At 53.2% G+C, this 111595-nt stretch carries 120 protein-coding genes and 2 tRNA genes (2 of these 122 cut by a window edge); 63 read left to right on the top strand and 59 right to left on the bottom strand.

Annotated elements, in window-relative coordinates; genetic code table 11:
- On the top strand, positions 1-339 hold the final stretch of the coding sequence (locus GOV45_RS05620; RefSeq protein ID WP_170475282.1) for a hypothetical protein. It extends 909 nt beyond the left edge of the window; 339 of the gene's 1248 nt are visible here — the last part of the coding sequence; its start codon lies off the left edge, out of view; its stop codon occupies positions 337-339.
- A gap of 70 nt (positions 340-409) precedes the next feature.
- On the opposite strand, the gene GOV45_RS05615 is transcribed toward GOV45_RS05620, so the two are convergent.
- Both GOV45_RS05615 and GOV45_RS05610 read right to left on the bottom strand, forming a co-directional pair.
- Entirely contained in the window at positions 410-1780 is a 1371-nt protein-coding gene (locus GOV45_RS05615) for a D-alanyl-D-alanine carboxypeptidase family protein (protein WP_170475280.1), read from the bottom strand.
- 278 nt (positions 1781-2058) lie between these two features.
- Complete coding sequence (locus GOV45_RS05610; protein WP_170475278.1) at positions 2059-2760, bottom strand: HAD family hydrolase; 702 nt, start codon at positions 2758-2760, stop codon at positions 2059-2061.
- Positions 2761-2852: 92 nt separating this feature from the next.
- On the opposite strand from GOV45_RS05610, the gene clpS reads away from it, so the two are divergent.
- Genes clpS through hemF form a run of 4 tightly spaced genes read left to right on the top strand, consistent with a single transcriptional unit; the run spans position 2853 to position 5939 of the window.
- Positions 2853-3194: an ATP-dependent Clp protease adapter ClpS gene (gene clpS / locus GOV45_RS05605; RefSeq protein WP_170475276.1), complete on the top strand. Its 342-nt coding sequence runs from the start codon at positions 2853-2855 to the stop codon at positions 3192-3194.
- A 51-nt stretch (positions 3195-3245) separates the two neighbouring features.
- On the top strand, positions 3246-4211 hold the full coding sequence (locus GOV45_RS05600; protein WP_170475274.1) for a class I SAM-dependent methyltransferase: 966 nt from the start codon (positions 3246-3248) through the stop codon (positions 4209-4211).
- Positions 4212-4248: 37 nt separating this feature from the next.
- The gene (locus GOV45_RS05595; protein ID WP_170475272.1) at positions 4249-5049 is read left to right on the top strand and encodes an SDR family NAD(P)-dependent oxidoreductase; all 801 of its coding nucleotides are present in this window, start codon (positions 4249-4251) and stop codon (positions 5047-5049) included.
- A gap of 5 nt (positions 5050-5054) precedes the next feature.
- Positions 5055-5939 (top strand): oxygen-dependent coproporphyrinogen oxidase, encoded by an 885-nt coding sequence (hemF, locus tag GOV45_RS05590; RefSeq protein WP_170475270.1) that lies wholly within the window; start codon positions 5055-5057, stop codon positions 5937-5939.
- Between the two features lie 3 nt (positions 5940-5942).
- On the opposite strand, the gene GOV45_RS05585 is transcribed toward hemF, so the two are convergent.
- Positions 5943-6341: a hypothetical protein gene (locus tag GOV45_RS05585; RefSeq protein WP_254444601.1), complete on the bottom strand. Its 399-nt coding sequence runs from the start codon at positions 6339-6341 to the stop codon at positions 5943-5945.
- 205 nt (positions 6342-6546) lie between these two features.
- On the opposite strand from GOV45_RS05585, the gene GOV45_RS05580 reads away from it, so the two are divergent.
- Together GOV45_RS05580 and GOV45_RS05575 are read left to right on the top strand one after the other, a co-directional pair.
- Positions 6547-7059 (top strand): toxin-activating lysine-acyltransferase, encoded by a 513-nt coding sequence (locus GOV45_RS05580; RefSeq protein WP_170475266.1) that lies wholly within the window; start codon positions 6547-6549, stop codon positions 7057-7059.
- Positions 7060-7971 carry a Hint domain-containing protein gene (locus GOV45_RS05575; protein ID WP_170475264.1) on the top strand — a complete coding sequence of 304 codons (912 nt, stop codon included), beginning with the start codon at positions 7060-7062 and terminating at the stop codon, positions 7969-7971.
- On the opposite strand, the gene modC is transcribed toward GOV45_RS05575, so the two are convergent.
- Genes modC through modA form a run of 3 tightly spaced genes read right to left on the bottom strand, consistent with a single transcriptional unit; the run spans position 7968 to position 10527 of the window.
- Complete coding sequence (modC, locus tag GOV45_RS05570) at positions 7968-9065, bottom strand: molybdenum ABC transporter ATP-binding protein (RefSeq protein ID WP_170475262.1); 1098 nt, start codon at positions 9063-9065, stop codon at positions 7968-7970. The genes GOV45_RS05575 and modC overlap by 4 nt on opposite strands.
- Positions 9062-9754, bottom strand: coding sequence for a molybdate ABC transporter permease subunit (gene modB / locus GOV45_RS05565; RefSeq protein WP_170475260.1), 693 nt, complete (start codon positions 9752-9754; stop codon positions 9062-9064). The genes modC and modB overlap by 4 nt, the downstream gene beginning before the upstream one ends.
- A gap of 2 nt (positions 9755-9756) precedes the next feature.
- Positions 9757-10527, bottom strand: a complete 771-nt coding sequence (modA, locus tag GOV45_RS05560; protein WP_170475258.1) for a molybdate ABC transporter substrate-binding protein — start codon at positions 10525-10527, stop codon at positions 9757-9759.
- Between the two features lie 188 nt (positions 10528-10715).
- Here modA and GOV45_RS05555 point away from each other — a divergent pair, with 188 nt between their 5' ends.
- The 3 genes from GOV45_RS05555 (at position 10716) to GOV45_RS05545 (ending at position 13309) form a co-directional block, all read left to right on the top strand.
- Positions 10716-11969 (top strand): aminotransferase class V-fold PLP-dependent enzyme, encoded by a 1254-nt coding sequence (locus tag GOV45_RS05555; protein ID WP_170475256.1) that lies wholly within the window; start codon positions 10716-10718, stop codon positions 11967-11969.
- 83 nt (positions 11970-12052) lie between these two features.
- Positions 12053-12128: transfer RNA gene (locus GOV45_RS05550), tRNA-Val, on the top strand.
- 278 nt (positions 12129-12406) lie between these two features.
- Positions 12407-13309 (top strand): hypothetical protein, encoded by a 903-nt coding sequence (locus GOV45_RS05545; RefSeq protein WP_170475254.1) that lies wholly within the window; start codon positions 12407-12409, stop codon positions 13307-13309.
- Positions 13310-13744: 435 nt separating this feature from the next.
- Here GOV45_RS05545 and GOV45_RS05540 read toward each other — a convergent pair.
- The 3 genes from GOV45_RS05540 to GOV45_RS05530 form a co-directional block, all read right to left on the bottom strand.
- Positions 13745-13821: transfer RNA gene (locus GOV45_RS05540), tRNA-Arg, on the bottom strand.
- A gap of 21 nt (positions 13822-13842) precedes the next feature.
- Positions 13843-14319: a GNAT family N-acetyltransferase gene (locus tag GOV45_RS05535; protein WP_170475252.1), complete on the bottom strand. Its 477-nt coding sequence runs from the start codon at positions 14317-14319 to the stop codon at positions 13843-13845.
- A complete protein-coding gene (locus GOV45_RS05530) occupies positions 14320-14631 on the bottom strand; it encodes an ETC complex I subunit (protein WP_170475249.1) in 312 nt (103 codons plus the stop codon). It lies immediately after the preceding gene.
- A gap of 176 nt (positions 14632-14807) precedes the next feature.
- On the opposite strand from GOV45_RS05530, the gene GOV45_RS05525 reads away from it, so the two are divergent.
- Together GOV45_RS05525 and uvrB are read left to right on the top strand one after the other, a co-directional pair.
- Positions 14808-15128 (top strand): hypothetical protein, encoded by a 321-nt coding sequence (locus tag GOV45_RS05525; RefSeq protein WP_170475248.1) that lies wholly within the window; start codon positions 14808-14810, stop codon positions 15126-15128.
- Positions 15129-15359: 231 nt separating this feature from the next.
- Positions 15360-17546 carry an excinuclease ABC subunit UvrB gene (gene uvrB, locus GOV45_RS05520; protein ID WP_170475246.1) on the top strand — a complete coding sequence of 729 codons (2187 nt, stop codon included), beginning with the start codon at positions 15360-15362 and terminating at the stop codon, positions 17544-17546.
- A 6-nt stretch (positions 17547-17552) separates the two neighbouring features.
- On the opposite strand, the gene GOV45_RS05515 is transcribed toward uvrB, so the two are convergent.
- A complete protein-coding gene (locus GOV45_RS05515) occupies positions 17553-17942 on the bottom strand; it encodes a hypothetical protein (protein ID WP_170475244.1) in 390 nt (129 codons plus the stop codon).
- Positions 17943-18828: 886 nt separating this feature from the next.
- Between GOV45_RS05515 and GOV45_RS05510 the strand changes: the two genes are divergently transcribed.
- Positions 18829-19257, top strand: coding sequence for a hypothetical protein (locus GOV45_RS05510; protein ID WP_170475241.1), 429 nt, complete (start codon positions 18829-18831; stop codon positions 19255-19257).
- Positions 19258-19400: 143 nt separating this feature from the next.
- Here the strand turns inward: GOV45_RS05510 and GOV45_RS05505 are convergent, their stop codons facing one another.
- Positions 19401-19691 (bottom strand): antibiotic biosynthesis monooxygenase family protein, encoded by a 291-nt coding sequence (locus GOV45_RS05505; RefSeq protein WP_170475239.1) that lies wholly within the window; start codon positions 19689-19691, stop codon positions 19401-19403.
- A gap of 225 nt (positions 19692-19916) precedes the next feature.
- Here GOV45_RS05505 and GOV45_RS05500 point away from each other — a divergent pair, with 225 nt between their 5' ends.
- Positions 19917-20624, top strand: a complete 708-nt coding sequence (locus GOV45_RS05500; protein ID WP_170475237.1) for an ORF6N domain-containing protein — start codon at positions 19917-19919, stop codon at positions 20622-20624.
- Between the two features lie 60 nt (positions 20625-20684).
- Positions 20685-21476, top strand: coding sequence for a formate/nitrite transporter family protein (locus tag GOV45_RS05495; protein ID WP_170475236.1), 792 nt, complete (start codon positions 20685-20687; stop codon positions 21474-21476).
- Between the two features lie 13 nt (positions 21477-21489).
- Here GOV45_RS05495 and GOV45_RS05490 read toward each other — a convergent pair whose 3' ends face one another.
- The 3 genes from GOV45_RS05490 to GOV45_RS05480 form a co-directional block, all read right to left on the bottom strand.
- Positions 21490-21843, bottom strand: a complete 354-nt coding sequence (locus tag GOV45_RS05490; RefSeq protein WP_170475234.1) for an MmcQ/YjbR family DNA-binding protein — start codon at positions 21841-21843, stop codon at positions 21490-21492.
- 71 nt (positions 21844-21914) lie between these two features.
- On the bottom strand, positions 21915-22331 hold the full coding sequence (locus GOV45_RS05485; RefSeq protein ID WP_170475232.1) for an excalibur calcium-binding domain-containing protein: 417 nt from the start codon (positions 22329-22331) through the stop codon (positions 21915-21917).
- 62 nt (positions 22332-22393) lie between these two features.
- Complete coding sequence (locus tag GOV45_RS05480) at positions 22394-23074, bottom strand: NADPH-dependent FMN reductase (RefSeq protein WP_217362439.1); 681 nt, start codon at positions 23072-23074, stop codon at positions 22394-22396.
- Between the two features lie 55 nt (positions 23075-23129).
- Between GOV45_RS05480 and GOV45_RS05475 the strand changes: the two genes are divergently transcribed.
- Positions 23130-23630: a pyridoxamine 5-phosphate oxidase gene (locus GOV45_RS05475; protein ID WP_170475231.1), complete on the top strand. Its 501-nt coding sequence runs from the start codon at positions 23130-23132 to the stop codon at positions 23628-23630.
- Here GOV45_RS05475 and GOV45_RS05470 read toward each other — a convergent pair.
- Together GOV45_RS05470 and GOV45_RS05465 are read right to left on the bottom strand one after the other, a co-directional pair.
- The gene (locus tag GOV45_RS05470) at positions 23623-24030 is read right to left on the bottom strand and encodes a universal stress protein (protein ID WP_170475229.1); all 408 of its coding nucleotides are present in this window, start codon (positions 24028-24030) and stop codon (positions 23623-23625) included. The genes GOV45_RS05475 and GOV45_RS05470 overlap by 8 nt on opposite strands.
- A gap of 74 nt (positions 24031-24104) precedes the next feature.
- Positions 24105-24422, bottom strand: a complete 318-nt coding sequence (locus GOV45_RS05465) for an antibiotic biosynthesis monooxygenase family protein (RefSeq protein WP_170475227.1) — start codon at positions 24420-24422, stop codon at positions 24105-24107.
- Positions 24423-24545: 123 nt separating this feature from the next.
- Between GOV45_RS05465 and GOV45_RS05460 the strand changes: the two genes are divergently transcribed.
- Positions 24546-25232: a hypothetical protein gene (locus tag GOV45_RS05460; protein ID WP_254447902.1), complete on the top strand. Its 687-nt coding sequence runs from the start codon at positions 24546-24548 to the stop codon at positions 25230-25232.
- Between the two features lie 45 nt (positions 25233-25277).
- On the opposite strand, the gene GOV45_RS05455 is transcribed toward GOV45_RS05460, so the two are convergent.
- On the bottom strand, positions 25278-25436 hold the full coding sequence (locus tag GOV45_RS05455; RefSeq protein ID WP_170475225.1) for a hypothetical protein: 159 nt from the start codon (positions 25434-25436) through the stop codon (positions 25278-25280).
- 334 nt (positions 25437-25770) lie between these two features.
- Between GOV45_RS05455 and GOV45_RS05450 the strand changes: the two genes are divergently transcribed.
- The 7 genes from GOV45_RS05450 to GOV45_RS05420 all read left to right on the top strand — a co-directional run bounded on the left by GOV45_RS05450 (position 25771) and on the right by GOV45_RS05420 (position 30513).
- A complete protein-coding gene (locus tag GOV45_RS05450; RefSeq protein WP_170475223.1) occupies positions 25771-26250 on the top strand; it encodes a hypothetical protein in 480 nt (159 codons plus the stop codon).
- Positions 26225-27115, top strand: a complete 891-nt coding sequence (locus tag GOV45_RS05445) for a terminase large subunit domain-containing protein (RefSeq protein ID WP_170475221.1) — start codon at positions 26225-26227, stop codon at positions 27113-27115. Before GOV45_RS05450 ends, GOV45_RS05445 begins: the two co-directional genes overlap by 26 nt.
- Positions 27112-27930 (top strand): hypothetical protein, encoded by an 819-nt coding sequence (locus tag GOV45_RS05440; protein WP_170475219.1) that lies wholly within the window; start codon positions 27112-27114, stop codon positions 27928-27930. Before GOV45_RS05445 ends, GOV45_RS05440 begins: the two co-directional genes overlap by 4 nt.
- Positions 27927-28475, top strand: coding sequence for a hypothetical protein (locus tag GOV45_RS05435; RefSeq protein WP_170475218.1), 549 nt, complete (start codon positions 27927-27929; stop codon positions 28473-28475). Before GOV45_RS05440 ends, GOV45_RS05435 begins: the two co-directional genes overlap by 4 nt.
- Before the next feature lie 3 nt (positions 28476-28478).
- Positions 28479-28796 carry a hypothetical protein gene (locus GOV45_RS05430; protein WP_170475216.1) on the top strand — a complete coding sequence of 106 codons (318 nt, stop codon included), beginning with the start codon at positions 28479-28481 and terminating at the stop codon, positions 28794-28796.
- 373 nt (positions 28797-29169) lie between these two features.
- Complete coding sequence (locus GOV45_RS05425; protein WP_170475215.1) at positions 29170-29805, top strand: hypothetical protein; 636 nt, start codon at positions 29170-29172, stop codon at positions 29803-29805.
- Positions 29806-30036: 231 nt separating this feature from the next.
- Complete coding sequence (locus GOV45_RS05420; RefSeq protein ID WP_170472545.1) at positions 30037-30513, top strand: hypothetical protein; 477 nt, start codon at positions 30037-30039, stop codon at positions 30511-30513.
- Positions 30514-30616: 103 nt separating this feature from the next.
- On the opposite strand, the gene GOV45_RS05415 is transcribed toward GOV45_RS05420, so the two are convergent.
- From GOV45_RS05415 to GOV45_RS05340, 16 genes are all read right to left on the bottom strand, one after another.
- Positions 30617-30886, bottom strand: coding sequence for a hypothetical protein (locus GOV45_RS05415; protein WP_170475213.1), 270 nt, complete (start codon positions 30884-30886; stop codon positions 30617-30619).
- The gene (locus tag GOV45_RS05410; RefSeq protein WP_170475211.1) at positions 30879-31052 is read right to left on the bottom strand and encodes a hypothetical protein; all 174 of its coding nucleotides are present in this window, start codon (positions 31050-31052) and stop codon (positions 30879-30881) included. The genes GOV45_RS05415 and GOV45_RS05410 overlap by 8 nt, the downstream gene beginning before the upstream one ends.
- Entirely contained in the window at positions 31049-31234 is a 186-nt protein-coding gene (locus GOV45_RS05405) for a hypothetical protein (protein ID WP_170475209.1), read from the bottom strand. The genes GOV45_RS05410 and GOV45_RS05405 overlap by 4 nt, the downstream gene beginning before the upstream one ends.
- Positions 31231-31797, bottom strand: a complete 567-nt coding sequence (locus tag GOV45_RS05400; protein ID WP_170475207.1) for an MT-A70 family methyltransferase — start codon at positions 31795-31797, stop codon at positions 31231-31233. The genes GOV45_RS05405 and GOV45_RS05400 overlap by 4 nt, the downstream gene beginning before the upstream one ends.
- Before the next feature lie 87 nt (positions 31798-31884).
- Complete coding sequence (locus GOV45_RS05395; protein ID WP_170475205.1) at positions 31885-32322, bottom strand: hypothetical protein; 438 nt, start codon at positions 32320-32322, stop codon at positions 31885-31887.
- Between the two features lie 18 nt (positions 32323-32340).
- Entirely contained in the window at positions 32341-32640 is a 300-nt protein-coding gene (locus tag GOV45_RS05390; protein WP_170475203.1) for a hypothetical protein, read from the bottom strand.
- A gap of 81 nt (positions 32641-32721) precedes the next feature.
- The gene (locus tag GOV45_RS05385; protein ID WP_170475202.1) at positions 32722-32937 is read right to left on the bottom strand and encodes a hypothetical protein; all 216 of its coding nucleotides are present in this window, start codon (positions 32935-32937) and stop codon (positions 32722-32724) included.
- 343 nt (positions 32938-33280) lie between these two features.
- Positions 33281-35848: a DNA primase family protein gene (locus GOV45_RS05380; protein WP_170475200.1), complete on the bottom strand. Its 2568-nt coding sequence runs from the start codon at positions 35846-35848 to the stop codon at positions 33281-33283.
- A gap of 109 nt (positions 35849-35957) precedes the next feature.
- Positions 35958-36746, bottom strand: a complete 789-nt coding sequence (locus tag GOV45_RS05375; protein ID WP_170475197.1) for an ATP-binding domain-containing protein — start codon at positions 36744-36746, stop codon at positions 35958-35960.
- Positions 36743-37411: an AAA family ATPase gene (locus GOV45_RS05370; RefSeq protein WP_170475194.1), complete on the bottom strand. Its 669-nt coding sequence runs from the start codon at positions 37409-37411 to the stop codon at positions 36743-36745. The genes GOV45_RS05375 and GOV45_RS05370 overlap by 4 nt, the downstream gene beginning before the upstream one ends.
- Positions 37408-37758 (bottom strand): helix-turn-helix domain-containing protein, encoded by a 351-nt coding sequence (locus GOV45_RS05365; protein ID WP_217362438.1) that lies wholly within the window; start codon positions 37756-37758, stop codon positions 37408-37410. The genes GOV45_RS05370 and GOV45_RS05365 overlap by 4 nt, the downstream gene beginning before the upstream one ends.
- A gap of 252 nt (positions 37759-38010) precedes the next feature.
- Positions 38011-38673: a hypothetical protein gene (locus tag GOV45_RS05360; RefSeq protein ID WP_170475191.1), complete on the bottom strand. Its 663-nt coding sequence runs from the start codon at positions 38671-38673 to the stop codon at positions 38011-38013.
- Entirely contained in the window at positions 38663-40090 is a 1428-nt protein-coding gene (locus GOV45_RS05355) for a tyrosine-type recombinase/integrase (RefSeq protein ID WP_170475188.1), read from the bottom strand. Before GOV45_RS05355 ends, GOV45_RS05360 begins: the two co-directional genes overlap by 11 nt.
- A 231-nt stretch (positions 40091-40321) precedes the next feature.
- Entirely contained in the window at positions 40322-42334 is a 2013-nt protein-coding gene (locus tag GOV45_RS05350) for a glycosyl hydrolase family 28-related protein (RefSeq protein ID WP_254447901.1), read from the bottom strand.
- Between the two features lie 136 nt (positions 42335-42470).
- Entirely contained in the window at positions 42471-42872 is a 402-nt protein-coding gene (locus tag GOV45_RS05345) for a DUF4864 domain-containing protein (RefSeq protein WP_170475185.1), read from the bottom strand.
- 48 nt (positions 42873-42920) lie between these two features.
- Complete coding sequence (locus GOV45_RS05340) at positions 42921-44495, bottom strand: lysine--tRNA ligase (RefSeq protein ID WP_170475182.1); 1575 nt, start codon at positions 44493-44495, stop codon at positions 42921-42923.
- Positions 44496-44668: 173 nt separating this feature from the next.
- Here GOV45_RS05340 and GOV45_RS05335 point away from each other — a divergent pair, with 173 nt between their 5' ends.
- Positions 44669-46420 (top strand): adenylate/guanylate cyclase domain-containing protein, encoded by a 1752-nt coding sequence (locus GOV45_RS05335; RefSeq protein WP_170475179.1) that lies wholly within the window; start codon positions 44669-44671, stop codon positions 46418-46420.
- A gap of 84 nt (positions 46421-46504) precedes the next feature.
- A complete protein-coding gene (locus GOV45_RS05330; RefSeq protein ID WP_170475176.1) occupies positions 46505-46927 on the top strand; it encodes a tellurite resistance TerB family protein in 423 nt (140 codons plus the stop codon).
- Positions 46928-46962: 35 nt separating this feature from the next.
- Here the strand turns inward: GOV45_RS05330 and dacB are convergent, their stop codons facing one another.
- Together dacB and GOV45_RS05320 are read right to left on the bottom strand one after the other, a co-directional pair.
- On the bottom strand, positions 46963-48441 hold the full coding sequence (gene dacB / locus GOV45_RS05325; protein ID WP_170475173.1) for a D-alanyl-D-alanine carboxypeptidase/D-alanyl-D-alanine endopeptidase: 1479 nt from the start codon (positions 48439-48441) through the stop codon (positions 46963-46965).
- Positions 48442-48507: 66 nt separating this feature from the next.
- Positions 48508-49125, bottom strand: coding sequence for a nicotinate-nucleotide adenylyltransferase (locus GOV45_RS05320; RefSeq protein WP_170475402.1), 618 nt, complete (start codon positions 49123-49125; stop codon positions 48508-48510).
- 337 nt (positions 49126-49462) lie between these two features.
- On the opposite strand from GOV45_RS05320, the gene ettA reads away from it, so the two are divergent.
- The 5 genes from ettA (at position 49463) to GOV45_RS05295 (ending at position 53527) form a co-directional block, all read left to right on the top strand.
- Positions 49463-51130, top strand: coding sequence for an energy-dependent translational throttle protein EttA (ettA, locus tag GOV45_RS05315; protein WP_170475170.1), 1668 nt, complete (start codon positions 49463-49465; stop codon positions 51128-51130).
- Between the two features lie 59 nt (positions 51131-51189).
- Positions 51190-52098 carry a hypothetical protein gene (locus tag GOV45_RS05310; protein ID WP_170475167.1) on the top strand — a complete coding sequence of 303 codons (909 nt, stop codon included), beginning with the start codon at positions 51190-51192 and terminating at the stop codon, positions 52096-52098.
- 19 nt (positions 52099-52117) lie between these two features.
- Positions 52118-52333, top strand: a complete 216-nt coding sequence (locus GOV45_RS05305; protein WP_170475164.1) for a hypothetical protein — start codon at positions 52118-52120, stop codon at positions 52331-52333.
- Between the two features lie 252 nt (positions 52334-52585).
- Positions 52586-52792 carry a cold-shock protein gene (locus GOV45_RS05300; RefSeq protein WP_170475162.1) on the top strand — a complete coding sequence of 69 codons (207 nt, stop codon included), beginning with the start codon at positions 52586-52588 and terminating at the stop codon, positions 52790-52792.
- A gap of 177 nt (positions 52793-52969) precedes the next feature.
- The gene (locus tag GOV45_RS05295; protein ID WP_170475158.1) at positions 52970-53527 is read left to right on the top strand and encodes a L,D-transpeptidase; all 558 of its coding nucleotides are present in this window, start codon (positions 52970-52972) and stop codon (positions 53525-53527) included.
- Positions 53528-53532: 5 nt separating this feature from the next.
- Here GOV45_RS05295 and GOV45_RS05290 read toward each other — a convergent pair whose 3' ends face one another.
- Positions 53533-54147: an SOS response-associated peptidase gene (locus GOV45_RS05290; RefSeq protein WP_170475155.1), complete on the bottom strand. Its 615-nt coding sequence runs from the start codon at positions 54145-54147 to the stop codon at positions 53533-53535.
- A 3-nt stretch (positions 54148-54150) separates the two neighbouring features.
- The gene (locus tag GOV45_RS05285; RefSeq protein ID WP_170475400.1) at positions 54151-54813 is read right to left on the bottom strand and encodes an arylesterase; all 663 of its coding nucleotides are present in this window, start codon (positions 54811-54813) and stop codon (positions 54151-54153) included.
- 26 nt (positions 54814-54839) lie between these two features.
- Here GOV45_RS05285 and GOV45_RS05280 point away from each other — a divergent pair, with 26 nt between their 5' ends.
- Positions 54840-55535, top strand: a complete 696-nt coding sequence (locus GOV45_RS05280) for an ABC transporter ATP-binding protein (protein ID WP_170475153.1) — start codon at positions 54840-54842, stop codon at positions 55533-55535.
- A complete protein-coding gene (locus GOV45_RS05275; protein ID WP_170475150.1) occupies positions 55532-58057 on the top strand; it encodes an ABC transporter permease in 2526 nt (841 codons plus the stop codon). Before GOV45_RS05280 ends, GOV45_RS05275 begins: the two co-directional genes overlap by 4 nt.
- Before the next feature lie 2 nt (positions 58058-58059).
- Here the strand turns inward: GOV45_RS05275 and GOV45_RS05270 are convergent, their stop codons facing one another.
- The gene (locus GOV45_RS05270; RefSeq protein WP_170475147.1) at positions 58060-58506 is read right to left on the bottom strand and encodes an RrF2 family transcriptional regulator; all 447 of its coding nucleotides are present in this window, start codon (positions 58504-58506) and stop codon (positions 58060-58062) included.
- Positions 58507-58598: 92 nt separating this feature from the next.
- Here GOV45_RS05270 and GOV45_RS05265 point away from each other — a divergent pair, with 92 nt between their 5' ends.
- Positions 58599-59168: a gamma-glutamylcyclotransferase family protein gene (locus GOV45_RS05265; protein WP_170475144.1), complete on the top strand. Its 570-nt coding sequence runs from the start codon at positions 58599-58601 to the stop codon at positions 59166-59168.
- A gap of 54 nt (positions 59169-59222) precedes the next feature.
- Here GOV45_RS05265 and gltX read toward each other — a convergent pair whose 3' ends face one another.
- Both gltX and GOV45_RS05255 read right to left on the bottom strand, forming a co-directional pair.
- Positions 59223-60548: a glutamate--tRNA ligase gene (gltX, locus tag GOV45_RS05260; protein ID WP_170475141.1), complete on the bottom strand. Its 1326-nt coding sequence runs from the start codon at positions 60546-60548 to the stop codon at positions 59223-59225.
- 60 nt (positions 60549-60608) lie between these two features.
- A complete protein-coding gene (locus tag GOV45_RS05255; RefSeq protein ID WP_170475138.1) occupies positions 60609-61043 on the bottom strand; it encodes a DUF1801 domain-containing protein in 435 nt (144 codons plus the stop codon).
- Between the two features lie 115 nt (positions 61044-61158).
- On the opposite strand from GOV45_RS05255, the gene GOV45_RS05250 reads away from it, so the two are divergent.
- Complete coding sequence (locus GOV45_RS05250; protein ID WP_170475135.1) at positions 61159-62091, top strand: MBL fold metallo-hydrolase; 933 nt, start codon at positions 61159-61161, stop codon at positions 62089-62091.
- A 4-nt stretch (positions 62092-62095) separates the two neighbouring features.
- Here the strand turns inward: GOV45_RS05250 and GOV45_RS05245 are convergent, their stop codons facing one another.
- The 3 genes from GOV45_RS05245 to GOV45_RS05235 all read right to left on the bottom strand — a co-directional run bounded on the left by GOV45_RS05245 (position 62096) and on the right by GOV45_RS05235 (position 65832).
- Complete coding sequence (locus tag GOV45_RS05245; RefSeq protein ID WP_170475132.1) at positions 62096-63427, bottom strand: NAD(P)/FAD-dependent oxidoreductase; 1332 nt, start codon at positions 63425-63427, stop codon at positions 62096-62098.
- 217 nt (positions 63428-63644) lie between these two features.
- A complete protein-coding gene (locus GOV45_RS05240; protein WP_170475129.1) occupies positions 63645-63908 on the bottom strand; it encodes a hypothetical protein in 264 nt (87 codons plus the stop codon).
- A 265-nt stretch (positions 63909-64173) separates the two neighbouring features.
- A complete protein-coding gene (locus GOV45_RS05235) occupies positions 64174-65832 on the bottom strand; it encodes an NAD+ synthase (RefSeq protein WP_170475126.1) in 1659 nt (552 codons plus the stop codon).
- A 156-nt stretch (positions 65833-65988) separates the two neighbouring features.
- On the opposite strand from GOV45_RS05235, the gene GOV45_RS05230 reads away from it, so the two are divergent.
- The gene (locus GOV45_RS05230) at positions 65989-67476 is read left to right on the top strand and encodes an MORN repeat-containing protein (protein WP_170475123.1); all 1488 of its coding nucleotides are present in this window, start codon (positions 65989-65991) and stop codon (positions 67474-67476) included.
- Between the two features lie 8 nt (positions 67477-67484).
- On the opposite strand, the gene GOV45_RS05225 is transcribed toward GOV45_RS05230, so the two are convergent.
- Entirely contained in the window at positions 67485-68150 is a 666-nt protein-coding gene (locus GOV45_RS05225) for an SDR family NAD(P)-dependent oxidoreductase (protein ID WP_170475120.1), read from the bottom strand.
- A gap of 287 nt (positions 68151-68437) precedes the next feature.
- On the opposite strand from GOV45_RS05225, the gene GOV45_RS05220 reads away from it, so the two are divergent.
- Positions 68438-70012: a 2-isopropylmalate synthase gene (locus GOV45_RS05220; RefSeq protein WP_170475117.1), complete on the top strand. Its 1575-nt coding sequence runs from the start codon at positions 68438-68440 to the stop codon at positions 70010-70012.
- A gap of 106 nt (positions 70013-70118) precedes the next feature.
- Here GOV45_RS05220 and GOV45_RS05215 read toward each other — a convergent pair whose 3' ends face one another.
- A complete protein-coding gene (locus GOV45_RS05215; RefSeq protein WP_170475114.1) occupies positions 70119-70910 on the bottom strand; it encodes a 23S rRNA (adenine(2030)-N(6))-methyltransferase RlmJ in 792 nt (263 codons plus the stop codon).
- 154 nt (positions 70911-71064) lie between these two features.
- Between GOV45_RS05215 and GOV45_RS05210 the strand changes: the two genes are divergently transcribed.
- The 6 genes from GOV45_RS05210 to GOV45_RS05185 all read left to right on the top strand — a co-directional run bounded on the left by GOV45_RS05210 (position 71065) and on the right by GOV45_RS05185 (position 77634).
- The gene (locus GOV45_RS05210) at positions 71065-72111 is read left to right on the top strand and encodes a rod shape-determining protein (protein WP_039523195.1); all 1047 of its coding nucleotides are present in this window, start codon (positions 71065-71067) and stop codon (positions 72109-72111) included.
- Between the two features lie 61 nt (positions 72112-72172).
- On the top strand, positions 72173-73075 hold the full coding sequence (gene mreC, locus GOV45_RS05205) for a rod shape-determining protein MreC (protein WP_170475111.1): 903 nt from the start codon (positions 72173-72175) through the stop codon (positions 73073-73075).
- A complete protein-coding gene (locus tag GOV45_RS05200; RefSeq protein ID WP_170475108.1) occupies positions 73068-73604 on the top strand; it encodes a rod shape-determining protein MreD in 537 nt (178 codons plus the stop codon). Before mreC ends, GOV45_RS05200 begins: the two co-directional genes overlap by 8 nt.
- The gene (gene mrdA, locus GOV45_RS05195; protein ID WP_170475105.1) at positions 73601-75550 is read left to right on the top strand and encodes a penicillin-binding protein 2; all 1950 of its coding nucleotides are present in this window, start codon (positions 73601-73603) and stop codon (positions 75548-75550) included. Before GOV45_RS05200 ends, mrdA begins: the two co-directional genes overlap by 4 nt.
- Positions 75547-76686 (top strand): rod shape-determining protein RodA, encoded by a 1140-nt coding sequence (gene rodA, locus GOV45_RS05190; RefSeq protein ID WP_170475102.1) that lies wholly within the window; start codon positions 75547-75549, stop codon positions 76684-76686. Before mrdA ends, rodA begins: the two co-directional genes overlap by 4 nt.
- Positions 76687-76701: 15 nt before the next feature.
- Positions 76702-77634: a 2-hydroxyacid dehydrogenase gene (locus GOV45_RS05185; protein ID WP_170475099.1), complete on the top strand. Its 933-nt coding sequence runs from the start codon at positions 76702-76704 to the stop codon at positions 77632-77634.
- Between the two features lie 4 nt (positions 77635-77638).
- On the opposite strand, the gene GOV45_RS05180 is transcribed toward GOV45_RS05185, so the two are convergent.
- The 6 genes from GOV45_RS05180 to GOV45_RS05155 form a co-directional block, all read right to left on the bottom strand.
- Positions 77639-79654, bottom strand: coding sequence for a M3 family metallopeptidase (locus GOV45_RS05180; protein ID WP_170475096.1), 2016 nt, complete (start codon positions 79652-79654; stop codon positions 77639-77641).
- Between the two features lie 75 nt (positions 79655-79729).
- Positions 79730-80773 carry a HesA/MoeB/ThiF family protein gene (locus tag GOV45_RS05175; RefSeq protein WP_170475093.1) on the bottom strand — a complete coding sequence of 348 codons (1044 nt, stop codon included), beginning with the start codon at positions 80771-80773 and terminating at the stop codon, positions 79730-79732.
- Positions 80773-81228: a dUTP diphosphatase gene (gene dut / locus GOV45_RS05170; protein WP_170475090.1), complete on the bottom strand. Its 456-nt coding sequence runs from the start codon at positions 81226-81228 to the stop codon at positions 80773-80775. Before dut ends, GOV45_RS05175 begins: the two co-directional genes overlap by 1 nt.
- A gap of 36 nt (positions 81229-81264) precedes the next feature.
- Complete coding sequence (gene coaBC / locus GOV45_RS05165; RefSeq protein ID WP_174823576.1) at positions 81265-82461, bottom strand: bifunctional phosphopantothenoylcysteine decarboxylase/phosphopantothenate--cysteine ligase CoaBC; 1197 nt, start codon at positions 82459-82461, stop codon at positions 81265-81267.
- 63 nt (positions 82462-82524) lie between these two features.
- The gene (locus GOV45_RS05160; protein WP_437436511.1) at positions 82525-83301 is read right to left on the bottom strand and encodes a ChaN family lipoprotein; all 777 of its coding nucleotides are present in this window, start codon (positions 83299-83301) and stop codon (positions 82525-82527) included.
- 44 nt (positions 83302-83345) lie between these two features.
- Positions 83346-84224, bottom strand: a complete 879-nt coding sequence (locus tag GOV45_RS05155) for an RNA polymerase factor sigma-32 (RefSeq protein ID WP_170475084.1) — start codon at positions 84222-84224, stop codon at positions 83346-83348.
- A 49-nt stretch (positions 84225-84273) separates the two neighbouring features.
- On the opposite strand from GOV45_RS05155, the gene cobU reads away from it, so the two are divergent.
- From cobU to GOV45_RS05135, 4 genes are read left to right on the top strand one after another with little or no spacing between them, the layout of a single operon-like run.
- A complete protein-coding gene (gene cobU / locus GOV45_RS05150; protein ID WP_367648656.1) occupies positions 84274-84846 on the top strand; it encodes a bifunctional adenosylcobinamide kinase/adenosylcobinamide-phosphate guanylyltransferase in 573 nt (190 codons plus the stop codon).
- Positions 84843-85421: a histidine phosphatase family protein gene (locus tag GOV45_RS05145; protein ID WP_170475078.1), complete on the top strand. Its 579-nt coding sequence runs from the start codon at positions 84843-84845 to the stop codon at positions 85419-85421. Before cobU ends, GOV45_RS05145 begins: the two co-directional genes overlap by 4 nt.
- 58 nt (positions 85422-85479) lie before the next feature.
- Complete coding sequence (locus GOV45_RS05140; protein WP_170475075.1) at positions 85480-86364, top strand: glutathione S-transferase; 885 nt, start codon at positions 85480-85482, stop codon at positions 86362-86364.
- Between the two features lie 58 nt (positions 86365-86422).
- Complete coding sequence (locus tag GOV45_RS05135; RefSeq protein ID WP_170475072.1) at positions 86423-87937, top strand: YifB family Mg chelatase-like AAA ATPase; 1515 nt, start codon at positions 86423-86425, stop codon at positions 87935-87937.
- Here the strand turns inward: GOV45_RS05135 and gshB are convergent.
- From gshB to rsmI, 3 genes are all read right to left on the bottom strand, one after another.
- Positions 87934-88866 carry a glutathione synthase gene (gene gshB / locus GOV45_RS05130; protein ID WP_170475069.1) on the bottom strand — a complete coding sequence of 311 codons (933 nt, stop codon included), beginning with the start codon at positions 88864-88866 and terminating at the stop codon, positions 87934-87936. The genes GOV45_RS05135 and gshB overlap by 4 nt on opposite strands.
- 61 nt (positions 88867-88927) lie before the next feature.
- Positions 88928-89299 carry a YraN family protein gene (locus tag GOV45_RS05125; protein ID WP_170475067.1) on the bottom strand — a complete coding sequence of 124 codons (372 nt, stop codon included), beginning with the start codon at positions 89297-89299 and terminating at the stop codon, positions 88928-88930.
- A complete protein-coding gene (gene rsmI, locus GOV45_RS05120; protein WP_170475064.1) occupies positions 89292-90158 on the bottom strand; it encodes a 16S rRNA (cytidine(1402)-2'-O)-methyltransferase in 867 nt (288 codons plus the stop codon). The genes GOV45_RS05125 and rsmI overlap by 8 nt, the downstream gene beginning before the upstream one ends.
- Before the next feature lie 88 nt (positions 90159-90246).
- Here rsmI and GOV45_RS05115 point away from each other — a divergent pair, with 88 nt between their 5' ends.
- From GOV45_RS05115 to murJ, 3 genes are read left to right on the top strand one after another with little or no spacing between them, the layout of a single operon-like run.
- Positions 90247-91419, top strand: coding sequence for a penicillin-binding protein activator (locus GOV45_RS05115; protein WP_170475061.1), 1173 nt, complete (start codon positions 90247-90249; stop codon positions 91417-91419).
- The gene (locus GOV45_RS05110; RefSeq protein WP_254447900.1) at positions 91379-94198 is read left to right on the top strand and encodes a [protein-PII] uridylyltransferase; all 2820 of its coding nucleotides are present in this window, start codon (positions 91379-91381) and stop codon (positions 94196-94198) included. Before GOV45_RS05115 ends, GOV45_RS05110 begins: the two co-directional genes overlap by 41 nt.
- Positions 94195-95736, top strand: a complete 1542-nt coding sequence (gene murJ, locus GOV45_RS05105; RefSeq protein ID WP_170475055.1) for a murein biosynthesis integral membrane protein MurJ — start codon at positions 94195-94197, stop codon at positions 95734-95736. The genes GOV45_RS05110 and murJ overlap by 4 nt, the downstream gene beginning before the upstream one ends.
- Positions 95737-95743: 7 nt before the next feature.
- Here the strand turns inward: murJ and GOV45_RS05100 are convergent, their stop codons facing one another.
- Positions 95744-96430: a rhomboid family intramembrane serine protease gene (locus GOV45_RS05100; protein ID WP_170475052.1), complete on the bottom strand. Its 687-nt coding sequence runs from the start codon at positions 96428-96430 to the stop codon at positions 95744-95746.
- Between the two features lie 85 nt (positions 96431-96515).
- Between GOV45_RS05100 and trpS the strand changes: the two genes are divergently transcribed.
- The 13 genes from trpS to GOV45_RS05035 all read left to right on the top strand — a co-directional run bounded on the left by trpS (position 96516) and on the right by GOV45_RS05035 (position 108061).
- Complete coding sequence (trpS, locus tag GOV45_RS05095; protein WP_170475049.1) at positions 96516-97544, top strand: tryptophan--tRNA ligase; 1029 nt, start codon at positions 96516-96518, stop codon at positions 97542-97544.
- Positions 97545-97612: 68 nt separating this feature from the next.
- The gene (locus GOV45_RS05090; protein ID WP_170475045.1) at positions 97613-98476 is read left to right on the top strand and encodes a branched-chain amino acid aminotransferase; all 864 of its coding nucleotides are present in this window, start codon (positions 97613-97615) and stop codon (positions 98474-98476) included.
- A 72-nt stretch (positions 98477-98548) separates the two neighbouring features.
- Positions 98549-99004 carry a universal stress protein gene (locus tag GOV45_RS05085; protein WP_170475042.1) on the top strand — a complete coding sequence of 152 codons (456 nt, stop codon included), beginning with the start codon at positions 98549-98551 and terminating at the stop codon, positions 99002-99004.
- Between the two features lie 10 nt (positions 99005-99014).
- Positions 99015-99608 carry a 2-hydroxychromene-2-carboxylate isomerase gene (locus tag GOV45_RS05080; protein WP_170475039.1) on the top strand — a complete coding sequence of 198 codons (594 nt, stop codon included), beginning with the start codon at positions 99015-99017 and terminating at the stop codon, positions 99606-99608.
- Positions 99609-99677: 69 nt separating this feature from the next.
- Positions 99678-100241 (top strand): NifU family protein, encoded by a 564-nt coding sequence (locus GOV45_RS05075; RefSeq protein ID WP_170475038.1) that lies wholly within the window; start codon positions 99678-99680, stop codon positions 100239-100241.
- Positions 100231-100821 (top strand): tRNA (adenosine(37)-N6)-threonylcarbamoyltransferase complex dimerization subunit type 1 TsaB, encoded by a 591-nt coding sequence (gene tsaB, locus GOV45_RS05070; RefSeq protein WP_170475036.1) that lies wholly within the window; start codon positions 100231-100233, stop codon positions 100819-100821. Before GOV45_RS05075 ends, tsaB begins: the two co-directional genes overlap by 11 nt.
- An 11-nt stretch (positions 100822-100832) precedes the next feature.
- Positions 100833-101231, top strand: coding sequence for a GNAT family N-acetyltransferase (locus tag GOV45_RS05065; RefSeq protein ID WP_254447899.1), 399 nt, complete (start codon positions 100833-100835; stop codon positions 101229-101231).
- 156 nt (positions 101232-101387) lie between these two features.
- Complete coding sequence (locus GOV45_RS05060) at positions 101388-102386, top strand: BMP family lipoprotein (protein ID WP_170475032.1); 999 nt, start codon at positions 101388-101390, stop codon at positions 102384-102386.
- A gap of 90 nt (positions 102387-102476) precedes the next feature.
- Positions 102477-104006, top strand: coding sequence for an ABC transporter ATP-binding protein (locus GOV45_RS05055; protein ID WP_170475030.1), 1530 nt, complete (start codon positions 102477-102479; stop codon positions 104004-104006).
- A 3-nt stretch (positions 104007-104009) separates the two neighbouring features.
- Positions 104010-105104 carry an ABC transporter permease gene (locus tag GOV45_RS05050; RefSeq protein ID WP_170475027.1) on the top strand — a complete coding sequence of 365 codons (1095 nt, stop codon included), beginning with the start codon at positions 104010-104012 and terminating at the stop codon, positions 105102-105104.
- Complete coding sequence (locus GOV45_RS05045; protein WP_170475024.1) at positions 105104-106114, top strand: ABC transporter permease; 1011 nt, start codon at positions 105104-105106, stop codon at positions 106112-106114. Before GOV45_RS05050 ends, GOV45_RS05045 begins: the two co-directional genes overlap by 1 nt.
- Before the next feature lie 262 nt (positions 106115-106376).
- Positions 106377-107294, top strand: coding sequence for a sulfite exporter TauE/SafE family protein (locus GOV45_RS05040; RefSeq protein WP_170475021.1), 918 nt, complete (start codon positions 106377-106379; stop codon positions 107292-107294).
- Positions 107295-107296: 2 nt separating this feature from the next.
- Positions 107297-108061 (top strand): TIGR02186 family protein, encoded by a 765-nt coding sequence (locus tag GOV45_RS05035; protein WP_170475018.1) that lies wholly within the window; start codon positions 107297-107299, stop codon positions 108059-108061.
- A gap of 3 nt (positions 108062-108064) precedes the next feature.
- Here GOV45_RS05035 and GOV45_RS05030 read toward each other — a convergent pair whose 3' ends face one another.
- The 4 genes from GOV45_RS05030 to GOV45_RS05015 all read right to left on the bottom strand — a co-directional run.
- Positions 108065-108793, bottom strand: coding sequence for an SDR family oxidoreductase (locus GOV45_RS05030; RefSeq protein ID WP_170475015.1), 729 nt, complete (start codon positions 108791-108793; stop codon positions 108065-108067).
- A complete protein-coding gene (locus GOV45_RS05025) occupies positions 108790-110322 on the bottom strand; it encodes an ATP-dependent DNA helicase (protein WP_170475012.1) in 1533 nt (510 codons plus the stop codon). The genes GOV45_RS05030 and GOV45_RS05025 overlap by 4 nt, the downstream gene beginning before the upstream one ends.
- A gap of 60 nt (positions 110323-110382) precedes the next feature.
- Positions 110383-111021: an acyl-homoserine-lactone synthase gene (locus tag GOV45_RS05020; RefSeq protein ID WP_170475009.1), complete on the bottom strand. Its 639-nt coding sequence runs from the start codon at positions 111019-111021 to the stop codon at positions 110383-110385.
- A gap of 83 nt (positions 111022-111104) precedes the next feature.
- Positions 111105-111595, bottom strand: the 3' portion of a protein-coding gene (locus GOV45_RS05015; RefSeq protein WP_170475006.1) for a helix-turn-helix transcriptional regulator. The gene runs 229 nt beyond the window's last position; only the last 491 of its 720 coding nucleotides appear in the window; its start codon lies off the right edge, out of view; it ends in the stop codon at positions 111105-111107.

The raw sequence follows: 111595 nt of genomic DNA, 5'->3' as shown, positions 1-111595 counted from the left end.
ACCGAGGATTTCGTTCGCAACTTCGGTCGCCGCCTACATCACATGGCTGTTGAAATTCAGGACGGAGATCATGGCGCGGGTGAGAAGAACGTCGACTTTGTAGTCAATACGCTCAAGGACAAGGGCGTCCCGTTTTTGGCGCACGTAGTGGGTGAATGCAAAGATGATCCCAACCTGAAACAAATATTCTCTAAACACTCGAAAAACACTCTGCTGATTACCGAGTATATCGAGCGCTGTCATCACTATGATGGTTTCTTCACCAAGGACAACGTCGCGGCCTTGACCGCTGCCGCAGGTCAGGACGAGCAATACCAACACGGACATGTATTCGACTGATAGCCTAAATCAAAAATGGCTGTGAACTCACGCTCACAGCCAGTGTCCTTGAGTGGTAGTTTACCAGGCCTTATGACGGCCCTATCATGAAACATGTGACATTGCGGGCCTGTAACCTGCGGCAGGCCAGATCGGCTTGTTCGCGGGTCATACCTTGAAACGTAGCGTCAAATCCGCTTGCGCTCTTGTTTACCTTGCGCAGGGTTCCTTCCAGCGTCGTCATCTCGGAAAGCGCAGTTTTTAGAAGAACTTTCTCAGCCTCATAGCGGGTCGTATAACGGCCCACGTTTACGCCCCACAAATGCCCCCCAGAGGTCGACAATCGCGTCACGACTTCTGGTTCGGGTTCTGGCTGAGGCGCGGTTTCTATAGAAGCCAGCACCACATCTTCTGAACTATTATCGTCATTTGATTTGATGTCTGCGGCAGCTATTGCAGCAGCGATTCCATCCTGAATGCGGGCGCCGTTCTTGGCAGCCGTTTCCGCCACGGTTCCTGCAACCTGCATCGCAGCGTTCGGACGTGGCCGCAGCAATGGACGCAAGCTGGATACTGGTGCCCCAGTTAGGCCAGCAACTTTGGCAAATTCTCCCAAACCGACATTACCGGCATATTTAGGACGTGATGGCTTGCGGATTGGCGCCCGCGAAGGAGCACGACGAAAACCCATATCCAACAACTCTGCCACACGCGCATTTCGTGAAGCACCGGATTTTCCACCAAAGACGGTAGCGATGATCCGTTCATCCTTACGTTTGGCCGAAGCAACAAGATTGAACCCTGCGGCGCGAGTGTAACCGGTCTTGATCCCATCAGCTCCCTTGTAGGCTGCAAGCAAGCGACGGTTGGTATTCGGAACCGTTTTGATTCCGGCGTGAGTGGATTGACGTGAGAAGAGATTGTAATACTGCGGGTAATCGTACAGCAGGTGACGCCCCAATGTGGTCATGTCCCGCGCAGTCGACAAATGCCCGGCTTCAGTCAGGCCATGCGCATTCTTGAACGTAGTACGGCTCATCCCCATCGCTTTGGCGGTTCGTGTCATCCTGCGGGCAAACGCTGCCTCGGACCCGCTCAGAGTTATTCCGATGGCAGTAGCCGCGTCATTGGCCGATTTAACAGCAGCCGCGCGGATCAGATAGCGGAATGCGATGGTTTGCCCCGCCCGCAACCCCAATTTCGAAGGCGGTTCGGAGGCCGCCTTCTTTGTGATGCGTACCGGCGTATCAAGAGTTATTTCGCCGTTTCTTACCGCCTCGAAAGCGATGTAGAGCGTCATCATTTTGGTTAAAGATGCCGGGTGCAACCTGGTGTCCGCGTTGCGGGAATGCAGCACCTCTCCTGTACGTGCATCAATTACCATGGCTGCGTATGGCGCCGCCACAGCTTGCAATGGCGCAAAAGAAAACACCCATAACACCAAAATTAGAAGTAAGCCCATCCGGGCCGGAGCTGTCCGCCGAACCTGCACGATCTTTGCCTCTGTCTGCCTCGAGCCGCCGAGTTTTCCCGGTCAGCGTGTCTAATTATTGATTAGGTCAAGGCTAGCACAGTGTCGTACTGAAATAAACCGAAAGCTCTGAGATAGGTGATCCCAGATAGGTCGCATCAGTCCTATATGTTGCGCCCCGAGAGGAACAATCTACTAAATCGAGGACTTCTACTGAAACTGTGTTTCATCCATGGCAAAAATTTTCTGACTGGGACCAATTAGCAACATCATCGTATCGCTTGGACTAAGCCGTCCAACTCCCCTAGGTCGGTCAGCGCTCGATAACGGGGATTGTCCTCAGGTGTATCAGCCTGTTCAACCTCCCAAACCAAACCATGAGGTACATGCACGCCCCAGCACCCTGCAAGAATGGGGGCCACCACATCGGATCGCATCGAGTTGCCTACCATCATTGCGGAATGCGGCCCATCGCCATGTTCCGTGAAAACAGCACGATAAATATCCGGCGTCTTTTCCGATACAATTTCCACGGCGTCAAAAAGGTCACCCAGGCCCGATTGCGCCAGTTTTCTTTCCTGATCTATAAGATCACCCTTGGTGATTAATACCACCTTGTAGGTCCCGGTTACCGCCTCGACCGCTTCGCGGGCATACGGCAAAAGCTCTATCGGATGTGCCAGCATATCTTGTCCGGCTTCGATAAGCTGCCGGATAACCGAAGCGGGTACTTTGTCCCGAGTCACTTCGATTGCGGTTTCAATCATCGACAAGGTGAAACCTTTGATCCCGTAGCCATAGTGCCGAATATTACGCTTTTCCGCAGCCAACAGTCGATCCATCAGGTGATCACGTTCAGCATAATCGACCAGCAAATCTGCAAAATGTGATTGTGTCAGTTGAAAGAAACGTTCGTTGTGCCACAGCGTGTCGTCCGCATCAAAACCGATGGTGGTCAATCTCTCATCCATCTCGAATCCGCCCGGCTCCTCTTTCCTCTGACGGTACTGACGTTATATAAGCCGTGAAATAAACCGAAGCCTGAATCGGATTCTCACAAGAAATGTTTGAAACCCCGTGGATCATGTCTGACAAATCGGACGAGGACGACGATACATCAGTCCTGGTGCAAACGCGCCCAAAGACTAAGCGCCCACCACTGTACAAAGTGTTGTTGCTAAACGACGACTACACCCCGATGGAGTTCGTTGTTCACGTCCTTGAACGGTTCTTTGGCATGACTCATGCGCAGGCTTTTGAAATCATGCTAACCGTTCACAAGAAGGGCGTTGCCGTCGTGGGCGTGTTTAGTCATGAGATCGCCGAGACCAAAGTTGGACAGGTGATGGATTTTGCGCGTCGGCACCAGCACCCCCTGCAATGCACAATGGAGAGAGAAGAGTGAGACGGAACCGAGCCTGATCGCCCTTGTTCACTACGCTTGTAGGATCCATATATGTCACCTCGCCTGAGCCTTGCCATTGAAAACGGCCTGACTTTGTCGCAACCAGTGTCCTTCATTGGCGCAACCCCAGCCAATGATTTACCCAAAGAATTTTTGGGATCGCAAGTGGTTCAACCATTCAAGCCGTTTCACGACCACTTCGCTTCGATTGGCTTTGCAGCGATCGCCGAGGCTGATTCAACGTGTCATGATGCTGTAGTCTTTTTGCCTCGTTCGAAGGAGTTGGCTCGAGCCATGATATGTCAGGCTTGTCGTCGGGCCAGCCACTTGGTCGTAGTGGACGGCGCCAAAATCGATGGCATTGACAGCCTTCTGAAAGACATCCGAAAGAAAGTTTCGGTCGAAGGCCCAATATCAAAGGCCCATGGGAAAATTTTCTGGTTTCATTCTAACGAGCAGGCATTTGCCGATTGGGCCGCACCGGAAATGCAAACCGTCGATGGGTTCAATACCGTACCGGGAGTGTTTTCCGCCGACGGTATCGATCCGGCTTCGGAGTTGCTGAGTAAGGCACTTCCCCCGCGCCTTGGCGCCAAAGTAGCCGACTTAGGAGCGGGTTGGGGGTACCTCTCTTCCCATCTCTTGAGAGATAAAAACCTTGTCACCCTGCACCTTGTAGAAGCCGATCATGCAGCGCTGCGTTGCGCGCGAACCAATGTGAAAGACCCTCGCGCAAAATTCCATTGGGCAGATGCACTTAAATGGACCGCAGCCGAGCCGCTGGACGCCGTTGTAATGAACCCTCCATTTCACACATCCCGCGACGCTGATCCCGGATTGGGTCAGGGATTTATCCGGTCTGCCGCGCACAATCTGGCGCGTTCGGGCGAACTTTGGATGGTGGCAAACCGCCATCTGCCTTACGAAGCGACGTTGAGCGAGTCTTTTGCCCGCGTCGAAGAAGTCACCGGTGACAATCGGTTCAAAGTTATCAGGGCCTCTCGCCCCCGCCGGTGATCCCGGCTAACCTGCGCCGCAACTCAGGAGGAAGCGCATGTCCTTTTCCATAGCTGGCAAAACCGCGATCGTCACCGGCGGTGCCAATGGCATTGGTCTGGCCATAGGCCGTCATTTCGCAGATGCAGGTGCGAACGTCGTTTTTGCGGATATGGACGAAAAACGCTTGGTTAACGAACTGGGCGAACATGCCGACGACAGCAATATCCGTTATTTCGCAGGCGATTTGCGTGAACGCCTGACCGTTGCCAACCTGCTTTCGGCAACGCTCGACGCATTTGACCAGGTAGACATTCTGGTCAATGGCTCACGACAGGTAATCCCCTCGGATCCACTTGATGCCGATGACGATTCTGTTCGAACATTGCTGAACCAAAACTTAATGCCCGCGCTACGCTTAAGCCAGCTGATCGCAAAGCGCATGATCAAACAAGCAGATGGCAACGAGGAGAGCCCCGCAGGGTCTATCATTAACCTGTCTTCGATTGCGGCCCGCCGAACCCATCCGGACCTGATGGCCTACTCAGTGTCAACTGCTGCGCTGGATCAAATGACCCGGTCGTTGGCGGTTGCGCTGGCGCCGAACCGCATTCGCGTAAATTCAATCGCCCTGGGATCGGTAATGAGCGCCTCATTGCAGTCTACCCTTAAGGAAAACCGTGACTTCCGGGAGGACATCGAAAAACATACGCCTCTGGCTCGTATCGCGGCACCGACTGAACTGGTTGAAACCGCGCAATTCCTGGCTTCGGATGCCGCGGGTTTCATGACCGGGCAAATTCTAACCATCGACGGCGGCCGCACCCTGTTAGATCCGGTCGCCGCCCCTGCTCATTAAAGCCAATGTTCGAACGCGAGAAATCTACTGCCTCTGCATGGTTCCGGCGCTTGCGCGACGAAATCGTCGCTGCGTTTGAAAGCCTCGAGGATAGCCACAATTCGGGCCCGTTTTCAGATGCTGAACCCGGTTGCTTCGAAATCAGAGAAACCAAACGACAATCGGATGATGGATCTGACGCCGGAGGTGGGCTGATGTCGGTGATGCGCGGAGGTCGAGTATTCGAAAAGGTCGGCGTTAACGTCTCTACAGTTTTCGGCACACTTGGCGAGCGTGCTCAGCAGGCCATGGCTGCGCGCAAAGGTATTCCCGGAATGACTGAAGATCCGCGATTCTGGGCGTCAGGGATCAGTTTGGTCGCGCACATGCAAAACCCGCATGTGCCAGCCGTCCACATGAACACACGTATGTTTTGGACACCGCATGCATGGTGGTTCGGCGGTGGGTCGGACCTGAACCCATGCATCGAATATGAAGATGATACCACGCATTTTCACGCCACGCAGAAATCACACCTCGACCCGCATGGAGCCGGACTTTATCCACGCTTGCGGGACTGGGCGGATGAGTATTTTTATATCCCTCACCGAAAACGCGCGCGTGGCGTCGGCGGTATTTTCATGGACGATTATTGCACGGGCGACTGGCAAGACGATTTTACACTGACCCAAGATATTGGCCGGGCTTTTTTACCTGCCTATCTGCCGCTGGTTGAAAAACGCCGATCCCAGCCTTTTTCTGAAAACGACAAAAATGCGCAGCTGGTGCACCGCGGCCTCTATGCTGAATACAACTTGGTTTATGATCGTGGCACCAAATTCGGACTGGAAACCGGGCATGATCCAGACGCCGTTCTGATGAGCTTGCCACCGCTTGCCAAATGGGTCTGACGCCTAGAAACCCATGTCTATGAAATTGTCGAAACAATAGTTTTGCGCCGAAGCGGCGGACAGATTCTCGCCGACTCTATTGACCGTCAGGGAATACCCCGATTTGGTATCCGCACCCGGCGGAGGTGTGAATGAAAAATTGACTGTGCGAGCACCTTTTTCATAGGCTTTCGAAACATAAATCCGTTGCGAGTTTGAAACACCCAACGTACGAACTGCGTAATCACCTATCCCACACCAATAAGTAACGGCAGCGGAGGACCCGCCGACAGGTTTCACCTGAAAAGTTCCATCCTTTAGCGGTGTGATCTGGGTTCTGAATTGCGGTCTGAGTTTGTAGCCAAAACCAACGCCTTGACCCCAGGCGGAAGTTGCCGCAAAAGCAACCAAAGTCAAAATCATGCCAGATCGCATCGCTAAACATCCCATTGCCAATTATCGGATTTAAGTGCTTTCGCCAATTAACCCGCCAAACCTACGACATTCCATCCCATGGGGAAACACCCGCTTAGGCTGATGAACCGCACGACAAAACCCCGTGGAAAGAACCTTTGTTTGATAATGATATCGGGCACTAGTTCGATATTTCCACTAATTTAGGTGCCATTTGAAAAAACCGTTTCCAAAAGACTGGTTTGATCTGCCTCCGGAAAAATACGCAGATCTAGGTGCCCTATTCTATCTGGCCTCCCTCACCAAAATACATAGTGGGCGCAAACTTGGCCAAGTGCTCTACGCGTTTGAAACGCCATTTCGTCTGGGGCAATATCACATCTTCCGGCAAAATGGTTTTCCGCGTGGGTTTGTGACGTTTGCGGGTCTCAATCCTGAAGCCGAATATCGCTATGCCGTCAAAGAAGAAGCATTGAAAGAGGCCGACTTCACTTGTGGTTCATCTTTTTGGATCATCGACTTGGTGGCTCCATTTGGCCAAACCAATCAAATCGTCGAAAGGTTAAAAAAGGAAATTCCTCATCCAAGAGTTCGCACCAACAGAATGGATAGCGACATGACCCGCAATAGAATCGTGGAATGGACTCGTGATAGCGCAGGTGAAGTTCATATGAAACTTTACCGCAAGAAAGAATTCGCCCAAGTCCTCAGCGAGGAAGGCACATAGATGGTTTCAGTAACGGGTGACACCACTGGATTTGTGACGGACGACCCACCAAATGTGGCGACGGGAGATTTGGACGCAGTTAGCCCGCTGACTATCATCGATGAAGATTGGGAGATTTCAACGCCAGCAACTTTCGGCACGGCTTCTGTCGATCCGGATACTGGGGAGTGGACCTATACTGTTGATCCCACAATCTTTGACAATCTGGATGACGGCGAGGTTTTAATCGATACTTTCGCAGTCCAAGTCACGGCAACAACCGTCTCGGTAATTGGCACAACTCCTTTCACTTCGGCACCAGAAATCATTACCGTTACTATTGAAGGGGTCTGTTTCACCGCAGGAACTTTAATCGAAACAGAACATGGCATCGCTGCAATAGAGAGCCTGTCTGTCGGCGACAGGGTTATGACAGCGGATCGAGGGCTTCAGCCAATCCGCTGGATAGAAAGTAGTTTGCTGCCCCATGAGCGATTGAGGCGCAACCCGGCAATGCGGCCCGTTCGAATCTCTGCAGGCAGTCTTGGTGGCGGTCTGCCCAGAAGGGATCTGCTGGTTTCACAGCAGCACCGAATACTGATCGGCGGCCCAAAAATCGAGATCTTGTTCGGCGCGCCCGAGGTACTTGTCGCCGCCAAACATCTATGCGCATGGCCGGGCATTGTAATAGACATGTCTGATGAACCCGTCACCTACCTGCATATTCTAATGGATCATCATGAAATTTTGACGGCAGAAGGGGCCAAGGCCGAAAGTCTGTTTCTTGGCGAAGAAACCTTACACACCCTGTCGTCTGACGCTTTGCAGGAATTGGCAGACATTTTTTCTGACCGCCCGACGCAAAACCAAATGGGCTTCGGTCATGCCGCACGATTGATTTTACGAGAGCACGAAGCGATGGCTCTGGCCTAAATTGATCCTGCTGGTCCGCCAACGTCCTGTGGGGCCAAGGCAACGGTTTTTATTACGGCATAGCAATGGCTGCCGGGCTGCAACCCCAACACATCAACGGATCGACGGGTGACGCGCGCCAGCACTACTCCGGCCTGAGTCTTGAGGGATACAATCGCACCGGGTCCTTCGCCGGATCGCACCGCTTCGACTTGACCATCCAGAATGTTCAGCGCCGATAGTCCTTCGGGTTTTCGATCAGACAGTATGACTTCTTGCGCCGGGATGCGTATGCGCAACTCCTCTCCGATCTGATGAGGAATGCGGGGCAAGAACAGACGTGCCCCGCCGGCATCTAATTCGGACAATCCGTCGTCATGGTGACGGGCCACACGGACCTGCAGCACCGCACCTACCGCGCGGATACCAGCGGGTGCGATAGACGGGTCAGAAAGAACCTCGGACGCGGGTCCTTGGCGAACAACTTTGCCTTCTTGCAAAGCTACCACAAACGTTGCCAGCCGCGCGACTTCGGCGGCTGAATGGGTTACGTAAAGGATGGGCACCGATACCTCATCTCGTAACCGTTCTAAATAGGGAAGTATTTCGGCCTTTCGTGCGTCATCCAGCGCCGCCAAAGGTTCATCCGCAAGGATCAGACGCGGCGCTGCAAGCAGCGCACGACCGATGGCAACGCGCTGTTTCTCGCCACCAGACAACTTCGCTGGGCGGCGGTCCAGAAGATGCCCAATCCCCAGCATCTCAATCACGCGGTCGGGGTTTTCACGACGTGCACCCCGAGGTGCAAACCAGCGGCCATATAATAGATTTTGACGTACATTCAGATGAGGGAACAGCCGCCCTTCCTGAAAGATGTATCCCAGACGACGACGGTGCGGCGGCAACCAGATGTCTCTTTCCGCGTCGAAAAGAATTCGATTATCAATTGTGACCTGCCCAGCCCGGGGTCGCAATAGCCCGGCCACTGCATTAACAACCGTTGTTTTGCCCGATCCCGACCGCCCGAACAAAACGGTTACACCTGAAGGCGCGTTAAAGTTCAGGTCCAAAGCTATGCCAGGCAATTGGTGTTGGAGGCGAACGGAAAGGCTCATGATCCTGCCACCCGTTGCGCGGCACGGCGACCGACATATTCCGACAGCAACAATGCAGTCATGGCAACAGCGATCGAGATAATGACCAGCCTAGTGGCTGCGGCCTCGCCTCCCGGCACTTGTAAAAAAGCGTAAACCGCCGATGGCAATGTTTGAGTTTGCCCCGGGATGTTGGAAACGAATGTAATTGTGGCCCCAAATTCCCCCATCGCCTTGGCAAATGCCAAAATTGCTCCGGCAATAACTCCGGGCAGGATCATCGGTAAAGTGACTGTTAAAAAGACAAAAAACCTAGATGCGCCAAGGGTGGAACCCGCTTGTTCAAGCCGTGGATCCACCGCCTCGATCGAAAGACGGATCGCACGGACCATAAGCGGAAATGCCATGATCCCAGCAGCTAATGCTGCGCCAGTCCAGCGGAAGGCAACGACAATTCCGACCTCAGCCAATAAACGACCAATGGGGCCTTGCACTCCGAAAGTCAAAAGCAAAAGATAACCGGTCACGACAGGTGGTAGGATCAACGGTAGATGCACGAGCCCGTTCACAACCTGGCGCCCGGGAAAACGCCAGCGCGCCAAAGCATAAGCCACAAATATACCTAACGGTAAGGACACCACCGTAGCCCAGAAAGAGACACGCAAAGAAAGGCGCAATGCTTCAAGCTCCGCAGGTCCGAGCCATCCCATGATTACTGCCCCGGCAGGGTAAAGCCCTGTCTCTGGAATTCCGCTTGTGATGCTTCGGATTGCAGATACTCAAAAAAATTCTGCGCGTCTGCGCTCGCCGCTTGCATCAGAGCCGCCGGATATATGATCGGAGAGTGCGTATCCTGGGGGAAAGTTCCAAGCACATCTACCCTATTTTCTGCCGTTGCGTCGGAATTGTACACGATCCCCAATGGCGATGCTCCTGTTGCCACCAACGCCAAAGCCGCACGCACGTTGTCAGCCTGAGCAATCTGCCCCTCTACGGTGTCCCAAATACCCAGAGTCTGCAACGCACTTTTGCCGTAAATTCCCGCCGGAACCGCATCTACAAGCGCCATGGCCAGATACCCTCCGTCCAATTGTGATTGCAGGTCCAGCGTGGGTTCTATTTCTATTGGATCGCCGCCTTTTAGACCAATCAAAACAAGATTATTGGCCAGCAAGTCAATTCGCGAAACTGAATCCAACAACCCTTCATGTTCCAACACATCCATCCAGTCTTGGTTGGCTGAGATATACAACTCGGCAGGGGCGCCCAGTTGAATTTGCCGTGCTAAAACAGAGGACGCCGCATACGAAACAGTGACGTCCTGGCTGAATTCTTCCTGATATCGCGCGACAATGGCGTCCAGTGCAGTCTTCAGGCTAGCCGCTGCAAACACCAGAACTCCCTCGGCGCCAGCCCGGATAGGGGCTGCCGACGCTACAAAAAGTGCAAGTACCGCAATAAGGCAACGGAAAACCCGGGTCATCATGTGCCTCTGACTCAATTGGTTGCAGTCAATGTGGGCATATCGGAGGCTATGCATGACAGGCAAGACCCCTTTCTTTACAACCAATTCAGGTGCAAGTGTGATATTGACCGTTTTCTGTCGCGAATTGGATTGATCCTTCACCAAATTCAGGCTGACCTGCAGCTAGGAAAGATAGGAAACATCTCATGTTGCAACAGAAACCCGAATTGATCGATGCGATCCGGGCCAGATTCGCTCATGTCGACGCATGCCCGTTTCAAGGGCCGCGCATCTTCTTTGAAAACGCAGGAGGAGCGCTGACGCTGAAGTCAGTGGTCGAAACCTCCGCAAAATTTGCTGCAATCCCCGATAATCAAGGGCGCGACAACGTGGCCAGCCATGCATTGGTCAACATCATTAACAAAGCCAAAGCCGATTTGTCCGTTTTCATGAACGCCTCTGGTGGCCAGTTTTTTGTGGGCGAAAGCGGAACCGAACTGCTGTTCAGAATGATCCGTACCGCATGTGTCAATGCTCAGCCGGGCTGCAAAGTCATCGGAAGTTCCATAGAACACCCCGCCAGTCGCAGCGCTGCGCGTCGTTGGGCCGAGATAGCCGGGTTGAACTATGTCAACGTGCCCCACGATGACGCAACCGGGCTTGTCACTGCAAAAGACTATAGAATGTTGATGACACCGGATGTGGTTGTTGCGACGGTCCTGCATGCCTCGCCAGTCACGGGGATGGGCATGGACGTGGCGGCCATTGCGCATGCAATTCGCGAGGTTGCCCCTGAATGCTTCATCATCGTGGATGGAATTCAACATGCAGCGCATGGCCAGATGGATCTGGACAGCTACAATGTCGATGGCTATGCAATTTCGCCTTATAAGGTTTTTTCGCGCCACGGATACGGTGTGGCCTGGATATCGGATCGGTTGACTGCTTTACCCCATGATCAACTGATAGACGCACCGGCCGAGGGATGGGAATTCGGTACACGCGACACTGGGGCCTACGCAACAATGTCAGATGTTGTCGAATACTTTGAATGGGTTGGCTCACAGCTATCAGACGCATCGGACCGTCGAGACAGGATTGTGGCTGCCGGGCAGGCTATCCGCGCTTACGAAACTCATCTGACTGGGGCAATGATCAACGGCATAGGTAACCTCCCTGGATTGCGAGATATGGATCACATCAAAATTTTGGCCGGGACGGACAACCCCGCTCGCGAAGGGTTGGTGTCCGTAGTTGTTCAAGACATGCCATCCGCAGATGTCGTTACAAAGTTGAACACTCAGGGAATTCGTACCCACACCCGTAAAGCTGATCATTATAGCGGAAATGTACTTGACCCACTGGGATTAAATGACTGTATCCGTATCTCGCTTTGTCACTACAATACTGAACACGAAGTCGCGCAACTACTTGCCGCCTTAAAAGACTTGCGCGCCTAAGCGCAGACACCTGCACTATTGGCGAAAGAATTTCTGCTAACCCTCTTGCGTCTGCGTGCCGCGTTAGCTAAATCCCCCATCACGGGTGATTAGCTCAGTTGGTAGAGCGCTTCGTTTACACCGAAGATGTCGGGAGTTCGAGTCTCTCATCACCCACCATTTTACCTAGTGCAAGCGTTTGATCCTGAAATTTTAGCGATCGCAAGTAGACGCCGTCATTTCCCTTTAGCGTTCTCTTTGGGTGCTGCGAACTTGCTGGAAAAATAATTCGATAGCTTAAAACGCTCTTTCCAAGTACCAGCGCCATAATCAACCCATATGTCAAAATATCGAGCAAGACACCTCCAGAGTGATGAGAAAGAAAATACTGCATAATGTCCTTCGCTGCACAACAACCGAAAATTAATAGAGAGAGCATCGAAACGTGGCGAAAGACCATGACTTGTGACCCGGTCGCCGTCAATCCAACTGTGGTTTTTTCGATCCCACTTATTGCACGTCACAGGGCGCGTGACTGGTCCCAAGTTTGTGAAAACCTGGGGCAAACAATTGAAACCTTGCGCAGACAAACCAACCCAAACTGGATGGCCGTTGTTTGCGGTCAGACACAACCAGATGGCATTGATTTTGACGATCAGGTAATTTTTCTGCGGTTTACAAAGCCAGCTCCAGGAATTGACAAGGGTGAGAAACGGCGCTCCATCACTGAGTTCTGCTCCCAAATTCTAAGTGGTGATGCATATTTATTCTGTCTAGATGCTGATGATCTGACACATCCAAAGCTTGTAGATTACATGGTCGAAACCCGCGACCCGTCAGGATACCTGATCGACAAGGGTTTTATGTACAATACCACTACCGGAGAGACTGCTCCTTTGCACCGCGCGGACAAGGACGCAATTCGAAAACAGGAAGGACCGTTTGGTTTTGCGCTTGTACCGCGGCGGCTGGACAACGTGTTTCGCAAGTTGACCGGTCGTGGATTTGCTAATTTCCCACCCAGGCTTTCAAAGCTGAAGTCTTTCGATTCCACTTGCGGGTCCTGCGTGGCGTGGAGGTGCCAATTCGGCCAGACAAAATTGGATGTGCCGGTTTTACCTGAATTAAGCCACAGGTTAATTGGCCTCTCCAACCGTAACGATTTAATGCAGCTAAACTACGTCCCCTTTCACGCCATGATGTACGTCATTGGGCATGGCGAAAACCTGCAGGAAGCAAAAGGTCGACTACGCTACAAAACCCGATACATCGACGAGTTCAAGATGACGCAGCGAGACACGCAACAAGCTCTAGCCGAGTTTGGCATCCGTGAAGAGCGCGGCGCCACTGGTAATCTCTGAATAGCAACTGATAACGACCAAAAGCGCAGGGCGTTATTCACATCGCTTCGGGTGGTTGATAGTTTGGAACTCGCAGCCTTCAACAAGAGTCCCCAGATTCCACCAATTGCATTGGTCTCGATTGACAACCTGACAGCGTTATTGAAATGCGTCTGACAATTTCTTTGGATTTTCCGTGTACCCCCCCCAATGCCTAATCGCACTGGTTCGGATACATCGTGTTTTATGGACAGCTTGTTCCGTAAGGTTACCGAAACAAGAAAGGGGCTGGTCAAGACCCCCTTATCCAGCCCCTAACACCACCTTACACTCTCAATCATTTGTGAGACGGTGGGTTTTTACCTGATAACCATAACGGAAACTTTGTTAATTGTATCGAAAAATTCGGCGGTAGTCTCCTTGCCCAGTGTGAGGAACTGCCGTTTTCAATTCAAATGGCGATCCCGGAAGGACTCGAACCCTCAACCTGCTGATTAGAAGTCAGCTGCTCTATCCAGTTGAGCTACGGGACCGCTGCGGCCTTCTTGCGGCTTTTATGAACCAGGTTCAAGGGCCAAGCGCATGAAGGCGCTGTTGAGGTCTTCTTTATAGCCAAATATCGGCCCGCAATAGGAATATCCTAACGCTTCATAAAGCTTTCGAGCGGCAGTGTATTCAGGCAAATGCGCCGCTCCGGTCTCAAGGACCAAAGCAGATATCCCTTCCGATCCGGCAAGATCAGCCAGATATTTCATCATCACTCGCGCCAACCCACGACCGCGAGCGTCTGCTATTATATGCACGGATTTCACTTCGGCGGTTCCGTCGGGTAGGGATTTCAGCGCACCGCAGCCAAGGGCTTTACCTGTTTCATAAAGCCCAAAGAATCGGACACCAGGCGCACTCAACGCGACAGCATCAAATGTATGGTTCGAGGTCTGAGGCGTTGCATCCCAGCTATGTGCAAGATGCGCCTCAATGATAGGGCGCATCTCGTCCGCACCCGGATCAGCCGGCCGGATCTCGATCACTTAATGGGTCCAAGGGCTACGGCGGTCGGTGGCGAAATTCTCGCCGTATCCCCGGGGACGAAGGTTTGGTTTACGCCCATGAGGTTCGCTAACTGTCGCGTCAATTCCGTTGTCCTTTGCGTAATCGAGCGCCGCTTCCTTGGTGTCGAATTTCAAACGCACCTGAGATTGCGTATCCGAGGAAGAAGTCCAACCCATAAGCGGGTCAACCTCGCGCGAAGATGCAGGTGCGTATTCCAGCACCCATTTCCGAGTTTTTGCCATGCCCGAAGTCATGGCGTTCCGAGAAGGTTGAAAAATTCGCGCGCGCATGCCGCCTCTCCATACTCACTGGCTGAGCACGTTTATGCGTCAGCGAGTTCGCAGGGACAAGATGACAAATGTCGCAACTTTATCTCGCAGTAGCAGCACCCAACCGGCGACCTAATGTCAAATTCTGTCATTAGAGATTGTTATGAACCGCATCACGCCAAGATGAAGAAACTAAGATGATCCACCTCGAAAGAAGTTTGGAAACCAGCGCCCGGCGCCAGGCGATCTGGGCCACTTTGAGCCGGTTCATGCATATCGACGAATTCGCGCCAAAGGTGAAGTCCGTGGATGCCTTGACTAATGATCCAGTCGGCGTTGGATTAAAACGTCATTGCCATTTCGAGGCTGAAACCTCTTTGGTACACGGAGTAACGGATTGGCGGCCTAACATAGGTTATCGCGTAAGACTTTCCGAAATGTCCGCAATACCCTTGACTGATGCACATCCTTCGATGCCCATCGAGCCAATTTCGGCAACACAGTCCAAGGTGATCTGAAGCATGGAATACAGCGTGAAGTCGGGACGGGAAATAGGCAATCGGTGTTGAAAATAAACATGGGTCGAACTCTGGAAGACAACTTGAATGACCTTTCAGTAAAGGTCCGGTCAGACCAGCTTTCGGACCTTCAGCTTGCATATGATTGAAAGTACAGTTTCAGAGCCGGATCAGGTCTTGCAGTTGGACAAAATAAGAACAAATGTAAGGGACTAACCCCGGAGCCTGCCAATGCCATATGCCCAATCCGACAAAACCCAGCTGACAGCCGAAGAGGTTCGTGCACGTTTAAAGCTTGAGGGCGGCAAACAGTTCGTCATGCACACCGAATTTGCACCTGCAGGGGATCAGCCAGGCGCGATAGAAGAGCTGGCTGGCGGCGTCACCAATGGGGAACGTGATCAGGTACTGTTGGGTGCGACGGGTACAGGTAAAACATTCACGATGGCAAAGGTGATCGAGGAAACACAGCGCCCAGCCATCATTTTGGCCCCGAACAAAACGCTTGCGGCGCAACTTTATGGAGAGTTCAAAGGCTTTTTCCCCGAAAACTCGGTCGAGTACTTTGTGTCCTACTATGATTACTACCAGCCCGAAGCCTATGTGCCGCGTAGCGACACCTACATTGAAAAGGAATCGCAGATCAATGAGCAGATCGATCGGATGCGCCATTCCGCCACTCGGGCACTGCTTGAGAGAGACGATGTAATCATCGTAGCATCGGTCAGTTGTATTTACGGTATTGGATCGGTCGAAACTTATGGGGCCATGACCCAGGATTTAAAGGTGGGAAAAGATTACGACCAGCGGCAGGTAATGGCCGATTTGGTCGCCCAGCAATATCGCCGTAATGATCAAGCGTTTCAGCGCGGCTCGTTCCGGGTGCGCGGGGATTCACTTGAGATATGGCCTGCTCACTTGGAAGACCGCGCGTGGAAACTGTCATTCTTTGGGGAAGAACTGGAACAGATCACTGAATTCGACCCACTAACAGGCGAAAAGACCGACACGATGGAGCACATTCGGGTTTATGCGAACTCACACTATGTGACACCAAAACCCACAATGCAGCAGGCGATTATCGGGATCAAAAAAGAACTGCGAATAAGGCTGGACCAACTAGTTGGTGAAGGCAAACTGCTGGAAGCCCAACGTCTGGAACAGCGCACCAACTTTGATTTGGAAATGCTCGAAGCCACCGGCGTTTGTAACGGGATCGAGAATTACTCACGCTACCTCACCGGCCGCGCACCGGGCGAACCGCCCCCTACCTTGTTCGAATTCATCCCCGACAACGCCATCGTATTCGCCGACGAATCCCACGTTTCGGTCCCTCAGATCGGCGGCATGTACCGGGGTGACTATCGGCGCAAGTTCACTCTGGCAGAACATGGATTTCGCCTGCCCTCATGCATGGACAACCGACCGCTGAAGTTCGAGGAATGGGACGCCATGCGCCCGCAATCCGTCTTCGTATCGGCCACCCCGGCCAAGTGGGAGATCGAGCAGACCGGTGGCGTCTTCACCGAACAGGTGATCCGCCCCACCGGCCTGCTGGATCCCGAGGTGGAAATCCGCCCCGTTTCGATGCAGGTGGACGACCTGCTGGATGAGGTGCGAAAAGTAGCTGCCAATGGCTATCGCACGTTGGTCACCACGCTGACCAAACGGATGGCCGAGGACCTGACCGAATACCTGCACGAGCAGGGCATCAGGGTTCGTTACATGCATTCCGACATCGATACACTGGAACGCATCGAAATCCTGCGCGACCTGCGGCTGGGGGCGTTCGACGTGCTGGTCGGTATCAACCTGCTGCGCGAGGGACTCGACATCCCCGAATGCGGGCTCGTCGCTATTCTGGACGCGGATAAAGAGGGCTTTTTGCGATCCGAAACCTCGCTAATCCAGACCATCGGCCGGGCCGCTCGGAACGCCGATGGCCGGGTGATCATGTATGCCGACAAGATCACCGGCAGCATGGAACGTGCGTTGAACGAAACCAACCGCCGCCGCGCTAAGCAAGTCGCCTATAACAAGGAACACGGCATCACGCCTGAGACGGTGAAGAAGAATGTCGAGGACGTTCTGGCCGGTCTCTACGAAGGCGACGTCGACATGAACCGCGTCACCGCCACCATCGACAAGCCGATGCACGGAGCCAACCTTGAGGCGCATCTGGAAGGGTTGCGCGAGCAGATGCGCAAAGCCGCCGAGAACCTGGAATTCGAAGAGGCCGCCAATATCCGGGATGAGATCAAACGTCTGGAAGCGGTCGATCTGGCCGTCGCCGACGACCCCATGGCGCGCCAATGGGCTGTCGAGAAAGCCTCGGAAGATGCCGTGAAATCGCGTGGGAGGTCAACGGCTGGACGGCCGGGGCAGAGGGGTGGGAATGTGAAGCGGAGGAAGCGGTGAGGGACGCTACGCCCGCTCTCCATTAAGCTGTGCGCCCAACACTCCAACCTCGGTAGCAATCGCTTGGTAGAACCTTTCAGTAGGCGCATCCACCGCCATCTTAAGCATTCGCTTTGACTCGTTGGCCCTACCAGCATTGGAAAAGACAGCGTCTGCTTCCAAATATCGCCTAAGTGCTTCTGCCACTTCTCTCCGCTCCTGAGAGTTAAAGTGACCATCTGCCGCAGCTTTTGAAAACAGCTCAAACAAGTCCTTATGCTTTGTCAATGTATTGATGACTTCAGCGCGAGCAGCTTGTTCTTTCTTCAAACTACGAATGCTGAACAGAACGGCGACCAACGCGCTACAAGCAGATACACCACCCAAAATCGGAACAAGATTTTCAACCACACTCATAGGATTTATTCTCCTTTTCCGAAATTGAACAATGGTTCAGATCTAGTTAAGTGCTTCCTGTAGCAACCAAAGGCCTGAACGCCACCATAGCCGAGCAAGCTAAGCCAAGCGTACCAAGCGTTACTAAACGAGGCAACAACCTGCATCGCGGTCGTATCGTTTACAAGTCTACCTAGCTCAATTCCATAAATAATCGCCAAACTTATGGAAACAATACCCCCTAAAACCAATAAAAGAGCACTGCTTTGGACGTAGCTAGCAGCAACTACGTACATCAATGTGGCTATCAAAAGGGAATTTTATGACAAAGACTTAGTAATCAAAAATTCCATGCCAAGTGGGAAAACAGGTAGTAAGCAACTTATGACAACGGCAGCCAAAAAGTTATCTATACCTCGCATATTAATCTCAAATCAAATCAACTCTTAAGAGAAAAAAGCAGAAAAGTAACACCTCTGCAAGTTCAACCTAAAACAAAAGAAAAAACCTAGCAAACACGGTTTACTAGTATTTTCACCGTGCTCCAATGTAAGCCACAGTGAAAAAGCTGAAATTTTCTTAATGTTTGTCCGAATGTAGACGGTTTAGCCAAAACCCATCTAACCCTAAGGTGAAGTGGGATATAAACTTTGAGCGTTCGCAACCTCGCGACACTTCAAACTTTCTGGCCAGCACTCCCTCCTGGACGTTTTAAATCACAAATTGGGATTTCATACACTCGCCGCAACAAACCGAAACACTCTTCCCGGCACACATTGCACCCAGAACACGCCTCTCGGGAAAACCAGACGGGACCGTCAATCAGGCACCGTGCACACCAACGGTCCATTCTAAATTGACTGACGCCGCCCTTGCCACTTTCGTTGCTGCGGCTAAGTAACATCAGATGCGTTTCGTCCTTTCTCTTTTGATCTTCGCCACTCCAGCCTCTGCGTGGGAGGCGACCGTTGGTCAGATATGCACCCTTTCGCATGAAACGGACTCAGCGGCGATTTTCTTGACTTACGATCCCGCTCAACCTCTTTACTCTCTTACAATCACCCGCACGACCGAAAATTGGGCGCAGGCGCCATGGTTCGCGATGCGGTTCGAAGGCCCAACCCCCATCGAAATCGCGACCTCGCGCCATGTTCTTTCCGAAAACGCCACAGCCCTTACCGTGACCGACAAAGGGTTCGGCAATGTACTGGACGGATTGGAATACAACCAGAGTGCATACGCTTTCACGCAAGATCAGATAATTGAATTTCCATTGGATGGAGCTGCTTCACAAGTTCGCAAATTCCGCGAATGTGCTGGGGCCCATTTGTCCTAACATTGGATAAATGAGACCGACAAAGAGCTTACTGTTTTAATTTGGGATAATTGTGTTGTGGCCCCTAACTTTGATCAGTGGTGGACCGCCCCAGCGAAATGTTCAAAAGACCCGGGCAAGCGAAGCCTGCCCGGTTCAATAACTTAACCTTTGTCCCAATGCGCAATAACATCGTACCCAACTGGTGAAGGCGGGCCTTCCAGAAACTCTGCGAATTGGCCCCAAAGTTGGGCTACCTTGGGTGCGTTCGCGTCCGAGGTCTCTTCGCTTTCCACAACGGAAATAACGTAACCCGAGCCGTCTTCGTTCATTACGTTTGTAAAACAATGCATGCCGGGCATGCCCATAATTTCAGACTTCAAATCGTTCATTTTGGCCGTTGCCGCCTCACGCGTACCGGGCTTCATCTTGAACTGAGTAATACGTGCAAACATGGTATTCCTCCCTCGTCTGGCAAAATTGCCGTATGGCGTGGCCGGAATGGCTCTGCCACGCTCAGTCTAGCACGAGGGCATTGAATCTCTAACTGATACCCAGCGGATCTTGGGCGCCACCGAGCGTAAGAGATTTCGCATCAGCACTTTTCACACTTCATGGTTGCAGCCCTGCGCAGGCTGCTTCACGTTTGAAATCACAAATTGTGATTCCAAACGGCAGCCATGACGAACTCGAAGAACCTGCCCCGCATACAAGAAGTCCAAAGAGCCATTCACAGAGTGCGCGGTGCGCGCGTGGTGTTGGCCGAGGATCTGGCGAAATTCTATGGGAAATCAGTGAGGGCATTCAATCAAGCCGTTTCACGCAATAAAGACTTGTTCGACGGTTACCGCTTTCAGTTGACTGATGCCGAGGTCGCCGATTTGCAGTCGCAGAATGTGATTTCAAAACCCAAGGGTCGCGGTGGACGGCGGGTCAACCCGTGGGTTTATACCGATTACGGCGTAGCTATTGCTTCGGCTTTGTTCAAAGACACACGCGCGATCAAGATTACACGGATGATTACCGAAGCCTTTGTCGACGGAGCCAATGCCCTGGCGGAGACTTCGCGCAGCGTGCCGGAAATTCTCCCGCCCGAGGATACCCCGGCCCCGCTGCTGCCTAATGGTGAACAACTGCGCGACCTGGCCGAAAACATCCTTGATTCCGGTCAGCAAAGCCTTGTCGACTATATCGCCAACCCCACTACCAAGCGCCAACAAGCCGTAGCAACGATCATGAAGACATTGGCCGAAACCGCCGGAGAAGAAGTCAAAACACAGCAGGAACGCCTAAGACTGCGCATTGCAGAGCGTCTGGCTGCCGGGAAATACAATGATGATGACGACAGAAAAAGACTGATCGAGTTGCTTCACGCAATGAAAGGATAGACCCGATCGGGCTTGATCCCGATCAATACATGCCCCGCCAGTTCCATTCATGATATTCACATGACAGACTCTAATCCAACTGGCTTGGATGCCTATAAACCCGCCCAAATCGCCGAACTGGTTGAAACGGCAGGGGTCGCCAAGGCGCATCTGACAATCGGCCAGACTCTAACGTTGGCTATCCTCGCCGGAGTATTCATCGGGTTCGGTGGTGCGGCTTATACCATAGTCATGACCGGTGCAGATCCAGGGTTTGGGCCTGCGCGGTTTCTGGGCGGCGTTGTATTCTCGTTGGGCTTAATTCTGGTTGTCGTGGGTGGTGCCGAGCTGTTCACCGGCAACGCCCTGATGACCATTGCCGCGGTGGATCGAAGGATTTCCACAATGGCACTGCTGCGAAATTGGGGCCTGGTCTACTTGGGCAACCTGATCGGCGCCATCGCGCTGGCGCAAGCATTCGCGTTGACCGGGTTACTGGATGGTCCGATGGCAGCAACAGCATCGGCGATTGCAAGCAGTAAACTTGATCTTACTGCATCTCAGGCGTTTACACGCGGAATTTTGTGCAACGCGCTCGTCTGTCTGGCCGTCTGGCTAAGTTTCGCGGCAAGGTCAGTGGTCGGTAAGGTCACGGCTATTCTCTGGCCGATTTCTTGCTTCGTTTTGTTAGGCCTCGAACACTCTGTCGCCAATATGTACTTGCTACCGCAGGGCGCTATGTCCGGTGCTGAAATCGGGTTTCGAGCGGCTTTTGGCAACTTATTTTGGGTAACCGTCGGTAACATTGTCGGCGGTGCAGGCGGTGTCGCACTGGCGTATCGCTTTGCCTATCTACGCAATTCATCAGAGTGAAAAATTATTGATACTAGACCTGTAACTCCGCGCGCATCTTCTTGGTCAACTTGGCCACAACCAAATCGTATGAAGTCACTATGTGATCGCGCAGCGAGCTATCGTTCATTCCGCAGGTTTCATAAACCTGTAACCATTTCATCCCCCGCGACGCCAGATAAGGGGCGGGCCGTATACCGGGCTCGTCTCTAAGCACCTCAAAGGCCAGGTCAGTTGCTTTGAAAGTGAACGCGTCCTTCCCATCATTCCAGCCGCAGATCGCGAATACCTTACCGCCAACTTTCCATACGTCCGCATTTCCCCATTGCACCACATGGTTAGTGGCTTGTAGGCCTGAACAGAAAGCGTTGAATTCTTCGCGGGTCATAGGGCTGATTGTGACTGTCGGACAACCTTGAGGCAAGCAAGTGTTTTTGTCTACTTCGACGATGACTGTCTTTAAGGCCGAACAAATTTCGCGTTGCCAACCATGCGTTGTTTGGGTGCCTCGGTGCGTGATGGCTCGGTGGATAACACTGGTTCCGCTTTGTTGAATTCGCAAGCAATTCCGTCGCCATCAGGATCGTTGCGCTTGTGATAGCCAGGCTCACCTTCGTTGAATGTATTGAAACCAATGGCCTGCACGGCATCGCACCCAGCCAATGCAACAAGATGAACCAGAGCGTTTTCGCGATCCCCATTATTTACCCGGATGTAGGTTCCGACGGCAATTATCCCTGTGGTCAACGGAAGCGCCAGTACCATCAAAAGGATTCTCATGGGCGACAAAGCCCGTCTGCGCTGTTGTTCGGCGCGTCTATGCCTTCGGGCTGAACGAGGATTCATTGGCTCGTCTTGTGTGTCTTCTAGTGTCATGGATTCTTGTTGAAACGAAGATGTGGCAACCCCGAGGCCCGCTGAAGGCCAAGGTAAGGAATTTACCCAGGCGCGTTGCGTTGAGATGGGTCTCGTTTGAAAGCTCCGGGGTGACTACCCAGATCGCGTTGCCGAGCCGAGGCTTCGGCCCACCAAACCAATTGGCCAAAAGCACGACCCAGATATCCGTCCCAATCTTTTGAAGAAACATCAACCTTGTAACTTCCATCGGGTTCAAAAATCTCGTGCGCCTTAGGAACATGGATCATTGCCGAAACCGGCAGGCACCCCAATTCGCTGAGATAGGTTCGCATATTCACAGCCGCCCGCGCCCCACCCCACTGGCCCGCAGAATAGGTGGCAATTACGCTTGGTTTGTATGAGAATAGTGAACTGCCGAAATGGTTGAGCAAGCCCGATAACGCAGGGGACATGGAATGGTTGTACTCGGGACTGACCATTACATAGCCATCGGCGGCATCAATCTTTTGCGAGAGCGACTCGAGATTTTGAGGCGCCCGCCCTTCCGCGAACGCGAAATGAGGTTTGAAGACGTGATCCGTCTGAACCTCTAAAGGGTCGATCAATGTTACATCATGATCGATCTTGCTAAGCCGCGAAACACAGGCTCTGGCCACGCGTTCACCCACCCTGGCGGGGCGCGGAGGGGTACTTTTCCGGGAAGATCCAAGGAAAACAAGAAAATTCAAAGCTGCACCCACCATGTTAATAATATAAACCAAGCACCGTGCGCAGGTTAGATGGATACTTCATGCAACGCTATTTGAAAGAGTCCATATGACAAATCCCGACCCCTTTCTGTCTCCCGATGACGAGGCACGCAGGATAGCACGGGACATACTGGCAACCGCTAGTTATGCCTCTCTCGCGGTGCTGCGGGTCGGAACGTTGCTACCGTCGATCTCAAGGATCGCTCTTGCCACAGACTTAGAAAAACGACCTATTTCGCTTGTCTCCACATTATCAGATCACACAAAGGCAATGCGGGCCAATCCGTCCTGCGCCCTTTTGATCGGCTCACCAGGCGATAAAGGTGATCCTTTAGTTCATCCTCGGTTGACCCTGCATTGCATTGCCACGCTGATCCCGAAAGATGTGCCTGAACACGACGGCCTCAGAAAGCATTATCTGACCTTGCGCCCTAAGGCACGACTGCATGTGGATTTCGCCGATTTTGGATTTGTCCGCTTTCAGGTGGAAGACGGCATGCTGAATGGCGGCTTTGGAAAAGCCTGGCGCCTGTCCTCTGATGATTTGCAAGCTTCCCAAATTATCTAACTACATGCACCGCACATTTTGCATGACGCACGACGTGCGTCGCTGTAGAGCCCAAAAGGAGATCCTGCATACCTGGTCGATGCGAAGCCAAAATAATAAGGTCGGGTTTATTGGTTTCTGCCCAATCCAGAATTGTTCGCCCTGAATGCCCCTCGATCACCACCCCGTGGGCGTTGGGTAATTTGGATGCAAGTGCGTCCAGTTCAGTTTGAATCGCCTTCCGCGCCTCGGTTATATATTCATTCGGCATGTATGAGATCGCGTAGTCGGGGATGTGTTCTACTACGTGCAACAGTGTTACCTGCGCATTGGGTGTGGCCAGTATTTGCGCCAGTTTCATGGGCCCGGAAATGTCACGTTCTGTGTCGAATGAAATTGGGACAAGGATGTTGTGATACATGGGTCGCGCCTCCGTGATTATATCAGCAAACTGGCACGAGATGGCCAGTAACACATTGATTCAAATCAGGATGGTCAGAATGTTTCTGCGACGTCGTACATGACAGGCTCAAAACTTTTGCAAAGCTCATTTATTTGGCGGTTTCGTTCACGCATTTCCGGCGTTCGCAGCATTGCCAGAAAATCTTCGCGCCGTTCCCATTGTGAGTAATTGGCGATCCTGGTTTGGGCATCATTCACATGCAGCCCAGCCGCGATGAATCCTTGCTGTTTAGAAATAAATTCCGAATACGCGTCCGTCAGCGCCTCTAAAAGGTCCTGGCAAGTTCCGGGCGTCATTTCGAAAGTGGTGATCACAGTCTGACTGGATGCGTTTTTTGAAATCTTGGGCATCTGGCTCCTCCTTTGATTGACCCAAGCCTAGCACAGCTTTTGAAATCGCCATCCGTTTCCTTCGGCTATCATCCTCTAAGCCAAATTTTCCAAAACAAACATATTGCTAACTAATCGTTAACCATGTCTTCGGATGTTCACCGAATGCGAGGGGCCTTCTTCACGACGTTACTGATAGTCATGCTTGGCACGCCGGTTTGGGGCGGTGCGTGGCTACGCGAAAAAGGTTCAGTTTTTTCAGCCGCCTCAGTAACCGGGTTCAAAGAGGCAGACAACATTTTCCATTATAAGACTTCGCTTTACGCGGAGTGGGGTGCATTCCCTAAACTGACAATTGGTTTGGACGCCGAAGAACACCAATATCTGTATGGCCACGCCCTCATCTTTGCTCGATTTCCAATCGCCGACTTCGGGAGCACCGGACGTCTGGCAGGTGAGATCGGGGTTGGTGTTCACCATCGCCAGTTTCAATCCTGGGCGCTGTACAAGACCACTTTGTCATATGGCAAAAACATAAAAACCAAATTTGGTAATGGTTGGGTTGCCGTTGATACGGCTCTGGAATTTCGGACGCACGAGGCCTTGATCCACAAGCTCGATTTCACAGCAGGCTTGTCCTCAAAAAGACGTTTAAATCCACTTTTCCAGATTGAGACATCGTACACGTCAAACCAACCAATTTTTTGGAGCGCTAGACCCTCGGTAATCTACCGCCCCAGAACTGGAAAAACCAAATGGATCATTGGGATCGAACGGAACTCTTACCAAGATAGCACAGGTTTCAAAATCTCTTTGTGGAATACGCGCTAAACAGCGTGCCGCCCCAGAGAAACGGGACGGCGCGCAGTTCGAGTGTCAGGTGTCGGCCCGTATTGTTATCGAAACCTCTCCGCTGAGAGACTCTGGCCAGCGCAACTTAATGTCGTTTTGATCGGAGCCTTGCTCAAGTTCAACGTAAGGCGCGGTGTATCGCGTGGTACCTAACTGTGTTCGTAGCGGTCCGATTGCTACCATGGCATCACATCCAAGGGCCCGGCCCCTGAATGGCAATTGACCGCCAGAACTTATCGTCCAAGAAGACGATCTGGAATTTTGGGTGTGCCGTAAACGAAGCGGGTTTTCACAGGGGGTCGAAACAGCATGAAAAGTGTTGTTAGAGAAATTGACGCCTGAATACTTGTCAGCGATCTGAATTGCTCAAACCCTTTATTTTTATGGCTCTGTGCTGCAGGCGTTGTTGATTTCATCAACGTTATTTCCACGGAGGGTGCAGTTATGGCATAAAAAGATAACGCAAACCCAAAAACCGATAACGCATTCGGTTTGCGTAACATGAGGGATAACGGAAATGGCCAACAAACCCGGCAGGCCCGCCGGAAGCGGACCAACACCGGGCAGTTTCAAGCCCGGTGACAATCGGGCGTCCAGTGCAGGTAAAAAGTCGAAGCGACCAAAAGAACGTGCTGAGATTGTCAAAAAGGAACAGGACGCTCTTGAGGCCGCAAAGTTGCAGGAGGCGCGACACGTCATTGAGGGCAGTATGTCCACTTTGGATCGCATCCGAGAACTTGAGGGTGAGTTTATCGAAGCCCTGCAGGAACTGCTGCAGGAGCGTGACAGCTCAGTTGTTCGATGGGTTGGGTCTCGGCTTGCTCCGGATGTTGTTGCTGGCGACGAAGAACTGCAGGCGGTTCTGAAAGCCAACAAAGAGGCAATGGAGGCCATCGCCGAAGAAAACGCCAAACTGCAGGAACGTCTCGCTCTGTATGAGCAGACCCCTGCCATTGCTCAGGTTGTTGCCAATGCCACGGCGAACAAAGGCACGTAGCGACCTGATTGAAGGTCTGAGGCGGCAAACCGCCATTATGCGGGCCATTGTTCACGAGAGCGCCAAACTTGACCCCTGCCAATGGGCAGAAAAGGCATTGGGGTTTCCTCTGGTCGAGTTCCAACGGAAAGTCATGCTGTCGAAGTCTGACAGGCTCTGCGTTCTGGCGGCTCGGCAATCGGGCAAGTCTCAGATATCTGCAGCCCTGTGTGCAAATCAGGCATCGACCCGGGCGAATTACCGGATAAACATCATTGCCCCAACGTTTCGTCAGGGTCTTTTGCTGGCAGAAAAGATTGAGCACTGCTTTCAAAGTCACGATGTTGGATACAAGCGCATCCGGGAGCAAATGACTTTGGAGAATGGAAGCCGGATAAACATTTATCCCGGTGACAGACCCGAGAGTGTCAGGGGCGGCACTTGCGACTTGCTCTGCGTGGATGAGGCTGGATTTATCAAAGACTCTCTGGTCGCCGCTGTTGTTCCCCAGATCGCTGCGACCCGGGGCCGGATGGTGTTGATCAGTACACCCAACGGGCCGCGAGGGTTCCTCTTTGACAGTTACAACGCGCCAGAGTTCGAAACGATGAAAGTGAGTGCATATGACATTGAGCACTTTGATCAGGACCTCATCGCCGAGTTGAAAGCCCGGTTGGGTCCAGCGTTGAGCAGGCAGGAAATTGAGAGTGACTTTGTTGCCAGTGGTGCATCGGTCTTTGACAGCTCCGTTTTGGATAACCTGTTCAGCCCGTCTGATGCCGTTGACGTATTTGACAGTGACGAGACCCCCATCCGTGACAGCTCTTTGATGGAAAGATTCAAGACTGATGCAAGATCACCTTTGCAGGAGATAATCCAGAAATGACACGCCGAACCAATTACACACGGGCAAACTCCCGCCGGAATGGGTGCAGCGGAAAGATATATTCCATTGCAGGAGGCAGACCAAATGATCCGCTGGTCTGCGTTGCCTCCGATGCCCGGTGGTATTCAGCAGATTCCGATGAATGGACAATGACCGCTCAAGCCATTTATCCGACTCGAGCGTGGTTTGCTGCCGATGGTTTTGACGCCCTGAAAGATTGGATTGCATCGGATACCGCTGCCACGATCTCAGGGCGAAATTCAAAGCTCATGCCGCCAACCGTCATTTGCGTTGACCAAAGCCAAAGCCCTCATGCAGTCGATATCATGCGGGACATGGAAAGCGACTTTGCACAGGTTGTTCCTGTCAGGATCGGAGCAGGCGAGGACAATCCCCTTTACCGTTCAGAACAGGCAAGGTCTGGGGCAAAGAAAATTGGTGCATCGTGGTTGCCCAGTTGGTTCAACGATAAAATTGCCAGAACAAAGCCGGATGAGAAAATGTTTGGTTATCCCTTCGCGGCAGATCAAATCGTTATGGATTTTACCAATTACGTTGATGAGGCGGCACCCGGCCTGACAATGGCCGAAATGCGCGAAGCAATGGCTTCTGCAGAGACTTTGATCAAGAAAGCAAGCACGGCATCAGGTGAGGAAGTTTTGGACCTCTCCGCGCCTGAAACTGTTGCCTGTGCTGTCATGCTCGGACCTTTGGCAATGGAGCTGATGAGCCCAACAACAACCTTTGACATTCGCAGCCCGTGGGGATGGGGTGACAGAGATTATTCCGGCTTGAGAATGGCGCTGGGATCGTGACCAGACCTGCCATCGTTGGAGGGCTTGATATTGGCGGATATGCCGACCATTCGGCCTTGAGTGTATTGTCCCGGCAGGATGGCATTGACGGTGATCTCTGGCGGATTGAGGCAGTGCATAAATTGCCTTTGATCCGATCCGCGAAAGAACAGGTTGAAATATTGCAGCCTCTGGTCGGTCAACTTGATGCGCTTGCGTATGACTGTGGTGGCGTTGGTCAGAACTTCATTGAACATATGGACACGGCAAATCTGCAGTATCTCGTGCCCGTGGTAATCGTTGGCGGCAGCTCGGAGCCGCACATTCACAAGGGCCGGGTTGTGGTGTCAAAACGCCGCTTGATTGGCTCGCTTCAATCAATGTTGGCAATGCGAGAACTGGACATTGCCGACAATGCACCCGGCAGGGATGAGCTGCGCAACGAAATGGTCAATTTTATCCGTGTGCCATCAGGCAGGCATACAAAGATGGAGGCAAAGCAGGGCGCACATGATGACTGCCTGCTGAGCCTGTCCATTGCGACTTTACTTTGCAGGAGGGTCTGAGCAGTGCCACATGATATCAAACGCAGTCACAGGGGCGGCATTACATCTGACATGAACAGATATCAGTTGTTTTGGCAGAGTATCCTGCACACCGTTGTAATGGACGCGCTCGGCCATTGTACAACCGCCGCACCATATGAACGGGCAGACATTGTTCACATTGCCAGAGCGTATCTCTGTTTCAGCAATGACCTGTTCACGGTTGCCGATCTCGCCAATTGTGTTGATGGAGAAACCATCCGGAAATGGGCGATGGAACAGAGAAAGAACGGCTGGCAGGATGCCGTTGCTCATCCCGAGGATTTCATAAAGGCAGCTTGATCTGTGGGAGGCTGGGAGGTTTTTTGCGATTTTATCGCGAGGGGGAATGGAGACCTCTGGTTGTATCTTGCTGGTTATTTACTCAACCAGAAGAATCCCGGTATATAAAAGAGTGAGAAAAGACCTCCCAGCCTCCCATTGCATTGATATTTATGAACAAATGACCAAACCCAGCCTCCCACAAGCCTCCCAAAGACCTCCCAAAGCCTCCCGGAACGCCCCATAATCGTCATTATGGTAAATGTCGGAGGCGTTATTGTACCCCCTGAGGGGTGCAACAAGGTTGAAACTGTTCTGATCAATCCCCATACTCTTTACTGTACCCCCTGAGGGGTGCATTTCGTCCAATCGTCCAAACACACATGAGGAAAACATGAATACCCCAAACCACCGATACAGTCGGCAGATGCGTCTGCTGCTGCTTGAGCTGTTCAAGTATGCCGAAAGCGACGTTGCGCTTGCTGCTCGTGATCTTGCCGACATTTATGCCGGGAATGAATACGACGAAGAATATTCACAGGATCGGAAAGAGATCACGCGAAAGACAAAGCGAGCCCTGCGCACATTGGAGCAGCGCGGCGATATTGAGCTGTCATACGATTTTCCGGTTATGACGCCGCCAAAGCCTGACATGTCGCGAAAGGTTCTTGTTGCTCGCCTGACGCCTCAGGGCAAAGAGACTGCCGCGCCATTCGCTCGGGAGTGGACAGCCCATCTTGAAGCGATCAGGGCCGAGAGGTCGGCTCGTGCCACATCGGTTTCGCCCAAAGGCGCATCATTGCCTTCTGAGCTGTTCGAAGTTCTGCAGGAAAAGTTGAAGGGCTCCACGCCTGCGCAAAAGGCTGAGATCATCGGCCCAATGATTGAATTGACCGCTCAGTTGCTTGAGGAAGTTGGGCAGGATTGTGAGAACATCAATCACGCCATTTATTGGCTTCGTTATGAGATGCAGTGCCGGGAGGATGACGCTGCAGGCCGGGAACGCGCTGAATTTCTGATTGGGGATTGATAAATGATATTTCTGATCTGTGTCATCGCAATGATTGTCTGCATTGTTCGTGGAAATTGGGGTTGGCTCATCTTTTGGCTCATTCTCGCGATCATCTTTTATGACTGATGTACCCCTCAGGGGGTGCATTACCCAGACATTCACCCGTTGAAAAAGGGGGTGTTGTCAACGGCAAAACCGTGACCATATGGAAAGGGTCGGCTCCGGCCACTGCATGAGGAAAAGTGAGTAATGCCCAAAGACCCGGTTGAGTTATTTTCTGCAGCGGATATCGCCTGCGTCGCGGATATGTTGTTCCCCGGTCAGCCACCACGCGCTGCCCGTAAAGCAACGCGCTTGATTTTGAGCTTGCAGGAATTGTTGAAGCTCGAAGAATTCGAAAAGCCAACTCCGTTTCAATTGCAGCTCGCAGAGAAATTGACGGCGTTGGGTTCTGGCGTCGAAGAATGGAAAGCCGAAGAACGCAAAAGGCAGAAGGGTCGCCGTGGAATGCGTGAAGGTCGCCCAACTCCATCTGCAGGTCTCGTGGAAGGTTCAAAGGCGTGGGAATGGGCAAAGAAGCGCGAAACTGATTGCGGCATCCTCACATGCCCGGTTTGCTCTGCCACCTTTGACCGCCGCCGCCCAAATCAGAAGTATTGCAGCGATGGTTGCCGCAACCGTGCCCATTACGCCGCAAAGGACGCTGAAACGAAAAGCACCCCCTGAGGGGTGCAATTACTGGTCTGTGTGGTTGAGCTCGCTGTCCAGATACCCGGTTTGCATTGCTCAGCTCAACGAGAGAGCTTGTCTTTGTGCCGTAATGTACCCCTCAAGGGATACTGTCGCCGCTCGTGCCCCTCTCTTTCATCTCAAGCAAAAGTTTGGCTGCTTGCTCAAGAATTTCCCCTCTGTGAAAATCACACATGGCGTTGAATTTGGGCGTTGAGATTATCATCAACTGATTGGTCACAGGGTCTTTCGTAATGCCGAGCGAAACCGTGTCCTCCATTGGTTGCAGGCATTTTCTCATCTTTGGGCCTGCGGATTGTTCAACCGCCGCCCGTGCGTTCTCAATGATTTCTCGCGCCTGTTTATTCATGACGCTCCCTTTCGCTGGAATCTTCGGATTCGGAGTTTTCAGTTTCCTCAAGGCCGAATGGGTCATCATTCTGAGTGCTGGCTTTGGGCAGTTTGTTCAGCCCTCTGCCCGTTGCTGCAACCTTGCGGTCAATGGCGCGTTGGATGTGTCTGGGTAATTTCCTCATGAGTGCTTGCGCTCCATCCATTCTGCATACTGCTCGTCAATCTCCTGAGCTCTCAGTTCTGCTTTGATCATGCGCCCGAGTTCTGCGTCCTCCATCATCATGATCCGCGCCTCGCTGTTGCGGATTTGGGCATCAAGTCGCTCGCTCAGCTCTTTGATCTGTTTCATTGTTGGTTGTTTCATGTCGATATTACCTCCTGTGCTCGACTTTCATTGGGAATCTCATTGCCAAAGAGCGCCCAACCGGGCCGCACCCGGCGTGCAAACATTTCCAGTTTGGGAACTGCAGGCCAAATCTGATCAATCCGATCCTGCAGAAATTCAGGTTTTTCACTGTGCCTGCCCTGCCACGGGCCGATGATGGAAGTTTCAAACGGAGCTGGCTTTGGGCAAGGGAACTTTCCACGCTTCATCAGCAGGCAAATCTCGTGCTGATTGCGTACCCAGAACCCGGTTCCGATCCGTTCCTTTGTCCAAACGAGCTGAGACACGTATTTGAAGCCCCACGCGCTGAACACACGCAGGGAACGCTCCATCATTGGGGCAGTTGTCCATCCGAACAGCAAAGCGTTCTCAGCGGCGCTCTCAGCGACAGGCAGGGCCATCAGCTCGGCATCTGTCATGCAGGGATAATGGCGTCTGGCATTCCTGCCGGGTTTGGCATCGGAATTGGACGCAAAGCGCCACGGCGGATCGCTCACAATAATTTCAAACGGGCCTGAGGGCAGTTTTGGTGAGTCAAACATAAACAGGTCACTCTTTATTGTACCCCTTGAGGGGTGCATTACCGTTTGGGCCGGAAAAACAAGCTCCGACCCAAACGCTCTTTTTGCTCAGAACGGAATCTCGGAGCCCGTTATTTCGCCATCATCCGGCAACCAATCGGCATCAGGGTCCGGCGTCCACGCCTCATCAATGTATGGAGTCCAGTATCCATCGCCCAAAGCATCAAGCGACCAGTAAACCGGATGCACGAGCACCCCTCCCGACCATCGGAATGCGTGGGAATAACTGGAACGCAGCACGGCCTCATCCTCATCTGTGCAGGCCAGTTTTGCAGCGTCCAGAGCATCGGCAGCGGCCAAAGCCTCCGACAGCGTTATCTGCAGCATTTTTGGATCACGCCACGCAGGGCGGTCTGCAATGGTGCAAATCGCCTCCCAACCCTCCGCAGTCACAACCAACGGATGTTGATGCTGGCCATTCATCGGCATGAATGCAGGTCGAATGGTAAAGTTCGGCAGTGGCGTTATTTTCCGTTCGGTTTTCATTGCAAGTTCTCCTGTTGATTACGCTTCGGCTTCAAAAGGCACTTCGTCTGACCAGTCAGTGACGGGCGCATACGCCTTTTTCAAAGTTTTGAGATATTCGCGGCCTTTGGCTGTCAGCGTGAACGGCCCGCTTTCCCATTCGCCGACTTCGATGAGTTGCCACTTGAGCATGTGGTAAAAACAGTTTTGCACTTCGTATGCGCTGAGCTCGCCGTGCTCCCACGGCCAACCGTTCTTTTCGATCCCCTGCAGGGTTGCTTTCAAAAAGTGATCGAACATTACGCCAGATTTTGACATATCGTCATATTCCTCTTGCATGTGTTATGAGGGGGTATCCCCTCAGGGATGGTCATCGTTGGCACGGTTGGCTTTGTGGTTTTCTCCAACCGTGCCGCGTTGTCAGATTTCGTACTCAGCCCTCCGTTTGTATTTTGTTGGGAGGTTGAGCCTGATCTTTACCCGTTTGGGCGATCCGGCCCTGATGTGAGCGGCCTGCAGGTACGCAAGCTCTTTCTGTCCATCGGCAAGCAACGTCACATTCATACGAAGGGCGATTGCGTCATGAACTTTCGCCTCCGCTTCTGTTCGTGTGTTGAGTTCATCAATTGCGCTCATTTTTCCTCTCATCTCTGTTTGCGTGAGTCATTCGTTGACGGGTTCAAAAGGTCGATTCGATTATTCCCGTTGTTTTGTTGGGAATTGCTGGCAGCAGATCGCTGATTGCGTATCAGCCAATCTCTGCGGGAGTGGATGACTTCCAGCTCTCTCCCGCTCCATTGAGGGCGGTATCCAAAGGTCGGCGCATTCCTGAGGGCGTCGAGCTCGTCCAAATCCGCGATGGTACGCAGCTTGTGAACAAGGCGACGAAGGGGCGGCAGGTGTTTGTAACATTCTCTGTCCTTTTGTTCCCCCAGTTCGTCGTTCAAAAGTGTGTCGAGTAAATCCACTGCCCCTGCCCTCATTTCAGTTTCGCGTTGATGAAATGGGCCTTCACGCTGTCAGGGCCGCGTTTCAGGGCAGGCTCATGATTGGACAGCCGGAATGAGAAACTGTTCTTTGCAGGCATTCCCACCGACAGACCTTCGTCAGCCCACCAATCTCTGAAAGCGTTGTATGCGTCCTCAACAGTCAGCTTCGAATTGGCTTGAACAACCAAATGCCGCCGTGCCCACGCGCGAACCCGGTCTGAGTCATCAAGCCAATCGTTCTTTGCGATCTTCGCGGTTTCCGGTTCTGTCAAAGCACCAGCTTTGAGCAGGCCCAACCCGGCATCAATGACCAGTGCCAGAAAAAGGTCGAGATCATTATCAACGATCTTTTGCAGCAGATTGCGATCTGCCAGCGCGTCATAATCACCAATGGCAACTTTGTCGGCTGTGTCGGCATAACGATTGTCAAAAGGAATGATCAGAACCCGGCGCTCAAGCCCGGTATCAACGCCGCCTGCAAAGGTTGGAACTTTGTTTGTTATGAACAGGTGCTGCGCGGTTGGGCGAAAATAAAAGGCGTCTTTGTTCTTTGGCTCGGCGTTGCAAATGTTTCCGGTCACAACTCGTTTGAAAACGTCGCCGCCCAATGCCTTCGATGACACTTCCTCTGCATAATTGAGGGCAGCTCCACGCAAGGCAGGCATCCCGAAACGCTCGCCCATAACGCTCGGCGGGACAGATGAAACCGATTTGGGATCAATCAGGGCGCAAAGAAGTTCGCCAACGGTGGATTTACCACTGCCACCTTGCCCGACAAAGATTGCAGCCTTCGGATGACTCAACCGGGTTCCGTGCCCGAGAATGGCACATGCAGCAACCTCAAGAATGGCGCGGATACGATCCCGAACATCTTTGCCTGCTGTTTCCTGCGTGAAATTCAGGTGCGGCTGTTCGCGTTGGATTCGCTCAAGAGTTTTTGCAGATGAGAACAGACCCCTCAGAAACCTGTTCAAGTCGCTTGCCTTCAAGCGATGATCAAAGTCTGCAGGTCTCTCCTGATGCCAATCTGCGTTGACGTAATGCCGTGCTCTCTGGTTTCGGGCATGAGGTTCTGCTGTCGCGGTCCATTCTCCACCGGGCAAGGGGCGCACAGACACGAAACAATTGCGACATGAGACACCCGTTGGGCTGCTTGTAAAAAAGTCCTCATCGGATCGCTTCGTGTACAGTAATTCAATGACAGATTTCACTTTGCCGCTGGTCAGGGAATACCGGGCATCTTTGCCGCTCGCTGTTGGGTAAATGGCTCCGTCAAAGCGTTGTACGTGACGCTTGAGGCGGTTTTCGTCCAGTGCCTCCCAGATGCGCCCATTGAATGCCCACGCCGCACCCTCGGCAAAGGCAATGTTGCCGTGTAAATCTTCGAGCTGTTCAAGTACCCGGTCTGAAACTTCAACATCTGATCCGATGGTCAGTTGCTCAACGCCACTGTGTTTGCGAGCGGCACGAATTCTGTCACCATCATCGACCAGACCCAAAACGCGCTCGGCGTTCATTTCCATCAAAACATCATTCAGATCCGCTTTGGCTCCGAAGGATGCAGGCGGCGCAATAACGTATGCTTTTATGTTCCGGTTGTTCTTTGCCTGCTCTCTCGCGAGCTGGCGCGTTCTGACGATCTGATCAACGTCTGAAATAAACTCCACCCGGCCCGTGGCATTCTCGCAGGCACTGGTGCGGATAATGCCGACGCACACGCGAACTTCTGCAGGCCCTGCTGCAATTCTGCTCAGCCCGGTCTCAATGCCCTCTGCAATCGCCACACACGCCGCTGCAGGATGCCTGAGAGTGACAAAACCATCTTTCAGGCTCCCGCATGACAGTTTGATCTTGTTGCCTTTGGCGTCGCGCTTTGGCGATCCATCGGAGTTCAGGAGAGTTCCCGCCATTCCGGTAATTTTGCCGCTGGAATCTCTGACAACTGCAACCATCGCAGGAGAGACTTTCCCACCGGGCTTTGTGCGGAAATCCGGCATAAATCCGAGATTGGGGAAATCCAGCTCCATATCTGTCAGGCCGCGATGTTGACGGAGATATGTTTCAACAGGCGTTCCGGTTATCGGTTCCAGCCGTTGCAACTCGCTCTCAATCCAGCGGCTCTTTGCCGCAACTTCGGCCTGCTGCTGTTTCTCCCGCTCGGCTTTTTCTTCTGCCAGCTTTGCGGCGGCAGCTTCCTGCTCTGGCGTTGGTTTCGACCCATTTACCCGGGCGGCACCATTGACGCGCTTTTCCAGAATCTGCTCGCCTGTGATCTGCTCGACAGCTTTGACAGCGTTGACGAAACCCGTTTTGTCGCCTGTGTTTACGCCCCTGATTTCGGCAACAACATCTGTCAGTGTAATTCCGTTGGGCCTGCAGGAGCAGAAACACCGCTCAGCCTCAGGATCATATCGAAACGATGGGTTGTTATCGTCATGCCCGGGCAAGGGGCATACCGCATGTTTATTTGGGTACGTGGGCAGGGCTCCGATATCACCCAATATTTTGTCAGAGTGTCGCCGCTCGGCTGCTCTCAATTTGTCTGTCAGGTTTGACATGCTGTCCTCATGCGGTTGGCTGATCTGCTGTCAGCGATTGCCAACCGTGTAACTTGTTATAATTGCTGAATATTCCGAGCGATCGAATTACTGACCATCAACGATTGCATCACGAAACCGCCTGAATTGAGCTGTTACGCGCTTTCCACGCTGGCAAAGGTGGCAAAGGCACAATGTATGCCAGCACGTGTTTGCGAGCCCGGGTCAAAGCCGTGTACATCCACCGCGCTTTTGACTCGGCATCCATACCGCCCATCCAGTTCCCGATGATTATGACGTTATCGCGTTCGCTTCCCTGTGCAGCGTGGCAGGTAACGGCCCATCCGAAATCAACCGGGATCATTGGCAGATCGGCTTTGTCCAATCCGTCGCGGAAAATCTTCGTTGGCCTCTGGTCGTATGTCTGTGCAAGCCGATTTACCGGAATGGCAAATGCGTCTGTTTTGCCGGAGAAAGATTCGCCTGTTTCCTGATGGGTGTACGAAGTGACCGCATACCCGTTGAAATCCTCCCGCCATTCAACGGCAGAAACTTCAACAACGTCGCCATTCGCCAACCCGGTTTGCGCACAGTTCCGGCAGATAACCAGACGATCACCCGGCTCAGGATTGTATGTCATGCGGTTGAGGTGCAGTTCCCGGATTGCCCGGTTTACCTTCCGGCGGGTCTCATGTTTATCGACAATCACGAAACCTGCCTCTGCGAACACGTCAGGAGCCTTCACAACGTCAGCCTGCCATTGGTCATATGGCAGGATCAGAGCTTCGGCATGTTCGCCGTACTTGAGTCCATTACCGCAACGCAGGCTTGTTGCGAGCTCAAGGACAGAGCCCTCATCCTGCCGATGAATTTTGGTCAGTTCGGCATCCAATGTGCTCAGGTTGAAATATGTGCTCATCGTCCTGCCTCCACTGGTGGGAGCTGGAACGGATCGCCAATTGCCAGAATGCGAACACCCGAACCCAGAAGATCACGCCAAATCTGCGTGGGGATCATTGAGCTTTCATCAAGCAACAAAAGAGAGGTTTGTTCGATCTGTTCGGAATTGAACTGAAAATCCGGCGCTTTCAGAGCGTCCACATGAGCAATCAGCCGAAACATTTTGCGCACAGTTTTGACAACTGAGTCATGCTCGTCTGTGCCGTGTTTTTCTGTCAGGGCGTCAACTTCTGCCTCAAGCGAGGCAATCTCTTTCTCAGTTGCAGCAATCTCCCGCTTTATTTCCGGCGTGAGATTTATCCACGGGTTGTATGCGAGCGAATGAATGGTTCTGGCACCCTTTACCCCCTTGCGAGCCAATACCCCTGCAGCGCGTCTTGTGAGAGCTCCACAGCAGAATGTGTTCTCCTGAGGCTTTGGCCTCCCGAGTGTCATCTGCTGCCAGAACAGAGCATTGTTGAAAGGTTGCAGGCCAGCATCAGCAACAATGGATTGCGCCAGTGTTGTTTTGCCAGACCCTGCAGCGCCGCCAATGCTGAACATCTGCTGCTTGCCGGATTTCAGCCACGCCAAAACTTTGGCTTTGACTGTTTCCTGATCGGGAGAGAGATCGACGTGAATCATGCTCCCGTCCTCCGGTTTGGTTTCCACCGCTGGCGGTCCAAAAACCGGGCGTAACTTTCCATCTGGATAAAAGTTGCCCGACCAATCTTTATGGCGTCGATTTCTCCGCGATGGATGAGGTCGTAAACTGTGCTGCGCGGTATCCCGGTTTCGGTAACGAAGCGCGGCAGGCGCATCAGATCGGGCTCAATAACAGTGAGCTCATCATCTGCAATGTTCTGTTCGATTGTCATCTGTTCGATTTCCTCAGGTTTCCGCCAATGAGCGGCGGCGGTCATGAGAATCGAATAACAGTCGGGAACGGCGACATGCTGGCCTGTCGGACAAGACGGTGACTTGTCGGACAAGTTGAGCCTGTCAAACGCCCGTAACGGATGACTTTGGGAGTTATGGGAGGTTTATGGGAGGCTTGTGGGAGGTTTATGGGAGGCTTGTTTTGGGGTATTCCCCAGCAATATCAAGAGGATGGGAGGCTGGGAGGCTGTTTTTACCTTTTTTATATGTGGGGATTCCTCTGGTTGCATCGCAGGGTTGGGGAATACAACCAGAAGAAACCCCTCTTGTCGGATGTGTGGAATGGGCCTCCCAGCCTCCCGGAATCAGGGCTGTTTCTTTGCCTGAGCCTCGATGAGCTGTTGCACGGCAGGTCTGGAGAATATTTTTCTGAAGTACGTTTCCTCAATTTCCCTCCGCAGGTCTGGTTCCTCTGCCTGCCACGCGCAGTATTGAATAAACGCATCCTTTATCATTGACCTGTGATCCGGGTAATCGTCCATTATTTCGAGAATGATCCGCCCTGCGGCTTCTTTCCACGCAACAGCTTTCTTTTGATTCATGTCACTGCCGGGAGCAGAATATTCTGCCTTCATCATCGCGAGCGCTTTTTCGAGTGTGCTTTTCTGGATAATCTCGCTTTTCATGTATTCAATCGTGTCGAAGTCATATTTCACGCCTGCATCAGTCAGATAATACGAAGTGCCTTTATATGTGCGTATTGGTTCCGCTGGGCACTCTGAAACAATCTCCTGCGCTTCCTGCCACGTTGAATACACGGGTACTGTCAGCGGCTGTTCGATTATCTCCATCTGCTCAAGATTTTTGATTGCGTCCCTGTAACGAACTGCGGCAATCAAGCGCCCCTCAGGGGTGCGATAATGTTCTGGCATGTTCTGGGTTGCCGGGATGTGTTCTCCGGCCTCACACGCTTTTATAACTTCGTGGAACTCGGCAAGGGTTGTGAGTGGGGGTCTTTCAAGTTGCATCGGATCGGGCCTCATGAATTTGGACGATGTTGGACGATATCAGGCTGTCGAGATGATCAGCCCATTGTTGCGAATATCTCAGGGCGGCACCATCCAAAGTTTCACCTTCGGAATACATTCGATCAACAGAGCTTGTATCAACGTGATTGAGCAGTCTGTCCCGCACATCCTCATTGCCGCCCGCTCGCTTCACAAACGCCGCTCCTGCCCTTCTGACGCCGTGTGTGCCGAATTTGGGATTGATGGAACTGTCAGCCTGCCTCTGCGTTCTCCAAAACTTCTGGACGAGACCTTTGATGATGTGCCTCTGCGGATCGGTTGCTGCCGGAAACACGAAAGGTGACTTTGCGGTGTCTGGGTCCAGAGATTGCAACAGCTCCATTGCCTGCCTGCTCAGCATAACTTTATGGGCATGACGGTTCTTTGACTTGCTGGCGGGGATTTCCCACGTACCCGCCTCAAAGTCGATCTCTGACCATTCAACGGCACAGGCTTCGTTTATGCGGGTAAAAGTGAGAGCTTGAAGCTGCAGAACTTTGCGAGCCATTGCGTCACTGGAAGAGTCTTCGTCCGATCTTGTGGCCGCAACCTCATAAAAGGTTCTGAGCTCCGCAATCTTTGGAGAATGGCGCTGAGCTTTATATCCGGCCTTCTGTGTCATCGCGACAGGGTTTGTCGATCCTGCAGGTAACCAGCTCACCCGGTTGATGGGTTGCCCGGACAGTGGCTCTTTGTTCAGGGGAACTGCCATCGCGTAATTGTACATTTTCGACATGACCGCCCGCAAAAGTTGACTGGTCCTCATCGACTTGCCCTCACTGCGCAACGCACTCTCCAGTGTGTCGAGAATGCCGGAAACAATGTCTTTCGTTATTTCGTTTGCAGGGTAATCGCCGAAGGGTTCGACCAGATACTGGTTCAACAGGCGCTCATCATCCCGCCAGCTTCGTTTGAACGGTTTTGCGTATTCCTCAAGGTATCGGTCAACCATCTCTTTGACAGACATGACCGCCTGAACAGTCACCTTTGGCACTTTTGGTATATTGCCGGATTTACGCTGCCTGAGCAGATCAGAATGCAGGTCGCGGATATCACCCAATGCAAGGTCTGGGTAACGGCCAATGTGTGTTTCCGTCTGTTTGTCAGAAACAGGGTGGCGCCAACGGTAATACGCCTGCACTCCGTCACTGTTACAGCGAAAGACCAGACCCATATGCTCAGGGTCGGTAAAACGATCACCGGGTTTCATGTTGTCGAGAGTGATATTTCGGATGGAGCTGGGTTTTCCCTGCCTGCCTTCGAAAACATCAATGGCTTGTTGAATGGCCTTGCGCCGCTCATTTCGAACGCCTGTTGCAAGAGCTTCATTCAAGAGCTTCAAAGCTCGCTCATTTGCGGATAACTTCCGATCAGTCATCGTTGGGTCCTCATGCTTGACGATGATTCCGGCTGAGAGGGTTTTGGACGGCTCTCTCAGCCCCTTCCCACATAACACCGCATCCGCCATTCATCAACGTTTGCATCACGATTTACATAATCGCCCCCAATCATGCCCGATCAACTGCGGACAATGATTTGGGCAGGGCGATCAGCGGTCACAGTTTGTGATTTCAACGAAAACAGGAGGTTATGCCTGTGTTTCAGTGTTTTATGCGCGGCAGTCCCGGCAGAGCTCAAACCCTGAGACTGCTGAATACTTGTCAGGGTTCAAATCGGAAAAAGTGGTATCGACCCGATCCACCCGAGAAATTGACCCAGCGTTGGTGCGAAACTTGTTTCCGGTGACGGCCAAACCATTCAGATAGTGCCCGCTGCCATAAGGACGCACAACTATGAAACTAAACCAAGACTCCACATCGCTGGCGTAGAATATGTTATCCGTGATACTCAGCGCACTGAATGAATAGCCTGAGTTATAGTTTGGCGATGCGTCACGCTCATTCGTCCACTGGATAAAACAGTTGTCGACATAATTTTCCGCAATTGATGAACTATTGTAGCCGCCAATCAGAACCAAACCTGCGTTGCGCACCCCGGTTGATGCGCTGTCGCCTTGAAAGAAGTGGTTGCCAAGCACAAGATTGTTATCCCCACCTAATACTGCAAAGTGATGGAAACGGTTTGCCCGGTTATGACGCAGTTTGACGTCGTTGGCGTTGGAGTTCACCGCAATCGAGCTACGGTCAGCTACGTCCAAGTCTTCTTCGCTGGACAGGAATTGACAACCATCGATCAGCATACCCTGGCATCCGATGCCAATCGAAGTGATCCCCCGATCCTTTGGGCGACTGACAAAGCAATCTTTAAGCACAAAAGTGTTTCCACCCGGTGAAAGACGGATTGCACTGCAACGGCTATTACACTGAAACTCGATCCCTTCCATGCCGAATTTTTGCAACGAACTGAAACCACCGAAGTCCAGCAGATACTTGAAATCGGTAAAGGTAAACGTCTGAGTTCCCACCGAATCGTAAATTGCGGCGTTCAGAGTAATTTCGCCAGCACCTTCATTCTTTGACCGAACATAGATCTCGCGCCCCACGCCACTCCCGGTGACCAAAGCTCCGACAGGGATATTCGCAACGTTTGCAACGTTTGAAAGTTTGTACGGATCGGTCGGGTTGTAAGTTGCAACCGACGTAAAAGTCTCGGTATCCCAAGCGCTACTGCTTTTAACATCAAATTGTCCGTTTCGCACCACGCGGCGGGTCGCGTAAGTCGAACGGTTCGGTACCGCTGCTTGCATGTCAATCGGCTCGGTAACCGCGATCTTTCTCCCGCCTAGGTCCAAGGATTCATGGTCAGCATTATTCAGCAAGGCTTGGAAGGCTTTCTTAAATGCCAGTTCTTCATCCCCGAAGGCGGATATGTAGGTCGGCAAGTCATAACTCTTTGTCAGAACCAACAACTTGTCATCCGGCATTGTCACCGTACCATCAAAATCAACGTCAGCCGACAAGGTGGTGTTTTGTTCCAGCAAATAGGTTCCTTGCGGAACGTATATTTTTCGACCATCCGCTGCCTGATCAGCCGCTGCAAAGGCTGCAGAGTCGTCGGTCACGCCATCACCAATTGCACCGAAATCGCGAACGTCAACCAAACCGATCATGTCCCGCAAGAACACGTTGGAAACATCAGTGATCTCAATGTCGTCTACTCGGATTACAGCGCCGTTCGTTCCATTGATATCCAACCCGAAATGGCCGTACAGCGCGTCTGACCCCCAAGGCATATCGACGCCCTGCCGTCTACCGCTTCCGACAATCGCCGAAACTTCATATACTCTGCCGTACTCGTGTAGTTGTATAACCTCGCCCTGCTCGATCAGCCCGGTCACATGTGCGTCGCCTGCGCCACCGGCCCATCCTGCAACACGGACTGTGGGTAATGGACCACTAATTGCCTTCACTCGTGCCTTGATTTGCAAATAGCACCCCGGCAGCAACTGAGTTTGGCCCATATACCGCAACCGCTGCGTGGACTCTGTTTTGAATATCTCAAGACACCCTGCGAAGTCTGCATCAGCAGGTACAAAAGCGCCGCTCCCCGATCCATCGTACGTGGGTGAACCGGGTGTTCCGTCGCCGCTTGACCAAACCCCCAAGCCATCTGCAAATGCGGGTGGCATGAATTCGGTGCCTTCGGTGACTGCCTTGTTCATAAAAATCCCTTTCCCAGTTTTTCCACGGCATGTCACCGCGGGCATAATCGATGGGTCCGGGTCCAGCCCGAACACGACAATCTGCGTAACTCAAGGGGACTAACCGCCGCTCATCGCACCGTACGTAGGTGTTGCTTTAGGCCGCTGGGTCCGACGCTCCAAGCAATTGAACGCCGTTTATTTTCCAGCCATTTTCCATCTCAATCATTTGGTAATCGAGGATGTGAACGCGGCCGTCGCCATCCACGATCATTACTTTCTGCCACAGCGATCCGGATACTTCTCGCAATTCGAGAAAACGCAAATCTGCAGGACGCCAAACCATAGGATAGCCGTTGCGAACCATCGCTCCAAAATTATCGGAATTTCGAAACAATCGCTGGATGTTTGGGCTGGCAAAGGTAAATGCGGTGTCAAAGTCATCTGCCTTGAACGCCTGGATTTGTGCGGTGATATTCGCCTCAATCTCGGCATTCTGCGCGAATGCACCCGAGGCCAGACCGGCACTTATGAACAAGGCAATAAATAATCGACGCATGGGGCTACCTCCTGCGCAAAGAGTAGCCCCGCGCCTCAAGAGGTCAAATCAGACCAACTCCCCGGCAAGCGCTCTGTCGATCAAGGCAATGGTTTCAGGCACTCCGTAAAGTGCGATGAACCCGCCAAACCGAGGGCCCTGCGAAGCGCCCAACAGCACCTCGTAAAGGGCCGTGAACCATCCACGCATAGGATCGAACCGATCGCGCCCGATAGAATAAACCACCGATTGCAGGGCTTCATCCTCGATCGGACCGTCATACGCTTCCAATGCCGACTTCAACGCCTGAAGCGCCTCACGTTCCTGATCAGTGGGCGCGCGATGCTTTCGGGTCGGTTTGACAAAATCGTTGAAATAGCGAACAGCAAATCCAGCCGCGAGATCCAGATCAGGATGTGTTTCGGCAGTTGCCTCAGGCGCATAGCGACGGACAAAGCCCCACAATGCTTCTTTGTCTTCAGCACCCGAAACTGAAGCGAGGTTCAAAAGCATCGCAAACGGCACGATCAGTGTTGACTCTGGCACATCACCGCCATGGATATGCCAAACCGGGTTATTCAACTGAGCCTTCAAGTCCTGCCCCGGGTAGGCGCGCAATTGTTGATGGTATTCATCATAGGCCTTTGGAATAACATCGAAATGCATGCGTTTGGCCGTCTTTGGCTTTTGATACATAAAGTAAGCCAAACTTTCGGTCGGCGCGTACGTAAGCCATTCGTCAATAGACACACCATTGCCGGAAGATTTTGAAATTTTCTGCCCGTTTTCATCCAGAAAAAGTTCGTACGAAAAATGTTCCGGCGCACGTCCGCCAAGAGCCCGGCAAATCGCATCATAGATCTTTTCGTTTGTGGCATGCTCTTTGCCATACATTTCAAAATCCACGCCCAGAGCCGCCCATCGCGCACCAAAATCGGGTTTCCACTGCAGTTTGACGTTGCCTTCGGTTACAGGCAGGGTCCATTCCTTGCCATCCTCATCATCGAAGGTAACGGTATAGGTTTCTGCACAGACCTTTTTCATCGGGACATAAAGCACACGTCCGGTTTCGGGATGAATCGGCAGGAAAATCGAGTAAGTCTGCTGCCGCTCTTCCCGCAAGCTTTTGAGCATAATGGCCATGATGTCGTCATAGCGTTCGACCGCAGTTTTCAGGACCTTGTCAAATTGGCCCGAGCGATAGAAATCGCGAGCCGAATAGAATTCATATTCGAATCCAAAGGTATCGAGAAACCGACGTAACATCGCATTGTTGTGCTCGCCAAAGCTCGGATATTCGCCAAATGGATCAGGAACCGACGTCAGCGGGCATTGAAGATAATCCTTCAATTGTTCGGGGTTCGGCACGTTCGTTGGAACCTTGCGCATTCCGTCCAAATCGTCCGAGAAACAGATCAGTTTGGTCGGAATGTCCGACAAGGCTTCAAACGCGCGTTTGACCATAGTGGTCCGCGCCACCTCACCGAACGTACCTATGTGAGGCAGACCAGATGGACCATATCCAGTTTCGAAAAGCACATAACCTTTTTCCGGTGCGCCCTGCCCGTACCGTTTTAGCAACCTGCGCGCCTCTTCAAAAGGCCAGGCCTTGGACGACATCGCGGTTTCACGCAGTTCAGACATTTTAGTGGTCTCCATCGGGGAACGACGCCGGTTACACCAAGCAACCGGACCGGCCCCTCCTATTGTGCGGATGCAGCATGAGTCAATGAACTGGGGGGAATTTCCCGTATAAACTCTACCAAAACGGAAATTTTTGTTAGGTGGGCGGCTACACGAGCGATAGGGTCTACAGAATGTCGACTGGATACCAAAGAAAACTGGCTGCAATAATGGCTGCGGACGTTGTCGGATATTCCCGAATGATGGCCGCAGATGAAACTGGTACTATCGACACTATTCGCCGTCTTAGGACTGAGGTTATCGAACCACTCCTAAATCAGCATGACGGCAGGCTGGTCAAAACGATGGGCGACGGGTTTCTTATCGAGTTCACCTCGGCCGTCTCAAGCGTAAAGGCTGCAATCGAACTGCAGTCTTTATTGAAATCTGACAACGCGGTTGCTCCTGGGAACAGCCAAATTGAGTTACGCATAGGAATTCATGTCGGCGACATCGTGATGGACGAAAATGATATCTTCGGAGACGGTGTAAATGTGGCTGCCAGAATTGAGCCCCTAGTAGCGCCTGGCGGCGTAGGAATTTCAGGCGCCGCCTACCAACAAGTTCAAGGTAAGCTGGATATTGATTGGTTGGATGGAGGTGAACAGAAATTAAAGAACATTGCCAACCCCACCCGTTTATGGCACTGGGATAACGGCTCGGAACCTGTCCAATCTGAGCCCGAGCTAAAATTGCCTGATTTGCCATCCGTGGCCGTTCTGCCGTTCGACAACATGTCGAGCGATCCTGATCAAGACCATTTTGCAGATGGTCTGACCGAGGATTTGATCACCGATCTGTCCAAGGTTTCTGGCCTTTTCGTGGTCGCCCGGAACTCGACTTTTGCCTTCAAGGGTCAAGCGGTAGACATTCCGACGGTCGGACGCCGTCTGGGTGTTGCCAACGTCGTCGAAGGCAGTGTTCGAAAACTTGGTGAGCGCGTGCGAATCAATGTCCAGTTAATCGATGCTAAATCGGGCGGACATATCTGGGCGGACCGCTATGACGGCTTGCTCGCCGAGGTTTTCGAGCTTCAGGACATGGTCTGTGGCGAGGTAGTATCCGCACTTTCTGTAAATCTGACAAAATCAGAGACAGAGCACCTGAGTTCGGTACACACGACCAATATCGAAGCGTACGAATTGTTTGTGCAAGCAAAGGCAACGCCTTTTCCACCAATTCCCGCGAAAATGGCCGCCGCAAGCGAGCTATTCAATAAGGTGGTGGAATTGGCACCTGAGTTTTCCGGCGGGTACGCCGGACTGTCCTGGATAATTGGCTTTGGCGCGCTTTGGGGCCACAGCGACCCTGATGCGCTCGGCGCCCGCGCCGAGGCATTGGCTTACAAAGCGATCGCGCTCGACAAATCCTTTGGCTGGTCCTACACCGCTCTTAACCTCGCGCTATTGGTCCAAAGGCGCTTTGACGAGGCGATCGATTCAGCCAAGCAAGGTCTCAGTCTACTTCCCAACGATGCAGACGCTCACGTGATCTATGCCGTTACCAACGGCATGCGAGGCAATCATGACGAGTCGAAAAAAGCAGCAGAAACCGCGTTCAGACTAAGCCCAAATTTCGTGAACGGACCTTATCTGAATGTTGTCTGTCATGCTGCATTCATGGCTGGTCAGTTCCACGCTGCACTTGCCGCTTTTGAGCGAAATGTAGAAAGAGGCGGGCCAGTGGGGCCACCTGCATATTGCTGGGCAGCTGCCTCTTACCACGCCACCGGGCAGTTCGAGAAGGCGGAGGTTATTGTCAAAACGCTAACGACCGGCTTTCCGGACTTCAGACTTTCGGGCTGGAATTTCTTGAAACTCATAGAAAAAGACGCAGATCGCACTCGGATCGAGGCTCAGTTCAAAGACGCGGGCGTGCCTTATTGATCCTCAGTCATTAAACAAGGTGTTGAACCCGCCTCCACCCGCCCATATCGTTCGCGCGCAGCTACACCCAAGCAGGATGATCCAATGACCGAGCAAGTTACACACCCAATGTCCCCGCAGGATTGCCTTGTTGCGATTATGGTTGCGATCTCGGCGTCGGACGAGACAATCCGAACAGCGGAACTGGTAAAAATCGAAGGCGCCGTAAACATGTTGCCGGTTTTTGCGGGTTACGATATCGACCGTACGCGCCGCGTGAGCCAGATCGTCTTTGATTTATTTGAACAAGAAGACGGCTTGGATGCGATGTTTGGCCTTATCCGGGAAAACCTGCCCGAAAGGCTGAATGAAACGGCATATGCGCTGGCTTGCGACGTAGCCGCTGCAGACGGATCACTGGCCGAAACCGAGCTGAGGTTATTAGAAGAAATCCGGTACGAGCTAAGTATCGATAGGCTTCACGCCGCGGCCATCGAACGCGGTGCAAGGGCAAGACACACAGTCTAATTAATAATTCTCATCACACTTTAATGGCATCTACGTTAGCTGCCATACAGCGCGCCCCATCTCTCGATCAGGGCGCGCTGCAACTTGCGGGATCTCCGGTTCCAGCTGCGTGCTCCGTCGGGGCGCTCGCGTTTTTCGCGCGGTATCGTTGCTCGATGATTTACGTCTGCAGTGAATATCGCAAAGGCAAGCTCGGATCCCTCGGCAGTTGTTAGGAAACCGCCCAAGCCTGAGACAAAATTTAGTGTTCCTGTCTTCGCATCCACCTTGATCGGGTGGTTTTTAACGACACGACCCTGACTGTCCGTCAGAGCAAACGGTTTCAACAACGGTCGCAACACCCCTGTCTTACGCGCGGTCACCAAAGCAGCAACCAGATCTGCCGGTGCCATACGAGACATATCGCCAAGACCAGAATGATCTACCATCGCTATCCTGTAGACACCATAGGATTCCGCGGCCCAGCGATTCATCTCCGCCGCAGATTCGGCCAGACTCTGAGGCTCGGCCCCACGCGCGACAGACGCAGCAAGTCCAACCATTTCCGCCGTAATATTGGTCGAGTATTTCAGCATGCCCCGAAGGATACTTTCCAGAGGATCGCTTTGATGCACCACCAATTCTTCGCCGATCGTTACTTCACGCGTTACCTGCACGCGGCCTAATACAATCCCATTTACGCGCGCCAAGGTCCTAAAAACATCACCTGCATAGAGCGCTGGCTTACGAACCGGCAACCAACGCGCACCCCCATCGCCCAACGCGCCCTTTGCAACTGTCCAGCGGTCCTGCCGTGGGCTGGGCGTATATGAATAGATGGGCAATTTACGGTTTTCGACCCGCATTGTGGCCATTTCCACGGCCGGGTTGTACCGTGCACTTCGCGCGTCCATGGTAACGCCATATCCGTTTGCCGAACGTTTCCATTCGAAATGAACGCGATTGAAATTAAGGGATATGCCGCTGATCGCCGGGCTGTAACCCACGTGGTCCGGTTGTCCGGGGTCTATACTGAAAACGTATGGTAGCGCACCGTCAAAAACTTTGAACGCACCACGCACCTCGGTTATCCCCGCCTCGCGCAAGTTGGCCGCCATAGTAGCCAATGCATCGGTATCTAGCAGGGGGTCGCCCCCACCGACTAGTATAAGATCACCGTTGAGGATGCCGTTCTCTATCTGCCCATCTGCAATCAACTTTGTCTCAAACCGAAAATCCGGCCCAAGTACATCTAGTGCATAAAGAGCCGTTAGTGCCTTGGCTACACTGGCAGGCGGCAAAGCCTGTTGGCCGCCAAGCTCTTCGAGTTGAACACCTGTTGCAACGTCGGCGACTGCAAACACTACTTCGCCCTTGAGCTGCGCCTGCCGTACCAGCCTTTCCGCACCGTTGAACTGCTTGCCGCGCAGTTGCGGCCGCAAGGACACAAGGGGCGCACCAGCCCAACTTGTTGCGGGTATCAAGGATGCCCCAACCCCGCCAAGAAAAAATCGACGCGAAAAACGATCAACCATGGGTCAAATAAAATCCCAGAGATTACCGTCAGACAACCATTGAAACGGATTATGCTCCGATTGGGGCTATTCGGGCAACACTCCGCTTGCCCAATCGCCACACGTACGGATTTCGGTCGAACTGACATCGATCATGGGAACGTTCACAAAGCACCAAGCCGGCGCTGCGCTCCTTCCCAGCAGATGCCGCGCCTGTCCGTCGACCCGGTACTTGCTGTAGACTCTCGCCGCCCGAGACATCCGCGCTGAAATCCTGTCACCCGGGCGAGCGAGCACCCCCACTGCGACGCTATCCATGATCAGCCGCCAGTTTTTCCAGTCGTGGAACTGTGCAAGATTGTCAGCCCCCATAAGCCAAACAAACTTTACTCCCGGGTATAGTCTACGCAACGAGGCCAGCGTGTCTACCGTGGCTCGTGTTCCCGTCAATGTCTCGACATCTGAGACCTCAACACGCGGATGTTTCATGATCAATCGCGCCGCATTAATTCTTTGTTCCAATGGCGCTGGCCCATGTGTTTTCAGCGGATTACCGGGGGACACCAGCCACCAAACCCGATCCAATCCAAAAGCCTTCATTGCCTCCAGCGTTACATGGACGTGCCCGCGGTGCGGCGGATCAAAGGACCCACCGAACAAACCAACGACCTGCCCCGGTCGCGCATATGGAATGGCGCTTCGCAACATCATCTGCTGTTGTTCAGAACTTGACGGCATTGTCAATCAACAGGTTGCGCCGAGACATTAGCTTAGAGCAGAGTATGTCGATCAATTTCAAAAAAAGTAAATGCGCATTCCAAATCTGTTCACAAAGGCCATTTTTTCGGTGCGCATTTAACATTCGGATTGCGTGGCGGTCCGCTTTTCATTTTAGCGCTCCACACCGCTTGCACTTCCATTGGATGTGCCAAACCCTTCAGCAACTGCAACAAGCAAGAAACGCGAAATCATCTGGTTGCCCCGCCCCTCACGCTTGGATATCTAGCGTTTCAACCTATTTCCCCGAACCAGAGGACGCGACATGGCCGCCTATCAATATGTCTACCACATGCAGGGTGTTTCCAAGACTTATCCCGGTGGCAAAAAGTGCTTTGAAAACATTCACCTAAGCTTTCTTCCCGGCGTGAAAATCGGTGTCGTCGGCGTCAATGGCGCGGGTAAATCGACATTGATGAAGATAATGGCAGGCCTCGACAAGGATTTCACCGGTGAAGCTTGGGCCGCCGAGGGTGCAAAAGTTGGCTACCTGCCGCAAGAACCACAGCTGGATGAAACGCTCACTGTCCGCGAAAACGTCATGCTGGGCGTGGCCGCGAAAAAGGCCAAAGTCGACCGCTTCAACGAAATCGCCATGGAAATCGCCGAGAACTACTCGGACGAACTGATGGAAGAGATGACAACTCTACAGGATGCAATCGACGCCGAGAACCTGTGGGACCTCGACAGCCAGATCGACGTTTCGATGGAGGCGCTTCGTTGCCCGCCGGACGATGCTGAAATCGCCAAGCTTTCAGGGGGTGAGAAACGGCGCGTGGCGCTCTGCAAACTGCTGCTCGAAGCGCCCGACATGCTGCTGCTCGACGAACCGACCAACCACTTGGATGCCGAGACCATTGCATGGCTTCAACAGCACCTGATCGACTACAAGGGCACCATCCTGATCGTCACCCACGACCGCTACTTCCTGGATGATATCACAGGATGGATTCTCGAACTCGATCGGGGCCGCGGCATTCCGTACGAGGGTAACTACTCTGCTTGGCTGGAACAAAAGGCCAAACGGTTGGAGCAGGAAGCGCGCGAGGACAAGTCCAAGCAGAAGACCCTGCAGCGCGAACTGGAATGGATGCGTCAGGGTCAAAAGGCCCGTCAGGCCAAATCCAAGGCCCGGATCAACGCCTATAACGAATTGGCCGAGCAATCCGAACGCGAAAAGCTGACCCGCGCCCAGATCGTCATCCCCAACGGCCAGCGACTTGGCGGCAAGGTGATCGAGGTCGAAGGCTTGTCGAAACACATGGGCGACAAGCAACTGATCGAAGGGCTGGATTTCGCCCTGCCCCCCGGTGGCATTGTCGGCGTCATCGGCCCCAACGGTGCGGGTAAATCGACCCTGTTCAAGATGCTCACCGGTCAGGAACAGCCCGACAGCGGCACCATCACGCTGGGCGACACGGTCGAGCTATCCTATGTCGACCAGTCCCGCGACGACCTGAAAGACGGTGATACGGTTTGGGAGGCGATCACTGGCGGCGCCGAGATCATCCAATTGGGCGACGCGCAGGTCAATTCCCGCGCCTATTGCTCGTCGTTTAACTTCAAGGGTGGCGACCAGCAGAAAAAGGTCTCGCTGCTGTCGGGTGGTGAGCGCAACCGCGTCCACATGGCCCGCCTGCTGAAAGAGGGCGGCAACGTCCTGCTGCTCGACGAACCCACCAACGACCTCGACGTCGAAACCCTGCGCGCTCTGGAAGATGCCCTGGTCGATTTCGCCGGCTGCGCCGTCGTCATCTCACACGACCGCTTCTTCCTCGACCGGATTTGCACGCATATTCTTGCCTTCGAGGGTGACGCCCATGTGGAATGGTTCGAGGGCAACTTCGAGGATTACGAAGAAGACAAAAAGCGCCGTCTGGGACCAGACGCGCTGGAGCCCAAGCGGTTGAAGCATAAGAAGTTTGCGAGGTGATGGACTTTTCGGCGTTTCAAAAAAGAATTGCAAAGTTCAAAAAACCTGTTTGCAGATGCATGTACGTTTCACCGGATGGGGTAGGATGCAAGAATCCCCCCATCAAATCCCATTCTTTGCAAAAATCTGGAGCACTGAAACAGATTGCCGAAAGTGGACACGTATTGTCCATTCAACCAAATTTCACACCGCAAAAGGTCGATTGGGACTTCAGAAAGATTGGCCACTCACAAGCTTCTACTTTTCCGGGATACTGCAAGAAACATGACAGCGAATTGTTCGCGGATGTTGAGGATAGTTACAAAACCTTCGACGACAGGACTGTTGCGCTTTTAACTTTGAGGAGTATCTCACGTGAGTACTTCACTAAGCTCGCTCAAATCCGAATGTGGACTGAAGATGCTGCTCAAGCGGGATTCAAAAAAAGTCTTGGGGAGAACAGTTATGAACAACTCATTGACAATGCAAAGGCAGCTGGCAGAGAGCTAGCCAAGGCCAAATCTATTGTTGATAAAGCTCTAAGCGATAATGATTTCTCGAAAATCAGACATGTAGTCGCGTTTCACAAAGAACCTCTGCCGTTCACCTTCACCGGAGCATTCAACCCCGAGTACACGATGCAAGAGGAACCGATCCTACCAAGTGCCGACGAAGAATGGGGTTCTATATTTGCTTTCTGTGGAAACATAGGTGACTCATTTGTTACGCTTCTTTCAACCGTCACCACCATCGGTCAGGGCGAGTGCTCTAAATTCTTGGATAGTATCTCGGGTGAATACTCCAAGGATCGAAATTTTTGGTTAAATCTTGGCATCGAGTATGTCGAGAACAGTTTTTTTCGTCCCTCATGGGTCGCTGAACAAAGTGAAATCAAAAAGCTATTGATGATTGAAAAGTTTCGCGTCGAAAACAGTTTGAACGGCCAACGCGCGCCCAATTGTTTGATCGATCTGGAAATCTTCGACTAACAACATTTGTTTGCCGGGAATGAGCAAGCATAGGATGGGGTTTCACCCCATCACTCACTCAACGACCCTACTCAAACACCCGCACGATCTGTTCCCGCGTACCAAACAAATTCAAACCTTGATCACCCAAATAATGGGGCAAAACCCCATCCTACGGCTCTCCGAACGTGCCTTCGATGATCGCACCACTCCACTCCGGATCAACTCGGCCTGCGCGTATATCGCGATGGATTGACGAATACTCGCCAGCGGACGGTTAATTTTCACTCGGCGGATTTCCGATCAAAACACTTGTTGAGCCGTGAAAGCAAAGTGAATTCCCTACAATCTCTCTTGCCACATCCCCACCCTGATGCCATATCCAAAGGGCTAACGTTTTTCTATTTCGACCCACTGTCTCCTTCTACGGCGTTCAGTCATTCGATCCAGACCGACGACGCCAGGCTGCCGCAACCCGTGGGCAGCATTAAAACAGGAGACAACGGATATGCCCGCAGGCACCGTTAAATGGTTCAACGCCACCAAAGGCTATGGTTTCATCGCACCTGAAGAGGGCGGCAAGGATGTGTTTGTGCATATCTCGGCCGTGGAACGCTCGGGCCTGACCGGTCTGGCCGATAACCAAAAAGTCACTTACGAGCTGAGTTCGGGTCGTGACGGACGCGAAAGCGCTGACAATATCGAGCTGGCATAAGCTTCTGACAGGGCAAAGAAAAACTTTGCCCTGATCTTCAAAACTCGCACGAAGGTCCATTTTTTGTGTGACCTTCGGGTGACATCAAATTTCGGTGACGTTGCCTCAAGATTGTCCAAATCGTCTATCATGATGAAATTACGGTTATGATTTCTTGGTAGATTAATGAGGCCCACCATGTTTACCCGTCGTACTTTTCTGGCCACATCGGCTACGGCCAGCTTGTTGCCAAGTCTGGTCAACGCCAAGAAAGCCACTGAATATGATCCGACCCCGCAATTCGTTCGGATCAAGAAAGAGTTTCAGCCCGGTCAGTTGCTGGTCGTGCCACGCTCATTCTATTTGTATTTCGTCACCGAACCCCGCAAAGCAATCCGTTATGGCTGTGGTGTAGGTAGGGCTGGTTTGGAATTCACCGGAACAGCAACGATCGATGTCAAAAAAGAATGGCCAACCTGGCGTCCGACTGAAGAGATGATCGAGCGTGAACCGGTGACTTATGCCAAGTTCAAGGATAACGACTATGTCCAACCCGGCGGAAACGACAATCCGCTTGGCGCACGCGCCTTGTACTTGTTCCAGAACGGGGTCGATACGTACTTCCGCATTCACGGAACGACACAACCCCAAACCATTGGGCGGGCGGCATCAAATGGGTGTATCCGTATGCTCAATGAGCATGTGATCGACCTATATGCGCGCGTACCGATTGGAACTGTTGTAACTGTGGTCTGACGCAGTTACGAAGCAGACCAGTCCACATCTTTAGCCTGCTCAATACGCAGCAGCCCGTTTGGCCACGGGCGCGCCAATGACTTTGCCTGATCTTCAGTGCCTGTCAGCCAAGCTTGCACCTCTTCAGTTTTCAGCAGTACGCCCATTCGATGGTGGATCGGCTTCAGATCTTCATTGGGTTCGCAAGTCACAGCAGCGCATTGATCCACTCGAAGCCCACCCGGAGCCTGCCAGCTGTCTGTAATTGCCGCAAAGAAAAGTAGGGCGCCATCGGCTGAACTAATACGCCAAGCGGTCTTGCGACGCTTTTCTCCTGTCCATTCGTACCAGCCGTCCACCGGTATAACCGCGCGGCCGACATCAGAAAATGCCGACTTATCAAACACTGTTTCGGATCGAGCATTGATAATGGTTTCCATTACGGGGCGGCCACGCGCGTTTACACGACCTACCGGGATCATTCCCCATCGCATCAAAACAAGGTTGTCCCCGTTGAAGACGATCACTTCCTGACCGGGCTGTATATTCCGGCGTGGCGGTTGCGTTGGCATCGTATTCTGCGTGCTCAATGCGTCTGCGATCTCGGAAACAGGTCTTGTCAGAAAAAGGCGCCCCGGCATTACTCAATCCTGCTTTGTTGCATCTACGAGTTCCAAAACGATCGGGCCTAGAGCTTCAACTATCCGAGCCACGCCCTCTGAGTTCGGGTGAATGCCATCGGATTGCATGAACTGGTTTGCAGCGCGTAAGTCACCGCCCGCCTGTAACCCTTCGAAAAAGCTGTCTGCATACAACACCTGATATTGTTGCGCCAAATCCGGGAAAATAGCATCAAAAGTCTGTTTATAATCAGGGCCATAATTTCCGGGTGCCTGCATGCCAATCAATAAAACCTCGACGTCTGCTTCCTGAGCGGATGACAAAATTGACTCGACATTTGCGCGTGAGACAGAGGGGTCGATACCCCGCAGCAGATCGTTGCCTCCTAGCGCCACGATCATGCCGTCTACCTCGGGCGTCAAAGTCCATCCAACCCGTGCCGCACCGCCTGCCGTCGTGTCACCAGAAACGCCTGCGTTGATAAGCCGGACATTTGCGCCTTGATCGACCAACCATCTCTGTAACTGAGGAACAAAACCATCCTGCTCGAGCAATCCAAAACCTTGTGTTAAAGAATCTCCTAGCGCAGCAATAACAACCTGTTCGGCTGTGGCTGCAAAACCGCAACAGACAAAAAGTCCCGACATCAAAGCCTTGCGTATCACTTCTACCGCTCCATATCCCATCCTATCGCCTTTGTTCGGAACAACCGATGACAAAACCAATTCTTGAGCTCCAAAATGCCTCATTATCATTGGATGGCAATGCCGGCAGAGTGGATATACTGCATGAAATAAACCTGATCGTTACCGAAGGGGAAACTCTGGGTTTGGTTGGGCCTTCCGGTTCGGGAAAATCGTCCCTTTTGATGCTTATGGGCGGGCTGGAACAAGCAACGGGTGGTTCAATACTGGCTCTGGACAATGATCTGACCAACATGGACGAAAACGCTCTGGCGCGGTTTCGCCGCGACACGATGGGCGTGGTCTTTCAAAACTTTCACTTGATGCCAACGATGACAGCACTGGAAAATGTTGCCACACCGCTGGAATTGGCCGGACACAAAGACGCTTTCGCACGTGCTGAATCCGAACTGCAAGCAGTTGGCTTGTCACATCGGAGAGATCACTATCCCGCGCAAATGTCAGGCGGAGAGCAACAACGTGTTGCGCTGGCCCGTGCTGCGGCTCCTCGGCCCCGGATATTGTTGGCCGATGAGCCGACCGGGAACTTGGACGAAAGGAATGGATCTGCAATAATTGAACTGTTGTTCGGATTACGCGATCGGCACGGAGCGACCTTGGTTCTCGTTACACACAGCCATTCGCTCGCCCAGAAATGCGACAGGGTTGTTCGCTTACGCGATGGACGAATTGCCGAGGAAATGAAACGCGAGGCTGCGGAATGAGCTTGCCCTTGGCAGCGCGCCTGGCCCGGCGCGAACTGCGCGGAGGTTTTCAAGGATTTCGGATATTCCTCGCGTGTTTGGCGTTAGGGGTCGCTGCAATTACCGCAGTCGGATCGGTACGTCAGGCGATACAATCAGGGCTAACGCAGGAAGGCGCTACGCTTCTAGGCGGTGAGGCGCAATTGGAATTCACTTATCGATTTGCGACCAAAGACGAACGGGCGTGGATGGATCAAACGGCGCAGGCAGTTTCCGAAGTTGTTGATTTCCGATCTATGGCTGTTACGCGCAAGCCCCAAACGGAACGGGGGCTGACCCAAGTTAAAGCCATAGATTCCGCCTATCCGCTACTAGGCACCGTCCAGTTAGACCCTCCAATGCCTTTATTTGAGGCATTGGAGGGTGATAACGGCCTACCAGGCGCAGTAATGGCACCGGCGCTTATCGATCGGTTGGGCATGTCCAAAGGGGATTTATTTGCTCTGGGAACACAGGAATTTATCTTGATGGCGGCCATTGTCGATGAACCCGACGCAGCCGCCGACGGATTTGCCTTGGGGCCTCGAACGTTGGTGCGGACGACTGACTTGCAGGCTTCGGGATTATTGGAACCGGGAACGCTGTTTTCCACTAAGTACCGATTGGATCTGCCGCAAGACAGCGATCTTGCGGCTTTGTCTGTTAAAGCTGGCGACGCGTTTGAGGGAACCGGAATGCGCTGGACCGACGCCCGCAATGGTGCACCTGGTATTGCCGACTTCGTTGCCCGACTCAGCGCATTTTTGGTGTTAGTTGGGCTGGCAGGATTGGCCGTCGGGGGTATCGGAGTTTCGGCAGCGGTACGCGCCTATCTAGCGGGGAAAACGGCAACTATCGCGACGTTGCGCACCCTTGGCGCTGACCGTGCAACAATATTCCAAACATACCTGATCCAGATCGGGGTTTTATCCGGAATCGGCATTCTATTGGGTCTGGTTTTGGGCAGTATGCTACCTTTGGTTTTAGCACCGTTGATCGAAAGTCGCTTACCGGTTCCAGCAGTTTTCACGCTCTATCCCGGCCCATTGTTAGAGGCTGCGATTTATGGAGCAATGACCGCGTTTCTGTTCACTCTCTGGCCATTGGCGCGAACCGAAGAAGTCCGCGCAGCGACTCTTTTTCGAGATGCGCTAAGCACAGCCCGAGCTATACCAAGACCTGTTTATCTAGCGGCCAATGGCGTTGCGTTGGCAATTTTGGTTGGCGCGGCAGTTTGGTTTACTGCCTCTGTCAGACTGACACTTTGGACAGCAGGAGGAATTGCCGGAGCTTTGCTGTTGTTGTCTATAGCAGCATTTGCAATTCGGTGGTTAGCACGCGTCGGTGGCCGTCGATCACGCGGTCACGCTCCGTTACGATGGGCTCTTTCCGCGATCTCGGGGCAGAAAGAGGGGGCTGGATCAGTCGTTTTATCACTCGGGTTGGGCCTGTCTGTTTTGGCCGCGGTCGGACAGATTGACGGCACATTACGTAATGCCATTTCTGGCAATTTGCCGGACGTGGCGCCTTCTTACTTTTTTGTCGACATCCAAAAAGATCAGATGCCGGGTTTTTCAGAACGTCTGGAATCAGACCCTGCTGTAAACCGCATCGATAGCGCACCCATGCTTCGCGGTATCATAACCCAAATCAACGGTAAGCCAGCGCAAGAGGTCGCAGGAGGTCACTGGGTTCTAGAGGGAGACCGGGGAATAACCTATTCCGAAGATTTGCCCGATAACACGCGTATCACGTCGGGCACTTGGTGGCCTAATGGGTACAATGGGCCACCGCAGGTCAGCTTTGCCGCAGAAGAAGCGCTTGAGATGGGATTGCGCCTTGGCGACGAATTGACTGTGAACATCCTTGGCCGCGATATTACCGCTGAACTTACATCGTTTCGTGAGGTCGACTTCTCGAACGCCGGGATAGGTTTCATTATGTCGATGAACCCTTCTGCACTTGCAGGTGCGCCGCACAGTTTCATCGCGACAGTCTATGCTGAAGAACAGGCCGAGACCGCAATTCTACGTGATTTGGCAGGCAAGTATCCTAACATCACCGCGATTAGAGTGCGGGATGCGATCGATCAGGTATCCGGCCTTTTGGCCGGTCTTGCAGCCGCTACTTCATACGGTGCAGGTATCTCTTTGTTGACCGGTTTTCTGGTTTTGATAGGCGCCGCAGCCGCAGGTGAACCAGCTCGTCGTTACGAGGCAGCAGTTTTAAAGACACTGGGTGCCGACCGAAGAAGCATCCTTACCAGCTTTGCTTTGCGGTCGATCTTGCTGGGTGCCGCAGCTGGGTTGGTTGCTCTATTCACGGGCATATTAGGTGGGTGGGCAGTAGCCAAGTATATTTTTGACACCGAATTCGCGGTCATCTGGCCATCAGCGCTTGCCATCATTTTCACCGGTATATTTGTAACGCTTGGTGCGGGATTGGCCTTTGCATTGCAGCCTCTTTCCGTACGCCCGGCACGCGTGCTGCGGGCGAGCGACTGAACTCAGCGCGCGCAGGCGACAGGCCGGAGTATTTTTAGCAGTGGATCATTGTCACAAACCAACGCGTCCAGTGTGATCGCGTCCAACGACGCATAAAACACCTCTGCCGCATCTTGCAGCGCCACACGCAATCTACAGGCTTTTGTCAGCGGACAAGTATTGTCGGCATCGGCGAAGCACTCTGCAATCGGCAACGCGCCCTCGACATCGCGAAACACCGAACCTATGCGGATCTGATCAGCAGGTACCGCGAGCATCATTCCGCCATTTCGGCCTCGCTGCGTGCTGAGGTATTTTAACTGGCTAAGTTGATTGATGACTTGCGCCAGATGGTTTTCTGAGATGTTGCAAACTTCGGCAATCTCGGATTTCGTGACCAGCCTGTCTTGATGGGCTGCGCAATACATCAGCAAGCGCACTGCGATATTGGTACGTTTGGTAATTCGCATGGCTTCCTCCCAGAAAGTTGATAACGCCTTATTGCATGTCTATGGAAAAAGCGGTTTGACATGCATCAATCGCTCTGAGGACTATCCGGCAAATGGCAGACCCTTATTTCTTTGGTTACGGCAGCCTTGTGAACCTTGCCACGCACGACTTTCCCAACCCCCGTCCGGCGCGATTGAAGGGTTGGCGAAGGGCATGGCGGCACACAGATTTGCGTCCGGTTGCCTTCTTGACGGCGATTCCAGATGCCGAATCCGAGATCGAAGGTATGATCGCGCATGTCCCACGGAATGACTGGAACGCTTTGGATGAACGCGAATGGGCGTATGACCGCGTTTCTGCGACGCAATCAATAACCCATCCCTTAACACATGAAGTCGAAATCGCAGTCTACGCGGTGCCAAATCACAAACATAGCGAGCCGTCAGAAATGCACCCTTTGTTGCTCAGCTACATTGATGTGGTCATTCAGGGTTACTTGCGTGCATTTGGCCCAGAGGGGGCCGACCGGTTCTTTGCCACAACCGATGGTTGGGATGCACCCATTCTAAATGATCGGCACGAACCCCGTTACCAGCGTCATCAAAAGTTGACTGATTTGGAGTCAAACTTTGTCGATACACGTTTACAAAGCGTTTCCGCAAAGTTGATACAGGCAACTTGAAAACAGACGCGGGCTCTCCGTTCTACACATCAGCAATGATCTAGTTTTGTAGGTTCAGTTGCGCGCGCGGATAACTTGCAGCAATGGCAGCAAGGTTGCCATTTCCGGCCCTCGTTCCATGCCGGTCAATGCCTTTCGTAACGGCATGAAAAGCCCTTTGCCCTTTCGGCCCGTTACCTCTTTGACAGCTTTGGTCCAATCCCCCCAAGTTTCGCCGTCAAAAGGGCCCTCGGGTAATAGGGCCATCGCCTCTGAAACGAAATCGCGATCTTCATCATCGATCAATGGCTCTGCCCCGTCCCGGCACAGCTCCCACCAGCCTTTTAGATCAGCCAGTGTTGTGATGTTCTCGCGCGCCATGGCCCAGAATGGCTCGGCCAGTTCTGGGGGAACACCTGCATCTGCGACAGCATCAGAGACTTCGGACAAAGTCAGAGATTGCAAGTGTTTTGCAGTTAACGGGAATAGGTCCTGTACATCAAACTTAGTTGGTGCCGCACCAAAACGGCTGAGATCAAACCCATCTACCAACTCAGCCATATCCGCCCGCAGCTCGACCGGATCAGAAGACCCTAAACGCGCCATCAAGCTTAGTAACGCCATTGGCTGGACACCTTGTTCGCGTAAATCGCGAAGGGCCAGTGTGCCCAAACGCTTGGACAGTGCTTCACCTTGAGGACCAGTCAGCAGCGAATGGTGCGCAAAATTTGGACACTGACCGCCCAGCGCATCGATAATTTGAATCTGAGTTGCCGTGTTAGTCACGTGGTCCGAACCACGCACAACATCAGTCACCCCCATCTCAGTATCATCCACGACAGACGCGATAGTATAGAGAACCTGTCCGTCACCGCGGATCAGCACCGGATCCGACACCGAAGCTGCGTCAATTGAGATGTCACCGAGAATTCCATCGGTCCACTCGATCCGTTCGTGGTTCAGTTTAAAACGCCAAACACCATTGCCACGTTCTGCGCGCAAGGCCTCTTTTTCGGCGTCCGACAGATTCAGTGCCGCGCGATCATAGACCGGCGGCTTGCCCATATTCAGTTGTTTCTTTCGCTTTAGGTCCAATTCTGTCGGGGTTTCAAACGCCTCATAAAAGCGTCCTATTTCACGGAGTTTTTCCGCAGCCTCGGCATAACGGTCCAAACGTTCCGATTGTCTTTCAACCCTATCCCAATTCAGCCCCAGCCATTCAAGGTCTTGCTTTATGGCGTCGACATATTCTTCCTTTGACCGTTCTGGGTCGGTGTCATCGATACGCAAAATGAATGTACCACCCGCTTTTCGGGCAATCAGATAATTCATCAGAGCGGTGCGCAGGTTGCCCACATGGATGTAACCAGTGGGCGACGGGGCAAAACGGGTCGTTGTCATGGATGTCTCCTGTTGGCGCGGCTCTTGTCACACAAGCGCGAATTTGTCCAGCAGCAGCTTTCAGGTCGGTTTGACGGGCCAACGAGTATTCAAATCTTCAAGCCCCGCCAATATAAGTTCGGAAAGAACCTCCAGATCAATATCCGAAAGCTTGTTCACGTGAAGGCATGACTTGCCCATCTTGTGCTTTCCCAACCGGGACAGGATGTGATTGAAGTCGTTGTATCCAGGCATGATATATATCGAATGCGCCGCTTTTCGGGGTGAAAATCCAGTGGCAAGAAAGTCACCCTCGCGACCAGATGAATAGCGGTAATGGTATTGCCCATAGCCAACGATGGAAGACCCCCAAATCACCGGTGAAAACCCTGAAACTCGGCGAAACAAGGCATCCAAGGTACGCGCCTCTTGCGCCTTTTTTTCTGGCTCCACGTTTTCCAGAAAATCACCAATCTTCAGATCGGTCGCTACGGTTTTGTTTTTGGATGACGGCATGAACAAAAATTAACATGCATTGTTCATTCACGCAGCCCAATTAGCGTAAGTACGAACTGGCAAACGAATCTCGCCGCGCTAGTTCTCTTCTAAATTTTCACAGGGAGAAAGTAATATGGCCATCAAATTAACTCGCAGAAGGGCACTGGGCGCTGCAGCCTCCTTGCCTTTCGCCGCCGCGGCAGCACCCGTTCTGGCAGCGGGAACCGAAACCAAAGCCAACTCAACAGTCGCCAAGTCTTTTAAATTGGGTGATTTCACTGTGACCACACTGTTGGACGGCAGCCTGCCACGCGACGGAGCCAAGGAAATCTTTGGCGGCGGCGCGACGGACGAGGAATTTGCGAAGGTTTCAGCCGAGAATTTTATTTCTGCCGACGCCGCGCAGTTTTTCTTTACACCTACGCTGGTGAATACAGGTTCCGAATTGGTGCTATTCGATACGGGCCTTGGACAAGGCGGCATTCAAGCCGCGCTTGCTGATGCAGGCGTTACACCCGACCAGATAGACGTGGTAGTTCTGACGCACATGCACCCTGATCACATCGGCGGCATGACTACCAATGACGCGGCTACATTTGCGAATGCGCGCTATGTAACCGCAGCACCTGAATACGACTTCTGGTCCGCCCAAGAAGCCGGCAACAGGGTGGGCGATCTGGTGGCTTCAAAAGTGACGCCCTTGGCTGAAAAAATGACCTTTGTCGAGGATGGAGCGGACGTAGTGTCCGGTGTCACCGCAATGGCAACCTACGGCCATACGCCCGGTCATATGGTTTATCATCTGGAAAGCAATGGACAACGTCTGATACTCACTGCGGACTTAGCCAACCATTATGTTTGGTCCTTCGCCCACCCTGAATGGGAAGTTCGCTTTGATATGGACAAGGCAGCGGCAACTCAGGCACGCCGCAAAATTCTTGGACTGCTGGCCGCGGACAAAGTGCCGATGATCGGATATCACATGCCTTTTCCCGCAGCTGGATATGTAGAAACACGTGGCGACGGTTACCGATTCGTTCCTGTTAGCTATCAGATGATGGGCTAAAGCCTCAATAACCAGGGTCCGGCCGCACCTTCGAGCCATCCGTAAACCGAGACAATCGAAAGGCGGTCGGATCAACACAGGGGTTGGTTTGCAAGGTCAGGTCGGCCGCCAGACGCCCGGCTCCTGGTCCAATCCCAAAGCCGTGGCCGGAAAAACCCGTTGCAATAACCATTCCGGGCATATCGTCAACGCGGGAAATCACTGGAATAGCATCCGGTGTGACGTCAATCATACCTGCCCAACTTTGGACAATCTCGGTCTTCTCTAACGCTGGGAAACCGTTCCGAGCGCTTTTCCAGGCCGATCGTAGTGCACGTTTTGACGGTTCCGGGTCCAGAACCCGGCAATGCTCAAACGGGGTGACATCCGTCGGCAACCAAGACCGATCCTGTCGCGCCTCTATTGCCCATCGTCGTGACAGTCGAAAACGCAGAGATCGCCACTCCTGCGCAAAGGCCGGTAAGAATTGGATGCCCAACCGGAAACTATCCGGCACAAGATCCACCGTATTTTCGTGGCCGGATGCGATGGTATAGCCTCCATCAACACGTTTTCGGATGGCAAAACTATCGGACCACAATGCGATTTCTGGCCCATCCTCCGCGGAAGAAGTCCGCATTACTGTATTCAGGATTTTGAGTTGCGGTAGATTGATGCCGGCGTTTCCCGCGAACAGACGCGACCATGCTCCGCCCGCCAGCACGACATTCTGACACGCCACCCGCCCACGCTCCGTGAAAACACCGGCCACACGGCCCGCTTGAGTATCGACACTGCGAACAGCACAGTTGGTTACAATTGACGCGCTCTTGTCTCGGGCAGCCTCTGCAATCGCGGGGGCCGCAAATTGTGGTTCTGCCCTTCCGTCCTGAGGCATGTAAAGCCCACAATCAAATTCACTCGTGCTGCCGGGTATTAGCTGTTTCAGTTCAGCGCCTGACACCAGTTTGGCGCCAGTCTGCATACCTTCGACATGTCGCATCCATCTTTCGATTTGTCCGCGTGACCTTGCGCCTGATGCACCAAAAACAATGCCTGAATTCTTGTAACCGGTATTGCGTCCGGTACGGTCGTCGATCCCCTGCCAGATGCTAATGGATCGTTGCATCAATGGTATTTCCCGAGGGTCACGCATACCTAAGCGTACCCAACCCCAGTTGCGCGAACTTTGTTCGCCGGCAATCTGGCCCTTTTCACAAAGAAGGACAGAGACCCCGCGCTCTGCGAGTTCCAATGCCGTACTGACCCCAATAATACCGCCGCCGATAACAACAACATCGACTTGTTTGGGAAGATTCAGATCCGACTCAATGTGGGTAGTCTTGGGGCCTGGCATTTACAATTGAATTCACGTTCCTGAGGCCGTCATGGAGCCCTAGACAACTGATACTGGCAATGCCAAAAAATCTCAGCCCAAAGAATTACCTCGACGTGTGTCCATTGGGCCAAAGTCCAGCTTTAGTTGGAGTCTTGGAGTTGTACGAACGCGATTGGAATTTACAATTAGCCTGAGAGCAAGGTCATCTTCTTAAACGGCGCAACACCTAGGCCTGTTATTGTCTTCGTGTCGCCGAGGCAGTTTGTTCCTGCGCACGATTATCCGTGAAGTTTGAGCCGCTTTGTTTGTCGGATCCGAACGCATCAGGTTTTTCACCGCCCAATATGTCGGCGATCGCCGAGTCGAGGGCGACTTCATCAAGTTCTCGCGCCGCGGACTCCATCGTTTTGTAGCGTGCCGGCGCATGAAGCGGCTTATCGTAACCATCAATCATTTCGACCACCAAAACCCTTAACTGCACCTTGAACAAATGGTGCATTCACACGTTTACGCAGTATTACAATTCTGGCATCTGTCCAGTGAACCGTACCAATCTGCGTCGTGCCCGCCGAATTATAGGCAAAACACTGACGTAAATGTGGCGACAAAAGGGCCAAAATGCAAGTGAGCGCTGTGTTTAAGCCGTTGTAAACACTGCGACTTGACAACAATAACAAGAAATGACCATCATTTTCCGCTTTTTCTCAACAATTCTCAAAACGTTTGGAATTTGAAGATATTTCTGATGCTTCAGTTTTTGCAGTCTAACCTTGATCACGCCAACGATTCACAATCGGATAACGACGATCCAGCCAGAATGCGCGTGGCGTAAGCCGAGTACCTGGCGCGGATTGGAAACGCTTGTATTCACTAATGTAAATCAGATGCTCAACCCTCTTGGCATCCGCTGCGTCAATCCCTGCCGAAACGCAATCAGCAACAGAACCGTCCTGATCCACTAAAATTTCAAGAATCGCATCTAGAACAGGATAATCTGGCAGGCTATCGCTGTCTTTTTGATCAGCCCGCAGTTCCGCACTGGGCGGCTTGTCTATAACCGAGTCTCTTATGACCTCACCGCTGGGTCCTTTCATCCAGTCGCGATGATTGTCGTTACGCCAGCGACAAGTTTTGAACACGCGGGTTTTGTACAAATCCTTGATAGGATTATAGCCACCGTTCATATCCCCGTAGATCGTGGCGTAACCCACCGCTACTTCTGACTTGTTGCCAGTTGTCAAAAGCATTTCACCAAACTTGTTTGAAATCGCCATTAGTAACAAACCGCGCAAACGAGATTGGATGTTCTCTTCAGTCAGATCCTCTTCGCAGCCTGAAAACAAAGACGCCAGAGTATTTGTGACCGCTGTGCGCCCCTCGGTAATAGGGACAAAATCATAATGCACCCCAAGCGCCTTGGCCACAGCCTCAGCATCTTCCAAAGAAGCTTGACTCGTAAATTCCGACGGCAACATGACGCAACGCACATTGTCCGCTCCGATGGCGTCGACTGCTATTGCAGCCACCAAGGCAGAGTCAACGCCGCCGGACAGGCCAAGCAACGCCCTTTTGAAACCCGTCTTGTCCATGTAATCGCGCAGAGATTGCACCATTGCTCGGTAATCTTGCTCCCATTCATCGGGTTGAGGCACAATTTCGGCAGGCACTATACGCCAGCCTGCATCTTGTCGGGCCAGGTCAATATGAGTAATCGCCTCGTCAAATACCGGCATCCTGAATGCTAGCTCACCTCCCGGGTTCAGCCCGAACGTGGCTCCGTCAAAGACCTGATCGTCTTGCCCGCCCACCATGTTGAGGTAGATTACCGGCAATCCGGTCTCGACCACACGCGCCACCATCTGGTTCAATCGAACGTCATACTTATTTCGGAAATAGGGTGAACCATTTGGAATCAACAAAAACTCCGCACCGGTTTCTTCCAATGTCTCCGAGACGTCTTCGTGCCAGCCATCTTCGCAAATCGGACTGCCGATCCGAGTATTGCCGACAGCATATGGTCCGCCCATCGGACCCGAATCGTACAGGCGAACCTCATCAAAAACAGTCTCATTTGGCAGGTGGTGTTTAAGAACCTTGCTGGCGATCCGGCCGCCTTTTAGGATCAGGTAAGCGTTGAACAGCTTATCTTCCTCGACCCACGGCGCACCAATCGCCATCGCCGGTCCGTCAGCACAATCTTGCGCCAGTTTTTCCACCGCATTCATTGCCGCCCTGTGGAACACTGGTTTCATCACCAAATCCTGAGTGTTGTACCCAGTAATGAACATTTCGGGCAGCGCCACCAAATCGGCGTTCGCCTCGTGCGCCTGCCGCCAGGCTTCGGCCGCCATGGCGGCGTTTCCATTAATATCCCCCACAGTGGGGTTAAGTTGCGCCAGGGTAATGCGAAAACGGTCGGCCATTCTTGCTCTCTTGCCCTCTTCTGTCACAAACGCATTTAGCAGATCACGCGGCAAGTGAAAGGCCAATGCGGCAAAAGCCGTTGCCCTGTCACTTGCTGTGTCCTAGTTTTGCGGCAACATACCTAAACGCCAGACACTCGGTAGGCAGGAAAAACCATGAACGTGATCCGTGCATTCATTGCTGTTGCAACCCTTGTTATTGCTGCTCAGTCAGCTAGCGCACAGCAAAGCGGTGAAGTCGTCATAGCCGATGACGAAGTCGGTGGAGTGTACGAAGGCACGTTCGAAAACGGTCTCCGTCATGGAACGGGCACGTATCGTCTGCCAGATGGTTTCGAGTATTCAGGCGAATGGGTCGAAGGTGAAATTCAAGGGCAAGGAAAAGCCCGATATGCCAACGGTTCGGTTTATGAAGGCGGCTTTGTAAAGGGCAAACCCGACGGCATTGGCAAAATTATCTTCAATGACGGCGGCACATATGAAGGTGAATGGTCTGGCGGCGCCATCAACGGAACCGGAGTGGCGCAGTACGCGAACGGGATGCGTTATGAAGGCGGCTTCAAGGACGCCCGCCATCATGGCAAAGGCGTTATCACGTCATCAACCGGATACAAGTACGACGGCGATTGGGTCGACGGTGTGAAGCAGGGCAAAGGCCAAATCGATTACGAAGGTGGCGGCACTTACACCGGCGATATCAATGCAGGAAAGCGTCACGGGCAGGGCATTCTGACTATGCCGGACGGTATGATTTACGATGGAACCTGGACCGAGGATCAGATCACAGGAACTGGACGGCTAACTCAGGCTAATGGGGACATCTACGAGGGCGAGCTTCTCAATGGGCGCCGTCATGGGAACGGGAAAGCAACATATGCCAACGGTGCAACATACCAGGGCCAATACTCGGATGATCGCCGCCACGGCAACGGGCGCTTTTTGGGAACTGACGGCTTCGATTACAACGGCGAATGGGCCGATGGTCAAATCGAAGGTTTTGGCGAACTGAAATATCCGGACGGCGCGGTGTACATCGGAGATTTCAGCGCCGACCTGCCTCATGGAAAGGGCGTTCAGACATATCCAGATGGCACCGTTTATGATGGCGACTGGATTGCCGGAGTTTTCGAAGGCACTGGTAAAGCGACTTATCCCAGCGGAGTTGTTTACTCTGGCCAGTTCAAAAACGGGCGAAACCACGGTTCTGGCGTTCTGACTTTCGCAGATGGGTACCGTTACGATGGCGAATGGGTCGATGGCGTTCGGCAGGGAAATGGTACAGCAACCTACTCAGACGGTACGGTTTATACCGGAGAATTCGTAAATGGACAGCGTCACGGTCAAGGCGAAATCACAATGTCTAACGGTTTCATATATACCGGAGAATGGAATGAGGGAAAAATTACCGGAAAAGGCAAAGCAACTTACTCTAACGGTGACGTCTACGAAGGCAATTTTATAGATGCAAAGCGCCAGGGAACCGGGACGATGCAATACGCAAACGGCCAGGTCGAGACAGGGGTATGGAATGACGGAGTGCTGGAAAACGGCACAGACGCTCAGGCCCCCTCTCCTTCAACCGACCCTGAACAAAGTCCAACCCCCGTCGAACAAGTTGAAGACGCGGAGACAAGTGACGGCTAGTGCCAGCGCTACCAAGGGATGGGTTTACCAGCCCAGTCAAAAAAACCGCCCGTTTCCGCAGCGGACAAATGATCAATCACCGCCAGCAAGTTTTGCGCTGCTTGTTCGGGCGTAACTGCCGGGTGGCGGGCAAGATACTTTTCAGTGAATGTTGTTTTTACAGTTCCGGGGTGCAGCGCAACACAGATTGCCTGTTTGTGTGACCGGGCAAGTTCAATGGCCGCGGTATGCACGATCTGGTTAACTGCGGCTTTGGCAGCCCGATAGCTGACCCAACCGCCCAAACGGTTGTCTCCGATGGATCCGACTCGAGCCGAAAGGACGCCGAATACCGCGCGACGATCACGGGTCAATAATCGGCCGGCCTGCTTCAAAACAAGCGCCGGGCCAACCGCATTTAGAACGAACTGGTCCATCATTGCCTGGGCCGAAAGCGAACGAATGGTTTTTTCGGGCGCAGCGCCATCAATCTCAAGCGCTCCGGTCGTGACAAAGATCAGGTCAAAATTGCCCTCCAATTGCGAAAGTTTTCTCTCTGCCGCCGCGGGGTCCATAAAGTCCAGATCATCGGACGATCGGGAAAGGCCGATTACCTTCGCGCCGCGCGCTTCTAGCTCATTGCGTAATGCTCCACCTATGCCGCCACTTGCGCCTATTATCAAAGCTTTTTCCATGACAGTACAGCTAGCGGTGTTTATCCAACGATCAACATGTACTGGCCAAATGGCTCATCCTTTGCCACACAAACAAAATTCCTGCTTTTCATTCCTTATTCGAACTGTATAACCTACGCACTATGATCAACCGTGCAGATATCCATTGTGCAAACGCCGCTTCAAGCGGCGTGTCTCTGCTCGGCCTACTGATCCTAATCCGCCTCTGAGCGTGCCATCCGGCGCGCCCGCTCAGAGGAGGACGGCAGCGCGCCATCGGATTTAGGACAGAACAGAAAGTGACCCCAATGACCAACGTGACCGACCAAGACCGCGTCTTGATCTTTGACACCACTTTGCGCGATGGCGAACAAAGCCCAGGTGCTACAATGACGCATGACGAAAAGCTCGAAATTGCCGAACTGCTGGACGAGATGGGCGTCGACATCATCGAAGCCGGTTTCCCAATTGCCTCGGAAGGTGATTTCAAAGCCGTTACAGAAATTGCACAGCGATCCAAAAACAGCCGCATTTGCGGCCTGGCACGAGCTAACTTTGCCGATATCGATCGATGCTGGGAAGCTGTGAAGCATGCAGAACAAAACCGCATCCACACCTTTATCGGAACATCTCCTCTCCATCGGGCTATTCCAAACCTGACACAGGACGAGATGGCAGAAAAGATCCACGAGACTGTTAGCCACGCTCGCAATCTTTGCGAAAACGTTCAGTGGTCTCCGATGGATGCAACGCGAACCGAATGGGATTACCTTTGCCGTGTCATCGAAATTGCGATCAAAGCTGGCGCAACTACGATCAATATTCCCGACACCGTGGGGTATACGGCACCTGTGGAATCCGCTGACCTGATCAAACGGCTGATCGAAACCGTCCCAGGTGCAGATGAAGTCATATTCGCGACCCACTGTCACAATGATCTCGGAATGGCGACCGCAAACTCGCTGGCTGCTGTTGCAGGCGGTGCCCGCCAGATCGAATGTACGATCAACGGGTTAGGCGAACGCGCAGGTAATACCGCTCTGGAAGAGGTCGTAATGGCCCTTCGTACGCGAAACGACATCATGCCTTGGCGAACCGGGATCGATACAACCAAGATCATGCACATTTCGCGTCGGGTAGCGACCGTTTCCGGATTTAACGTGCAGTTCAACAAGGCAATCGTCGGAAAGAATGCCTTTGCCCACGAAAGCGGGATCCATCAAGACGGGATGCTTAAGAACCGCGAAAACTTCGAAATCATGCGGCCAGAGGATGTCGGTTTGTCGGGCACATCGCTGCCGTTGGGCAAACACTCGGGCCGCGCGGCACTGCGCGAAAAGCTGAGCACTTTGGGATACGAGGTTGGCGACAACCAACTGAAAGACATCTTTGTAAGGTTCAAGGAGTTAGCTGACCGCAAGAAAGAAGTGTTTGACGACGACCTTATCGCATTGATGTCGCTGGACGATGACGACGGCAACGATCACTTGCAGTTAGTATCGATGAAGGTCACATGCGGAACGGTCGGCAAGGCCGAGGCAACCATCGAGATGGACGTAGACGGGCAAGAGGTCATAGCAACCGAAACTGGCGACGGTCCGGTGGACGCCGCTTTCCGGGCAATACGAAGGGTTCATCCAAACACCGCCCATCTGCAACTTTACCAAGTTCATGCAGTTACCGAAGGAACCGACGCTCAGGCCACAGTATCGGTTCGGCTGGAAGAGGACGGGATGATTGCAACCGGGCAGTCAGCCAATACCGACACTGTCGTGGCATCAGCCAAGGCTTACATTCACGCTTTGAACCGACTTATTGTCAGGAGGGAAAAGGCGGGGCCTGGCGCTGACGCGCGCGAAATCTCGTACAAGGATTTGTCATAAATACAAAAAGGGGCGGCCTGCCTGAGACCGCCCCTGTCTTCCCTTAGTCGCCGGGCTGATTTTGAGCAGCATGAAGCTAAACAGAGGCAAAGATTGTAACAAAAGCTCAGGATGAAAGCCGTCCAAACAAGCTGTCCAGTTCATTAGTGGTTTCGTTCAACCCAAATGGCGCATTGACCAGAAACATGCCCGATCCGATCATCCCATGATTTTTTCGGGCCACGGGAAAGCGAACTTCATGTTGCAGGACCTTGGGTAACCTCAACTTTCCTAAAGCTTCCCGCATCGCCCAGTGACGTTGGTTACCCAAGATTGGATACCACACTGCGATCACCCCAACGTTCCACTTACGGTGCAACGACGAGATGATTTTCGGTAGCCGATCATAGTCGGCCTTGATCTCGTAGCTTGGATCTATCAACAACACGCCTCGCCGCGGTGTAGGTGGCAGCAATGACTGAGCAAGCTCAAAACCGTCCTGGTGGTAAGTTTTTGCATTTGTTGCAGCCATTGCATCAGAAAGCGCACGGTATTCTTCCGGATGAAGCTCTGCCAGATGCAGACTATCTTGTGGGCGCAACAAACTTGCCGCTATCATCGGCGACCCCGGGTATGCGGTCTTGCCAAACCGGGATTTGACCAACGTTATCGCCCGGTTCAGCGGGTGATCGGCGTCGAACCACCCTTCTTGCATCACCCGCTCTATCCCCGCTACTGCCTCGCCTGTGCGAATTGCCTCAATCGAATCCAACTGATACAGCCCACGCCCTGAATGTGTCTCGACATAGGTTAATGGTTTGTCCTTTTGCGTAAGATAAGCCAGCGTTTGTGCCACAATCGCGTGCTTATGTACGTCTGCAAGGTTACCTGCGTGGTAAATGTGTTGATATGAGAGCATTTTGCCTTCTAAAGTCCCTACCATTAAGGCGGAAAGGTGCTGATTGTCGCGGAATCGGCCCTTTTACCGGACGAGTTGGCACCCTATAAGGCATCCGTCCCGGAACCGTCGAGTCGCGGGCAGTGGAAATTCTGACAAACGGGATCAGGGAATTATGGGCATCTTTGGCAATCTGGGCGGCCTGTTCACAGCGGACATGGCTATCGACCTCGGTACAGCGAACACGCTGGTTTATGTCAAGGGGCGCGGTGTGATCCTGTCTGAACCTTCCGTTGTTGCGTATCACGTAAAGGATGGCGTGAAAAAGGTTCTGGCGGTCGGTGAAGACGCCAAGCTTATGCTGGGAAGGACACCGGGCTCGATCGAGGCAATCCGCCCGATGCGCGAAGGCGTGATCGCAGACTTCGACACTGCTGAAGAGATGATCAAGCACTTCATTCGCAAGGTGCATAAACGCTCGACTTTTTCTAAACCAAAAATCATCGTCTGCGTCCCGCACGGTGCCACTCCGGTTGAAAAACGCGCCATCCGCCAATCTGTTTTATCCGCAGGCGCGCGTCGCGCGGGCCTGATCGCCGAGCCAATTGCGGCTGCGATTGGTGCAGGCATGCCCATTACAGATCCAACTGGCAACATGGTTGTCGACATTGGCGGCGGAACGACCGAAGTAGCCGTTCTTTCTTTGGGTGATATCGTCTACGCCCGTTCGGTGCGCGTTGGTGGCGACCGAATGGACGAGGCTATTATCTCGTACTTACGACGGCAACAGAACCTGTTGGTCGGCGAATCCACTGCCGAACGGATAAAGACCACAATCGGCACGGCCCGAATGCCGGATGACGGTCGCGGTCAGTCGATGCATATCAGGGGCCGCGACCTGTTGAACGGTGTGCCGAAGGAAATCGAAATCAGCCAAGCACAAGTTGCCGAAGCGTTATCAGAACCGGTCCAGCAGATTTGCGAAGCGGTAATGACCGCCCTGGAAACCACGCCGCCCGATCTGGCTGCGGATATTGTGGACCGCGGCGTAATGCTGACAGGTGGCGGGGCTTTGCTTGGCGATCTGGATTTGGCGCTTCGAGAACAGACTGGTCTGGCTGTATCGATCGCAGATGAAAGCCTGAATTGTGTAGCCTTGGGCACCGGTAAGGCCTTAGAATACGAAAAACAGCTGCGCCACGCGATTGACTACGAAAGCTAAGGCGCGCACCCTCTGATCCGAGGGTACATTTTCGGATGCGAGCAGCACGGGAAGGAGTCCTGTGGCAAAAGACCGATCACAGCGCGACGAATACACAACCCCTCTGCGCAGACTGCTGCTGGGGCTTTTAGTTTTGTGCCTGTTAGGTATCTTTGTTGTCTGGCGCATCGACAGCCCGCGAGTGGAGCGTTTCAGGGCGCAAGTGGTGGATACGGTGGTTCCGTCGATGGAATGGGCCATGGTCCCTGTTACCGCCGCTGTCAATCTGGCTCGGGACTTTCAAAGCTATCAACGCTTAAGTGAGCAAAACCAGGAACTGCGCAGCGAGCTGCGCCGAATGCGAGCCTGGAAAGAGGCGGCACTGCAGTTAGAGCAGGAAAACGCCCGCTTGTTGGACTTGAACAATGTGCGGCTGGATGCTCGGCTTACATACATCACGGGGGTTGTCATGGCTGACAGTGGCTCCCCTTTTCGGCAATCGGTTTTGTTGAACGTTGGTGAACGAGACGGAATACTGGATGGCTGGGCGACCATGGATGGTATTGGTGTGGTTGGGCGCATTTCGGGCGTGGGGGCGGACACGGCTAGGGTCATTTTGTTGACCGATGCCTCAAGCGCAATCCCTGCAACTATTCAGCCCTCGGGCCAGACAGCGTTGATTATTGGTGACAATACCGCAAGTCCTGCGGTGGAATTCCTGGAGAATCGCGAACTTGTTCGACCAGGTGATCGTGTCGTTACTTCGGGTGACGGCGGAGTGTTTCCAGGTGGTCTTTTGATCGGGCAAATAGCAATTGATCCGGGCGGCAGGTTGCGCGTCCGATTGTCTGCGGATTTCGAACGACTCGAATTTTTACGCGTGCTGCGCTTTCAACCCTCACCTGTAATCCGAGATCCAGGTGGGCTCGTCGGCCCGAAACAGCCCGAGGCAGCCTTGTCAACGCAGGAGGCAGGCGATGGATAATGCTGCCTCTAAACTCTGGCTAAAACGTTGCCTTTATGTCTTGCTTTCTTTTCTGGTCCTGTTTCTTCACCTGTTGCCATTGGATACAAAACCCGACCGCTGGCCTTTTCCCGACATTCTAATTGTTCTGACTTACGCGTGGTTACTGCGTCGACCTGAATATGTTCCCATGATCAGCATCGCCGCGATAATGTTGTTGGCGGACCTGTTGCTGCAACGCCCTCCAGGGTTAATGGCGGCATTGGTCGTTCTTGGTGCCGCGTACCTAAGGTCTGCTGCGCCCGGATTCCGCGATGCCGGTTTTGCAGCTGAATGGACTTCGGTTGCGGCGGTGATAACTGTGATTTTTGTCGCGAACGGCCTGATTTTGGGAATACTTTCCGTTCAACAGGCAGGTATGGGGTCAATCGCAATTCAGGCAATCGTGACGATATCGATCTACCCAGCAATTGTGCTGCTTAGCCAAGTGGCCTTCGGTGTAACGCGCGCATCCGTTACAGACAATACCACGGCCGGAGCACGCGCATGAAGCAACCTAAGCAAAAAGCACCTGGCCCAGCCTATAAACGTTTGCCCCGCAGGGCGCTGATATTGGGGGGAGTGCAGGCGGTCTTCATCGGCGGTCTGGCCGCGCGTATGCGGTTCATGCAGGTCGACCAAGCAGATGAATACCGGCTGCTGGCCGAGGAAAACCGGGTCAATATCAGGCTAATTCCACCGTCACGCGGTCGCATCTACGACAGAAACGGCCAAATCATTGGCCAGAACTCGCCATCGTACCGGATAGTGATCGTTCGTGAAGACGCGGGAGACATTAACCAAGTTATCGCGAAACTCTCTGAACTTATTCCGCTGACTCAAGATGAAATCGAACGTGCAAAATCAGAGATGCGTCGCTCGGCCCCGTTTCTGCCCGTAACATTGGCTGATCAGGTGACGTGGGAAGACATTTCGAAAGTCGCCGTTAACGCTCCTGCTCTGCCCGGCGTGACGCCTGAGGTCGGAATGACCCGCCAATACCCTCGTTATGAGGATTTTGCCCATGTGGTGGGGTATGTCGGCCCTGTAAGTGATTATGACCTGAGTCAGATCGAGGACCCAGAACCCGTGCTGCGTATTCCGCGGTTCCAAATCGGCAAGGTCGGCCTTGAGGCCAAACAGGAAATCAAGCTGCGGGGCAAGGCTGGCGCCAAGCGTGTTGAGGTTAACGCGACCGGTCGCGTCATGCGTGAACTGGATCGACAGGAAGGCGAAGCTGGCGCTGACCTTCAGTTGTCGGTCGATGCAGACCTGCAGCAATACGCGCAAGCCCGTTTAGCCGGTGAAAGCGCCGCTGCGGTTGTGATTGATTGTGAAAACGGTGACATCCGCGCCATTAGTTCGGCGCCAAGCTTCGATCCCAACCTCTTTGTCAGGGGTATATCGGTTGCCGATTACCGAGCCCTAACACAAGACAATTATCGCCCGCTGGCCAACAAAACAGTTCAAGGCACATACCCACCCGGCTCGACCTTCAAAATGATAACCGCAATGGCTGCGTTGGAGGCGGGTGTAATCAGTCCGTCCAGTACCGTTTATTGTCCAGGTCACCTAAAAGTCGGAAGCCGACGATTTCACTGCTGGAAACGCGGCGGCCATGGCACAGTCGATTTGGGGTTGTCTCTCAAACGTAGCTGCGACGTTTATTATTATGACGTTGCCTTGCGTGTCGGGATCGACAAAATTTCAGATATGGCACGCACATTCGGGCTGGGTGTAAAGCACGATATTCCAATGTCCGCCGTTGCCGCTGGATTGGCTCCAAACCAGGAATGGAAACAGCGTGTGCATGGCGAAGACTGGTTGGTCGGTGACACAGCCAACGCGTCGATCGGTCAGGGTTTCATGCTTGCTTCACCACTCCAATTGGCTGTTATGACGGCTCGGCTTGCTACGGGTCGCTCGGTGACACCACGGCTGGTGCGGTCAGCCAATGGAATTGAACAACCTTCGGGTGCCGGTGAACCATTAGCTGTGAACCGCAACAATCTTGAACAGGTTCGCAAGGCAATGTTCTCGGTCTCGAATGACCGCCGTGGCACCGCCTACCGTAGCCGCATCATTGCGGAAGACTTTCGCATGGCTGGAAAGACAGGCACCAGTCAGGTACGAAACATTACCAAGGCGGAGCGCGCAGCCGGCGTAATACGTAACGAAGACCTGCCTTGGGAACGCCGCGACCACGCTTTGTTCGTCAGCTTTGCGCCTTACGATAACCCGAAATATGCGGTGGCCGTTGTGGTAGAACACGGAGGAGGTGGATCCAAAGCAGCCGCGCCGGTCGCTCGCGATATTATGTTGCAGGCGCTTTACAACGGCACGCCCCCACTCGAAGCCTATCCATCGGCTGATCGCGAACGCATCAAAGAACAGCAAAAACTGTTGGAAGGCGATCGTCGTCCCAGAGCGCGTCCAGGTGAGAAGGACCGCGCATGAGCTATCTCGAATACGCAGTCAAATCCACACCATCTGGAGTTCGCAAGGTTCTGTATATGAACTGGCCACTTACCCTGTTGCTGGTAAGCGTGGCATGCGCTGGTTTTTTGATGCTATTCTCTGTGGCGGGCGGGTCATGGACACCGTGGGCCGAACCACAAATGGAAAGGTTCGGCCTGGGATTGGTGGTTATGTTTATCATAGCCGTCGTTCCTATCTGGTTTTGGCGCAACATGTCCGTAGTGGCCTATCTGAGTTCGATCGGGTTGCTGATACTTGTCGAATTGGTCGGCACCGTCGGAATGGGCGCCCAGCGGTGGATTGATTTGGGTTTCATGCGGTTGCAGCCTTCGGAACTGATGAAGGTGACACTTGTCATGCTGTTGGCTGCTTATTACGACTGGCTACCCGCGCACAAAACTTCAAAGCCACTTTGGGTCATTCTTCCGGTACTTTTGATCCTTATCCCAACCTTGATGGTTCTGCGGCAGCCTGACCTTGGCACGTCCATCCTGCTGTTGGCCGCGGGTGGTGGGCTAATGTTTCTGGCAGGGGTTCACTGGGCTTATTTCGCTGCTGTTATCGCTGCAGGCGTCGGATTGGTGACTACAGTATTCAAAAGCCGCGGAACAGATTGGCAATTATTAAAAGATTATCAGTTCCGCCGCATCGATACATTTTTGGATCCCTCTACCGATCCGTTGGGCGCGGGTTATCACATTACGCAATCCAAAATCGCTTTGGGATCCGGCGGCTGGAACGGGCGTGGGTTCATGCAGGGCACACAATCGCGCCTGAATTTCTTGCCTGAAAAACACACCGATTTCATTTTCACCACATTGGCCGAAGAGTTCGGTTTCGTCGGGGGTATCACCTTGCTGATACTTTACGGCCTGATTCTGGTGTTCTGCATGGTCACTGCGCTGTCGACGAAGGACCGGTTCTCGTCGCTGGTAACATTGGGTATTTCATTGAATTTCTTCCTGTTCTTTGCGGTCAATATGTCCATGGTCATGGGTTTGGCACCGGTTGTGGGTGTCCCACTACCAATGGTCAGTTATGGTGGCTCCGCCATGCTGGTCTTGATGGCGGCGTTTGGTATTGTCCAAAGCGCTCATATTCACCGTCCCCGTTAATTCGAAAGGTCCAGCATGACCGTGAACGTCCTGTTTTCCGCGCGTGCCGAACTGTGGCCCGAATACCGGCCACTTCTTTCCAAAGGTCTGTTGGACGCGGGCCTGGACTTCGATCTGGCGACAGAGATACCACCTGAAAAAGTCGACTACGTAGTCTACGCTCCCAACGGCGGCCTATCTGATTTCAGGCCCTTTGGCCGGTTAAAAGCAGTTCTCAGCTTATGGGCCGGGGTCGAAAGTATAACGGACAACGAAACGTTGAACGTACCGCTGGCTCGGATGGTGGATCATGGGCTGACCGAAGGTATGACTGAATGGGTCGTGGGACACGCGCTGCGATATCATCTTGGCATGGATAAGCACATTACGTCTCAAGATGGGATTTGGATACCCGAAGCACCGCCACTCGCGTCGCAGCGCCGTATTTTAATATTGGGTCTGGGCGCTTTGGGTGAGTCTGCAGCCCGCGCACTGGCCGCGCTAAACTTCAAGGTCACGGGTTGGAGCAGGACTCAGAAAAACATCCCGGGAATTAAATCTTTAAGCGGCACCAAGGACTTGAAACAAGCACTTTCACAGGCCGAAATAGTAGTCCTTTTGTTACCTGAAACTCCGGCAACTGAGAATATTCTGGACACCCAGTCGCTTGCTCTGTTGCCGCAAGGAGCCAAGATCATAAATCCAGGACGCGGCCCGCTAATCGATGACGACGCGTTACTGGCGGCCTTGAATAGCGGTCAGGTTGGCCACGCAACTCTCGACGTGTTCCGAACGGAACCTTTGCCGCCGGATCACCCCTATTGGAATCATCCAAACGTAACCGTTACGCCGCATATCGCATCAGAAACCCGGCCCGTAACCGCAGCGCAAGTCATCTGCGAGAATATTCGGCGTGGCGAACGTGGCGAGCCGTTTCTGCATCTTGTAGATCGCGACCTGGGTTATTGAGTACTCAAGCCGCGATCAATCCTCGCCCCTTTAACAGCGCTTCCACCCCTGGCAGGCGCCCGCGAAACTCAAGGTATAGCTCTTCCGCCTCTCGCGAACCACCAGTCGAAAGAATGCTATCCTCCAGTGCCTTGGCGCGTTCAGGATCAAAGGCACCGCCTGCTTCTTCAAATGCAGCGAAGGCGTCTGCATCCATGACCTCAGACCACATGTAGCTGTAATAACCCGAGCTATAGCCATCGCCGGCAAAGACATGCGCGAAATGCGGGGTCGCATGGCGCATACCGATCGCCGCTGGCATCCCTATTTCGTTCAAAAGCTCAGCCTGTTTCGCTATCGGATCGTCAGGCGCGTCCCCTTCATGAAAAGCCAGATCGACCAAAGCTGAGGCTACATATTCAACGGTCTGAAAACCTTGATCGAAATTGGCTGCTTTCAGCACCTTGCCCAGCATCTCGCGTGGCATCGGCTCGCCCGTATCAGCATGCGTCGCAAATTCCGCCAATACCTCGGGGACATCCAGCCAATGTTCGTAAAGCTGGCTGGGCAGTTCCACGAAATCACGCGCCACACTGGTGCCCGAGATGCTTTCGTAGGTCACATTCGACAACATTTGGTGCAGCGCATGACCAAATTCGTGAAACAATGTCCGCGCGTCGTCATAAGACAGCAACGCCGGATCACCTTTGGCAAAGTTGCAAACATTGATGACGATTGGCGCCTGTTCCACCGGAAATTTCGCCTGACTACGCATCGCGCTGCACCACGCACCAGATCGTTTTGAGCCGCGCGCGAAGTAATCCCCTATAAACACCGCAATATGACGACCTTCCCTTGTCACCTCCCAAGCGCGGCAGTCGGGGTGGTAAAGCGGCACATCCAATGGTTGGAATTCCAAACCGAACAGGCGGTTGGCACAGTCAAACGCAGCCTCGATCATTCGGTTCAACTGCAAATACGGCTTGAGCGAAGCTTCATCCAAGTCATGTTCAGCCTTGCGCCGCTTTTCAGCGTAGTAGCGCCAATCCCAAGCCTCCAGCGGGCCATTAACGCCATCGTCCTGCATCATCGCGGTCAGGGTTTCAGCATCTGCATCCGCCCGCATTTTGGCTGGTTCCCAGACCTGCATCAAAAGATCACGCACACGATCCGGCGTCCGTGCCATCTCGGTTTCCAGCTTATATTCAGCAAAGCTGTCGTAACCCAATAGCTTTGCCCTTTCCTGCCGCAAGCCCAATATCTCGGCCGCTATCTCTCGGTTGTCGGTTTCACCGCCATTTGCACCGCGGGAAACCCATGCGCGATAGGCTTTTTCACGGAGGTCACGCCGTGGCGAAAACTGCAGAAATGGCACGATCAAAGAACGCGAAAGGGTCACAACAGGACCGTCAGAACCCTTTTCTTGCCCTGCCGAACGTGCGGAACTTACGACGAAGTCTGGTAAGCCCAATAAATCGTGCTCACTCAACTCCATGTACCAATCCCGCTCATCCGCCAGCAGATTTTGCGTAAAGGATGTTCCCAACAAGGCCAGTCGGGCCTTTATTTCTTGCATCCGGGTGTCTTGCTCTCCTTGCAGTGCTGCCCCTGCGCGCACGAAACCACGGTAGGTCAGAAAAAGAACGCGTTTCTGTTCGTCGGTCAGATCCAGTTCCTCACGACGGTTCCATATGTCTGCTACCCGCCGAAACAACGTTTTGTTCGACGAAATACCCGAATAATGCTCGGAAAGTTTAGGAGAGAACTCGCGTTGCAATTCTTCGCGCCTTGGATTGCTATCCGCTCCCGCGACCGAGTAGAAAACCGACAGGACCTTATCCATCTGTTCGCCTGCCGCTTCCAACGCTTCAATCGTGTTTACAAAATTCGGAGTTTCCGTCGCCGAAGCAATTGCATCAATTTGGGCGTTGTGAACCCCCATGGCTTGCTCAAGCGCAGGCGCAAAATCTTCGTCAGAGATTTCAGAAAATGGCGCGATCTTGAACGGAGTGTTCCACTCAGTAAGAATTGGGTTGGTCATGCAGGTCTCCTTTGACCGTATACCTAGGAGCGCCCGGAATAATGATCCAGAGCCGGCCCGGAAATAGATTATTGGTCATTTATCGCAGCAAATCGGGCAATCTGCTCTTCGCGTCAATGCGATCTTTCGGCTTTCACCATAAAGCGCGTCATAGATCAGCATCTCACCGCGTAGTGCTTGCCCGGCACCCGTGACCACCTTAATCGCTTCCACCGCCATCATGGACCCCACTACACCCGGCAAGGGGCCAATGACACCAGCCTCGGCGCAGGACGGTGCTAGCCCTGCTGCCGGAGCTTCTGGGAATATACATTGATAGCAGGGGCCGGTCGTAGCAGGGTCAAATACACTCAGTTGCCCTTCCCACTGCGACAATGCCCCCGAAATTAAGGGCTTGCCCAGTCTGACCGCAGTTCGATTAGACAAATACCGCGTTTCGAAATTATCGGTGCCGTCAAGGACAAGGTCAAAATCCGAAAACAGGTCCTCAGCAATCTCTTCGGTCAACCGCCGATGATATGGCAGAACATCGACGTTAGGATTTTGCGCTAACATCGCTTGTTGTGCAGAAAATACTTTTGGCATTCCAATATCGGCGTCGCGATGTATCACCTGTCTTTGAAGGTTGGCGTTCTCAACAACATCGTCATCAATTACGCCGATTGTACCAACACCTGCTGCGGCAAGGTATTGCAACGCGGGTGCGCCCAGTCCGCCGGCACCGATCACCAGAACGCGTGACTGTTTCAAGCGTTTCTGACCCGGGCCTCCCAATTCACGCAGGACGATGTGGCGGGCATAGCGGTCCAATTCAGTTTCACTGAACTTGTCCGACGGCGCGGTGATTTGTTGCGTAGAAACTGGAACGGCGCGGTTTCGAAGCACCTTCAATACCTTTCCGTACATCAGGATCAGAACTGCAAATCCGACCAGAATGAACCACATCGCGGCAGAGCCACCGGTAGCCTCGCGCAGCGGGTGCTGGTCAGGTAATGACAGTTGGGCAATGATCACTCCCAAGAGCAGTGCTGAAACGGATACAACTCGGGCCGTCCGCGACACACCGGCAAAGTGACCAATGCCCCACAAACCCGCAGCCAAAGCCAGGACAAGCAGCATCAGCCGCGCCCAGTCGAGCCAAATCCGCCCGCCCCACGCGCTGTTTCGCCCAAGTTCTCTGCGATCTCAAAAACAGCCTGCACTACAGGCGCCACTATGAGTTGGGCAATGCGATCTCCGTGATTTATTTCGAACCTTTCCTGCCCTGCATTCAAAACGATGACACCCAGCGGCCCGCGATAATCACTGTCGATGGTGCCCGGAGTGTTTGGCAAAGTGATCCCATGCTTCAGAGCGAGACCTGATCGTGGACGAACCTGCACTTCAAATCCCGTTGGTATCTCGATCCTTAGACCTGTTGGCACCAATGCGCGGTTTCCGGGTTGCAAAACGATAGTGCCTCGATCAGGTATATTGGCCCGTACATCCGCACCAGCCGCGCCTGCAGATTCATAGCAGGGCAAGGCCACGGACCTATCAGCCCAATCCTCATGGATCACATGAATTGCGACCATCTGCGTCCCTTTCGTTTCAACATCTGGCTCCGCAATTCACTCCGACAATGCATCGGCAATTTTTTGAGCCAACCGATTTGCCACCAAATCTTTACTCATGCGCGGCCATTCCTCAGTTCCTTGATCCGTGATCAGGGTCACCGCGTTTTCGGACCCGCCCATAATGCCGGTCGTTGGGCTGACATCATTGGCAACGATCCAGTCACAGCCCTTTCGTTCACGTTTAGCTGAGGCATGTTCAACCACGTTATCTGTTTCCGCGGCAAACCCAACAACGAGAGAGGGGCGGTTCTTCTCCAAATGAGATACGCGTTTCAGGATGTCGGGGTTCTCAGAAAACTCCAATGTCGGCAAGCCGTCGCGACTCTTCTTCAGCTTTCGGTCTGAAACTCCGGCGACCCGCCAGTCGGCAACCGCCGCCGTAAAAACTCCTGCGTCCACCGGCAAAGCGTTATTTACGGCATCCGACATCTGCTGTGCAGTCTCGACGGGAACAACCTGAACTCCCTCCGGAGGTTGAACATCTGCCGGACCGGTAACAAAAATTACCTCGGCCCCCATTGCAGATAGGGCGCGGGCAATCGCGGTTCCCTGCGCCCCAGAAGATCGATTGGCGATATAGCGCACTGGGTCAATCGGCTCATGCGTTGGACCGGATGTGACTAGAATCCGCTTACCTTTCAAAGGGCCTGCGGTCAGTTCCGCCTCGATCGCTGCAACGATTTCCAAGGGTTCCGACATCCGCCCCGGCCCAAATTCCCCGCAAGCCATATCGCCTTCGTTGGGCCCGACGAATCGCACCCCGTCTTCCCGCAACTGTTTAAGATTGCGTTGCGTAGCCGGATGATTCCACATTCGTACGTTCATGGCTGGGGCGCACAGAACACGTGTGTCGGTCGCCATCAAGAGAGTCGAAGCCAGATCATTCGCCAGCCCGGATGCCATTTTTCCCATCAAGTCGGCCGTTGTGGGCGCGACTACGATCAAATCTGCGGATCTTGAAAGCTGGATGTGACCCATCTCGGCCTCATCCGTGAGGTCGAACAGGTCGCGATAGGTTTTTTCACCGGACAAAGCTGAAACCGACAAAGGTGTAACAAATTCCTCTGCGGCGTGGGTCAGAACCGGTATCACGCCTGCACCGCGTTCTTTCAACCGACGGATTAAATCCAGCGATTTATAAGCCGCGATTCCGCCGCCTATAATCAGCAGAATACGTTTGGATGCCAGCATGATCAGCCCTTCCCGTACCGGACGGCCCTGACATTAGGCAACGCTCGACCAGAGTTCCAGCAGTTAATTCTGTGCTTCAAATGCTTTGCAGGGGTCCTCTCGATCGACTGCCGGGCTGTCAATTACGGCGTCGAACTCTCCGTCTACAACGCCATCCTCGGACTGACCCAACACGAAGACTTTCAAGCCGGGGCGCAGACGGGTCAGAAAGGTTGGAATTCCACGATCCTTCCGTGCGTGGCCGTTACCCGTAATAACTGCAACAGGACCGCCGGTTTCTTCTGTGGCGCGTAAGATCGATCGCGTCAAAACAGCATCACGAAGACGTTGGATCGCAACCATCTGGGGTAAATCCTCAGCAGGAATAGCGTCGCAATGTGCAGCCAATTGATCAGCCTCGCGGGCTGCTTGGTCTTCCGGCGCTAACGGCACCGTCAACCCGTAACGCGCCGCGTCTGCACCCAAAGCCGTGGCCGCGCCCCGTTCCATCGCAGCTCTGGCTGCTGCGCGCGGCACCATAGCACCATAAACCGGAGCATTAGATGCCTGAAAAATTGGATAATACATGCTTAACGGGGGCCAACCTGACTCGGCCCATCTCAGCATTCGAGACAGTTCCTCGGGATTGGTTGCGGCCTTTTGAGCAAGCCGCTGAGCACCCTCTTCTGTTACCATCTCCCAAACAACAGCAGTCGGAGACAGGGACTTAATGGCCTCGGTTTGCACCAGATGATGCCGAGGGTTGTCGTGAATTTCCCCAAGAATCACAACATCGGCAGATTGCATTTCCGCAATCAGTTCAGCAGTTAAAAGTTCCTGCGAATGGCCTTGCCGAACCATTACACTGGTAACCGTGCAAATGCACGCGAGAATCGCAATCAGTCTCATGCGAAGAAGTGTTGCACCTCACGTGATTGCGCTTCAAGGTTCTTGCGCATTTTCACAAATGCCGCCGCCTCAAGCTGGCGGACGCGCTCTTTTGAAAGACCCAGTTCATGGCCAAGACTTTCCAAGGTGCGGGCTGGTTCGCGCAGTTTCCGTTCACGCACGATGAAACGTTCCCGTTCGTTCAAAGCTTGCATCGCGGCAACCAACCACGTGCGCAATTGCTCGGTGTCGTGACTGTGCTCGACCGTGTCGGCCGCCTGTTCGCTGTCGTCTTCCAGCGCATCAATCCATTCTCTCCCTTCGTCATCCACCGACTGAACAGCGTTCAGGGAAAAATCCGATCCGGAAAGACGCCCTTCCATCATTTCAACGTCCCGCAAGGGCACTCCAATTTCGGCAGCTATCAATTGATGAAGCTGATGCCGATCCAACTTCTGGCCCTCGGTTGCGGCTTCGCGCTCCAAACGTGCCTGAACCCGGCGCATATTGAAAAACAGCGATTTTTGCGCTGAAGTAGACCCAGTGCGCACCATTGACCAGTTTCGCATAACGTAGTCCTGAATGCTGGCCTTGATCCACCAAACTGCATAAGTGGAAAATCGAACTCCGCGATCAGGGTCAAACTTGTCGGCGGCCTTCATCAGGCCCAAACCAGCCTCTTGGATCAGGTCATTCATTGGTGCGCCGTAACGTTTGAACTTTGCCGCCATTGAAATTGCCAATCGCATATAAGCAGTGATCAATCGATGAAGGGCTTGTTCGTCCCGATTGTCCCGCCAAGCGTAAGCCAACTTCAGTTCCGTCTCTGCGTCCAGCAACTCGGCCTTCATCGCCTGTCGGGACATCGAAAAATCTTTTGCGTTGTCCAGTGCCATGCAACTCTCCCATTTTTGTCGGCGCTGGCCGGGCTTGCCTTGCCGACCTGTGGTCGATACGCAGGGCAGCACCAGGTGGATCACCAGAAAGGTAATTATAGTGCGTCCTGATTTAACCTTTGTCCTGGGTGGCGCTGCATCGGGAAAATCCTCATTTGCCGAACAACTTGTTGTCATGTCAGGAAAAAAACGCGTTTACCTTGCTACATCACAAGTGTTTGATGAAGAGATGCGCCTAAAAATTAAGCAACATATTGCGCAACGCGGGGAAGGATGGTCCACGATTGAAGTGCCCTTCGACCTGATCTCAAAAATTCGCGACATGGACAGTAACCAGATTGGACTAGTCGATTGCGCGACGATGTGGCTGACAAACCACCTGCTTGCTGGAAGCGATCTTGAAATGGAACAGACAGCGCTTTTGGATGCTTTACGCAATTGCCCAGCAGAACTTGTAATAGTGTCCAATGAGGTTGGGCACGGCATCGTTCCGGAAAACTCGCTTGCCCGGCAGTTTCGCGAAATGCAGGGACGTTTGAATATCGCACTGGCGGCACAAGCTGATCTAGTGGTGCAGGTCACCGCAGGCTTGCCGGTTGTACTAAAAGGTCAATTACCATGACACGTTTGCACCTTGTCCGCCATGGCCCGACTCACGCCAAAGCCATGGTCGGTTGGTCGGACATACCCGCTGACCTAAGCGATCTCGTCGCCATTGACAGGCTGCACTCGCACTTGCCCTCGGATGCGGTGGTCATCTCGTCCGACCTGTCACGTGCCGCCGATACTGCGTCTGCTATTCAAGGCCAACGGTTCCGTTTGCCCCATGACCGTGACCTGCGCGAAATAAATTTTGGGGCCTGGGAAATGCGCTCTTTCGCCGAGATCGAGGCCGATGATCCAGAATTGGCCTTTGCCTATTGGGACGCCCCAGGTGATGTCCGCCCCCCACATGGCGAAAGCTGGAACGAAGTCTGTACCAGAGTGGATGCTGTAATTGACAACCTGATCGACCAGCACGTGGGTCGTGACTTGATTGTAGTTGCGCATTTTGGGGTCATTCTGACTCAGGTCCAGCGCGCCCTAAACGTTAATGCTAAGGAAGCGTTTTCGCATCGGATCGATAATCTTTCCGTTACCGAAATTACACGATCCACCAATAGTTGGACCGTTGGTCGGATCAATCACTGTCCGTGATCAATTAACGCACAATTCTCTGATTTACTGCTGGCCCTACGTTCGCCATCGTCAGTACATGACTTACGAACTCTTTATCGGTGACCGCCTGTTTTCCAGTTGGTCCTTTCGTGGTTGGCTAATGCTGAAAAAGTTCGGTTTGCCGTATCGAACCCACATGGTCGGCTTGTATTCCGGCTCGATGGCTGAGGACATGGCACAAGTTTCACCGGCCCGCCTTGTTCCGGCCCTACGTCTGCCAGACGGTATTGTTGTTGGTGAAAGCCTTGCGATCGCAGAGACGCTGGCTGAACGTCACCCTGAAGCAAATCTTTGGCCGCAAAACGCCACGGCCCGCGCGACAGCCCGCTGGTTGTGTTCCGAAATGGTAGCTGGTTTCGCTGCGCTGCGTTCTGAATGTCCGATGCAATTGTTACATTGTTGGGGAGGGTTTGCGCCAACGGCCGAAACTCTGACAGACCTGAAGCGCATTGAGTTGCTATGGCAGCATGCTCGGTCGGTCTCCGGGGCGAAGCAGGGACCTCTGTTTGAAACCTACTCTCTAGCTGACGTGTTTTACACACCTGTGGCGGCACGGGTCATCGGGTATGATCTGCCAGTTTCTGAACAAAATCGTGAATATTGCCTGCAATTGCTGGCAGATATATCGGTTCGACAGTGGCGCGCGATGGGAATGACGGTAAAGTACGATCCTTTTCCGTATAATCAGAACCTCCCTTCGGCACCTTGGCCGATTGGAGAAACTTCGAGCGCCATGCCTGCAACTGATGGGCCATCAATCAATTCCGCTTGCCCGTATTCAGGACAACCCGTCACGCATTTTCTAAAGCTGAACGGACGAATCTGGGGCTTTTGCAATGCGTTTTGTAGGGACAAGACGCTCTCCGATCCTCAAGCATGGCCGAAATTTGAAAAGATGGTGAGTTCTGTTAACCATTCTTAAACCGCACCCATGCCAGTAACCCTCTGTTAACCACAATCAGGTTCGAAGCGGAGGAAACATGGTAGCTCGCGCCCATACAGTCGCGTTCCAAGGTGTCGATGCCCGGCCAGTTGAAGTGCAATGCGCCGTCTCGCCGGGCCTGCCTGCATTTTCGATTGTCGGCCTGCCTGACAAAGCCGTCTCGGAGGCTCGTGAAAGAGTGCGCAGTGCCCTTAGTTCGATGGCCATTGCGCTTCCTTCCAAGCGGATCACCATAAACCTTTCTCCTGCCGACCTCCCCAAAGAGGGCAGCCATTTCGATCTACCGATCGCAGTCGCATTGTTGTCAGCCCTCGAAATCATCCCGTCTGACGCAGCAGAAAGTGCCGTTGCGCTTGGTGAACTTTCATTGGATGGGTCATTGGCACCCGTTGTCGGCGCCCTACCCGCCGCCATGACTGCGGCCACTGAAAATCGCATTCTGGTCTGTCCACGCGCCTCGAGCGCCGAGGCGGCCTGGGTCGAAGCCACACAAGTGATTGGAGCAGGTTCGCTTGGTGATGTTGTGCGCCATTTCTCTGGGCAGTCTCCTCTGGAGGTCGCCCAGCCAGGAGAGGTCAGGCTAGCGCAGGGCGAGCGCGATCTGCGAGACGTGAGAGGACAGGAGCGAGCCAAGCGAGCGTTGGAAATTGCTGCGGCGGGACGGCACCACTTGATCATGACCGGAACACCGGGTTCAGGAAAATCTATGTTGGCCGCGCGTCTTCCGGGTATCTTACCCCCACTATCACCCGCCGAAGCCCTCGAAACCTCGATGATACACTCGTTGTGCGGGCTGCTCGATGAAGGCGGTATCAGTCGCGCGCGACCGTTTCGGGAGCCTCATCATACCGCCTCGATGGCGGCCATTGTCGGCGGCGGCAAGGGAGCCAAACCCGGCGAGATTTCTCTGGCTCATAATGGTGTTCTGTTCATGGACGAATTTCCAGAGTTTCCGCGCACCGTGTTGGAAACGCTGCGCCAGCCGATCGAAACAGGTGAAGTCATGGTCGCACGGGCAAATGCTCATGTGAAATACCCATGCCGATTCATGCTGGTCGCGGCTGCCAATCCCTGCAAATGCGGATATTTGACTGATCCGTCCCGCGCGTGTTCCCGGGCGCCAGCCTGCGGTGAAGACTATCTTGCCCGAATATCTGGTCCGCTGATGGACCGGTTCGACCTGCGGATCGAGGTTCCGCCTGTTAGCTTCACCGATCTGGACCTGCCACCGTCAGGCGAAAGTTCTGCAGTGGTGGCTAAACGCGTTGAAAAAGCCCGCGTTATTCAGGCTGATCGGTTTAGGGACATCCCTACCGCGCGACAAAACGCGGACGCCGAGGGTAAATTACTTGAAGAAGTCGCGGTATTAGAAAACGAGGGTAAAGAATTACTGATACAGGCAGCAAACCGTTTCGGCCTCTCCGCTCGAGCGTTTCACCGAATAATGCGGGTCGCGCGCACTATCGCGGATCTCGAGGGCACCATCGACATCCAGCGGCACCACGTGGCCGAGGCGCTGAGCTTTCGCATCAGCGCCCAGATTGCAGTTTAGAGTTTAGCCTCGATTGCATCCCAGATCTTCCCCGCAACATTTACGCCATCGAACCGCTCCAGTTCCTGAATGCCAGTTGGCGACGTCACATTTATCTCGGTCAGATAGTCTCCGATCACGTCGATACCGACGAAAATCTGACCCTTTTCCTTCAACAGAGGGCCAATTGCAGCGCAAATCTCCAAATCTCTTTCCGAAAGGCTAATTTTTTCAGGCCGTCCTCCAACATGCATGTTGGACCTGGTTTCCCCTTCGGCCGGAACACGATTGATCGCACCGACAGGTTCACCGTCAACTAAAATGACACGCTTGTCGCCGTTACTGACATCAGGCAGGAATTTCTGAACAATTAAAGGTTCTCGCGAAAAGCCCGTGAAAAGTTCGTGCAGCGAAGTCAGGTTTCGATCGTTTGCATCCAAACGGAAAACCCCTGCGCCCCCATTCCCATAAAGAGGCTTCAGAATCACATCGCCATGCTTTTCCTTAAACGCTTTGATGGTGCGCAGATCCCGCGCAATCGTTGTCGGCGGCGTCAGTTCGGGGAAATCCAGCACCAAGAGTTTTTCCGGGTAGTTTCTAACCCAAAATGGGTCGTTAACGACCAAAACCTTATCCCGAAGCCTGTCCAGTAAATGCGTCGAGGTTATGTAGTGCATGTCGAACGGAGGGTCCTGACGCAACCAAACCACATCAAATTCGCCAAGATCGACTTCGTGTTCCGGGCCCAAAATTGCGGGGTCGCCAGCAACCCGCTGAATTGTCATTTCTTGGGCACGCGCCGTAACTCGCCCTTCCTGATAGGCCAACTGATCCGGGCCGTAGAAAAACAATTCATGGCCGCGGGCCTGTGCTTCCTCCGCCAGCCGGAATGAACTGTCTGCATCAATGTCCACGGCCCCAATCGGGTCCATTTGAAAGGCGATTTTCATGGCGAGTCCTCTGTCTTAACGCCAGATACATGGCCCACTGTGGCCGGGGGTTCAATGGCGATCAGCCGTGTCCGAAGGCGTTTTCAATAATTTGAACCGCACCAGACGCATCGACTAGGGCTGCATCAAACCTGACATTCGTAAGCTGCCCATCGGGTTCATGCTCCAGAAACTGCGCAGCTGCGGAAACAATGCGCTGAATCTGTCGCGTGTTTATTCTTGCGGCAGCGGCTTCGAAACTACTGCTTTTCTTGACTTCGATGAACACCAGCCCTTCGGTGTCGCGCGCAATCAGGTCGATTTCACCCGCTGCGCCACGCCAACGGCGATGCGCAATGGTAAAGCCTCGGCGTTCATAGTCAGTTGCAACGGCCTGTTCAGCGGCGCGTCCAGCAAGATTTGAAACCGAGCCCCGAACTGACCTATTAACCATTTCGTTCCTTTCCCAATTTCAAGGCTTTCTGATAAATCGGGCGGCGCGGTACGTCATACATCTTGGAAACAAGGTCAGCTGCATCCCGGACTGAGTGGGTTTCGAGGGCCTTTGCAAGAGCTTCATCTACTTCCGATTCGTTAACAGATTGCGAATGGCCGCGATCCACCAACAGAACAATTTCCCCTTTGACAGATTTGCCCGTGTATTCTGCGGTTAGGTCGCCCAAGGTGGCTCGCCTCACTTCTTCAAATTTCTTAGTCAATTCTCGACAAATGGCGGCTTTACGATTCTCTCCAAGAACGTGGGAAAGATCCGAAAGACAGGCTGCCAGGCGTTTGGGAGATTCATAAAAAATTAGTGTACCCGGTATTTCGCGCAATGCCTCAATTTTAGTTTTTCTGGCACCCGAGGAATTTGGCAGGAAGCCGGCAAAAAAGAACGCGTCCGTTGGCAGCCCGGCCAGGGTAAGGGCCATCATCGCGGCCGACGGTCCGGGGGCACAAGTGACCAAATGACCTTCTTCCGCCGCCTGTCGTCCAAGATCGTAACCGGGATCGGCGATTAATGGCATTCCGGCTTCTGAGGCATAAGCGACAGACATTCCCTGTTCCAGCGCATCCATGATGCGGTTTCGTGCGCCAACACCGCTGTGATCATGGTAAGCCTGAATGCGCCGACCAGCCAAAGGGACGCCGTGGATCTCCATCAGCTTGCGTAGGCTGCGTGTGTCCTCAGCCGCTATCATGTCTGCCGAAGCCAGCACATCCAACGCCCTGAGTGTGATATCCCGCGCAGTCCCTATCGGAGTAGCGACAAAATACAGGCCGGCGCCCAATCTGATCTTTTGAAAATTCAAAGCTGGACCCTCACAGCATGACGTTTATTATCGCGGCTCAATATAATGGCTGCATCCATGGCCGCCGGATCAAGGAGTTTTCATTTAGATGTTCACTGTTTGCAAGCCCGCCCGCAAACTGACCAAATCGGTTTTGGCCCTAGCCGCAGCGGTGTTTCTAGCCGCATGTGAGCCTGGTGTGAACACCGGCGGTCCGTCGATTGACACATCGGAACCAGTACCTGTTGCGCTTTTAGTACCGCTTGGTTCAGGGCAATCCGGAGATGCCGCCTTAGCCCAAAGCCTTGAAAATGCCGCCCGCCTGGCAATGACTGACCTTCCAAATGTCAACATCGACCTGAGGGTGTACGACACCGCTGGCAGCGCTGCAACAGCGTCCGCCGTAGCTCAGCAGGCTGTTGCAGACGGAGCAAAAATCATTCTGGGCCCAGTTTACGCTCAGGCTGCTAATGCAGCAGGGCTGGCTGTATTGAACAACGGTGTGAACGTACTGTCCTTCTCCAACAACACTACTATTGCGGGCGGAAATGTCTTCGTTCTTGGACCGACCTTTGAAAATACTGCCAATCGCCTCGTCAGCTTTGCTGGCCAACAAGGCAAGAGTGGTATGGTTATCGTTCACAGCAACGATGCCTCTGGTCAATTGGGACAAGCCGCAATCGCCGGTGCACTTAGTAACAGCCGTGTGAACAATGCTGGTTCCATTGGCTTCGATCGGTCGCAACAGGGCGTTATTAATGCGGTCCCGTCCATCAAATCCACAATGGATTCCTCGGGGGCGGATTCGATATTCCTGACGGCCACCACGGCTGGCGCCCTTCCGCTTTTCAGCCAACTGCTGCCCGAATCCGGACTGTCCCCGGCAACAACGCAGTATATTGGTCTGACGCGCTGGGACATACCTTCCCAAACGCTGGAGCTTCCGGGCGTTCAGGGTGGTTGGTTCGCCTTACCTGACCCAGCCAAGGCTCAGGCCTATCGCCAACGTTACAACGCCACCTACGGCGAGGCACCGCATCCAATCAGTGGCTTGGCTTATGACGGTATCGCCGCAATTGGTGCGTTGGTTAGTCAGGGTAAATCGAATGCGCTGACAGGTGCCGCTCTGACGCAAAACGCCGGGTTCCAAGGCGTCGGTGGCATCTTCCGTCTGCGCCCGAATGGGACAAATGAACGCGGTCTGGCGGTTGCCACGATCCAGAACAAACAGGTGGTTGTTATTGACTCTGCCCCACAAAGCTTCTCTGGCGCTGGCTTCTGATCAATCCGGTCAAACCCCGCCTTCAACAGGCGCGCTTATATGCCCGGAATGCGAGATTTTCGACAGCGCCGGGGTGAATGCCCAGCTTTCGAACGCGTTCGAAGATTGCAAAGACAACACTGAAATGCGTGCAGCAACTGTGCGCATTCTACGTGACGCCCAAAAGACAGGGCGCGGCAACATCGCAGATGCATTTGCCGCCCGTCCCTTTGACGCGCGCCCACTGACGCGGTCGTATACCTTTCTAATGGATAGATTGGTTTGCACCGCGCTCCAGGTTGCAAGCGAACGGCTACACCCGTTGGCCAACCCAACGCGGGGCGAAAAGATTGCTGTTCTGGCGGTTGGCGGATACGGGCGTGGTGAAATGGCCCCTTCCTCGGACGTGGACCTGCTGTTTCTAACACCATATAAAATCACGGCTTGGGCCGAGAGCGTGATTGAATCCATGCTCTATATCCTTTGGGATTTGCGGCTCAAGGTTGGCCACGCTTCTCGTACGACACGGGATTGCCTTCGCCTGGGGGCCGAGGACTTCACGATCCGAACCGCAATGTTGGAGCAGCGCTTTTTGGCAGGCGACAAGCCGTTGGCAGAAGAGCTCGAGCAACGCCTCAAGGAAGAACTGTTCAAAGGTAGCGAGAGGGAATTCATCGAGGCAAAATTGCAAGAACGCGAGTCGCGCCACCACAAACAGGGTGAGCGTTACATGGTCGAGCCCAATGTCAAAGAAGGCAAAGGTGGCCTTCGTGATCTTCAGTCCCTCTATTGGATCGCAAAATACATCTATGGCGTCCACGATGTGGCTGAACTGGTGCCGTTGGGTTTGTTCACACCCGAAGAATTCAATGGCTTTGTTGCAGCCGAAGATTTTCTTTGGGCCGTACGCGCGCACATGCATCTGGTCACTGGGCGGGCTACCGAACAACTGACTTTCGATCTTCAGGTCGAAGTCGCCGAGCGCATGGGTTATGAGGACCGTGCTGGCAGGCGTGCAGTCGAAGTCTTTATGCAACGCTACTTCCGCGAGGCCACCCGAGTGGGCGAGTTGACCCGCATTTTTCTAACCAAGCTTGAAGCCACTCACATCAAAAGCGCGCCATTGCTTGAGCGTATTTTTCGCAGGCGTCCCCGCGTGAAACCCGGTTACAAAATGGTGCATGGCCGTTTGGCCGTAAGTGACCCCGATGAATTCCTCGAAGACCAATTAAACATGCTGCGTCTGTTCGAAGAGGGCCTGCGTACAGGTATGCTGATCCACCCGGATGCGATGCGTTTAGTCACAGCAAATCTGGATCTGATCGATGACGAGATGCGTAAAAACAAAGAAGCGCAGCGTATCTTCCTGGACCTTATGCTGAAACACGGAAACCCAGAGCGCGCCTTGCGCCGTATGAATGAACTGGGTGTTCTTTCGGCGTTTTTGCCAGAGTTTGAACCGATCGTGGCGATGATGCAGTTCAATATGTACCACAGTTACACCGTGGACGAACACATCATCCAGTGCATCGTAAATCTGGCCCAAATTGAACGAGGTGAACTGATCGAATCCTTGCCGCTTGCATCCTCGATTCTGAAAGAGGGAGTCAACCGCAAAGTGCTGTATGTCGCACTTTTGCTTCATGACATCGGCAAGGGTAGGCCCGAGGATCATTCTATTCTGGGCGCTCAAATCGCCCGCAAGGTCGCCCCGCGGTTGGGGCTGAGCAAGGCAGACTCCGAAACCGTTGAATGGCTGGTGCGCTATCACCTGCTCATGTCGGACATGGCGCAAAAACGCGATATTTCCGACCCACGGACTGTGCGAGATTTCGCCAAAGCGGTCGAGACCGTGAAAAGACTGGATCTGCTGACCGTACTCACGGTTTGCGACATTCGCGGCGTTGGGCCCAACACTTGGAATAATTGGAAAGCTACTTTGCTGAGGGCCCTGCACGCAGAAACCAAACGCGCTTTGGAAACCGGCATGGAAGACCTCAACCGCGCCAACCGCGGTGCCGGTGCCAAAAAGGCTTTGCGCTCAGCACTCGTAGATTGGTCCAAAGCTGACTTAAAAACGGAAACCGGGCGCCACTATGAGCCTTATTGGCAGGGCTTAAACGTCTCTACGCATGTTGAGTTTGCCGAGATGCTGCGCGCGTTGGAACACAGCGGTGATCCAGGTGACATGGAAGTTCGCCTGCATCCCGACGAAGACCGCGACGCCACACGCGCATGCTTTGCCATGGCGGATCACCCTGGCATTTTCGCTCGAATTGCCGGTGCGCTTGCTTTGGTCGGCGCCAATGTTGTGGATGCACGCAGCTATACAACCAAAGACGGATACGTAACTGATGCATTCTGGGTTCAAGATTCAGACGGACACCCGTATGAAGCCAGCCGGCTGCCTCGATTGACGCAAATGATCCACAAGACGCTGAAAGGCGAGGTTGTCGCAAGCGATGCGCTTAAGTCCCGAGATAAGATCAAAAAACGCGAGCGCGCCTTCGATGTTCCGACCCACATCACTTTCGACAACGATGGGTCCGAGATTTACACAATAATCGAGGTCGACACCCGCGACCGACCCGGCCTGCTGTATGATCTGACCCGAACGCTTGCAGCGGCAAACGTCTATATCGCCAACGCGGTTATTGCGACCTATGGAGAACAGGTTGTCGACACTTTCTACGTCAAAGACATGTTCGGGCTGAAATATCACTCTGAAAGCAAGCAGCGAGGGCTCGAAGCCAAACTTCGAACGGCAATTGCCGAAGGCGCCGAGCGAGCGGCTTCATGAAACAAATCCGTCTTTTCTCGGGGTTGTTCACGGTTGGCTTCTGGACATTGGCCAGCCGAATACTCGGGTTTTTACGAGAAATCCTGTTAACGGCTTTTATCGGACCGGGGCCGGTCATGGATGCCTTTGTCGCCGCCTTTCGCCTGCCCAACATGTTTCGTCGCTTCTTTGCAGAGGGCGCGTTTAACGCAGCCTTTGTTCCCATGTTCTCTAAAAGATTGGAGGCGGAGGAAAACGCACAGGAATTTGCGCAGGATGCTTTCAACTTGTTGGCTGTCGCGGTGCTTGCGTTAGTCGGATTGGCCATGTTGTTCATGCCGGCACTGGTATGGCTAACGGCCGAAGGTTTTTACGGCGACGAACGGTTCGATATGGCCGTCGACTACGGTTACATCGTCTTTCCGTATATCCTTTTCATGTCTTTGGCAGCATTGTTTTCGGGCGTTTTAAATGCGACTGGACGCTTTGCCGCCGCCGCAGCCGCGCCAGTTTTGTTGAACATTTTCGCCTGCGCTGCACTTGTTTTCGGTGCAATGTCCGGAGGCGAAGTGATCCGCTGGCTGATCGCGGTTATCCCGCTTGCTGGGGTTGCTCAGTTAACTTTGGTTTGGGTGGCGACCGAGCGTGCAGGAATTCGAATTCGCCCGGGACGACCGCATCTCAGCCCCGAGATGCGCAACATGGTGCGCATCGCGATACCAGCAGCGTTGGCTATGGGCGTTACACAAGTCAATCTTGTGGTTGGACAACTCGTTGCCTCGAAAACCGAAAAAGCCGTCAGTTGGTTGTTTGCTGCGGACAGGATGTATCAGCTACCTTTGGGAGTGGTTGGAATTGCCGTCGGTATCGTTCTGCTGCCTGACCTTTCCCGGCGCCTGCGTGCTGACGACAAAGACGGCGCGCGCAACGCCCTATCACGAGCAGGAGAGTTCACGCTTCTTTTGACTATTCCTTCGACCGTCGCATTTGTCGTCATCCCCTACCCTCTGGTCTCGGTCCTTTTTGAGCGGGGAGCCTTTAGTCCTGAAGACACAACCGCAACGGCTCTGGCTGTGACGATATACGGTTTAGGGTTGCCTGCTTTCATGCTTCAAAAACTGCTGCAACCGCTGTTTTTTGCGCGTGAAAATACCCGAGCGCCATTTCACTACGCTGTCGGAGCCATGATTATAAACGCGTCGCTGGCATTTGGTCTTTATCCTATTGTTGGATGGATTGCGCCGGCCATCGCGGCCTCAGTCGCAGGATGGGCGATGGTCGCGCTGCTTGCTTTTGGTGCGCGTCACATGGGGGATGAAGCCCGTTTTGACCAGCGTTTCAAAGACCGTGCCTGGCGGATCGTGGCCGCGTCGTTGGGGATGGGTGCCGTTCTTTTCACTGCAGTTCAGGGGTTCGGCTGGGCATTTTCTGTACCGGGGTGGCGCTATTTGGCGCTGCTTCTGTTGATTACAGTCGCTGCAGCCGCCTATTTCTTTCTCGGACACTTGCTTGGCGCGTTTAAAATATCCGAGTTCCGAAGGGCTCTGCGCCGCAGTTGAACGCTACTCAGTCCCTGCGTATGCGCTCGACAATTCGCTCCCACGCCCCTGGTGCCAAAAAGAAAGACAAGGCAAATCCTGTGGCAAAACCGCCCAAATCAGCCACCCAATCGGAAGTACCGCCGAAAATTAGCCCAAACAGCAACTGGATAGCCATTAATACTGCAATAAGCTGAAACGCGCGGGCCTGATTTTCACCAACCAATGATAGTTTGCGCCACAACAGCCAAGTGAACGCACCGATCAGCCCATAGACAGGGGGGAACCCGCCGATCAGCGGGTGTCGCGGGTCAAGCAATAAAGCATAGGCGAGCGCACCGCCAACCCCCGACAAAACAAAAATGATCAGCATCGGAAACCCGCCAAAAACTTCGCCAACCATTTTGCCCATAGCCAAAACAAAAACGCAGACGAAAATAGCCTGGGTGAAACTGCCCGATACAAACGGATATGTTATAAAGCGGATCACATGTTCCACAGGCCAGCGGCCATTTTCGATCATCCAGTCAAAAATATCTGGTGAAAAGGAATAAAGCTGTATCGCTTCCAAACGCCATCCCACAGCGGACGGCCCTCCGACAATACCACGCGAACCAAGGGTGAATGCCAGTTCGATCCCAAGGATGAAAAGAACCAGAGCTATCACGACGGGCGGCAGGGGATTCACAGGGGGTGTGTAATGCTCGCTGCTCATTGGGCGGCCTTTCGCGGCTGTTGACGTCCCTTTGCCTCATGGGTAAGCGACGGAGGCCAATTTTTCCAGACGGGAGTTTCCATCGATGACCGAATCCAAATTCACGCCGCGCGTGTTTTCCGGCATTCAGCCTTCGGGGAACCTGCATCTTGGTAATTACCTTGGTGCGCTGAAGCGGTTTGTGGACATGCAAGGGCCCGACATGGAAACGGTCTACTGCATGGTAGATCTTCACGCGATCACTGTCTGGCAGGATCCCAAGGAATTGATGCATTCCACCCGAGAATTGTGTGCAGGCTTTATCGCGGCCGGAATCAACCCTGAACAATCAATTCTGTTCAACCAAAGTCAGGTTCCGGAACACGCACAATTGGCCTGGATTTTCAATTGTGTCGCCCGGATGGGTTGGATGCAACGCATGACGCAGTGGAAGGACAAGGCCGGTAAAAACCAGCAGAACGCTTCGTTGGGACTGTTTGCTTATCCATCGCTGATGGCGGCTGATATACTGGTATATCATGCCACTCATGTGCCTGTGGGCGAGGATCAGAAACAACATTTGGAACTGACACGCGACATTGCAATCAAGTTCAACAATGACTTTGGCGTCGATTTTTTCCCGATTACGGAACCCGTGATCGAAGGTGCGGCTACGCGGGTTATGAGTCTGCGGGACGGCTCTAAGAAAATGTCCAAATCCGACGCCTCGGACATGAGCCGGATCAACATGACCGACGATGCGGAAACGATCGCCAAGAAAATCCGCAAGGCAAAAACGGACCCTGATGCCCTGCCTTCTGAGGTTGAAGGGCTGGAGGAACGTCTGGAAGCACGCAATTTGGTGAACATATACTCAGCGCTAAGCGATCAGACGCCCGAACAGGTTCTAGCAGAAGTCGGCGGCAAACAGTTTGGTGAGTTCAAACCGATGCTTGCCGATCTGGCCGTAGCAAAGCTTTCGCCGATTTCCTCGGAAATGGCACGATTGATGAACGATCAGGCTGAAATTGACCGCATTCTGGCCCGCGGGGCCGAGCGCGCGCGTCAGATCACTGTGCCTATCCTGCGACAGACTTACGAAATCGTTGGCATGGTAGGCGCTGGTCAAAACTGACCCAGCGACAATCTGCTGGACCAAGCTGGCTGGCCCCCATAGGGTTCAGCCATAAGTGGGAGGTCATCATGGCAGTCGGCAAGAATATCAGGACCTATTTTCAGGGCCAATGGCATAACGGAGATGCCCCGATCATGCGGGCGGCTGACCACGGGGCATGGCTTGGGTCTTCTGTTTTCGACGGTGCCCGATATTTTGAGGGGATTGCCCCGGATCTGGAGGCACATTGTGCACGTGTGAACCGTTCGGCAGAAGCTCTGATGCTGACCCCAACTGTGACAACTGAACAGATGTTGGAGATTGTGCGCGAAGGGTTGCAGTCTTACTCCTCGGATACCGCCGTCTATATCCGCCCGATGTACTGGGGTATCGATGGCGACCTAACTGCGATCGTCCCGCAGGAAAACAGCACTGGGTTTGCAGTTTGTCTGGAAGAGATTCCGATGGCGTCGGAAACCGCAACAACCACGCTTACAACGACGCGGTTTCGCCGTCCGGTCCTGGAATCGGCAGTTGTGAATGCCAAAGCCGGATGTCTTTACCCCAACAATGCAAGGATGCTGCAAGAAGCCAGATCAAAGGGATTTGCCAACGCGTTGGTGGCAGACGCAATGGGCAACGTGGCAGAAACTGCGACCGCGAACATCTTTATGGTCCGCGATGGCGAAGTTTTCACCCCTACACCAAATGGCACTTTTCTCGCTGGCATAACACGAGCCCGCCACATCGAAAATCTTCGAGCGGACGGTTTTACTGTGCACGAGTCAGTACTGAGTTTTGAAGATTTCCATGCTGCAGACGAAATCTTTATGTCAGGGAACATGAACAAAGTAACACCAGTAACTGCATTGGATGACACTCAATATCAGATTGGCCCCGTTGCCCGCCGCGCTCGGTCGCTGTACTGGGACTGGGCCGCAAGCGACAGATGAACCGACCACACCTGTTTCGGTTGCCACCCAACAATCAGTCGGGCATGATCCCCTGAAATAACGAGGACAACAATGCGTAAGTTCTTAGTGGTTTTGGATGACAGCCGCGAATGCCTGAATGCAATGCGTTTTGCGGCCATGCGCGCCGCGCATACTGGCGGCGGAGTCACGGTCCTTTCTGTAATCCCGCCAGACGAATTCAATCATTGGATTGGCGTTGCCGAAGTAATGCGTGAAGAAGCGCGTGAACGAATCCATGCACACTACGAAGTTTTTGCGAAATGGATGCGCGACAAACAGCACGTTGAACCTGAACTTGCCATCCGCGAAGGTGACCCGGTTGCTCAGATTATTGAACATGTTAATTCGGACCCCGAAATTGGCGTGCTGGTTCTTGGGGCAGGAACGGAAAAGAAAGGCCCGGGACCGCTGATCACACAGCTGACCAAAAATTCAGGAAGCCTGCCTATTCCCATCACAATTGTTCCGGGCGATCTTAGCAAAGAAAAACTGGAAGAGATCACCTAAAGAGGTTTGGATGGGCGCGCAGCTTCAGTTTTGGTTCGATTTAGCATCCACCTATTCTTACCTGAGCGCCATGCGGATCGAACACGCAGCTTCGTCCAAGAAGGTCAAAGTTGCGTGGCAGCCCTTCCTGCTAGGGCCTATTTTTGCAGAACAAGGTTGGAACAACTCACCGTTCAATCTTTATCCCGCCAAAGGGCGTTATATGTGGCGGGACATGGAACGTTTGTGCGACGAACGCGATTTGCCCCTGCAACGTCCAGGAACCTTCCCGGCAAACAGTTTGAAAGCTGCTCGGCTCTGCCTTGCAATGCCATCGCATGTCGAGCGCGCTAAATTTGTCCGGACGGTTTTCGAGGCAGAGTTCGGATCTGGGCGCGACATCTCGAATAATGCTGTATTGACGGACTGTCTGATTGCCGCAGGAGCCTCTGCGGAGCTTATGGGACGCACCCGGGACGAGGACGTAAAGGCCGCTCTGTTTGAGCAGGTGGCGCGGGCCAAGTCACTGGGCATCTTTGGCGCACCCAGTTTTGTGGTCGGGGAGGAGCTATTCTGGGGTGACGACCGCTTGGATGCCGCGATTTCCTATGCGGCTTCAATTTAGAACCGTTCCAATTCTTGACTTCCTCCGGTCCCGAGCGCATATCTGTGGCAACCAAAACGGAGCTGTTCCATGTTTATCCAGACCGAATCTACCCCGAACCCGGCCACGCTAAAGTTCTTGCCCGGCCAGACGGTTCTGGACGCAGGTACAGCTGACTTTCCATCAGCAGAGGCTGCGGAAAAATCTCCTTTGGCGGCGCGCATATTTTCAGTGAATGGTGTGACCGGCGTGTTTTTCGGGAACGATTTTGTGACCGTGACCAAAGCAGAAGACGTGCAATGGGATCACATAAAACCCGCAATTCTTGGCGCAGTGATGGAGCATTATCAATCGGGCCAACCTGTGATGGGTGCCGACGCACAAACCGAATCCGGTCATGCCGAACATTCGGGCGAAGATGCCGAAGTTGTGAATCAAATCAAAGACCTGTTGGACAGCCGTGTCCGCCCTGCGGTCGCGCAGGACGGTGGCGACATAACCTTTCATGGCTTTGACCGAGGCGTTGTTTATTTGCACATGCAGGGGGCTTGCGCAGGCTGCCCTTCCTCGACCCTGACACTAAAAATGGGGATCGAAAACTTGTTGCGGCATTACATTCCCGAAGTGACCGAGGTACGCCCGGTTGCCGTCTAAGACAACAATTTTGGCATTTGATACTTCGGCCGCGCATTGCGCGGCCGCTTTGCTACGTGGCACCGAAATTCTAGCGTCCCGGGCGGAGGCAATGCAGCGCGGACAAGCCGAACGCCTTATGCCACTGCTTCAGGAAATTCTGTCAGATGCGGCACTCGCTTGGAATGACTTGGACGCCGTCGGAGTTGGAACAGGGCCGGGCAACTTTACGGGTATCAGAATCTCAGTTTCAGCGGCCCGCGGGTTGGCCTTGGGCCTAAATGTCCCTGCTGTTGGCGTAACGGGATTTGAAGCCCTTGCAGATTTGGCACCGCCTGCGTGTTTACCAGCAATTAATGGACCTAGGGATCATGTTTATGTGCATCCCGAAAATACCGAGCCGTGCCTGGCAAATCGTGACAAGGCCAATGCTTTTGGCTCGCTCTTCTTTTGCTCTGACCCAGAGTTACACGTTCAGGCAATTGCTCGAATCGCGGCGAATCGTTGGTCCGATGTGACAGCTCCTCCCGCTCCGTTTTACATCCGACCAGCTGACGCAGCGCCGTCAAGCCACATTCCTCCGGTGCTTTTGGACGAATGACTCCGCGTGATATGGCAGAAACCCATGCTGCAGCTTTCACGCAGTCTCGTGCTTGGTCCGCCGCTGAGTTCACCGATCTTTTAACAAATAAGTTCACCCACACGGTTGGTGTTGCAGAGTCTTTTGCCGTATTTCAGGTGGTTGCCGACTCGGCAGAGTTGCTAACCATCGCCACACACCCAAGTCATCAGAGGCAAGGTTTAGCCCAATCAATTATGGCGAAATGGCACGCACAGGCGCATAAATTAGGCGCCACAAATGCGGTTCTGGATGTTGCTGCAGATAATAAACCTGCCATTTCATTGTACGAACGTTGCGGTTACATTAGATGCGGAACACGCCAAGCATATTATTTACGCGAAAACGCACCAAACATGGACGCCGTCGTTATGCGGCGCAGTTTGCCTTGAGACCACGCCTCGTTTTTGGACCATATGGTCAAAAATGTATTGACCCTCAGTGTTGCAAACGCTCTTAATTCCCTCCATCACAACGGTTATGCTCGCTCTGAGTGGGTAAACGGGGCTATCTTGGTCCCAGACCGACAAAACCAACGGGAGTAACAAATGACGCTGATGAAATCCTTGATGAGCGCAGCCGCTGCGGTTGCAATGACAGCTGGCGCCGCTCAGGCCGAACCGGCACTGATTTTTGACCTGGGTGGCAAATTCGACAAATCGTTCAACGAAGCCGCGCATAATGGCGCGCAGCGGTGGGCAAATCAAACCGGCAAATCTTATCGCGAGATTGAGCTTCAATCCGAAGCGCAACGCGAACAGGCATTGCGTCGCTTTGCAGAAGCAGGCGCAAACCCCATCATAACCATGGGTTTTGCCATGGCCGATCCGCTGGCGGCTGTTGCCGGAGATTATCCTGACACCAAATTCGTTGCTGTTGACGTGACATGGCTGGATGCCCCTAATGTGCGCCAGATCGGCTTTGCCGAACATGAAGGTTCGTATCTTGTCGGCATGATGGCGGCGATGGCTTCGCAGTCGGGTACTGTCGGCTTTATCGGCGGTATGGATATTCCGCTAATCCGTCACTTTGGCTGCGGATATGCCCAAGGTGCCAAGGCCGTTAATCCAAACATCAATATCGTGGCCAATATGACAGGTACCACGCCTGCAGCGTGGAACGACCCGGTGAAAGGTTCGGAGCTGACCAAGGCTCAGATCAGCCAAGGCGCTGACGTGATCTATGCGGCCGCAGGCGGCACAGGAGTAGGCGTACTTCAGACCGCGGCCGACGAAGGGATCTTGTCGATCGGCGTGGACAGCAACCAAAATCACCTGCACCCGGGCAAAGTTCTGACCTCAATGCTGAAACGTGTGGACGTTGCGGTTTATGATGCGATGAAGGCCGGGGATGAAGTCGAAACCGGCGTCTTTACTATGGGCCTGGCGCAAGAAGGTGTTGGTGTCGCAATGGACGACAATAACGCTGCGCTGGTTTCTGAAGATATGAGCAAAGCGGTTGACAAAGCGCGTCAAGACATCATCGACGGTAACATAAACGTCGTCAGCTATTACGAGAGCGACAGCTGCCCAGCGCTGCAGTTCTGATATCACTTGGGGCGGTGGAGATCCCCTCCGCCCCGCACCCGTTCCGCAGCAAAATGCTAACGCGTCCCCTTCGGCAATTGAGGACAAGATATGACAGTCCCCGCCATTGAGCTCAAAGGGATTTCCAAAGCCTTTGGGCCGGTTCAGGCTAATAAAGACATCTCCATCAGCGTCGCCCCGGGAACGATCCATGGGATCATTGGTGAAAACGGTGCGGGTAAATCCACGCTGATGAGTATTCTTTACGGATTTTACAAAGCCGATAAGGGCGAGATTTGGATCAATGGCCAAAAGACCGAGATCCCTGACAGTCAAGCCGCCATTGCCGCCGGCATTGGAATGGTTTTTCAACATTTCAAGCTGGTCGAGAATTTCACCGTTCTGGAAAACATTATCTTGGGCGCTGAGGACGGCGGTCTGTTAGCCCCCTCTCTCGCCAAAGCCAGAAAAGAGCTGAAGGACCTGGAAGAAGAATATGAGTTGTTTGTCGACCCGGACAAACGCATCGACGAAATCGGTGTTGGCATGCAGCAGCGCGTCGAAATTCTTAAAGCGCTGTATCGCAAGGCCGAAATTCTTATTTTAGATGAACCAACCGGAGTTCTAACGCCAGCTGAAGCCGACCAATTGTTCCGCATCCTTCATCGTCTGCGGGAAGAAGGGAAGACGATTATTTTAATCACGCATAAGCTGCGCGAAATAATGGAAGCCACAGACACTGTATCCGTAATGCGGCGAGGACAAATGACGGCAACCGTCAAGACTGCCGAGACCAACCCACAAGAGCTCGCCGAATTGATGGTTGGTCGCAAGGTGCTTCTTCAGGTGGACAAAGCGCCCGCAAAACCCGGTAAACCCATTCTCGAGATTGAAAACCTGCGTGTGATAGACGAAGCCGGTGTTGAGCGGGTCAAAGGTATTGATCTGACGGTTCGCGCCGGAGAGATCGTAGGAATTGCAGGCGTCGCAGGAAACGGTCAATCCGAACTGCTTGAGGTGCTGGGCGGAATGCGCCCTGGGCAAGGTTCAATAAAACTTAATGGTGCGCCTTTGGCCTTAAGCGGTACAGGTTCGGACGGACAGGCGCGACGCGCGCAGCACATTGCCCATGTGCCAGAGGACCGTCAGCGCGAAGGCCTGATTATGGATTTCCACGCGTGGGAGAATGTGGCTTTCGGTTATCACCGTGACCCGGCTTATCAGCGTGGCATCTTTATGGACAATGCAGCCCTGCGTGCTGACACGGAACGAAAGATAGAAAAATTCGATGTACGTCCACCCAATGGGTGGCTCGCGGCTAAGAATTTCTCGGGCGGGAACCAGCAAAAGATTGTTGTGGCGCGCGAAATTGAACGAAACCCGGATCTGCTTCTTGTCGGTCAGCCGACGCGAGGTGTTGATATTGGCGCGATTGAATTCATCCATAAACAAATCGTGGCGCTTCGCGATCAGGGTAAAGCAATTCTGTTGGTATCGGTCGAGCTGGAAGAAATATTCTCGCTTTCTGATCGAATCGCAGTGATGTTTGACGGACATATCATGGGCGAACGCCTACCTCATGAAACCGACGAAAAAGAACTGGGCCTATTAATGGCCGGAGTAGCGGAAAAGGCCGCGTGAACTATGGATAAAATGCCCAAATGGGCCGATGTAGTGCTGATTCCGGTAATCAGCCTGATATTGGCGGCAGTCCTTTCAGCGTTGGTCATCTTAGCTATTGGCGAAAACCCGGTAGAAGCGGTCAAACTCATGGTGACTGGTGCGTTGGGGTCCACTTATGGTTGGGGCTACACGCTGTACTACGCTACTAACTTTATGTTCACCGGACTGGCGGTCGCCGTCGCGTTTCACGCGCGCATGTTCAATATCGGCGGTGAAGGCCAAGCGATGCTGGGTGGTCTGGGTGTTGCCATAGTCTGCCTTTACGTAGATTGGCCGCATTGGACCATTGCCCTGTTGGCTGCATGTGCTGCATCGATGCTGTTTGGCGCAGCATGGGCCGCGATACCCGCCTATCTGCAGGCCAAACGCGGCAGCCACATTGTGATTACGACGATCATGTTCAATTTCATAGCGGCGGCGTTCCTGAACTACATGCTGGTCAACGTAATGCGTCCCGAAGGGTCAATGGATCCAGCCACTGCGCGCTTCTCGGAAACGGTACACCTTCCGACGTTACACGAATTACTGGCACCTATCGGTATAAACTTTTCCAAGGCGGCCCCGGCCAATGTCTCTTTACTCGTCGCAATAGCGGCTTGTTTTGTGATTTGGGCGCTGATCTGGCGTACCAGACTTGGTTATGAAATTCGGGCTTACGGTCATTCAGAGACTGGCGCGGTCTATGCCGGTATCTCACCCGTACGCATCACGATCGTCGCCATGTTGATTTCAGGGGCTCTGGCCGGCTTGATGGCGATAAACAACGTAATGGGCGAGGCCGAGCGATTGGTTCTCAATTCAACCGAAGGTGCTGGGTTCATCGGAATTGCTGTTGCCCTTATGGGTCGATCTCACCCATTTGGTGTTTTCCTGGCGGCCATTTTGTTTGGCTTTCTTTACCAAGGGGGTGCCGAGCTTGCGCTATGGACGTCTATCCCACGCGAGTTGATCGTAGTTATTCAAGCGCTGGTTATCCTATTCACCGGCGCGCTCGACAACATGGTACGCATGCCGCTTGAGAAACTCTTCCTTAGCATGCGGAGAGGGGCGCAGTAATGGATGTGTTTGTCACGATAATCCAGATCCTGGACTCCACTATCCGCCTTGCAACGCCTTTGCTTCTGGCATGTCTTGCCGGACTTTACTCCGAACGCGCGGGTATATTCGACATAGGCTTAGAGGGAAAAATGCTTATGTCGGCCTTTTTCTCAGCCGCCGTTGCCGCTTTGTCTGGATCTGTCTGGCTTGGATTATTGGCCGGGATTGCTTCTTCACTGGCATTGTCAGGCCTGCATGGGCTGGCTTCGATTACGTTTCGTGGCAACCAGTTGATTTCAGGCGTTGCTATTAACTTTCTTGCCGCAGGAATGACGGTGTTAGTAGCGCAGGACTGGTTTCAACAAGGCGGCAGAACACCCTCACTTGTGGGTGGAGGACGGTTTGAATCGGTAGAGTTCCCGATGGCTATTGGTCCTAAGGATGCCGAGCTCACAGGACGGTCCGTTTCTGATCTGATGTCAGACGCAAATGTCTTGCATCTGGTATATTCCGAGTTGATCTCGGGGCATTCTATCCTTGTCTACATTGCGTTTTTAATGGTCCCGGCAACCTGGTGGATTTTGTTCCGGACCCGGTTCGGGTTGCGACTGAGAGCGGTTGGTGAAAACCCTGCGGCAGTAGATACAGCCGGTGTCTCTGTTGTTGGGCTTAGGTACGCCGCTGTTGCCATATGCGGAGTGTTGTGCGGCATCGCCGGAGCCTATCTTGCAACTGCCTTGCAAGCCGGTTTCGTTAAGGACATGACCGCAGGCCGCGGGTTCATCGCATTGGCTGCGCTCATTTTTGCGAAATGGCGACCTTGGCACGCAATGTGGGCTTGTTTGTTGTTCGGGCTTTTGCAGGCGATCGCCCTGAGGTTCCAGAATATTGATCTGGGCGGAGTTGTAATCCCGGTTCAGGCAATGGACGCTCTGCCCTACATTCTCACGGTGGTCATTCTGGCCGGGTTTGTTGGCAAGGCAATTCCCCCTCGGGCGGGCGGTGAGCCCTATGTGAAGGAGCGTTGATAGGTCCAGTTTGTGAACTCTTTTCGGTCCTGTCTGCTGCAAAGCAGCATACGGAGTTGATTTTGCATGTCGCAACCGTTCTAAAGGGGTATGGAATCATTTCCTCAAGCTTTGGCATTGCGGAGTCACGCGGTGTGCCTGGCTCGGGATTGGGGTCCGTGGATCTTTGTTGATTTAGCCCCGGGATTTCGTTGATTAAGTATCCAGTCCTCAGAGGCTTTGTCGCACCGACAGGCGCGGCAGTCGCCGTACAGAAGAAACCATGCAGATTTACTTACCGATCGCCGAAGTCTCAGTGAATGCCTTTCTGCTGCTTGGCCTTGGTGGGATGGTAGGCGTCCTTTCCGGCATGTTTGGTGTTGGTGGTGGATTTCTGATGACCCCGCTATTGTTTTTCATCGGAATCCCGCCCGCTGTTGCAGTTGCAACAGAAGCCAACCAGATCGTGGCGTCTTCTTTCTCTGGCGTACTCGCGCATTTCAGGCGACGAACGGTCGACTTTAAAATGGGAACGGTTCTTTTACTGGGCGGTCTGACAGGTGCAGCGCTCGGCGTGGTGATCTTTAACTACCTGAAAAGCCTTGGTCAGGTCGATCTTCTCGTAACGCTCTGCTACGTAGTTTTTCTAGGTATCATCGGAAGTTTGATGTTTATCGAAAGCATCAACGCGTTACGCAAAACCAAGAAGGGTACAACTCCGGTCAAACGGCGACAGCGCGGCTGGGTACACGCGTTGCCCTTCAAGATGCGTTTTCGCACGTCTGGCCTTTATATATCGGTCATTCCCCCGATAATTGTCGGAGTCATCGTCGGGGTACTGTCTGCTATTATGGGCGTCGGCGGCGGCTTTATTATGGTTCCTGCCATGATCTATCTGCTCGGCATGCCAACCAAGGTAGTTGTGGGTACGTCGCTGTTTCAGATCATTTTTGTGACTGCGTTTACGACGATGTTGCACGCGACCACGAACTATACGGTGGACGTTGTTCTGGCCGTTTTGTTGTTGGTTGGTGGCGTGATCGGGGCGCAAGTCGGGACTGTAATCGGAGCCAGAATGCCTGCAGAACAGCTGCGCGTTCTTCTGGCAGCACTGGTTTTGTTGGTATGCGGCAAACTGGCTTTGGACCTATTACTGCAGCCTGCAGAGCTATATTCGATTGGCGAAGCAGGAGGGCATTGAGCATGATCCGCCTGATAATCGCCCTTTTTTTGCTCTGTAAACCCGTTCATGCGGCGCAGGAACAAGTTGTTCTGGGGCTAAGTCAGGACCGCGTGTCAATCACCGCTGATTTCGACGGCTCTGAGATACTGATCTTTGGCGCCGTAAAGCGGGAAGCGCCGATCCCTGATGGCCCCCCGCTAGAAGTTATCGTGTCGGTCGTCGGGCCGTCGGAGCCAGTCACGGTCAGGCGCAAAGAACGAAGGTTTGGCATATGGGTGAATACCGACAGTATCTTAGTTGATCTCGCACCCAGCTTTTATGCCGTTGCTACCTCTGCACCATTTAGTCAGGTTCTGACCAACACAGAAGACCTGCGTCATCGCGTATCAATCGGGCGTGCCATCCGATCCGTTGGTGCAGACATGAACGTCGAAGGTGCACAAAATTTTGCGGAGGCAGTCATACGCATCCGCGAGAATGAGGGGTTGTATTCCATCCGAGAAAACACGGTCGCCGTAGACGAACAGACATTATTCCGAACTTCGATTGATATGCCTGCCGACTTGACGGAAGGTGATTACCTCGCGCGGATATTTCTGACCCGAGGCGGCCAAGTGGTATCACAATTCGAAACCACCATTGATGTCCGAAAAGTTGGCCTTGAGCGTTTTCTCTACAACATGTCTCGTCAACAACCAGTTTGGTATGGATTAATGTCTTTGGTCATTGCCATCTCAGCGGGTTGGGGTGCGTCTACGGCTTTCCGCTTGTTGCGCGAAAAGTAATCGTCAGCCCCTGCCGATGTAGGGCATGGTTGTCGCCATCACCGTCATGAACTGAACATTGGCTTCAGGCGGCAAGCTTGCCATATGAAGCACCGACCGGGCGGCGTCTTCGACCGCCATAGTGGGATCGGGTATTCGGTCCTCTGCAACAGCTGCGTCCACTAATCCCTGCACCATTGGCGTTCTGGCGTTGCCTATATCTATCTGACCGCACGCGATTCCAAACGTCCGGCCGTCCAATGAGAGACTGCGGGTCAGTCCAGTAATTGCATGCTTTGTTGTGGAATAATGAACCGAGTTTGGCCGTGGAACATAAGCCGCGATAGAACCGTTGTTGATTATTCGACCCCCTTGCGGCGATTGATTTCGCATAGTTCGGAACGCTTCGCGGGCACATAGAAACATACCATTCAGATTAACATCTACGGTCTGGTACCAAGCGTCGAGTTCGATTTCATCAATGGTTCCGCCGGGTTTGAACACACCCGCATTGTTGAACAAAACATCCAGTCGGTCAGCCTGATCGATAAACCCGTCAAACGCAGTTGCGACGGCCGCAGCATCGGTGACGTCAGCGACTAAGGGGATTGCGTTGCTATGGATTGCAGCAATTTCATTGAGTGTTTCTTTGGTTCGCGCCAGAAGCCCGACTGTCCATCCTTCGGCAAGAAACAGCTCTGCGGTCGTGCGGCCAATGCCTGAACTTGCCCCGGTTATGATAATAGTTTTCATGTACTTTCAGTCTCCAACGTTAGCGAAACAGCCGGAACTGCGCGCAAATCATCAACACGCAGAGGATGCGTAGGCTTGGAAAGTCGGTTCCGCACGACCCAGATAAGACGTTCCTGCGCCCTAGTAATGGCCACGTATGCCAACCGTTTCCAAAGAGGTTGCCCGGCTTCGGTTCGCCCCATGCGAGCAGCAGCGAATACATCAGGGGCGAACACCTGAACTGTATCCCATTGCGACCCCTGAGCTTTGTGAATGGTCACAGCGGCGCCATGCAAAAATGTTGCCCCCATACGGGCTGCGTATGGTATGAAAGGTTCTTCTTCGTCTGGCTTTTCGATCTGAACAATCGATGCGGCGCTGACCTGCGGATCCTCGGCGCCCATCACATGCAGGCGAGAAAAACCGGGTTTGCGCCCTGGTCCGAGATAGATGACCTGGGCACCCTTGATCAGACCGCGCGCTTCTAGATCCAGTCGTTTTTTGCGGTGTTTCAACGGTAATTCAATGCCGTCACAGATTAGGGGCTCACCCTCCAGCAGCTCAGTTTCCGGGGCACCGTGAACACTGCGAAACGCTTGAATCAAACGAATACGCGTAGCATTTCGCCAAACCAGCACAGGGCTTCGAGCCATCAAATCGACTTCGACCCGCTGACCCCAAACCACCCTTTCATCCCTTGCGGCCGTTTCCTCGACCAGACGCTCGAAACTTTCGAAACCCATTTCTGCATCCGACAATGCATGTGCGAGATCCAGAATCGGGTTGTCAGCGGTTTGCCTGTGTACGCGATGGAGCGTCAATTTACGTTGTTCCGGCAGTCCATCAAACACCATTGATCCAGATTGATTGACCGGAGCCAACTGAGCGGGATCACCGAACAACAACAACGTTGGGAATATCTCTTGAAGGTCTTGGAACTGTCGGTCATCCAACATTGAAGCTTCGTCCACAAAACCGATATCCAGCGGCTCATCCCGTCTCTTCCATCCGGTGATAAAATCAGACCCCCGCAACCCCGCCGCAGCCAGCGCTCCTGGGATTGATTTGTTGTTGGAATAAAACGCTGCCGCGCGATCCAAGGCTTCTGCAGTCAATCCCTCAATCTCTGGGCGTTCGTCGTTGCCAGCCAACCATTCGGCGATACGTTCGTATTCGGGGTCGTAAACCGGTGTGTAAAGAATTCGGTGAATGGTCGTTGCTGGAACGCCTCTCAGTCGCAGGACACTCGCCGCCTTGTTCGTGGGGGCCAGTATCGCCAGGCTACGCTTATCTCTGGATTTCCGGCTTTCGAAATCACCCGAAATCAGATTCACTCCGGCGTCTACCAGTGCCTTGTAAAGCTCTGCCAGTAATAGTGTTTTTCCGGAACCCGCCTTCCCGATGACTGCCATAACGCCGGACTTGCCGTTGCCCGGCAGTTTTAGTAGCGCATCGTCATTGAGGTCCACGCCAGCGGATCGCAGCAACTCGGCAATGCTGTCGTAGGCAACTGCCTGATCTTCCGAAAAGGTGACTGGAGGTAAGGACATGGCGCGACCCTACAGCGACGGAACCACATCGGCCAGACTCGGATTTTGATTTTCCAGATTTTACGCCGTCAATGAAAACCGATGTTGCGCTGTACTGCCAAATGACGTTTTGAACCACAAACGGGACAACTCACGTGTAACGCCGACCCGCTCGGCAACGCGATTGTGGTCGTCGGTTGAATAGGACCACAAACCAACCGATATCTTTTCACGCCCTTGCCCCTGAGACCCCAGTAATACTGGCGACGAACCGATCAATCGATAGATTCGGATCATTCGCGCATCAAACGCACCTACGATATTTGAAAGGCTAAACCCTTCCAATATTTCGAGGCAGCTCATCATGATTATTCCTGCTGTGTGTGGGCTGGCCGTTCGGGACAAACAAAAGCGTGTCGCTTCCCAGATAAGCGGGCTTCGGACCGGCTGGCCGCCTGTTATATGGCCGAAAACGTCATTGACCATGACTGGACCAGTGGTAGGAAGCATCCGAAGGGATCCACCATGGTTTCCGTCCGGCTCCTCCCAGATGACATAAAGTGGATTTAAAACATCATATTGGTCGCGCTCTTCACCTTTTTCATTGACCGTTACATCCCAACCCAATCGGGTTTTGAACTGATCAGCGCGATCTTTAAACATTCCATCGGCCAGGGCCGGATGCTTATGTAGCTCGTCCGCGTATAAATAGCGCAACATGACTTATCCCCTTGTCGTTCATGCTTGAAGGACAAAGGGGTACGGACACGTAGTTAACTTTCAGTGAGATGATCGCTTGGTAGTTAAACGACTATTAAGCCTCTGCTAAGTGCAGTTGCTATAGCATGCGTTGTGTTATGCGCACCCAATTTAGACCGGGCGCTTTCGATATAAGCACGTAGGGTGTGTTCAGAAATTGCAAGAGAATGTGCGACTTGAGCTCTGCTGTTTCCCAGAGCCAACAGTGTCATAGCGTCAATCTCTCGCGGCGATAGGGCCCGTCGATTTTCCGGCTGCCGGGCGTGTGCAAATTCCAATGCCTTTCTATTGAGGAAATGCGCAATTAAGATCAAATCACGCCCATAGGTCTTGATGAAATCCTGCCATTCTTCATCCGCGCAGGAATGGTTGATTGTGAACAAGGCAAATTGGCCGTGAGGACCGCGCAGAGGTATCGAATAGCCTTGATTTCCCACGCCATGTGCATGCGCGTCCTTCAAAAAGTCGCGCGCGGACTTACTCGACCAATTCAGTTGTTTCAAATCCACCGGGTGGAAACGTTGGAAGCAACCCA

Source organism: Ruegeria arenilitoris, from assembly GCF_013035425.1.
Lineage (GTDB): Bacteria > Pseudomonadota > Alphaproteobacteria > Rhodobacterales > Rhodobacteraceae > Ruegeria > Ruegeria arenilitoris_A.
The sequence above is the reverse complement of the archived record's forward strand: the minus strand, read 5'-3'. Positions and strand labels throughout refer to the sequence as shown.

Coding starts and splice junctions, on each gene's coding strand:
- uvrB (WP_170475246.1), top strand. CDS start 15,360: ATGCCATATGCCCAATCCGACAAAACCCAGCTGACAGCCGAAGAGGTT.
- GOV45_RS05395 (WP_170475205.1), bottom strand. CDS start 32,322: ATGAAAACCGAACGGAAAATAACGCCACTGCCGAACTTTACCATTCGA.
- GOV45_RS05090 (WP_170475045.1), top strand. CDS start 97,613: ATGGCAGTCGGCAAGAATATCAGGACCTATTTTCAGGGCCAATGGCAT.
- GOV45_RS05230 (WP_170475123.1), top strand. CDS start 65,989: ATGAACGTGATCCGTGCATTCATTGCTGTTGCAACCCTTGTTATTGCT.
- GOV45_RS05100 (WP_170475052.1), bottom strand. CDS start 96,430: ATGAGCAGCGAGCATTACACACCCCCTGTGAATCCCCTGCCGCCCGTC.
- GOV45_RS05525 (WP_170475248.1), top strand. CDS start 14,808: ATGATCCACCTCGAAAGAAGTTTGGAAACCAGCGCCCGGCGCCAGGCG.
- GOV45_RS05275 (WP_170475150.1), top strand. CDS start 55,532: ATGAGCTTGCCCTTGGCAGCGCGCCTGGCCCGGCGCGAACTGCGCGGA.
- GOV45_RS05040 (WP_170475021.1), top strand. CDS start 106,377: ATGCAGATTTACTTACCGATCGCCGAAGTCTCAGTGAATGCCTTTCTG.
- GOV45_RS05175 (WP_170475093.1), bottom strand. CDS start 80,773: ATGCTGCTTGTCCTGGCTTTGGCTGCGGGTTTGTGGGGCATTGGTCAC.
- GOV45_RS05335 (WP_170475179.1), top strand. CDS start 44,669: ATGTCGACTGGATACCAAAGAAAACTGGCTGCAATAATGGCTGCGGAC.
- modA (WP_170475258.1), bottom strand. CDS start 10,527: ATGACCCGGGTTTTCCGTTGCCTTATTGCGGTACTTGCACTTTTTGTA.
- GOV45_RS05160 (WP_437436511.1), bottom strand. CDS start 83,301: ATGGTTCGGCAAGGCCATTCGCAGGAACTTTTAACTGCTGAACTGATT.
- GOV45_RS05340 (WP_170475182.1), bottom strand. CDS start 44,495: ATGTCTGAACTGCGTGAAACCGCGATGTCGTCCAAGGCCTGGCCTTTT.
- GOV45_RS05600 (WP_170475274.1), top strand. CDS start 3,246: ATGTCACCTCGCCTGAGCCTTGCCATTGAAAACGGCCTGACTTTGTCG.
- GOV45_RS05285 (WP_170475400.1), bottom strand. CDS start 54,813: ATGGGATATGGAGCGGTAGAAGTGATACGCAAGGCTTTGATGTCGGGA.
- GOV45_RS05220 (WP_170475117.1), top strand. CDS start 68,438: ATGACCAACGTGACCGACCAAGACCGCGTCTTGATCTTTGACACCACT.
- GOV45_RS05185 (WP_170475099.1), top strand. CDS start 76,702: ATGACCGTGAACGTCCTGTTTTCCGCGCGTGCCGAACTGTGGCCCGAA.
- GOV45_RS05515 (WP_170475244.1), bottom strand. CDS start 17,942: ATGAGTGTGGTTGAAAATCTTGTTCCGATTTTGGGTGGTGTATCTGCT.
- GOV45_RS05610 (WP_170475278.1), bottom strand. CDS start 2,760: ATGGATGAGAGATTGACCACCATCGGTTTTGATGCGGACGACACGCTG.
- GOV45_RS05440 (WP_170475219.1), top strand. CDS start 27,112: ATGACACGCCGAACCAATTACACACGGGCAAACTCCCGCCGGAATGGG.
- gshB (WP_170475069.1), bottom strand. CDS start 88,866: ATGAAAATCGCCTTTCAAATGGACCCGATTGGGGCCGTGGACATTGAT.
- GOV45_RS05145 (WP_170475078.1), top strand. CDS start 84,843: ATGACACGTTTGCACCTTGTCCGCCATGGCCCGACTCACGCCAAAGCC.
- GOV45_RS05020 (WP_170475009.1), bottom strand. CDS start 111,021: ATGTTGCGCTATTTATACGCGGACGAGCTACATAAGCATCCGGCCCTG.
- GOV45_RS05250 (WP_170475135.1), top strand. CDS start 61,159: ATGGCCATCAAATTAACTCGCAGAAGGGCACTGGGCGCTGCAGCCTCC.
- GOV45_RS05115 (WP_170475061.1), top strand. CDS start 90,247: ATGTTCACTGTTTGCAAGCCCGCCCGCAAACTGACCAAATCGGTTTTG.
- GOV45_RS05475 (WP_170475231.1), top strand. CDS start 23,130: ATGACAAATCCCGACCCCTTTCTGTCTCCCGATGACGAGGCACGCAGG.
- GOV45_RS05425 (WP_170475215.1), top strand. CDS start 29,170: ATGAATACCCCAAACCACCGATACAGTCGGCAGATGCGTCTGCTGCTG.
- GOV45_RS05265 (WP_170475144.1), top strand. CDS start 58,599: ATGGCAGACCCTTATTTCTTTGGTTACGGCAGCCTTGTGAACCTTGCC.
- GOV45_RS05415 (WP_170475213.1), bottom strand. CDS start 30,886: ATGAATAAACAGGCGCGAGAAATCATTGAGAACGCACGGGCGGCGGTT.
- GOV45_RS05510 (WP_170475241.1), top strand. CDS start 18,829: ATGCGTTTCGTCCTTTCTCTTTTGATCTTCGCCACTCCAGCCTCTGCG.
- GOV45_RS05490 (WP_170475234.1), bottom strand. CDS start 21,843: ATGACCCGCGAAGAATTCAACGCTTTCTGTTCAGGCCTACAAGCCACT.
- GOV45_RS05290 (WP_170475155.1), bottom strand. CDS start 54,147: ATGCCGGGGCGCCTTTTTCTGACAAGACCTGTTTCCGAGATCGCAGAC.
- GOV45_RS05350 (WP_254447901.1), bottom strand. CDS start 42,334: ATGAACAAGGCAGTCACCGAAGGCACCGAATTCATGCCACCCGCATTT.
- GOV45_RS05270 (WP_170475147.1), bottom strand. CDS start 58,506: ATGCGAATTACCAAACGTACCAATATCGCAGTGCGCTTGCTGATGTAT.
- rodA (WP_170475102.1), top strand. CDS start 75,547: ATGAGCTATCTCGAATACGCAGTCAAATCCACACCATCTGGAGTTCGC.
- GOV45_RS05400 (WP_170475207.1), bottom strand. CDS start 31,797: ATGTTTGACTCACCAAAACTGCCCTCAGGCCCGTTTGAAATTATTGTG.
- GOV45_RS05080 (WP_170475039.1), top strand. CDS start 99,015: ATGGGCGCGCAGCTTCAGTTTTGGTTCGATTTAGCATCCACCTATTCT.
- GOV45_RS05615 (WP_170475280.1), bottom strand. CDS start 1,780: ATGGGCTTACTTCTAATTTTGGTGTTATGGGTGTTTTCTTTTGCGCCA.
- GOV45_RS05385 (WP_170475202.1), bottom strand. CDS start 32,937: ATGAGCGCAATTGATGAACTCAACACACGAACAGAAGCGGAGGCGAAA.
- GOV45_RS05485 (WP_170475232.1), bottom strand. CDS start 22,331: ATGACACTAGAAGACACACAAGACGAGCCAATGAATCCTCGTTCAGCC.
- GOV45_RS05305 (WP_170475164.1), top strand. CDS start 52,118: ATGAGCAAGCATAGGATGGGGTTTCACCCCATCACTCACTCAACGACC.
- murJ (WP_170475055.1), top strand. CDS start 94,195: ATGAAACAAATCCGTCTTTTCTCGGGGTTGTTCACGGTTGGCTTCTGG.
- GOV45_RS05225 (WP_170475120.1), bottom strand. CDS start 68,150: ATGGAAAAAGCTTTGATAATAGGCGCAAGTGGCGGCATAGGTGGAGCA.
- GOV45_RS05210 (WP_039523195.1), top strand. CDS start 71,065: ATGGGCATCTTTGGCAATCTGGGCGGCCTGTTCACAGCGGACATGGCT.
- GOV45_RS05135 (WP_170475072.1), top strand. CDS start 86,423: ATGGTAGCTCGCGCCCATACAGTCGCGTTCCAAGGTGTCGATGCCCGG.
- GOV45_RS05125 (WP_170475067.1), bottom strand. CDS start 89,299: ATGGTTAATAGGTCAGTTCGGGGCTCGGTTTCAAATCTTGCTGGACGC.
- GOV45_RS05155 (WP_170475084.1), bottom strand. CDS start 84,224: ATGGCACTGGACAACGCAAAAGATTTTTCGATGTCCCGACAGGCGATG.
- GOV45_RS05215 (WP_170475114.1), bottom strand. CDS start 70,910: ATGCTCTCATATCAACACATTTACCACGCAGGTAACCTTGCAGACGTA.
- GOV45_RS05575 (WP_170475264.1), top strand. CDS start 7,060: ATGGTTTCAGTAACGGGTGACACCACTGGATTTGTGACGGACGACCCA.
- GOV45_RS05085 (WP_170475042.1), top strand. CDS start 98,549: ATGCGTAAGTTCTTAGTGGTTTTGGATGACAGCCGCGAATGCCTGAAT.
- GOV45_RS05410 (WP_170475211.1), bottom strand. CDS start 31,052: ATGAGGAAATTACCCAGACACATCCAACGCGCCATTGACCGCAAGGTT.
- GOV45_RS05065 (WP_254447899.1), top strand. CDS start 100,833: ATGGCAGAAACCCATGCTGCAGCTTTCACGCAGTCTCGTGCTTGGTCC.
- GOV45_RS05245 (WP_170475132.1), bottom strand. CDS start 63,427: ATGCCAGGCCCCAAGACTACCCACATTGAGTCGGATCTGAATCTTCCC.
- GOV45_RS05295 (WP_170475158.1), top strand. CDS start 52,970: ATGTTTACCCGTCGTACTTTTCTGGCCACATCGGCTACGGCCAGCTTG.
- GOV45_RS05465 (WP_170475227.1), bottom strand. CDS start 24,422: ATGCCCAAGATTTCAAAAAACGCATCCAGTCAGACTGTGATCACCACT.
- dacB (WP_170475173.1), bottom strand. CDS start 48,441: ATGGTTGATCGTTTTTCGCGTCGATTTTTTCTTGGCGGGGTTGGGGCA.
- coaBC (WP_174823576.1), bottom strand. CDS start 82,461: ATGCTGGCATCCAAACGTATTCTGCTGATTATAGGCGGCGGAATCGCG.
- gltX (WP_170475141.1), bottom strand. CDS start 60,548: ATGACAACGACCCGTTTTGCCCCGTCGCCCACTGGTTACATCCATGTG.
- GOV45_RS05055 (WP_170475030.1), top strand. CDS start 102,477: ATGACAGTCCCCGCCATTGAGCTCAAAGGGATTTCCAAAGCCTTTGGG.
- GOV45_RS05035 (WP_170475018.1), top strand. CDS start 107,297: ATGATCCGCCTGATAATCGCCCTTTTTTTGCTCTGTAAACCCGTTCAT.
- GOV45_RS05240 (WP_170475129.1), bottom strand. CDS start 63,908: ATGCACCATTTGTTCAAGGTGCAGTTAAGGGTTTTGGTGGTCGAAATG.
- GOV45_RS05255 (WP_170475138.1), bottom strand. CDS start 61,043: ATGCCGTCATCCAAAAACAAAACCGTAGCGACCGATCTGAAGATTGGT.
- GOV45_RS05345 (WP_170475185.1), bottom strand. CDS start 42,872: ATGCGTCGATTATTTATTGCCTTGTTCATAAGTGCCGGTCTGGCCTCG.
- trpS (WP_170475049.1), top strand. CDS start 96,516: ATGACCGAATCCAAATTCACGCCGCGCGTGTTTTCCGGCATTCAGCCT.
- GOV45_RS05300 (WP_170475162.1), top strand. CDS start 52,586: ATGCCCGCAGGCACCGTTAAATGGTTCAACGCCACCAAAGGCTATGGT.
- GOV45_RS05545 (WP_170475254.1), top strand. CDS start 12,407: ATGACTTGTGACCCGGTCGCCGTCAATCCAACTGTGGTTTTTTCGATC.
- GOV45_RS05050 (WP_170475027.1), top strand. CDS start 104,010: ATGGATAAAATGCCCAAATGGGCCGATGTAGTGCTGATTCCGGTAATC.
- GOV45_RS05455 (WP_170475225.1), bottom strand. CDS start 25,436: ATGGTAGCAATCGGACCGCTACGAACACAGTTAGGTACCACGCGATAC.
- GOV45_RS05380 (WP_170475200.1), bottom strand. CDS start 35,848: ATGTCAAACCTGACAGACAAATTGAGAGCAGCCGAGCGGCGACACTCT.
- GOV45_RS05460 (WP_254447902.1), top strand. CDS start 24,546: ATGTCTTCGGATGTTCACCGAATGCGAGGGGCCTTCTTCACGACGTTA.
- GOV45_RS05200 (WP_170475108.1), top strand. CDS start 73,068: ATGGATAATGCTGCCTCTAAACTCTGGCTAAAACGTTGCCTTTATGTC.
- GOV45_RS05495 (WP_170475236.1), top strand. CDS start 20,685: ATGACAGACTCTAATCCAACTGGCTTGGATGCCTATAAACCCGCCCAA.
- GOV45_RS05470 (WP_170475229.1), bottom strand. CDS start 24,030: ATGTATCACAACATCCTTGTCCCAATTTCATTCGACACAGAACGTGAC.
- GOV45_RS05505 (WP_170475239.1), bottom strand. CDS start 19,691: ATGTTTGCACGTATTACTCAGTTCAAGATGAAGCCCGGTACGCGTGAG.
- GOV45_RS05060 (WP_170475032.1), top strand. CDS start 101,388: ATGACGCTGATGAAATCCTTGATGAGCGCAGCCGCTGCGGTTGCAATG.
- GOV45_RS05330 (WP_170475176.1), top strand. CDS start 46,505: ATGACCGAGCAAGTTACACACCCAATGTCCCCGCAGGATTGCCTTGTT.
- GOV45_RS05585 (WP_254444601.1), bottom strand. CDS start 6,341: ATGATTTTGACTTTGGTTGCTTTTGCGGCAACTTCCGCCTGGGGTCAA.
- GOV45_RS05405 (WP_170475209.1), bottom strand. CDS start 31,234: ATGAAACAACCAACAATGAAACAGATCAAAGAGCTGAGCGAGCGACTT.
- dut (WP_170475090.1), bottom strand. CDS start 81,228: ATGGTCGCAATTCATGTGATCCATGAGGATTGGGCTGATAGGTCCGTG.
- ettA (WP_170475170.1), top strand. CDS start 49,463: ATGGCCGCCTATCAATATGTCTACCACATGCAGGGTGTTTCCAAGACT.
- GOV45_RS05390 (WP_170475203.1), bottom strand. CDS start 32,640: ATGCAAGAGGAATATGACGATATGTCAAAATCTGGCGTAATGTTCGAT.
- GOV45_RS05530 (WP_170475249.1), bottom strand. CDS start 14,631: ATGCGCGCGCGAATTTTTCAACCTTCTCGGAACGCCATGACTTCGGGC.
- GOV45_RS05355 (WP_170475188.1), bottom strand. CDS start 40,090: ATGACTGATCGGAAGTTATCCGCAAATGAGCGAGCTTTGAAGCTCTTG.
- GOV45_RS05500 (WP_170475237.1), top strand. CDS start 19,917: ATGACGAACTCGAAGAACCTGCCCCGCATACAAGAAGTCCAAAGAGCC.
- GOV45_RS05045 (WP_170475024.1), top strand. CDS start 105,104: ATGGATGTGTTTGTCACGATAATCCAGATCCTGGACTCCACTATCCGC.
- hemF (WP_170475270.1), top strand. CDS start 5,055: ATGTTCGAACGCGAGAAATCTACTGCCTCTGCATGGTTCCGGCGCTTG.
- GOV45_RS05030 (WP_170475015.1), bottom strand. CDS start 108,793: ATGAAAACTATTATCATAACCGGGGCAAGTTCAGGCATTGGCCGCACG.
- GOV45_RS05310 (WP_170475167.1), top strand. CDS start 51,190: ATGTACGTTTCACCGGATGGGGTAGGATGCAAGAATCCCCCCATCAAA.
- modC (WP_170475262.1), bottom strand. CDS start 9,065: ATGAGCCTTTCCGTTCGCCTCCAACACCAATTGCCTGGCATAGCTTTG.
- GOV45_RS05280 (WP_170475153.1), top strand. CDS start 54,840: ATGACAAAACCAATTCTTGAGCTCCAAAATGCCTCATTATCATTGGAT.
- GOV45_RS05555 (WP_170475256.1), top strand. CDS start 10,716: ATGTTGCAACAGAAACCCGAATTGATCGATGCGATCCGGGCCAGATTC.
- GOV45_RS05140 (WP_170475075.1), top strand. CDS start 85,480: ATGACTTACGAACTCTTTATCGGTGACCGCCTGTTTTCCAGTTGGTCC.
- GOV45_RS05375 (WP_170475197.1), bottom strand. CDS start 36,746: ATGAGCACATATTTCAACCTGAGCACATTGGATGCCGAACTGACCAAA.
- mrdA (WP_170475105.1), top strand. CDS start 73,601: ATGAAGCAACCTAAGCAAAAAGCACCTGGCCCAGCCTATAAACGTTTG.
- GOV45_RS05180 (WP_170475096.1), bottom strand. CDS start 79,654: ATGACCAACCCAATTCTTACTGAGTGGAACACTCCGTTCAAGATCGCG.
- GOV45_RS05445 (WP_170475221.1), top strand. CDS start 26,225: ATGCCACGGCGAACAAAGGCACGTAGCGACCTGATTGAAGGTCTGAGG.
- modB (WP_170475260.1), bottom strand. CDS start 9,754: ATGGGATGGCTCGGACCTGCGGAGCTTGAAGCATTGCGCCTTTCTTTG.
- GOV45_RS05370 (WP_170475194.1), bottom strand. CDS start 37,411: ATGATTCACGTCGATCTCTCTCCCGATCAGGAAACAGTCAAAGCCAAA.
- GOV45_RS05235 (WP_170475126.1), bottom strand. CDS start 65,832: ATGGCCGACCGTTTTCGCATTACCCTGGCGCAACTTAACCCCACTGTG.
- clpS (WP_170475276.1), top strand. CDS start 2,853: ATGTTTGAAACCCCGTGGATCATGTCTGACAAATCGGACGAGGACGAC.
- GOV45_RS05450 (WP_170475223.1), top strand. CDS start 25,771: ATGGCCAACAAACCCGGCAGGCCCGCCGGAAGCGGACCAACACCGGGC.
- GOV45_RS05075 (WP_170475038.1), top strand. CDS start 99,678: ATGTTTATCCAGACCGAATCTACCCCGAACCCGGCCACGCTAAAGTTC.
- GOV45_RS05025 (WP_170475012.1), bottom strand. CDS start 110,322: ATGTCCTTACCTCCAGTCACCTTTTCGGAAGATCAGGCAGTTGCCTAC.
- GOV45_RS05420 (WP_170472545.1), top strand. CDS start 30,037: ATGCCCAAAGACCCGGTTGAGTTATTTTCTGCAGCGGATATCGCCTGC.
- GOV45_RS05595 (WP_170475272.1), top strand. CDS start 4,249: ATGTCCTTTTCCATAGCTGGCAAAACCGCGATCGTCACCGGCGGTGCC.
- GOV45_RS05360 (WP_170475191.1), bottom strand. CDS start 38,673: ATGCAACTTGAAAGACCCCCACTCACAACCCTTGCCGAGTTCCACGAA.